The following is a 114,707-nucleotide window of genomic DNA, read 5'->3' as shown; positions in this document are numbered from 1 at the left end:
TGTTCGTGCGGGACTCGGGACCTCTTCACCTTCACGTTCCGGAGTCGGCGTCTCGACTTCCCGCGGCCGTGGCGGGGGTACGTGTGCACCGTCGCCGGCTGCGCCGCGCGCCGCACCCTGATGCGCTCACCGTGGAGCCGTTGGATGCACTGCGGCAAGCAGTGCTGTGTCAGGAGCCCCCTCCCGCGATCGCCACGATCGACTCCGCTCTCCACCGCGGGGTCATTCGCGTGGACGAGCTCGACGAGCTGTTCGCCACGCTGCCACGCCGGCTGCGACGGCTGCGGGCTCTGATCGATGCACGTGCCGAGTCGGGACCGGAGACCTTCGTGAGGCTCATGCTGCGAGCCCTCGGGCGGTCCGTGGAGCTGCAGGTCGCGATCCATGGTGTGGGGCGGGTCGACCTTCTCGTCGATGGGTGGTTGATCGTCGAATGCGACAGCAGAGCGCATCATTCCGACCCGGCAACCCGGAGGCGCGATCGGCTGCGAGACCTGGAGGCCGCGCGCCAGGGCTACGTCACGTTGCGGCTCGATGCGGAAGACATCCTCTGGCGATCTGAGGTGGTGATCGATGCGCTGAAGGCGCTGACTCTCCGTCCGCGTCGGTGACGCAGACAGGACGAACCGGGCCGCAGGCCGGGGACGGAGGCGATGAGTGTCGATCGCCCCTGTATGCGTCGCAACCGGTGCCGCGACGACGCCCGGCCTCGCGATGACAACCGGCTCCGCGACGGGGGCCCAGGTCAGCCGATGTGGTCGCGCCAGTCCAGGGGCACGCGGCCGCGGGGGCCGGGGGCCGGCTGGGTGTCGGGATGGCTCGTGGGCGGCGCGAGTTCGGGGCCCTCGACCATGCGAGCGTTCTCGAAGTCCCAGAACCAGTCCTCGCCCGGCTCGAAGCTCTGCATCACGCGGTGTCCCGTGGCCCGGTAGTGGGCGGTGGCGTGCTTGGCGGGCGAACTGTCGCAGCAGCCCACGTGTCCGCACGCCGCGCACCTGCGCAGGTGCACCCACCACCCTTCGACGGCGTCGCATTCTCCGCACCCGGTTCCCGAGGGGGTGGCGGCGGTGTCGAAGCTGGCGGTGAGGTCGGTCATGTGTGCTCCTTCTGCGTCAGCCGGCCAGTGCCCGGTGAACGGATGCCACGGCGCTCGATCCCTCGCCGACGGCGGCGGCGACCCGCTTCATCGATCCCCGGCGGACGTCGCCAGCGGCGAAGACCCGCGGAATGGAGGTTTCGAAGGGGAGCGGTTCACGGCCGAGTGTCTGCCACCGCTGCAGCGATTGCAGGGCGATGTCGGTGCCGGTGCGGATGAAGCCTTCCGGGTCGCGGTCGAGGGTCGGCACCCAGGAGGTGGCGGGATCGGCGCCGATGAAGCAGAACAGGCCGCGTGCGTCGACCTCGCCGACACTGTCGATCGTGACGGATGCCAGCGAGGTGTCGCCGCCGAGGCCGACGACGCGCGAGCCTCGGTGGATGCGGATGCGCGGGTCCTCGACGAGGCGGTCGACGAGGTACGACGACATCCGGGCGCTGAGGTCGTCGCCCCGCACGACCAGGTCGACGGGGCTTCCCCCCGCGGCGAGGTAGAGGGCGGCCTGACCGGCGGAGTTCGCGCCTCCGACGACGACGACCGGCTCGCCGGTCACCTGGCGCAGTTCCAGCGGGGTCGCGGCGTAGTAGATCCCGGCGCGTTCGAAGTCGCTCCAGCGGTCGAGCGCGAGGCGGCGGTAGGCGGCGCCGGAGGTGATGACGGCGGCGCGGGCGCGGATGAGGCGGCCGTCGGAGAGGGTCACGTCCAGTTCCTGTCCGCCGTCGACGGTCGCGAGTCCGACGGCCTCGCACGGGGCGTAGACGCGGACGCCGAACTTGAGTGCCTGGAGCGTGGCCTGACCGATGAGCTCGCCACCGCTAACACCGAAGGGGAAGCCGAGGAAGTTCTCGATGCGCGAGGTCGCGGCCGCCTGACCTCCGGGCGCGACGGCGTCGAGCAGGACGGTCGAGAGGCCTTCGGAGGCGCCGTAGATCGCGGCGGCGAGCCCGGCTGGTCCGCCCCCGACGACGACGAGGTCGACGACCTCGTCTGCCTGCGCCTGGTAGCTGAGGCCCAAGCGCTCGGCGACGGCGCCGGGAGTGGCGCGCGGCAGCGGCTCACCCTGGATGAAGGCGAGGGGGAGGTTCTCTTCGGGGATGCTGTGGCCGACGAGGTACTCGATCCCGTCGGGCGGCACGGCGACGGCGACGTGGACGAGATCGAGCCGCTCGGCGAAGCGGCGCAGCGCGAGGAAGTCGCTCGACGAGCTGTATCCGACGAACTTCAGCGTCATGGCGGCCGGTCCGTTGCGCAGCGACTCCCGCCGCGCCCACAGGGCGTGGAGGATGAGGTCGCACAGGTCGTCGTCCTCGTTCATGAGCCGGCGCAGTTCTGTGCGGGTGATGCGACGGACGCGGCCCGGGCGGGTGGCGCGCGCCGAGAGGAATGCACCCTGTCCGTTGAGGAGACCGAGCTCACCGGCGAAGGTCCGCGGGCCCATGCGCGAGATCACGACCTCGTCGACCCACTTCAGCGCGTCGCGGACGATCTCGATCTCGCCCTCTTCGACGACGATCAGGTCGTAGTCCGCGTCGCCGGAGCGGAAGACGTAGTCGCCTTCGTCGACGTCCTGCGTGGTTCCGATCGCCGTCAGGCGCTCCCACTGGGCGTCGGTGAGCTCGGGGGTGATCGTCTCGTCGCGGGTCATGCGCCTTCTCTCAGGGTGGGGGTGGCGACGTGCGTCACCGTCGCAGCAGCGGTGGCGGCATCATCGGTGGTCGCCTGCAGCGCCCGGATGAGCGACTGCGCGTCGTACGGACCGACGTGGCGCCGGCCGTTGACGAAGAACGTCGGCACCGAGGTGATTCCCATCGCCTCGGCATCCAGCATGTCGTCGCGGACGCGCGCGGTGACTTCGGCGGATTCGAGGTCGCGTTCGAACTTCGGCACGTCGAGGCCGAGGGATGCCGCGATGCGCACGATGTCGGACGGCAGCTGGTGCTCCTGATCGGCGAAGAGCGCGCGCTCGAACTCGAAGAACCTGCCCTGCATCGAGGCGGCTTCAGCGGCTTCGGCGCCCGCGAGGGCGTTGGGGTGCTGGGTGGTGAGCGGCGCGTGTCGCCAGACGTAGCGGAGGCCGCCGTCGAGTTCGCGCAGCACCTCCTGGATCGAGCCCGACGCCTTGAGGCAGAACTCGCACTGGAAGTCGCCGTACTCGACGATCGTGTATGGCGCGTCGACCGGGCCCCACACGTGGTCGCGGCGCGGATCGACGGGGCGCGCGAGGGTCTGTCCGGTCTCGATGTCGCCGCGGACGGCATCCGACACCCGGAAGACGATCGTCGCGAGGACGAAGGCGAGGACGGATGCCGCGAGCACCCCGACGCGTGCCTCGTTCTGCGCGGCGGGGTCGTCGATCGCGAGGTCGATGATGAAGAGGGAGATCGTGAAGCCGATGCCGCTGAGGAGCGCGCCGCCGGCGATGCGGTCGATCGTGAGCCCAGGCCCGAACTCGCCCAGCCGGAGCTTCTTGAGCACGGCGGTGGACCCGAAGATGCCGAGGAACTTCCCGGCGACGAGGCCGACGACGATGCCCCACGTGAGCGGCGACCGCACGGCGGCGGCGAGGATCTCCCCGGTGACGACGACCCCCGCATTGGCGAGCGCGAACAGCGGCAGGATGACGTACGCGACGTAGGGGGCGTAGGCCGACTGCAGGCGTTCGTTGATCGAGATCGATTCGCGGAGGCTGTTGGCGGCGGCCCGCGCGTACTCGGTGTTCGGCGACTGGCGGAAGGTGCGGGCGAGTTCGAGGGCGTGTTCGACGTCGCGGCGGTTCGGGCGGTACACGGGCACGAGCAGGGCGATCGCCACGCCCGCGAGGGTGGGGTGGACGCCCGAGGCGAGGAAGGCGAGCCACACGATGACGGCGAGCGTCGCGTAGACGGGGCCGCGGCCGCTGCGGAGGTACCGCGTCGCGTAGACGCCCGCCAGGCCCACCGCGGCGATGAGGAGCGGCATGGGCGAGAAGGTGTCGGTGTAGACGAGGGCGATGATCGACAGTGCCCCGATGTCGTCGACGACGGCGAGGGCGAGGAGGAACACGCGCAGGCGACCCGGGATGCGGGGACCGACGAGGGCGAGCGCGCCGACGAGGAACGCGGTGTCGGTGGAGATGACGACACCCCAGGCGGCGGCGTGGCCCGACGGTGCCGCGACGAGCACGAACAGCAGGGCGGGCAGGGCGAGGCCGGCGAGGGAGGCGATGACAGGGACCATCGCGCGCGACCAGCTGGTGAGCTCGCCGATCGCGAACTCCCGGCGCACCTCGAGGCCGACGGTGAAGAAGAAGATCGCCATGAGGGCGTCGTTGACGAGGGCGTGCAGCGTGAAATCGAGCCGGAGGTCGGCGACGCCGACCGTCATGTGCGTCTCCCAGAAGGTCTCGTAGGAGCCGTGGGCCACGTTGGCCCACACGACAGCGGCCACCGTCGCCAGGAGGAGCAGGAGCGCGCCGATGCGGTTCTGACCCATGGCGCTGATGCGGGCGGCGATGGACGGGCGTGCGGGCATACGGGGGGAGTCCTTCGGTCGGCGACGGACTCAGTCTCCACCTCTCCGGGGCGGAGCGTCCAGCGTTCGCCCTAGGCTGAATCCATGACGACGCCCGCCGACCTCCACCCTCGCAGCCGACTGGTCCACGACGCCCTCCGCGAGGCGGGGATCTCGGGGGAGATCGTCGTCCTCCCGGATGCCGCGTCCACCGCAGCCCTGGCGGCCGCCGCACTCGGGGTCGAGGTGGGCGCGATCGCCAACAGTCTCGTCTTCTGGTCGGACGGCGAACCGCTGCTCGTGATGACCAGCGGCGCGCACCGCGTCGACACCGCCGCGCTCGCCGCCCGGCTGGGACGGTCCTCGATCGTGCGGGCGACGGTCGAGCAGGTGCGCGAGGCCACCGGTCAGGCGATCGGTGGCGTCGCGCCGACGGGGCACCCCGCGCCGCTCACGACCGTCGTCGATGAGGCGCTGGCCGCGTTCCCGGAGATCTGGGCCGCCGGCGGCACGCCGCACACGGTGTTCCCGCTCACGTACGACGAACTCGTCCGCCTCACCGGCGGCACCGTCGCCCGCGTCGACTGAGGCCTCAGCCGCGCAGGATGTCCCACGCGGTGACGGCGGCTGCCGCCGACCAGGCCTGCGGTCGGCACGCCGCCGGGTACGGTGCGGGGGCGGCGACCTCAGACGCGGCGTCCCCCGCGTGCAGTTCGGGCAGCCGGTAGTCGAACGCCTCGGCGGCGGCCAGGAGCCCTGACACGACGGATCGCGCGTCGTCGTGCCGGCCGGCGAGGGCCATGCCGCGCGCGACGATCGCACTGTCGTGAGTCCAGACGCTGCCGCCGTGGTAGCTCAGCGGCCAGTAGCCCGCGGCATCCGTCGACAAGGTACGCAGGCCGAACCCCGACGAGACGGTCTCGCCGGCCAGCAGCGCCGACACCGCGGCCTCCTCGTCGGGCTCGAGGATGCCGGTGCCGAGCAGGTGCCCCGCATTGGTGGTGAGGGTGTCGACGGCGCGACCGTCACGGTCGAGCGCGATCGCGGGGTAGCGGCCCTCCTCGGTCTCGACCCAGAACCGCTCCCGGAACCGGCGCTTCAATGCCGCGGCCCACGCGCGCAGGTCGTCGCCGCCGGGGCGGCCGAACCTGTCCAGGAGGTCGGCCCCGCCGAGCGCCGCCTCGTAGGCGTAGCCCTGCACTTCCGACAGGGCGATCGGCCCGTCGGCCAACCGGCCGTCGCGCCACTGGATCGAGTCGCCCGAGTCCTTCCAGCCCTGATTGGACAGTCCATGCCCGGTCTCATCGACGTAGTCGAGGAAGCCGTCGTCGCCCGCGCTCGCAGTGACCCAGGCGAGCGCGCGTTCCATCGCCGGGAGGAGTTCCTCGATCTCGTCGTCGGAGTGACCCGCGCGGGCGAGGTCGGCGAGGAGGCACACCCACAGCGGGGTCGCGTCGACCGTGCCGTAGTAGAGGGGCGGCAGCACGATCCCCTCGCCGGGCATCGCGAGCGTGCTCGAACGCAGCTCGTGCATGATCTTGCCCGGCTGCTCCGCCGTCGCCGGGGTCGTCGTGGTGCCCTGGAGCCGGGCGAGCACCCGAAGAGTGGATGCCGCGATCGACGCGTCGACGGGGAGCATCAGCCGGGCCGCCCACAGCGAGTCGCGGCCGAACAGCGTGAAGAACCAGGGGGCGCCGGCGGCGTAGAACACGTCGTCGGGCTGATCGGGAAGGGTGAGGCGCAGGGCACCGAGATCGCCGAGGGCCTGGCGGAGCCATCGGTCCACCCGGGGGTCGCCGCCCGCTCCCGGCGCCGGGAGCGACCACGGCACGGGGGAACGGACGCCGCGGACGACGAGCGATGGGTCGGACATGCTCGTGGTCCACGACGCCTCGGCCCGTCCGCGCGCAGGGATGTCGAGGGTCCAGTCGAGCCGCACTCCGTCGTCGGCAGTGATCTCGGCGTGCTCGGCGTGGAACGTCACGGCGGCCTCGGCCGCGCGCACTGTGACAGTCGTCGCGTCCGCGTCGGTCGTGCGCTCGACCCCCGAGGTGGTGCCTGCCTTCACGTCCTGCAGGAGCGAGGCATCCGGCACGATCGTGACGCTCAACCGCAGGCTCAGGGGCTCGTCGAGGTGCGTGTGCACCGTGAGGGTCTCGGTGACGTCGCCGTCGGCGACGCGACGCACGCGCTCCAGCCGAACCTTCGGGTCGGGCCATCGGTCGTCGACGCCGCGCAGAAGCGCGTCGAAGCGCACCTCTCTCGCCGTCGGCGCCGTCGCGCGTACCCACTCGGGGCGGACCGCGTCGCCGTTCGCGTCGACGTAGGAGACCTCGAGTCCACGGACGAATCGCGTGTCACCGTGGTAGATCCCGTCGATCGACTCGGCGCCCATGTCGCCGTCGTCTCCCGACCACGCCTGGGTGGGGGCGCAGAGCGCCGCCACTCGATCCGACAGGAACGGCTGCAATCCGCCCGTCATCCCTTCACTGCTCCTTCACTGGTGTTCATGATCCGCTTCTGGAAGATGAAGAAGAGCACCGCGACGGGGATCGTCATGATCGCCGCCGCAGCGAGCTTCAGCGGATACTGCGTGCCCTGACTCAACTGTCCCGACGCGAGCGAGGCGACGCCCTTGGTCAGGGTGGTGAGTTCGGGGGACTGGGTGGCCACGATGAAATGGCTGAGTTCGTTCCACGATCCCTGGAACGACAGGATCACGATCGTGACGAGCGCCGGTCGTGCCATGGGGAGGACGATCGACCAGAACACGCGGAACGTGCCCGCTCCGTCGATGCGCGCCTGCTCCTCGACCGACGTCGGGATCGACTCGAAGAAGTTCTTCATGATGAACACGCCCGCGGCATCCACCAGGAGCGGCAGCACCATACCCGTGTACGAGTCGTAGATGCCGATCTGGTTGAGCACGAGAAACTTCGGGATCAGGAGCACGACCGCCGGCACCGCCATGACGCCCACGACGAGCGCGAAGACGACCCCGCGACCGCGGAAGTGCAGGCGGGCGAGCGCGTAGCCGGCCAGCGAGACGAAGAACACGCGACCGAGGGTCACGAGGATCGTCACGACGGCGGAGTTCGCGAACCACAGCGGGAAGTCGCTGTGCAGGAACAGCCGCTCGTAGGCGGCGACCGTGAAGGTCTGCGGCAGCAGCGAGATGGGATCGGATGCCGCCTCCTGCTCAGACTTGAACGACGTCGCCACCTGCACGAGGAACGGGTAGATGTAGACGATCGCGAGCAGGACGATCATGGCGTAGAGCAGTACTTGCCCCGCCGCACTCCGCAGGGTGAACCGTCGCCGACGCCGCGGGGTGGGGGCCACAGGAGGCTCGGCGAGGGTGGCCGCGTGCGCGAGAGTGGTGTCGGTCATGACGTCGCCCCCTTCCGGTACGTGGCGCTCTGATACGCGCGCACGCGGCGGCGCGAGACCGGCCGGTCGCGCAGCACCCACCGCTGGAAGATCGTGAAGAAGATGATGATGAGGAAGAGGATGAACGCGATCGCCGCGCCCACGCCCCAGTCGTTCTCGCGGAACGCCGCCGTGTACGAGAGGTAGGCCGGCGTCATCGTGGTCTTGGCGGGGTCGCCCTTCGTGCCCGTGTAGATCTGATCGAACACCTGCCAGCAGCCGATGAGCCCGAGGGTCACGACCGTGAAGATCGTCGGTCGCAGCTGCGGGAGCGTGATGCGCCAGAACCGCTGCCACGCGTTCGCGCCATCCATCATCGCCGCCTCGGTGAGCTCGTAGCCGACGTTCTGCAGGGCCGCGATGAACAGCAGCATGAAGGTGCCGCTCGTGGTGAAGATGGCCATGAGCATGAGGGCGAACATGGCGACCGAGGGCCCGGCGAGCCAGTCCCACCACGAGAGGCCCAGCATCGAGTTCTGCGTCAGGAAGTCGGGCCCGGAGGTAATGCCGATGCCGGCGAGGGCGCCGTGGACAAGCCCGGTGGGATCCCGGAACCAGTTCGGGCCCTTCCCGCCGAACCACGCGATGAGGGCGTTGACGGGGCCGGCGAACGAGAACAGGAAGAGCCACAGCACCGTGATCGCGACCGAGCTCGTCACCGACGGGAAGTAGAAGGCGGTGCGGAAGAAGCCGCGCGCGCGCAGCATGCGGCGGCTCACGAGCACGGCCAGGAAGAGGGCGAGAGCGGTCTGCAGCGGTACGACGAGGAGCACGTACCACGCGTTGTTGCGGAGCGCCGTGCCGAAGTCGCGCGTCGCGAGACCGCCGGTCGTGATCGTCGCGTAGTTGTCGAGACCGACGAACGAGACGTTCGCGGAGAGCGGGCTGCCGCGTCCCGACCAGTCCGAGAAGCTGACCCAGAGGGCCATGAGCACCGGCACGAGGAGGAACGTGCCGAGGATGAGGATGACGGGCGAGACGAACAGCCAGCCCGCGCCGGCCTCCCCCCGGTGCGTCCCGCCGGAGCGGGGCGACCGGGTGGAGGCCGGACGGGTGGATGCCGCGGCCGGCGTGACGGGCGCGGTCATCAGCGTCAGCCGACGATGGCCTCGAGGTTCGACTGCACCGAGTCGAGGATGGCCTTCGGGTCGCCCGTCTTCAGCGAGCCCAGCTGGGCGTTGAAGTCGGTGACGACGTCTGCCGAGCCCTTGTTCGTCGGAACGCCCTGGGCGTAGGCCGAGCCGTCGAGGAACGCGACGAGGTCGGGGTTGTCGGCCTTCCACTGGTCAGCGGCGGACTGCACCGAGGGCATCGGTCCGAACGCCTTCGAGAACGCGAGCTGCTGCTCGGGGCTCGTGAGGTACTCGACGAGCTCGAGAGCCGCCTGCTGGTTGGGGCTGTCGGCGGCCATGCCCCAGCAGTTGGTGAACTGGAGGGTGCCCTGACCGGCGGGACCGGCCGGGAGTTCGGCGACGAGCGGCTTCACGTCCGGGAAATCGCCGAGGGCGCCCGTGATCCAGTTGCCCTCGATCGTCATCGCGCCCAGCTCCTTGCCGAACGCTTCGCCGCCCCAGCCCGCGCCCACGTCGGCCGCGTAGGCGAAGGTGCCGTCCTTCAGGTGCTCCTGCACGTAGGTCAGCGCCTCGACGTTGGCGTCGCTGTTGGCTTCGGCGGTCATGCCGTCCTCGGAGACGAGGCGGCCGCCGGCCTGCGCCATGAAGGCGCCGATCCGCGCGTACTCGCCGCCGAACACGAGCCCGGTGGTGTCGCCCGTGGTGAGCTTCTCGGCGACGGATGCCAGTTCGTCCCACGTCGTGGGGATGTCCGCCTCGGTGAGGCCCGCGTCCTCCCACAGCCCCTGGTTGATGATGAGCTGCAGCGTCGAGAAGTCCTTCGGGGCGCAGTAGAACGTGCCGTCGTACGTGAAGTTCGCGACGAGCGACTCGTAGAAGTCGTCCTTGTTGGGCAGGAGGTCGCCGTAGGCCTGCAGCGAGCCGTTGTCGGCGTACGCGGCGAGCTGATCGGTGGACTGGTAGAAGAGGTCGGGCGGGGAGCCGGCCGCGAAGCCCTGGGCGAGCTGCTCGCTGAGGTTCGTCGCCGCGACGACCTCGGCCTCGACGCCGGAGTCGGCCGACCAGGCGGCGACGGCATCCTGCACGGCCTTCGTCTCGGCGTCGCCGCTCGATCCGATCATGATCGTGAGGGCATCGTCGGACGACGTGAGGCTGCTCGCGTCGCTAGGGGCGGAGCCGGAGGGCTCGGGGGTGTCGCTGAAACCCTGGCCGCAACCGGTGAGGGTCAGGGCGGTGACGACCGCCAGCCCTCCCGTCGCGAGCAGCGTCCGTGCTGTGTGTCGCTTCATCGCATCTCCTTCGAAACGGTGTGGACCCCTGGGCAGGGTCTCACGTTTTGAACGTTCAGATCGGCGCCCATGCACTTCTTTGATCGTTCAAATTGTGGAATGCTTGAAAACATAAAGTGTCCGCGCCGCCGCGTCAAGGCCCGATGTCCGCGGAACACGACGGAGGTCGAGAGACCCTGACGACCGAGAGACGATGAACAGACCCGCCACGATCGAAGACGTCGCCCTCGCCGCGGGCGTGTCACGGCAGACGGTGAGCAACGTCCTCAACTCTCCCGCCATCGTGCGCGAGCAGACGCGGGAGCGTGTGCAGGCGGCGATCCAGCGGCTGGGATATGCACCGCACGCCTCCGCCCGGCGGCTCCGCACGCAGCGCAGTTCCACCATCGGCATCCACCTCGACCCCTATGCCGGCGGCATCTCCGGCGTCGTGCTCGACCGGTTCGTGCATGCGCTGACCGAACGTGCGGGGGAACGCGGTCTGCGGGTCACCCTCTACGCCGCGCGCTCGCCGGAAGAGGAGATCCGGCGGATGGCCGACCTCCGCGACGGGGGAGACATCGACGGCGTCGTCATCACCGGCACCTTCCACGGTGACCCGCGGACGGACTGGCTCATTCAGCGCGGCGTGCCCTTCGTGGCGTTCGGCCGGCCGTGGGGCCTCGACGACGTCGCCGATCCCGCGCACCTCTGGGTCGACGTCGACGGAGCTGCCGGTACCGCTGCCGCCACCCGCCACGCTCTCGCGACCGCCGGCCCCCGCGTCGCCTTCCTCGGATGGCCCACGGGATCGGGAACGGGAGACGACCGTGAACGGGGCTGGCGCGAGACGCTCCCGGCGGGTGCGGATGCCGTACGGCTCGTGTCGGAGGAGAGCGTCGCTCTGGCCCGCGTCGTCGTCGCCGACGCCCTGGAGCACCGCGACCTCGACGCGATCGTGTGCGTCAGCGACTCGCTCGCCGTCGGTGCCCACCTGGCGGCGGTCGCGGCGGGGCGCCCGTCGCTGCCCATCATCGGGTTCGACAACACGCCCGCCGCCGAAGCGCTCGGTCTCTCGAGCGTCGAACAGCTCCCCGAGCGCGTCGCGACGGGGGCGCTCGATCTGCTGATCGGACCTTCCGGCACGATCTCCCTCCGCACGCCGAGCCCGGGCGAAGCGCACGTGCTGGTCGAGCCGAGCCTCATCGTCCGCTGAAACCTTCGGCGATCGCCGGGGGGAGTCCGCTCAGCGGCGCCCGATCCTACGCGACAGCTCCGCCGCCGCCTCGGACACCAGTCCCGCGAGGGTCTCCGCTTCGCGTGACACGTCGTCCGGCCACGTGACGGCGATCGCCGCCGCCGGCCATCCGGTGTGATCGAGCACCGCGACGCCGACGGAGCGCAGCCCCAGCGTCACCTCGCCGTCCTCCGTCGCGAAACCGCGTCGCCGTCCCGCCTGCAGCAGCTCGCGCAGGGCCGCCGGTCGTGACGGACCGCGGCCCGTCCGGTCGGTGAACGCCCCGGCATCCGGGTAGAGCGCCCGCACCTGCTCACGCGGGAGGTGCGCGAGCATCGCGCGTCCGGTGGCGGTGAGGTGCGCCGGCAGACGCACGCCGACGTCGGTCACGAGGGCGGGGCGGCGGGGCGCGCGCTCCTCCACGATGTACAGCACATCGCGGCCGGTCATGACGGCCAGGTGCGCGCTCTCCCCGGCGCGGTCGGCGAGGGCCGCGATGAGGGGGCGGCCGAGGCGGGCGAGCGGCTCCTGGCGCGCATACCCGCCGGCCAGCTCGAACGCGGCCGTGCCGAGCCCCCACCGCCGATCCGACTCGAGGTGCACGACGAACCCGTGCCCCGCCATGACCGAGAGCAGGTGGTACACGGTCGACCGGGGGATGCCGAGGTGCTCCGCGATCGTCCGGGCGGCGACCGGACCGCGCTGGCGACCCAGGAACGAGAGCACCCGCAACGTGTGGTCGGCGGCGGGGACCTGCGGGCGGTCCCGCGCCGTCCCGTTCTCGTTGGTCGTGTCTGGGATCACAGACACAGGATGCCACGAAGGCCTGGTGGGGGCGACCGTGCCGCGGTGGAATCGGGACATGGCCTCTGTCGACCCCGCCGGCGCACCGGCATCCGCGTCCGTCGTCGTGGGCGCCCACCCACTCACGATCGAAGAGGTCGTCGCCGTCGCGCGCCACGGTGCTGCCGTGACGATCGCGGCCGAGGCGACCGACCGCGTCGCCGCGAGCCGAGCGCTCGTGGAACGGCTCGCCGACGACCCCGAACCGCATTACGGCATCTCCACGGGCTTCGGAGCGCTCGCCACCACCTTCATCGCCCCCGAACGCCGCCGCCAGCTCCAGGCGAGCCTCATCCGCTCGCACGCGGCCGGCACGGGTCCCGAGGTCGAGCCCGAGGTCGTGCGCGCCCTCATGCTGCTGCGGCTGCAGACGCTCGCCTCCGGACACACCGGTGTGCGCCCGGCCGTCGTCGAGACGTACGCCGCGATGCTGAACGCGGGCATCGTCCCCATCGTCCGCGAGTACGGTTCGCTCGGGTGCTCCGGCGACCTCGCCCCGCTGTCGCACGTCGCGCTCGCCGCGCTCGGTGAGGGCGCGGTGCGTCGGCCGGGCGACTCCGAGCCGATCCCGGCCGCCGAGGCGCTGGCGGCAGCCGGCATCCCGCCTCTCGTGCTCGAGGAGAAAGAGGGGCTGGCGCTCATCAACGGCACCGACGGCATGCTCGGCATGCTCGCGCTCGCGATCCACGATCTCGACCTCCTGCTGACGACCGCCGACCTCGCCGCGGCGTTGTCGGTCGAGTCGCAGCTCGGCACGGATGCCGTTTTCGCCGCCGACCTCATGGCGCTCCGCCCGCAGCTCGGGCAGGCCGCGTCGGCCGCGAACCTGCGTTCGTTCCTCGCGGACTCGCCGATCGTCGCCAGCCACCGCGATCCCGCCGTCTGCACGCGCGTGCAGGACGCGTACTCGCTGCGATGCTCGCCGCAGGTGCACGGAGCGGCCCGCGACACCGTCGATCACGCACGCCTCGTCGCCGATCGGGAGCTCGCCGCGGTCGTCGACAACCCCGTGATCACCCTCGACGGGCGGGTGGAGTCCAACGGCAACTTCCACGGCGCCCCCGTCGCCTACGTGCTCGACTTCCTCGCGATAGCCGTCGCCGACATCGCCTCGATCTCGGAGCGACGCACCGACCGCGCGCTCGACCGCTCCCGCAGCCACGGTCTGCCGCCGTTCCTCGCCGACGAGGTCGGGGTCGACTCGGGCCTCATGATCGCGCAGTACGCCGCGGCCGGCATCGTGTCAGAGCTCAAGCGGCTGGCGGTTCCGGCATCCGTCGACTCGATCCCGTCGTCGGCGATGCAGGAGGACCACGTGTCGATGGGGTGGGCGGCGGCGCGCAAGCTCCGGCGCGCGATCGACGGCCTGGCGCGGGTGCTCGCGATCGAGGTGGTCACGGGATGCCGTGCGCTCGACCTCCGTGCGCCGCTGCAGCCCGGGCCCGCCACGCGCGCCGTGCGCGACCGCGTGCGACAGGAGGTCGCCGGTCCCGGCCCGGACCGGTTCCTTTCGCCCGACCTGGAAGCCGTCGCGGCCCTCGTCGTCTCCGGTGAGATCGCGCACGCGGCCCTCGATGCCGCTGACGCGCGCGCCACAACTCCGGAATCGTCCATCCCCGACGCCACCCAGCCGTGACCACATCGCCCCACCCGCCCCGAGGAGACCACATGAGCGCCGACATCCCCGTCACGCATTCCGGAGTTGTGAACGAACGCGGACCCATCCGTGCCGCACGCGGATCGGAGCGCACGGCCAAGAGCTGGGGCGCGGAGGCGGCGAAGCGGATGCTGATGAACAACCTCGACCCCGAGGTCGCCGAGCATCCCGAAGACCTCGTCGTCTACGGCGGAACGGGCCGGGCGGCACGATCGTGGGCGGCGTACGACGCGATCGTCCGCACGCTCGACGAACTCGAGCCGGACGAGACGCTCCTCGTGCAGTCGGGCAAGCCGGTGGGCGTCTTCCGCACGCACGAGTGGGCGCCGCGCGTACTGATCGCGAACTCCAACCTGGTGGGCGACTGGGCGACCTGGCCGGAGTTCCGCAGGCTCGAGCACCTCGGACTCACGATGTACGGGCAGATGACCGCGGGCTCCTGGATCTATATCGGCACGCAGGGCATCCTGCAGGGCACGTACGAGACCTTCGCGGCCGTCGCGCGCTCCCTCGGGCGCGAGTCGCTCGCCGGAACGCTCACCCTGACCGGTGGTGCGGGCGGCATGGGAGGCGCGCAGCCGCTGGCCGTGACGCTCAACGAGGGTGCGGTGATCGTCGTCGACGTCGACGAGTCGCGGCTGGCTCGTCGGGTCGAGCACGGCTACCTCGACGAGTACACGACCGATCTCGACGCGGCGGTCGCCCGCGCCATGGCCGCGCGCGAGGCCGGTGAGGCGCGGAGCATCGGCGTCGTCGGCAACGCGGCCGACGTCTTCCCCGAACTCCTCCGCCGCCACCGCGAGGGCGCGGTGCACCTCGATATCGTCACCGACCAGACGAGCGCGCACGATCCGCTCGCCTACCTCCCGTCGGAGATCCCCTTCGAGCGCTGGAAGGACGCCGCCCAGAGCGACCCCGAGGCGTTCACCGAGCAGGCGCGCGCCTCGATGGCTCGCCAGGTCGAAGCGATGGTGGGATTCCAGGATGCCGGGGCGGCCGTGTTCGACTACGGCAACTCGATCCGGCGCGAGGCCGAGCTCGGCGGCTTCGACCGGGCGTTCGCGTTCCCCGGATTCGTGCCGGCTTACATCCGCCCGCTGTTCGCGGAGGGGCGCGGACCGTTCCGCTGGGTGGCGCTGTCGGGAGACCCGGAGGACATCGCGAAGACCGACCGTGCCGTCGCGGACCTCTTCCCCGACGACGCGCCGCTGCGGCGGTGGCTCGACAAGGCCGGTCGCAAGGTCCACTTCGAGGGCCTGCCCGCACGGATCTGCTGGCTGGGCTACAAGGAACGACACCTCGCGGGGCTGAAGTTCAACGAGATGGTCGCCTCGGGGGAGCTCGCCGGTCCGATCGTCATCGGCCGCGACCACCTCGACGCCGGTTCGGTCGCCTCGCCGTACCGGGAGACGGAGGCGATGGCCGACGGATCGGATGCGATCGCCGACTGGCCGTTGCTGAACGCTCTGCTCAACACGGCATCGGGTGCCGCGTGGGTGTCGATCCACCACGGCGGCGGCGTGGGCATCGGCCGCTCGATCCACGCCGGGCAGGTGACGGTGGCCGACGGCACCGCGCTCGCGGCGGAGAAGCTGGAGCGGGTGCTCACGAACGACCCCGGAACGGGCGTCATGCGGCACGTGGATGCCGGCTACGAGCGCGCGGCCGACGTCGCCCGCGAGCGCGGACTCACGATCCCCATGCTCTGAGCGGGGTCAGCGAGGGCTGTCGAACGTCCAGGAGTCGGCGTCGACCGAGGTCGCGACGTCCCAGTTGTCGACGTCCCAGGTGAACACGGCGACGGCGCAGGTCGGCATCGCACCGATCCCGCCGCCGGACAGCGCCTCGGCGAGCACCGTCATCCCGGGGTCGTGCGCGACGACGACGACGCTTCGTGCCCCCGAAGCGGATGCCGTGGCCAGCAGCGTGCGAGCGGGCGCGCCGTACAGCTCCGTGTGCTCCTCCACATCGACGCCGTCGCCGAACGCATCGGCGAAGAACCCTGCGGTCGTACGGGCACGCAGCGCCGTCGACGACAGGATGACCTCGGGTCGGAAGCCGGTCTCGGCCAGGCGCGCAGCCAGGACGGGAGCGTCGCGCAGGCCGCGCGCGTTCAGCGGCCGGTCGTGGTCGTCGAGGCCGGGGTCGCCCCAGTCGCTCTTGGCGTGCCGCACGAGAGCGAGCCTGATCACGTGCTCTCCCCGTCGCGGCGGTCGTCGCCGCCCGTGGGCGCCGGCCCCGCCGGCCATGGCTCCGGGTCGGAGTCGTCCGGCGGAGCCCACTCCGATCGGTGGTCGCCCGCATCTTCGGGGGCCGCAGCCGGCGGCTCCGCGTCGGTGGCCGGCTCGGGGTCAGTGCTCGGCTCCGCGTGCTCTCCGCTGTGCTCTCCGTCGTGCTCCTCCGCTGCGGCCGGCGTCGCCGGGCGTGCGACGGCGCGACCCGCGAGGCCGGTGAGCATCTCGAGCACGCACAGTGCGGCCAGGCGCACGGTGCGGCCATCGGGGGCGTCGGACTCGGCATCCACCTCCACGATGTCGGCCGAGCGCACGCGAGGGTCGACGGTCAGCGCGCGCACGAGAGCGCGCAGTTCCCACGCGGCGAGTCCGCCGGGGGCGGATGCCGGGGCGCCGGGGGCGACCGAGCGATCGCAGACGTCGACGTCGACGTCGAGATGGATGAGCGCGCCGTCGCCGGCGCCGGCGATCTCGAGCGCTTCGGCGACCACCTCGTCCATGCCGCGGCGGCTGAGATCGTCGAGGGTGATGACGGTGATGCCGAGTTCGGCGGCCCGGTTCGCGTATGCCGCGGAGTTGCCGAAGTCGGAGATCCCGATCTGCACGATCCGTCGCGGATCGAGTCCGTCGGCGATCAGCCGTCGCACCGACGACCCGTTCGTGACGCCGTCACGCAGGTCGAGGTGGGCGTCGATCGTGATGAGTCCCGTGGCCCGCGCGCCCTGCGTGACGGGGTAGGTGATCGACCCGTCGCCGCCCAGCGCGATCACGAGCGCTGCGGATGCCAGTTCGCCGACGCGCGTGCGCACCCGGTGCTCGCCGTCCGGCCCGTCGGGCTCCTCGACATCGCCGGCGTCGGCGATCCGGAGGATGTCGGCGAGGTCCAGCGCGGGCGGGCCGATCAGGGTCGTCGTGAAGTGCGAGAGGGCCTCACGCACCGCCGCGGGCGTCGTATGGGCTCCGGACGGGGAGAGGGAGGCGTGGGAGGTCGGGGCGCCCACGAGGACGGCGTCGGCCGAGCCCTCCCACGCGGGCCAGTCGCCGGCGCTCGGCCACAGCGGGTCGGTCGCGTGCGCCATCAGCCGACGTAGACCCAGGCGTGGCGTCCGCTCGCGAGCGTGACGGAGGTTCGCCGGTAGAGCGACACCTCGTACTCGTCGGCGGCGTCGAGTTCTGCAGTAGTGATGTGAAGCACCTTTCCCATGACCTTGTCGACGGGGTTTCCCGTCGCGCGGAGCACCGGATGGACCGACAGGCCCGAGATGTCGACGACCCGTTCGTCCTCGATCTCGGCGTAGTCGATCGTGTAGCCCGGCAGGACATCGGCGTCCCCGGCCACGATCCGTCCGAACGTGTCCAGCTGCACCTCGGCGAACTGCAGGGTGCCGTAGGTGAACAGGAGCTCGGTTGCATCCGTCACGGCATCCAGGCTACCCCTCGGCATGGCGCGGTACCGCTCCCGTGGCGCTGCGCCACGCCGCCGTGTCAGCCCAGGAAGGCGTGGGCGATCGCGAAGATCGTCACCCCGGCCAGGGCGCCGACGATGGTGCCGTTCAGCCGGATGTACTGCAGGTCGCGCCCCACCATGAGCTCGATCTTCTCGGTCGTCTCGGCCGGGTCCCACTTCTCGACCGTGTCGGTGATGATCGAGGCGATGTCGTGCCGGTACCGGCCGACGAGGAACACCGCGGCATCCGTGATCCGGTCGTCGACACGCTGCTGCAAGGCGGGTTCCGCGGTGAGACGGGCGCCCACTTCGGCCAGCGCTTCCGTCGCGCGGCGGCGCAGGCCGCTCTGCGGATCGTCGAGCGCGCGGAGGAGACCGGCCTTCGCGGTGTTCCACGCGTCGGCCGCCAGCTCGCGCACCCGCGGACTGTCGAAGACGGCGCTCTTGGCATCCTCGAGGCGCCCGATCGTCTCGGGATCGTGCTGCAAGTTGCCCGCGAGTCTCGTGAGATAGCCGTCGATCGCCGCGCGCGCCGGGTGGTCGGGGTCGGACTGCACGGCCGACACGAACTTGACCGCCTCGTTGTACACGGTGTCGTCGATGAGCCGCATCGCGACCGACGGCACCCACGACGGCAGGCGGCGCGACACGAGACCGTCGAACGACGTGCGACCCGTGCGCAGCCACAGAGCGATGCTGTCGAAGGCGAGGTCGACTGCGCCCCGGTGCGCGTCGGCGGCGACGACCCGATCGAGCCACGTGCCCACGGTCGGGCCCCATTGCGGGCTCAGCAGGTGCTCGCGGGCGAGGTCGCCGATGAGGTCCTGCACCTCGTCGTCGCTGAGGGCGCGCAGGATGCCGGTCGCCATCGTGGCACCTTCCGCCGCGACGCGTTCCGCGTTCGTCGGCACGCGCAGCCACTCACCGGCCCTGGCGGCGATGCGGGTGGTGCGCAGCTTCTCGCGCACGACCTCCTCGTCGAGGAAGTTCGTCTCCACGAACTCCCCGAGGCTCCGACCGATCTCGTCCTTGCGGCGCGGGATGATCGCCGTGTGCGGGATGGGGATGCCCAGCGGATGCCGGAACAGCGCCGTGACGGCGAACCAGTCGGCGAGCGCGCCGACCATCCCGCCCTCGGCCGCGGCTCGGACGTACGACAGCCACGGGTAGCGGTCTTCGAGCACGAACGCGACGACGAACAGCACCGCCATGACCAGGAGGGCGCCCAGCGCGACGCCCTTCATGACGCGAAGGCCGCGGCGGCGCTCCTGGTCTGCGGGACTCAGCAGCTGCGTCGGGGTGCGGGCCATCCCGCTATGTTCGCACGGGCGGTCCGGTCGTGGGGATGCGGCGCGTATCCTGTGGGCGTGATCGACGACATCAAGAAGCGGGCCCTCCACCGGACGAGCATCCTGGAGGGGCAGGTGCGCGGGCTCGCGAAGATGATCGAGAACGAGGACTACTGCATGGACATCATCGGGCAGTCCCGTGCGGTGCAGAAGGCCCTGGCATCCCTCGACAAGCTGCTCATCGAGAACCACCTGCGCACGCACGTCGCGCACATGTTCGAGAACGGCGGCGACGAGCGGGAGCAGGCCGTGGCGGAGCTGCTGAAGGCTTACGACCTCGAGACGCGCTGACGCGTCGGCTCAGGCCTCGAGCGGTCCGAGCCAGGCGCTGGCGACCGTGCTGTGCGCCGACTCGGGATCGGACGGGTGAAACACTCCCGCCAGGACGTCGCGGTAGAGGCGGCTGAGCTCGTTGCGGGTGAAGTACGACGACCCTCCCGCCACGAGCATCGCCTCGTCGACGATCGTCTTGGCGGCCGTCACGGCTCGATGCTTGAGCCCGCTCAGCTTCGCGAACCACAGCGCCCCGTGATCCACGACGCCGTCGACGTCGTGCGCGATGCTCTCGAGCTGGGGGAGGAGGCCGTCGTAGGCGAGGGCCATCTCCGCGACCCGCCACCGGATGTCGGGGTCCTGGCTGTAGGGCGCACCGGTGCGCTTGGAGGTGCGTGAGCGCGCCGCCTCGACCGCGAGATCGAGCGCGCGCCGGGCGACGCCCGTGTAGACGGATGCCAGGAGCACCTCGAACACGCTGAAGATCCCGAAGACGAGCGGGTCGGGCTGGGGTCCGGGGGCGAGCCGGCGCACCACGCGGTCGGCGGGCGCGACGGCGCCCTGGAGTCGGGTCGTGCGGGACTGCGTGCCGCGCATGCCCACGGTGTCCCAATCGTCGCGCGTCACGACGGCATCCGTCCGGGGGACGAAGGCGTAGACCATCCGCGGGCCGTCCGGGCTCGTCGTGTCGAGGCCGTGCAGGCCGAGCTGCGTCCACACCGGCGCGAGCGACGTGAAGATCTTCGTGCCGGTGAAGGCGTAGCCGCCGTCCGCGAGCGGCGAGGCTTCGGTGTCGCTCCCGAACAGCACGAGGTCGTTGCCCGCCTCGCTGATGCCGAAGGCGAACACCTCGCCCGCCACGGCGCCCTCCTGCACGAAGCGAAGGGTGTCGATGCCGCGGTCGGCGAGCACCTTCGCGACGCCGGTCCACACGAGGTGCATGTTGATCGCGAGCGCCGTCGCGGGCGCGGCCGTCGCGAGCCGCTGCTGGAGCACCGACGCCTCCGCCAGGCCCAGCCCGCTGCCGCCGAGCTCGTGCGGCACCAGGATCGCGAGGTAGCCCGCGTCGCGGAGTTCCGCGAGATCCTCGTCGGGGAAGGTGTTCTCGGCGTCGACGGTCGCCGCGCGGGAACGGATCCGTTCCAGGAGGTCGCCGGGCAGGATCGCGGTCGGGTCGAAGGAGGTCACCGGTCCATTGTCCTCCCGTCGGCGACCCCGGGGCCGTGGCGACGGGAGAGGATGGTCGCATGATCTCGACCGACCTCGCCGTCGCCCTGCGTGATGCGGGCCTGATCTGGCATCCCTCGTCCGGCGACCGCTTCCAGCTCGACGAGCCCGAGTTCGAGGCCGACGTGTTCACCGTCAGTGAGATGACGATCGAGCCCCGGTCCTACCCGACGGGGGTGATCCTCGCCTTCAACGGGACCACCGAGTGGGCGCTGGACTCCGTCGCCCTGGAGGACGCGCTGTGGCTCCCTCGCGAGGATCAGCTCCGCGAGCTGCTGCGTGGTGCGTTCCGGTCGCTGCGGCGGCTCGACGACACGCACGTGGTGGAGATCTCCGTCGGCGACGAGGTCTCGACGTTCGAGCATCCCCAGCCCGAAGACGCCTACGCGCTCGCGGTGCTCGCGCTGCTCGCGCGCCTCGCCTGACGCGCCGCCGCGGCACCCCCGGCCCGCCGAAACAACACGGTGCCGCCGAAACCACACCATTCACGCGGTGGAGCCGTGTTGTTTCGCGCGAAGTGTGTTGTTTCGGCGAGACGCGAGGATGCCGTCAGCGGCCGCCCGGTCAGGTGATGACGGGAACGGGTTCGGTGTCGGGGATCGGGCTCACGTCGCGGTTGCGGAGGTCGGGGAAGCCACGCACGCACGTCGCGGCCACGATCGCGCCCACGACGGCGAAGGAGGCCGCAGCCCAGTAGGCGCCCGCCGGTCCCACCCCGTCGATGAGGAAGCCCGCGACAGCGGACCCCGCGGCGGCGCCGATCAGCTGCCCCGTCCCGATCCAGCCGTAGGCCTCGGCGGTCTCGCTGAACTTCACGCTCGCGCTCGTCATCGCGAACATCACCGCGAGGGCGGGAGCGATGCCGATGCCCGCGACGAACAGCGATGCGCTGAGGCCCCAGAACGACCCCACGAAGAAGACGGTCGCTCCCAGGCCCACCGCAACGGCCGTGAGGCGCCGCGCCATCGCCCAGGGGCCGATCGGGATGTGTCCGAAGGAGAGCCCCCCGGCGAGGCTCCCGACCGAGAAGATCGCCAGGGCCAGTCCCGCCTCGAGGCCGCCGTGGCCGAACGTGGCGACCACGCCGGCTTCCACCGCCGCGCACGCGCCGATGAGGAGGAAGCCCGTCACGGTCGCCAGCAGCACGACGGGCTTGCCGAGCACCTTCCCGAACGCGCGGCGGCTGCGGGGGATGCGGACCCGTCCGACCTCGGGGGACAAGATGAACCATGCGCCGCCGCCCACGAGGATCGCGACGATCATGAGGAGCCCGGGCACCGTGCCGGCCTGCGTGGCGACGATCGTGATGAGCACCGGCGCGAGGATCCAGATGATCTCCTGCAGGCTCGCGTCGAGGGAGAACAGGGGGGTGAGCTGCCGCGAGTTCACGATCTTCGGGTAGATCGTGCGGACGGCGGACTGCACCGGCGGGGTCGAGAGCCCCGCGATGAGACCGAAGACCATGTACCCCGCCAGATGCAGCGGGAAGAGCGCCAGCACGAGGATCGCGGCGGCGCAGACGGCGGTCGTGAGCGTCAGCACGCGCCGCATGCCCCACACGCCCATCCAGCGACTCGTGACCGGGCCCGACACTGCCTGGCCGATCGAGGCGGCCGCCAGCACGAGCCCCGCCGCGCCGTACGAGCCGGTCTGTCGCTCCACGTGCAGGAGGATCGCGAGGCTCGTCATGCCGTTCGGGAAACGGGCGGTCAGCTGGGCCGCGATGATACGGGCGACGCCGGGGGTGCGAAGGAGATCCCGGTAGCCAGCCACCCCTCCACGGTACCGATCCGGACGACACGCCGCGACACGCCGGACCGTGCAATCCACAGGCGAATCGGGTGTCGGTGGCCCCGCGTAGCGTCCGGCCTGTGGACAGATTCGGGCGAGCCGGGAGAAACCCCTGGGATTCAGGCATTTTCCAGGTTCCGGATCGGGGTCGTCCTTGTGGATGAAACGGTGGAGAACCTGTGTTGTACCGGGGGAGAGCGGTGGAAAACTACACGGATGTAACTACTATCCCTTGTGGTTGCCCCCAATGTCCGTACCCATATGTAGTATTGGACTCCCGGCGGGGGCACCGCCGCCACAGTCAAGGATTTTGAGAGGGGAAAGGCGAATCACCATGGCGATCACGGTCTACACGAAGCCGTCCTGCGTTCAGTGCAATGCGACCTACCGGGCGCTCGATTCGAAGGGCATCGACTACGAAATCCTCGACCTGTCGGAAGACCCGGCGGCGCTCGAGCACGTCAAGTCCCTCGGCTACCTGCAGGCTCCGGTCGTCGTCACCGACGAAGACCACTGGTCGGGCTTCCGTCCCGACAAGATCGACGAGCTGGCTTCCCGGCTGGCGTGATTCGAGAGCGGGGTGCGCTGAGATGCTGACCGCCACCGACGCACCGCTGCTCGTATACTTCTCGAGCGTCTCGGGCAACACGGCGCGTTTCATCGAGAAACTCGGGATGCCGGCCCTCCGACTCCCGCTGCATGCCTCCGACCCCGCCGTAAGAGTGGACGAGCCCTTCGTGCTCGTAACCCCCACCTACGGCGGTGGCCAGGGGCGCGGCGAGGAGAAGGGTGCGGTTCCCAAGCAGGTCATCCGCTTCCTCAACGACGAGGCCAATCGGAGCCTGCTGCGCGGAGTCATCTCCGCGGGCAACACCAACTTCGGCGACGCGTTCTGCGCCGCCGGTGACATCATCAGCCGCAAGTGCCACGTGCCGCACCTGTACAAGCTGGAACTGTTCGGCACGCAGGACGACGTCGATCGGGTGACCGACGGATTGGAACGATGGTGGAAGCTGCAGTGACCGACACGACCTTCAAGACCGACGAGCGGTTCGAGGGGTTGGATTATCACGCGCTCAACGCGATGCTCAACCTCTACGGCGCCGACGGGAAGATCCAGTTCGACGCCGACAAGCGCGCCGCACGGGAGTACTTCCTGCAGCACGTCAACCAGAACACGGTCTTCTTCCACTCGCTGAAGGAGCGTCTCGACTACCTGGTCGAGAAGGAGTACTACGAGGGCGCCGTCCTCGAGAAGTACTCGTTCGACTTCATCCAGCGCCTGAACGACCGTGCGTACGGTGCGAAGTTCCGCTTCGAGACGTTCCTCGGCGCGTTCAAGTACTACACGAGCTACACGCTCAAGACCTTCGACGGCAAGCGCTACCTGGAGCGGTTCGAAGACCGCGTCGTCATGACGGCTCTCGGCCTCGCCGACGGCGATGAGAAGCTCGCCGAACAGCTCGTCGACGAGGTCATCTCGGGTCGCTTCCAGCCGGCCACCCCCACCTTCCTCAACACGGGCAAGGCCCAGCGCGGCGAGCTCGTCTCGTGCTTCCTGCTGCGCATCGAGGACAACATGGAGTCGATCGCCCGCGGCATCAACTCCGCTCTCCAGCTGTCCAAGCGCGGCGGTGGCGTCGCGCTCCTCCTCTCGAACATCCGCGAAGCGGGTGCGCCCATCAAGCAGATCGAGAACCAGTCGAGCGGCATCATCCCCGTCATGAAGCTCCTCGAAGACAGCTTCAGCTACGCGAACCAGCTCGGTGCGCGTCAGGGCGCGGGCGCGGTCTACCTCAACGCGCACCACCCCGACATCATGAAGTTCCTCGACACCAAGCGCGAGAACGCCGACGAGAAGATCCGCATCAAGACGCTGTCGCTCGGCGTCGTGGTGCCCGACATCACGTTCGAGCTCGCGAAGAACGACGAGGACATGTACCTCTTCTCGCCGTACGACGTCGAGAAGGTCTACGGGGTGCCGTTCGGTGACGTCTCCGTCACCGAGAAGTACCGCGAGATGGTCGACGACGCCCGCATCAAGAAGACGAAGATCAAGGCGCGCGACTTCTTCCAGACGATCGCCGAGATCCAGTTCGAGTCGGGTTACCCGTACATCATGTTCGAGGACACGGTGAACCGGGCGAACCCCATCAAGGGCCGGATCAACATGTCGAACCTGTGCTCGGAGATCCTCCAGGTCAACACCCCGACCACGTACAACGAAGACCTCTCGTACGGCCAGATCGGCAAGGACATCTCCTGCAACCTGGGCTCGATGAACATCGCGCTCGCAATGGACGGCAAGGACCTCGCCGGCACCGTCGAGACCAGCATCCGGGCACTCACCGCGGTGAGCGACCAGAGCCACATCCGCTCGGTCCGCTCGATCGAAGACGGCAACGACCGGTCGCACGCGATCGGCCTCGGCCAGATGAACCTCCACGGCTACCTCGCCCGCGAGCACGTCCGCTACGGCTCGGAAGAGGGCCTGGACTTCACGAACATCTACTTCTACACAGTGCTGTTCCACGCGCTGCGCGCCTCGAACAACATCGCGATCGAGCGGAAGACGACGTTCGACGGGTTCGCTGACTCCACGTACGCGTCGGGGGAGTTCTTCGACAAGTACATCGAGCAGGAGTGGGTGCCGCAGACCGAGAAGGTCAAGGAGCTGTTCGCCGGCATCCACATCCCGACGCAGGAGGACTGGGTCGCGCTGAAGGCGTCCATCCAGGAGCACGGCATCTACAACCAGAACCTGCAGGCCGTCCCGCCGACGGGATCGATCTCGTACATCAACAACTCGACGAGCTCGATCCACCCGATCGCGTCGAAGATCGAGATCCGCAAGGAAGGCAAGATCGGCCGCGTCTACTACCCGGCGCCGTTCATGACGAACGACAACCTCGAGTACTACGAAGACGCGTACGAGATCGGCTACGAGAAGGTCATCGACACGTACGCCGCGGCGACGCAGCACGTCGACCAGGGCCTGTCGCTGACGCTGTTCTTCAAGGACACCGCCACCACGCGCGACATCAACCGCGCGCAGATCTACGCCTGGCGCAAGGGCATCAAGACGATCTACTACATCCGCCTGCGTCAGCTGGCGCTCGAGGGCACCGACATGTCCGAGTGCGTCTCCTGCATGCTCTGACATCACCCCGGTCGTCGAGCGCGCGCAGTTGTCGGTCATTGAGCGAGCGCAGCGAGACGACACGCAGTGACGAAAACTACTGAAGGAAAGTCATGACCCCCGAACCGCTCAAGCTCGTCGACCACGTGCAGGCGATCAACTGGAACCGGATTCAGGACGAGAAGGACCTCGAGGTCTGGAACCGTCTCGTGAACAACTTCTGGCTTCCCGAGAAGGTGCCGCTGTCGAACGACATCCAGTCGTGGAACACGCTCACCCCCGAGGAGCAGACCCTCACGATGCGGGTGTTCACCGGCCTGACGCTGCTGGACACCATCCAGGGCACGGTGGGCGCCGTCTCGCTCATCCCCGACGCGATCACCCCGCACGAGGAGGCCGTCTACACGAACATCGCGTTCATGGAGTCGGTGCACGCCAAGAGCTACTCGTCGATCTTCTCGACGCTGTGCTCGACGCCCGAGATCGACGACGCGTTCCGCTGGTCGGTCGAGAACCCGAACCTGCAGCGCAAGGCGCAGATCGTCATGGACTACTACCGGGGTGACGAGCCGCTCAAGCGCAAGGTCGCCTCGACCCTGCTGGAGTCGTTCCTCTTCTACTCCGGCTTCTACCTGCCGCTGTACTGGTCGTCGAAGGCGAAGCTGACGAACACGGCCGACATCATCCGCCTCATCATCCGTGACGAGGCCGTGCACGGCTACTACATCGGCTACAAGTTCCAGAAGGGCCTCGAGAAGCTCACGCAGGCGGAGCGCGACGAGATCAAGGACTACACGTTCTCGCTGCTCTACGAGCTCTACGACAACGAGGTGCAGTACACGCAAGACCTCTACGACGGCGTCGGTCTCACCGAAGACGTCAAGAAGTTCCTGCACTACAACGCGAACAAGGCCCTCATGAACCTGGGCTACGAGCCCATGTTCCCGTCGAGCGTCACCAACGTGAACCCGGCCATTCTGTCGGCCCTGTCGCCCAACGCCGACGAGAACCACGACTTCTTCAGCGGGTCGGGTTCCTCGTACGTCATCGGCAAGGCCGTCGCCACCGAAGACGAGGACTGGGACTTCTAGAAAGTCCCGGCCAGACGCTCACATCTGCAACCGAGAAGCCCTCGGCCTATCGCTCACTCCGAGCTGTCGGCCGGGGGCTTTTCTGCATCGTGCTCACGTTTGCCCACGTAAGTCGCTCGTCACCATTCGCGGTATCCAAGGTCATGCTCGGATCACCGTCGCGTGGCCATGCTTCCTAAACGCGGGGCCGATCGAGCGCCGTCGAGCGCGAGGAAGTCGGCGCCTGAGTCGCACCCCGCCAGCCTGACTAACATGCGAGTATGACGCAGCCGTCGCCGCCCGTCCCGCTGAGGCCCCCGCTGTCCGCTGTGGAATCACAGCGGGAGATCCACACCGGCCTCGTGACGGCGGTGATCAGCGTCGGCGGCGCGCTCACCGTTCCGGCGATGCTGATCCTCCTCTTGGCCATCCACAGCGCCGTCAGCAACGCCGCTCACGGCTACGGCATCATCTTCGGCACCGTCCTCGGCCTCCCGCTCGCGGCCGTGGCGGTGGTGCTATCCATCGTCGGCCTGGTCATCATGGCGGCGGATCGGAACGACGTCGAGTCCCGGTCGCGGGTGGTGCTGCGGGTCGCGGGGTTCGCCGTCATCGGCATCAACGCGATCCTCGTGGTCGTCGACCTGTGCACGTTCTTCACCAAATGATCCCGCCCGCTTTTCGCGGGAGCCTGCGGCATGCCTCGTGTCGCGCCAGGCTGCAACGGCGCGTCGTCGCGCCATAGGCCACCCATAGGATGAACGGACGGGTCGCGCCCCGGCGGCCCCCAAGGAGAGCACCTCGTATGGATCTGTTCCTCGTCTTCGCGCTCGTGATCGGCGCCGGACTTCTCTTCCTGATCGCGCTCATCGCGTTCATCTTCTTCAAGCTCTGGTACAAGGTGCCCAAGCCCGACGAGGCGCTGGTCATCGTCGGAAAGAAGCAGAAGGACGACGCGACGGGCGACTCGTCGAGCATGTCGGTCGTGATCGGCGGCGGTGCGCTCGTCAACCGCATCACCCAGCGCTTCGAGGCCATCAGCCTCCGAGCGCGACAGATCAAGTTCGACACGACGGCGCAGACGAAGAACGGCGTCACCATCGAGCTGGCCGCCGTCGCCCTCGTGAAGGTGGGCAGCGCTCCCGGCCTCGTCCGCCGCGCGGCGGAGCGGTTTGCCACCCAGGACCAGGCGATCGACCAGTTCACGACGGAGCAGCTCGAGGGTGCCCTGCGCGGCGTCGTCGCATCGCTGAGCGTCGAGCAGGTCATGCAGGACCGTCAGGCGCTCAGCGACCAGATCGCCGAGGGGATCAAGGGCGACCTCCACGAGCAGGGACTTATTCTGGACTCCTTCGCGATCCAGGGCGTCACCGACCGCAACGGCTACATCGAGGCGCTCGGCGCGACCGAGGTGGAGCGTGTTCGCCGCGAGGCGGAGGTCGCTCGCATCAACGCCGCCCGCGAGGTGCGTGCCCGCCAGATCGCGACCGACGAGGCGAACCTCGTCGAGCAGACCGCCTTCGACAAGAACTCCGCCGCGGCATCCGCCGAGGTCGGTCGGGCACGCGCCGAGGCGGAGCAGGCAGAGCACCTCGCGCGCGCCGAGCGCGAGCAGGCGGTGCTCGTGCAGCAGGCCGAGAACAAGCAGGCCCAGCTAGACGCCGACGTCAAGAAGGTCGCCGACGCGGAGCGCTACCGGGCCCAGACCGCCGCCGACGCCGAGGCGTACACGCGGCAGAAGCAGTCCGAAGCCGACCGTCACGTCGCCCAGCAGCGCGCCGACGCCGACGCTTACAAGGTGCAGCGAGAGGCAGAGGCGCGGCAGGCGTCGGCGGCGGCCGAGGCCGCTGCCGTGCTCGCGCGGGCCGAAGCGGAGGCGCAGGCGCTGCGAGCGAAGTCCGTCGCGGAGGCCGAGGCGCTCCGCGCGACCGGTGAAGCCAAGGCTGCGGCGATCCAGGCCGAGGCCGAAGCGCTCCGCGAGAACCAGGATGCCGTGCTCGCCCGCGAACTCGTCGCGCAGCTGCCTGCGCTCATGGCGGAGTTCGCGAAGGGGTACGCCAACGTCGGCGGTGTGACCCTGATCGGCGGCGACGCGGCGGCCACTCACATCGCCCGGGAGCAGGCCGCCAGCCTCACCGCGACCTTCGAGTCGGTGAAGTCGGCGACCGGGGTCGACCTCGGCCAGATCCTGTCGGGGCAGGCCCTCGGGCGCGGTATCGCGACGGGAAGCTCCGCCTCGGACGGCGTCTCCACCGCCTCTTCCGGCGGAGTCAGCGTCTCCTGATTCGTCTGACCGGCCGGTGACGCGCTGACGTCACCGGCTGCGGTCGGAGCGCACCCGGAACCACAGCGCGAGCTCGCGCGCGGCGCGGAGCACGGCATCGTTGTCGTCGACCGCATCGATGTCGGTGAACGTGTCGCGGAAGCCCTCCGGGGGAGCGGCGCGCTCGGTCGAGATCGGCTCGTAGCCCATCGTCCACGCCGAGAACTGACGATCCGTGGGATACCCGTCCACGAGCACCCGCACCTTGTGGTGGCGCGGATCGTCGGAGATCGTCCGCATCAGGCTGCGCACCGATCCTTCCGGGCCCTCGAGGAACTGCACGAAACGGCCGTCCCGATACAGCAGGATGCCGGTGATGCCCGCGTGGTGATTGGCGGCGCGACTGTCGGTGAGAAGTGTCCGGAGGCTCTCGTCGTCGAACGGGGTGAGCGCCTCGCTCGTGTACACGAGCGAGTACAGGTGCTCGGCCGAGGCGGCGGAGTGGGGACTCATGACGGGGTGACCTCTTCACGATGGCTGTTGACGGCGTCGATCGCGTCCGAGAGGCGCGTGAACGCTCCTAGGGGTCGGGAACTCATGTCGTACGCGCGATAGGCGCCGCCGGGCTCGTGGTCGACGTAGCCGAGGAAGTCGCCGGCGCGACTGCCGACGTGGAAGCCTGCCTCGACCTGCGCCCAGGTGACCCGCCCGACGTCGGACGCTACGGCGTCGTTCTCTGCCAGCACCGGCATCACCCCCACCGCGTCACTGTACGGGGGCCGGGAGCATTCCGCGCGCCCCTTGCTTCCGTCACGGCGATCTTGTAAATGCCGGCAGGATCAGTGCGACAGCAGGATGTAGAGGGCGAACACGAGCCATACGACGGTCACGCTGACGGGAATGAAGAGGTCGAGCTTGAGTCGTGTCTGCCGCATCGTGCGGAATCGCTGTCCGGCGGGCATGTCGATGTGGGATGCCACCCGCGCGCGAAGCGCTCGGCCTCTCCAGAGGTTGGCGTACGCGCGTTCGGACAGCCGGGAGTCGTCGCGGCTGTCCCGCACCTCGCCGTGCGCGGTGTACCGCGAGCCCAGATCGAACTTGTGGAAGTCGACGATGGCGCAGCGCGCGAAGATCACGGGGAAGAACACGTACCAGGTCGTCACCATCGCCAGGACGAGCACCGTGAAGAACGGCAGCTTGTCGCCCACCCCGAGGAGGATCGCGCCCACGGCGAGATACAGCGACTGTGCCGACATCGACAGTCCGCGGTACGACTGGACATTCGCCTCGTACGTGGACCACTGACTGTCAGGGCTGATGTGTCCCTGATGCTGCTCGACCATGATGCGAGCCTATGCCGACAGGCATCGTCGGCCAGGCCGGTCGGCGATCCATGGGTGTCTCCTTCTCTCCGAAGTCACGGTACGCCGGGCCTCCGACACGGCGCGCGCGTCGTTAGCATGGTGCCTATGACCGACGACAAGCCTCGATTCAGCCCCGTCATCGCGCTGCTCGCGGTGTCGGCGATGTGGGAGGGACAGCTGGCGGCGATCCTGCGCGACGTCGGCATCACGACACGCAAGTTCGGCCTCCTCGGTCACATCTACGCGGAGCCGGGGATCTCGTTCTCCGAACTCGCGCGCCGCTCGCACATCACCGTGCAGTCCGCGCACACGGCGGTGCGCACGCTCGTCGACGACGGTCTGGTGGAGGATGCCACGGCGCATGCCGGCGCGGCGAGCGACCTCAGCGTCACGCCGAAGGGAGCGCGCGTCCTCCAGGAGGCCCGCGACCGCCTGTTCGAGCTTGACGGGGTGCTCTCTGAGCGACTGCCGAAGGTGGCCGAATCCCTCGACGGCATCCGTGCGGGCATCGTCTGAGCACGCGCCCGCCTCACGGCGGACTTCCAGGATGTCCAAATTCCTTCAACTAGGCTGAAGGTGTGTTCCGAACCCCTTTCTCCGCCTTCCGTGTCGTCGCCATCGCCGAGGCGATCACCTGGACCCTCCTCATCAGCGCGCTCATCCTTCGCGCAACCCTGGACTGGAGCCTCGCCGTCACGATCGCCGGCGGCATCCACGGGTTCGTGTTCCTCTCCTACGGGGCGACCGCCGTCCTCGTCGCGCTGAACAACCGCTGGCGACCGCTGCCCACGGTGCTGGCGGTCGGATCGGCGGTGATCCCGTACGCGACGATCCCCGCAGAACGGTGGCTGCACCGCCGTGGACTGCTCGCGGGCTCGTGGCGGACCGCGCTCGACCCGGCCGACCGGCGCTGGTACGACGGGATGCTGCAGTGGTTCCTCCGTCGCCCGTGGGCGCTCGTCGTCCTGATCGCCGTCGCCGTCACCGCGCTCTTCGTCGTCCTGCTCCTCATCGGGCCGCCCGGCGGCAAGTGACACGGGCAAATGACGCGTCGCGGGTAACGTGACCCGCATGCTCCGAACGATCACTCGGCTCGCCCTCGCCGCCCTCCTCGTCGCCGCCGGTACCGCGCACCTCACGACGCTGCGACGCGGCTACCGCATCGTCGTGCCCGACTGGGCAACGCGCCTGCTGCGCACCGACAAGGACACGATCGTCGTCGTGTCGGGCGTCGTCGAGGTGCTGCTGGGGCTCGCGCTCGTGCTGCTCCCCGGTGAGCGCCGGCGGATCGGCCTGGCCGTGGCCGCGTTCTTCGTGGCGGTGTTCCCCGGCAACGTCTATCAGTGGCGGCAGGGCACGTCCGCGCCGGGGCTCGACACCGATGCGCGCCGATTCGGCCGCCTGTTCCTCCAGCCCGTGCTCGTCGCGGGGGTGGTCTGGTCGACGCGGCGCTGACCTCGCCCACTCGACAGATCCCTTCGGGGGCGCGAGAAATCCATTCAGAAGAAACAGTCCGCAATGGAATTTCTCCCCCGGCGACCACGTTTGATTGCCTGTCATGGTGAGCACACACGCGATCGAGTCCCCCCGTCTGGAAGAGCTGCAGCGCTCTTACGCGCAGTGGGCGCAGAAGCGTCGCGAGACCGTCACGGCCCCGCAAGGAGCGCTCGCGCTCGTGCTCACCCACTGGTCGCCCGCCGGTGAGGCCCCCGTCGACGAGGCCGTCGCTCGCCAGGGGCACCCGGCATCCGCCCTGTTCACGCGCCTGCAGCGCACCGACATCGAGACGGGTCTGCCCCAGGAGGGCTACCGCATCTGGCGTAAGGATTCCCCGGCCAACCAGGCGTTCGAGGACATCGAGCGCTACGACTACGACCCCGCCTGGGTGCTCGAGGGCCGCTTCGAACTCGTCGACGAAGACCGCGTGGTGCCCTTCGAACACATCAAGGATGCCGGTGCCACCCGCACGCTTCCCGTCTCCGGCGACCTCGTCTTCGCCGTCGACGGCACCGAGTACCGTCTGGCGGCCTTCGACACCGTCTACGGCGGGTCGGCGAAGCTGCAGCTCGTCTTCGGCGACCGGACGAACGGCGCGGAGTCCTACGGCGCGGGCCGGTTCCTCTTCCTCGACCACCCCGCCGGTGCCGCCGACCTTCGCCCGGGAGACAGCATCCCGATCACGGTCGACTTCAACCTCGCGACGGTCCCGCCGTGCGGGTTCTCGAACCAGATGAACTGCCCCCTGCCGCCGCTGCAGAACCGTCTGCCGTTCCCGCTGCGGGCGGGGGAGCGTCGCGTGCGGTTCGCCGACGGCTTCTCCCTCTGACCTCTCGCACACCCCCCGACCCCGCCGCCGGGACTGCACCCCCGTCGGCGATCACCCACAGCAAAGGAACTGACGTGACTTCACGCCGCCTGTCCCGAGTCCTCACCGCGGCCGCTGCCGCGACGGCGGGACTCCTCGTCCTCGCCGGCTGCGCAGCAGCGAACCCCGGTTCGGGAACGTCGCAGACCGCCGACCCGGCCGCGGAGATCGTGGTCGGTTCGCAGAACGAGCCGACCAACCTCGACCAGATCTTCGGAGGCTCGTCGGGCGTGACCGAGGTGTTCACCGGCAACGTCTACGAGGGTCTCTTCAAGATCACCGACGACGCGCAGGTCGAGCCGTTGCTCGCCGCCGAGACCGAGGTGTCCGACGACGGCCTGGTCTACACGTTCACGCTGGAGGACGCCACCTTCCACTCGGGCAAGGCGCTGACCGCCGACGACGTGAAGTACAGCCTCGAGCGGTTCATCGGCGAGGACTCCATCGCCGCCCGCAAGCGCCAGCTGAGCGTCATCGACCACGTCGACGTCGTCGACGAGAAGACCGTCGAGGTCACGCTTCTCCAGCCTTCCATCAGCTTCACCTACAACCTCGGCTACGTCTGGATCGTCAACTCCGAGGCCGGCGACCTGACGACCACCGCTGACGGCACCGGACCCTACGCGCTGGCCGACTACCGCAAGGGCGACTCGATCACGCTCGACGTGAACGAGGACTACTGGGGCGAGGCTCCCGCCAACGGCGGCGTCGTCTACCAGTACTACGCCGACCCGACGGCGCTCAACAACGCGCTCCTCACCAACGCCGTCGACCTCGTGACGAGCCAGTCGAACCCCGACAGCCTCGCCGAGTTCGAAGCCGCCGGCTTCCAGATCATCGAGGGCACCTCGACGACCAAGGAGCTGCTCGCCTTCAACGACCGTGTCGCCCCCTTCGACTCCGTCGAGGTGCGCAAGGCCGTCTACTCCGCGATCGACCGGCAGAAGCTCCTGGATGCCATCTGGGACGGCCGCGGTGAGCTCATCGGCTCGATGGTGCCGCCGTCGGAGCCGTGGTACCTCGACCTCGCCGACAACAACCCGTACGACCCGGCGCTGTCGGAGGACCTGCTGGCCGAGGCCGGCTACGCGGACGGGTTCACGTTCACGCTCGACACCCCGGACTCGGGAGTGCACTCGACCGTCGCCGAGTTCGTGAAGTCGGAACTGGCGAAGGTGGGGATCACGGTGGAGATCAACATCATCACCGACGACGAGTGGTACCAGAAGGTGTACACCGACACCGACTTCCAGGCGACGCTCCAGGGTCACGTCAACGACCGCGACATCAACTTCTACGGCAACCCCGACTTCTACTGGGGCTACGACAACGCCGACGTCCAGACCTGGCTCGCCGAGTCGGAGGCGGCGAAGACCGTCGAAGAGCAGACCGAGCTCATCAAGAAGGCGAACCAGCAGATCTCCGACGACGCGGCGAGCGTGTGGCTCTACCTCAACCCGCAGCTGCGCATCGCCGCCGAGGGTGTCTCGGGCGTGCCGCAGAACGGTCTCAACTCGCTCTTCTACGTCTACGACATCACGAAGGCCTGAACTGGGTAGGGTCTCAGCATCACTCGGTACCTGATACGACGGACAGGATTGCTGCTGCTGGCGTTCGCGCTGGCGGTGACGATCCTGTTCGTCGTACTCCGGGTGCTGGGAAACCCCGTCTTCGCGCTCATCTCGGTGGGGGCCACGGATGCCGAGATCGCCGCTGCCGCGGCACGCCTCGGCGTCGACCGCCCGATCTACGTGCAGTTCGCGGAGTATCTCGGGCAGCTCTTCACGTTCGACCTCGGCCAGTCGTTCACGAACCGGCTGTCGGTGGGCGACGAGATCGTCCGTCGGCTCAACGTCACCCTGCCGCTCACGCTCCTGTCGTTCGCCCTGTCGGTGCTGATCGCGGTTCCCGTCGGCTTCTTCGCCGCCTGGAAGTCGCGCACCTGGTACGGCACGGCGTTCTCCGCCCTCACTCAGCTCGGCGGCGCGATCCCCGTCTTCTGGGTCGGGATCCTCCTGGTCTCGGTGCTCTCGCTCGGCTGGCGGCTGTTCCCGGCGGGCGGGTTCCCGCGCACGGACTGGGAAGACCCGGGAGCAGCTCTCTACGCGCTCGCCCTCCCCGTCGTGACGATCGCGATCGTGGCGGGCAGCGATCTCGCCCGCTACGTCCGCAGCGCGACGCTCGACGTGCTCGGCCAGCAGTATCTGCGCGCCGCGCGGGCCACCGGTCAGAGCTTCGGCACGGCGATGCGCCGCCACGGCATCCGCAACGGGGTCGTGCCGCTCATCTCGATTCTCGCCATCCAGTTGTCGACCACGTTCGTGGGCGCCGTGATCATCGAGCGTGTCTTCGCGTTGCCCGGCCTCGGCGACATGCTCCTCGTCGGGATCAAGGAGCAGGACTTCCCGAGCGTGCAGGGCGTGCTCCTCTTCTCGACCGCGCTCGTGCTGCTCCTGGGTTTCGCCGCCGACATCGCCCAGCGGATCATCGATCCACGACTGCGTGACACCCTCTCCGGCAACCGGCGAGCGAGGGCCGTCGCATGACCGCCGCGACGCTCCCGGTCACCGCACCGACGCCGCCGCGTCCGCGCCTCCGGCGATCGGTGAACCTCGCCGTCGGCGCGGTGCTCTTCGGCGCGATCGCCGTCATCGGCGTCGTGTCGCTGTTCTGGACGCCGTTCGCCTTCGACGACACAGAAGGCGGACGGCTTCAGCCGCCGTCGGCCGAGCACTGGGCCGGCACCGACCGGCTCGGACGCGACCTGTTCACCCAGCTCATGATCGGCGCCCGGCTCGCGCTCGCCGTGGGGTTCGGCTCGGTCGCGATCGCCGCCGTCGTCGGCATCTCGCTCGGGCTGCTCGCCGCCGTCGCCCGCCGCTGGGTCGACGACGCCGTCTCCAGCCTCCTCGACATCGCGATCGCCTTCCCGACGCTTCTCCTCGCGATGCTCATCGTCGCGTGGCGGGGCGCGTCGCTGGAGTCCGCGATCCTCGCGATCGGCCTCGCGGGGGCCGCCGTCATCGCCCGACTCACCCGCATCACCGCCACCCGCGTGCTCGCCCAGGACTTCGTCACGGCGTCGCGGACCTCCGGCACCGGAACGATCGGCATCATCCGCCTCCACGTGCTGCGCAACGTCTGGCCGACCCTCATCGTGCCCCTCGCCCTCCAGTTCGGGGGAGCGGTGGGGGCGGAGGCGTCCTTGTCCTACCTCGGGCTCGGCTCGCCCCCGCCGAACGCGTCGTGGGGTCGCATGCTGCAGGAGGCTCAGAGCACGGTGCTGGTGGCGCCGACGGCCGCCGTGCTGCCCGGCATCCTGCTCGTCGCCCTGATCATCGGGATGAACCTCCTCGCCGACGGTCTCCGCGATGTCGCCGACCCGACCTCGAGGAGCATCCGATGAACGCGATCCTCGAACTGGCCGGACTCACCGTGCGGATCGACGGCCCGGAGCCTCGCACCCTGGTCCACGGCGTCGACGTCGCGATCGCCCCGGGGGAACGTCTCGGGGTCATCGGCGAGTCGGGGTCGGGGAAGTCGCTCACCGCGCTCGCCGTGCTCGGGCTGCTCCCTCATCCGCTCGTCGCGGGCGGATCAGCGCGCGTGAGAGCGGATGCCGGCAGCAGCCCGATCGAGATCGTCGGCACGCCGTCGCGGCGGCTCGACCGCGTGCGGGGCACGACCGTCGGCGCCGTCTTCCAGGAGCCGCTGGCCTCGCTCGACCCGCTCATGCGCATCGGACGTCAGCTCGCCTGGCCGCTGCAGCATCACCGCGGCCTGCGCGGCGAGGCCCTGCGACGGGCGGTGCTCGACGCGCTCGCCGACGTGCAGCTCGCCCAGCCGGAGCGGATCGCCCGCTCGTACATCCACGAGATCTCGGGCGGCCAGCGCCAGCGCGTCGCGATCGCCCTCGCGCTCGCCGCAGGACCGCGACTGCTCATCGCCGACGAACCCACGACCGCCCTCGACGTGACGGTGCAGGCCGGCATCCTGGACCTCCTGCAGCGGGAAGTGAGCGAACGCGGAATGAGTCTGCTGTTCATCAGCCACGACCTGCCGGTACTGGCGGGCATCGCCGACCACGTGCTCGTGATGAAGGACGGCAGGCAGATGGAGCAGGGGCCGACGACGCAGATCCTCGGCGCCCCTGCGCAGCCGTATACGGCGCAGCTCGTGACGGCATCGCGCCGACTCGACGATTTCCTTCCTGCCGGGCCCGCGACGGGAGCGGACGCATGACCGCGCCGGGGCCGCTCCTCGCCGCCGAGAACGTCGGGTTCGGCTACGGACGCGAGCAGCGGGTGCTCACCGACGTGAGCCTGACCGTCGCCCCCGGTGCGAGCGTGGGCCTCGTCGGAGAGTCGGGAGCCGGCAAGACGACCCTCCTGCGACTGTTGCTCGGCCTCGCCGTGCCCACCGAGGGGCGGATCGTGTTCGACGGTGCCGCCCTGAACGTCCGCGACCGTCGCGCGATGCGCCGCTTCCGCCGCGCCGTGCAGCCGGTGTATCAGGACCCCTTCTCCTCCCTCGATCCGCGGATGCCGGTCGGTCGCTCGATCGCCGAACCGCTGCGCTCGCTCGGGATCGACGTCGACCCCCGCGCCCGCGTCGCCGAACTCCTGGAGGCGGTCGGACTGTCGGCGGATGCCGCGGAGCGCTACCCGGCGGAGTTCTCGGGTGGTCAGCGGCAGCGCATCGCGATCGCCCGTGCGCTCGCGCCCCGGCCGGCGCTGCTCCTGGCCGACGAACCGGTGAGCGCCCTCGACACGTCAGTGCGCATGCACGTCATCGAGCTGCTGCAGCGGCTCGCCCACGAGCAGGGGATCGGATTCCTCCTCGTGTCCCACGACCTCACGATCGTCTCCGCCCTGTGCGAGCAGATGGCGGTGCTGGAGGCCGGGCGGATCGTCGAACAGGGACCCACCGCGTCGGTGCTCACGTCTCCCGCACACCCCTACACCGCGCAGCTGCTGGCATCCGTCCCGCGTCTTCCCGCGCCCTGACCGCCGGTCCCGCGTCAGCGGCGGGTCGAGACCGTGACCGTGAACTTCGCGTCGCGCGCGACCTGCGTCGTCGGCCCGACGAGGCGCTCGAGGGCGCCGCGGTAGGCCAGGGGAGAGTTCCACACGCACCACAGCTGCGCGCCGGGGCGCAGCGTCCGCGCGGCATCCGCGAACAGGCGCGGCGCGACCCGGTCGGACACGGCCGCCCCGCTGTGGAACGGCGGATTGAGGACGATGAAGGATGCCGAGGCGTCCGGTCGCGACCCGAGGGCGTCGTCGCGGACGACGGCGACCCGGTCGGCGACGTCGTTGGCCGTCATCGTCGCGCGCGCCGAGGCGACGGCGACGGCCGACTGATCGGTCGCGATCACCCGCGCCTCGGGATGCCGGCGCGCGAGCCAGGCGCCCACGACACCGGTCCCGCACGCGAGGTCCACCAGAGGGTCCTCGGCCGTGCCCGCACCGCTCGGCAGCGTCTCCGGCAGGTGGGCGAGGAGCAGGCGCGTGCCGATGTCCAGGCGAGCGCCGGCGAACGCCCCGCCGAAGGCGCAGATCGTGAGCCCGTCGACCGTCGCGCTCGCCGCCACGGGGTCGCGGCCGTCGTGCGGCTCGCGGGCCACGAGGACACGGGACTTCTGACGCGCGTGCGTGACGTCCAGCGTGCGGAAGTGCGCGCGGAGGACGTCGTTCATGGCCGTCGTCATGTGCTTGAGCCTTCCGCCGGCGAACACGACGACGTCGGGCGAGGCGTGTGCGGCGATGAGGCCCGCGATGTCGGCGAGCGCGTCCAGAGACCGGGGGAGACGCAGCAGCACGACGCGCGCCCCACGCACGAGGTCGGCTGTCAGCGGCAGCGACGCGAATCCGTCGAGTCCGAGGTCGGCGGCATTGGCGGCGAGTGCGCGTTCACCGGTGAGGGCGTCCTGGTGCGTGCGCACCCGTCGTGCGCCGTCGTGGAGGGCGGCGAGGGTGAGGGCGCCGTAGCTGTCGCCGATCACCACGATGTCGTCGGGGGCGGCCGCGCGTGCGGCGGCGGACTCGTCGCGCAGCAAGCGGTCTGCCGCATCCGAGGCGACCAGGTCGGGGCCTTCGACGTCGGGCCGGCGTCGCAGGCGATCGAAGGGGAAGCTCACGCCGACGAGCCTTCGCGCTCGGCCCCGCCGGCCGCGTCCGCATAGCGCAGACGCGTGTCGTCGCGAGTAACCTCGTCGCCGATGCGGATGCCGGGAGCGATCCGGCCGGCATCCCGGAGTGCCGTGAGCTCGGCCACTGCCCGCCGGCGCAGCTCCCACGGGTCGATCGTGTTGACGTAGACCTTGGTGCCGCCCTCGAACCCGGCCGGATTCGAGATGCGCCACTTGAGCACCACGCGCCACGGCATGGGCCACGGCGCGCGCGGCGGACGATAGTGCCACTCCTCGTTCGTCGGAACGTGGACGCCGGTCGCGGCGTGCAGGGCGTGCACGAGGTCGGACACGGCACGGATCTCGGCGGCCGAATGCTCCTGGGGCAGGTGCGCGGCGGCGGTGGAGAACACCTCGAACGCGGGATAGCGATGTCCGACTCCGGCGACGGCGACCGCGCCGTCGGTCGCGGCCACGACGAGTCCCTGCGCCACGGAGAGGTCGAGGATGCGGTGCTGGTAGAGGAGGTGGTCGCTCGCGAGCATCGTGAGCTCGCGATCCATCTGCGGTCCGTGCTCGTCGATCGCGACCAGCTGCTTGTGGAGGTGCTCGAAGGAGGCACCCGCCGGACGCAGCCAGTTCTGGAAGACGGAGACGTATGCGGCGTGGGGCTGAGCGGACTGGATGTCGGCGAGTGCGGCCACGGTGAACGAGAGGTAGGCGGCGTGCTCGTCGGGCGTCAGTTCGCCCGACGACACGAGCTCATCGTCGTGGACCGCGCCGTCGTGCACGTGGCGTCGAGCCACGATGACGTCGTGGGAGCCGCCCAGGAGGTCGAGCGTCGCCTCCTCCAGCGACGGCGCGGAGTCGGTGGCGTTCGCGCGGATGGCGGCGAGCTTCTCGAGGTGCAGGCGCCCGACGGGATTGGCCAGATACTCCTGCGCCCACTCGATCACCGACGAGGGCTGGCGGAACCCGTGGTTCTCGCGCCAGTACTCCGCCGAGACGATCTCGAACAGGTTGCCGAATCGGCGGAACTCGGCGACGGTGTCTTCCACCTCGTCGGCAGGCACCCTCCGGTGCTCCTCGAACGTCGGGCCCACGAGCCGCGACTTCTCGGGTGTCGTCTCGAGGTACCGGTCGGTGCAGAAGGCGCAGAGCCGGCGCTCTTCGCCCGGGGCGAGTCGTCGAGGGTCGTCGCGGGGCGCGGTGAGCGGCCGGTGCGCTCGGCCCGGCACGGTCCACACGCGGGTGCCGGTCAGCGGCCCGACCTGCTTGACGGTCCCGTCCGGCATCCGCACGATCGCCGCCTGCGCCCCTTCGCTCACCGTTCCAGCCTACCGACGCCCACGCGCGGCCCCACGGGTTACGCTCGGGGCATGCGAACGAGCGCGCGATGGATCCTTGCCGGTTCGATGGTGTTCGCGGGGCTGAGTCATCTGTTCTGGGCGCGGCGCGAGTTCCAGGCCCAGGTGCCCGATATCGTCACCGACGTACTGCCGATCGACAAGGACGGCGTCGTCGTCGCGTCGGGTGCGGTCGAGGTCATGCTGGGCCTTGCGTTGGTGGCGCTGCCGCGAGAGCGTCGTCGCGTCGGTGCCCTCCTTGCGGCGTTCTTCGTGGCCATCTTCCCCGGCAACATCGCGCAGGCGATGGGCCAGCGGCGCGGCTTCGGTCTCGACAGCGACCGGTCCCGCATCGCACGGCTGTTCTTCCAGCCCGTCCTCGTCGCGTGGGCCCTGTGGAGCACCCGGCGCTGACGCCCGGCGCTGACGCCCGACGCTGACAGCGGTGCGGACTCAGCGGTCGGCGACGAGCCGCACGCGGACGATGTTCGTCGACTCGTCGAGCTCTGCGACGGTCGGGTGCGCTTTGACGAAGTCGGAGAACGAGCGGTGCCCGAGGCCCTTCTCGCTGAAGGAGGGGTCCATCCGCTTCACGAGATTCTTCACCGCCGACAGGTGCACCCATTCCTCGTCGGTGCGCTCCTGCTCCAGGCGCAGGGCACGGGCCAGGAGGTCCGCGGTGGGGTCGGCGGCGGCGCGCTTCCGGCGGCTCGACGGCGTCGACTCGGGCTTCTTCGGCGGCTCGGGCGCATGCACCCCGGGCAGGGTGTCGTAGGCGTCGAACTGGTCGCAGGCGGCCGCGAGAGACTTGGCGGTCGAACCGGCAACGCCCACTCCCACCACGATCCGCCCCAATCGCTTGCAGCGCTGCGCGAGCGGCACGTAGTCGCTGTCGCCTGCGACGATCACCACGTGGGTGAGGTCGGGAAGGCGGAACATGTCCTCGACCGTGTCGACGGCGAGGCGGATGTCGGCCCCGTTCTTGGCATACGCGGCCGCCGGGAAGAGCTGCACCAGGTCGACGGCGCGGGCGACCAGCTGTGACCGGTACTCCGCATTCACGGGCGACGACCAGTCGGCGTAGGCGCGCGTGAGCACCAGGGTGCCGAAGGATGCCGCGTAGTCGATCACCGCGCCGACGTCGATCGTCGCGTCCTTCAGGCGCTGCGCGACCTCGGGCTCGGTCGGGTCTTCGGCGATGCGCTGACGATCGCGGGCGAACGAGTTCCGCCCGTGGACGCGGTCGTACCAGCTCATGACGATGTTGTCGAAGTCGAGGTACACGGCGACGCGGTTCTGCGGATCGGGCATGGGACCAGTGTGTCAGGCCCGCGGTGCGGGCGGTGGGGAGGATCGCGGGATGCGAGAAGCCACAGCGTGCTCATAGACTCGCGGCATGCCCTACGTCTTCTCGCTGCTGGTGTTCGTCGGCATGGTCTTCGCGATCGTCGACATCATCATGCGAGACCAGAGTCAGGTGAAGCACCTGCCCAAGACGATGTGGCTCATCCTGGTCATCCTGCTGCCGCTGCTCGGCACGATCCTGTGGTTCGCGATCGGCCGCGAGTGGCCCGAGCGGCAGTCCGCGCCCCGTCCGCCGCAGTTCGCTCCGTGGGCGTCAGAGCCTCCCGCACCGCCGACCGTGCGCCGTGAGGCGAGGTCGACCGAGCAGCAGCTCGCCGACCTCGAGCGCGAGATCGAGGAGGATCGGCTACGGGCCGAACTCGCCCGTCGCAGGGCGCAGCAGGGCGATGGCGGGCAGGCCTGACGCGGGCAGCAACCTGATCGCTCGTGGATGCCGGGCCGGTCAGCCTGCGTTCTTCCGCTTCGGCGGGTAGATGACACCCACCTGGGCGCGCACGTCGTCGAGCGCGGCCATGATCGCCACACTCTCGCCGAACGGCAGCAGCTCGCTGTCGCGTCGCCCGTCCGCGAGGAGCTGTTCGGCGTACAGCGCCTGGTACTGCATGCCGCGCCCGTCCACCTCGGAGCGGTACTCCTCGATCACCCGACGGTCCGCATCGGTCACGCGGAACGTCGTCGGGCAGTACCAGACCGGATCGATCGCGATGCTCGCCTCCGACCCCACGATGTGCGCCACGTTGGGTCCGGCGCCGCGCGACGAGATCGCGAAGGAGGACACCGCGCCCGTGCCGTGGACCATCGATCCGACCACCTCGGTGTCGGCGCCGGTGTCACCGAGCCGACCGAGCGCGCGGATGCCGGTCGGTGCACCCAGCACGTCCCAGATGAACGACACGGGGTAGATCCCGAGGTCAAGCAGCGCCCCGCCCCCCAGCTCCAGGGCGTTCAGCCGGTGTGAGGGATCGGCGCTGATCCGCTGCGTGTGGTCGGCGAAGACCGTGCGCACCTCGCCGAGCGCCCCCGAGCGGACGAGCTCGCGAATCCGCGCCATGTGGGGCAGGTAGCGCGTCCACATCGCCTCCATGATGAGGAGGTCGGCGTCGGCGGCGAGGTCGCGCAGGGCCGTCGCCTCGTCGGCATCCAGCGTGATCGCCTTCTCCACGAGCACGTGCTTGCCCGCCTGGAGCGCGAGCGCGGCATCCTCGAAGTGTCGTCCGTGAGGCGTGGCGACGTAGACGATGTCGACGTCGGGGTCTTCGACGAGCGCCTCATAGGAGGAGTGCGCACGCGGGATCTCGTACTCGTGTGCGAAGGATTCGGCTGCCTCGGCGCGACGCGAGCCTACGGCGGCGACGGTGAGGCCCGCCGTCCGCAGGTCGCGGGTGAAGGCGTGCGCGATGCCGCCCGTAGCGAGGATTCCCCAGCGAAGTCCGGTCATGCCCCGAGCCTAACCGTAGGCTCGGAGCATGACTCACTCTGCGTCGGAGCAGGCCGCCCTCGAGCGGTTTCGCGAGTTGCTGCGCATCCCCACCGTGTCGCACGCCGACGAGAGCCACATCGACGTCGCGGCGTTCGATCGGTTCATCGAGACCGTCGAGCGGCTCTACCCCGCGGTGCATCGCGCGCTCGAGCGCGAGATCGTCGCCGGTCACTCGCTGCTGTATCGGTGGCGCGGCACGGATGCCGGGGCGGAGCAGCCGATCGTGCTCATGGCGCACCTCGACGTCGTCCCCGTGGTCGCCGACGAGTGGAATCACGATCCGTTCGGGGCGGAGCTCGTCGGGGAGCGGGCCGAGGCGGAGATCCATGCGCGAGGGGCGATCGACGACAAGGGCTCGCTCGTCGCGATCCTCGAGTCGGTCGAACAGCTCGTCACGGAAGGGCGTGCGCCGGCGAGCGATCTCTACCTCGCGTTCGGCCACAACGAGGAGACCGCCGGCGACGGTGCGCGCGCGATCGTGGCGATCCTGCGCGAGCGCGGCGTGCGGCCGGGGCTGGTGCTCGACGAGGGGGGAGCCGTCGTGGACGGCGTCATCCCGGGAGTCCAGGTGCCCACGGCGATGGTGGGCGTCGCCGAGCGGGGCGTCATGACGCTCGTCCTCACCGCCCGGGAAGCCGGGGGGCACGCCTCGACCCCGCCCGCGCTGCCGGCCACCGCGCGGCTCGCACGAGCGATCGACCGCGTCCACCGGCATCCGTTCCCGGTGCGGATCGCCCCGCCCGTGCGCGCGCTGTTCGCCACGGTCGCCCCCCACGCGCCGCAGCCGCTGCGGTGGGTGTTCGGCCACCTCGGTCTCACCGGTCCGGTGCTGGCGCGGATCTTCCCCCGACTCGGTCCGGAGATGAACGCGATGGTGCGCACGACTGCCGTCACGACGCAGCTTTCCGGCGCACCCGGCGAGAACGTGCTGGCCACGACGGCACGCGCCACCCTGAACATCCGGCTGCTCACGGGGGACACGGTCGCGGCGGCCACCGCACGCGTGCGCCGCGTCGTCGGTGACCCCGAGGTGGAGATCGAGGTGCGCCACGGCTCCGACCCGTCGCCCGTGTCGCCCTGGCGCGGCGCGGCGTGGCGCCGGATCTCCCTCGCGGTCGCCTCCTCTCTCGGCCGCGAGATCGTGACGACCCCCTATATACAGCTCGGCGCAAGCGACAGCCGCTGGTTCACGGAGATCAGCGAGAACGTCTACCGGTTCACGCCTTTCCACCTCACGCGGTCCGAGCGTGACGCGCTGCACTCTCACAACGAGCGCATCCGCGTGGATGTCTGGCTGCGGGGGATCGGGTTCTACCGCGCGCTCATCGAGGGCTGAGCGGCGGCGGTACGTCGCCGAGCCCCAGCAGGAAGTCGAGAATCTGCCGCGCCGGCGCCTCCCGCACCGGACCGCGGCCGAACTCCCATCCGGCATCCGTCGCGTGGAGCGTGTTCGCGCCGACGACGGCTCGGCGGTCGCGCGGTGTGCGCGTGACGGCATACAGGGCCGCGGCGCCGCTCGTCAGGGGATCGAGGACGACCTCCCGGGAACCCGCGAGCCGCAGCAGTGCCGCGACAGCCTCGGTGAGGGGACGGATGCCGCGGCGCCCGCCGGCATCGAGGGCGTCGGCGACCTCGGGCAGCGTCTGGCCGTGGAACTCACGATCGAGGCGGGCATCGAGGAGGAAGCGCTCTGCGGCATCCGGCGCTCCCGCGCTGAGGAGGTGGGCCTGGCGCACCACCTCCGCCAGCTGGTGTCGGCGGTCACCGGTGACACCGGACTCATCGCCGCGGGGGCGGTTGCTCAGCGGGAGGTGCCGCGACAGATCGGCCATGGGGCCCAGCCTAGGCCGCGCGCGGCGTGCCTCGTAGGCTCACCTCGATGTGACAGATGCGGTGCCTGTCACACGCAGCGCGGAGCGTTCTCGTGTGACAGTCACATTCTTTCGGGCTCACACGCCGAAAAACCGTGCATAATGGCCTCAATCGATGTGACCGTACACATCGATGAACTCGGAGAAGCATGAGCGACGACGCCGGCGGACGCAGGCCCAGCATCCGAGACGTGGCGCGCCTGGCCGGGGTGTCTCACCAGACGGTCTCCCGCGTGCTCAACGATCACCCGAGCATTCGGCCGGAGACCCGGGATCGCGTCGTCGCGGTCATGGCCGAGCTCTCGTACAGTCCCAATCGCGCGGCGCGCGCGCTCGTCACGAGCCGCTCGCGCACGATCGGCATCCTCGCGGCCTCCGCGACGCAGTACGGCCCCGCGTCGTCGATCGCCGCGATCGAGGCGGCCGCGAGAGCGCGCGGGTACTGGGTCTCGACGGCCAACATCGACGCGTCCGACGCGCAGTCGATCCCCGACGTGCTCTCGCATCTCATGGCGCAGTCCATCGAGGGTCTCGTCGTCATCGCACCCCAGGTGCGGGTGTTCCGCGCGATCGCCGCGCAGCGGCTCGACGTCCCGTACGTCACGCTCCAGTCGACCGACCTCGACCCCGACCACACGCTCAGCGTCGACCAGATCGCCGGTGCCCGTATGGCCACGCGGCACCTCATCGAGCTCGGACATCACTCGATCTACCACCTCGCCGGACCGCAGGACTGGATCGAGGCGGAGGCGCGGATGCGGGGCTTCCTGGAGGAGATGAGTGCGTGGGACATCCCGACGACGGCGCCGATCCTCGGTGACTGGACGGCGGAGTTCGGGTACTACGCGGGTCGTGAGCTGCTGCGGTACCGCGACTTCACGGCGATCTTCTCGTCCAACGATCAGATGGCGCTCGGGCTGCTCCATGCCATCCGGGACGAAGGCCTCGACTGTCCGCGCGACGTGAGCATCGTCGGATTCGACGACATCCCGGAGGCATCCCACTTCTGGCCGCCGCTGACGACGGTGCGACAGGACTTCGCCGAGCTCGGCCGTCGCTGCGTCGATCTGCTCCTCGGCGGCGGCGCCGATCACGCCGCGCCGGCCATCATGCCGGAGCTGCTCGTGCGGTCCTCGACGGCCCGCGCAGCGCGGCTCTGAGCGCCGTTACGAATCCGAGACAACCGCGGAGTTGACACGACCGACAGGGTCATGGCTATAGTGTCGCAATGTGAACGGTCACATGAACCGTCACATCACCCACCCGAACTGCGGTGGGGGACAAGGGAGTCTGCACGGTGGTGTCAATGAAGGACGCGGATCGCTACGTCAGCGGCGTCAAGACGGAAGTCGCGATCGCCCGCACCCGGGCCGAAGTGGCCGCGCTGCACGCGGAGCTGGTGCGTTACGGCCTCGTCGTCTGGACCGGCGGCAACGTCTCCGGGCGGGTGCCCGGTGCAGACCTGTTCGTCATCAAGCCCTCGGGTGTCTCCTACGATGACCTCGCACCCGAGAACATGATCCTCTGCGACCTCGACGGCGCCGTGATCCCCGGCACGCCGGGCAGTGACCGGTCGCCGTCCAGCGACACCGCCGCGCACGCCTACGTGTACCGGAACATGCCCGAGGTCGGCGGCGTCGTGCACACCCACTCGACCTACGCGGTCGGCTGGGCGGCGCGGGGCGAAGAGATCCCCTGCGTCATCACCGCGATGGCCGACGAGTTCGGCGGTCCGATCCCGGTCGGACCGTTCGCGATCATCGGCGACGACTCGATCGGCCGAGGGATCGTTGACACCCTCACGGGACACCGCAGCCGCGCGGTCCTCATGCAGAATCACGGCCCGTTCACGATCGGTGCGACGGCGAAGGATGCCGTGAAGGCCGCCGTCATGCTCGAAGACGTCGCCCGCACGGTGCAGATCGCCCGTGAGGGCGGCGAGCTCCTCCCGATCCCGCAGGAGTCGATCGACGCCCTGTACGACCGGTACCAGAACGTCTACGGACAGACCACCGACGACCGCCGGTAGCCGGACCGGGGGACACCCCGACCCGGAAAGCGGTCACCACCGAACACCAAGAACCCATGACAGAGATGTCTTCGGGAAAGGAAACACAGTGAAGATCAAGAAGATCATGCTGGCGACCGTCGCGGCGGGGGCGCTCCTGCTCACCTCGTGCTCGGGCAACGCGACGCCGGGCACCACCGACGGCGGCGACAGCGGCAACGGCGACGGCGGCCTCATCGGCGTCGCGATGCCGACCAAGAGCTCCGAGCGCTGGATCCAGGACGGCGACGCCGTCAAGGCCGCGCTCGAGGGCCAGGGCTACACCGTCGACCTCCAGTACGCCGAGGACGACATCCCCACGCAGGTGTCGCAGATCGAGAACATGATCACGAAGGGCGCCGAGGCTCTCATCGTCGCCTCGATCGACGGCACGACCCTCTCCGAGGTTCTGCAGACGGCCGCCGACAGTGACATCCCGGTCATCGCCTACGACCGCCTGATCAAGGGCACCGAGAACGTCGACTACTACGCGACCTTCGACAACTTCCTCGTCGGCCAGCAGCAGGCGTGGACCGTGCTCAACGGCCTCGGCCTCACGGAGCTCGACGGCTCGGCCAAGGCCGACGCGCCCGCCGGTCCGTTCAACATCGAGCTGTTCGCCGGTTCGCTGGACGACAACAACGCGTTCTTCTTCTTCAACGGCGCCATGGACGTGCTGCAGCCCCTCATCGACGACGGCACGCTCGTCGTGAAGTCGGGTCAGACCACGATCGAGCAGGCCGCGACGCTGCGCTGGGACGGCGAGACCGCTCAGAGCCGCATGGAGGACATCCTCACGGCCAACTACTCGGACGGCTCGCAGGTCGACGCGGTGCTCTCGCCCTACGACGGCATCTCGCGCGGCATCATCTCGGCTCTCACCGACGCGGGCTACTCCGTCGGCGACGAGTGGCCGATCATCTCCGGTCAGGATGCCGAGGTCGACTCGGTCAAGGCGATCCTCTCCGGCGAGCAGTACGCGACGATCTTCAAGGACACGCGTGAGCTGGCCAAGGTCGCAGCCGACATGGCGGTCGCCGCACTGAACGGCGAAGAGCCCGAGGTCAACGACACCACGACGTACGACAACGACGTCAAGGTCGTTCCCTCGTACCTGCTGGCGCCCGTGCAGGTCGTGAAGGACAACGTGGAGTCGGCACTGGTCGACACCGGTTACTGGACGGCGGAGGAGCTCGGGCTGTAAGTCCGACCCGTGTCGCGGCGGTGGCGGGAATCCCTCCCGCCACCGCCGTCATCCGGTAACCTCCCCCCTAATCCCCACAAGGAAGTCGGAGATCGTGAGCGAAACCATCCTCGAGATGCGTGGCATCACCAAGACGTTCCCGGGCGTGAAAGCCCTGTCGAACGTGAACTTCAGCGTCGAGCGCGGCGAGATCCACGCGATCTGCGGTGAGAACGGCGCCGGCAAGTCCACGCTGATGAAGGTGCTGTCCGGCGTCTACCCGCACGGCAGCTATGACGGCGAGATCCGCTACGCGGGCGAGGTCGTCGAGTTCAAGAACCTTCGCGACAGCGAGGCGCGCGGCATCGTCATCATCCACCAGGAGCTCGCGCTCAGCCCGTACCTGTCGATCGCGGAGAACATCTTCCTCAACAACGAGCGCAAGGCCGCCGGCGGGCTCATCGACTGGAACAAGACGAACTACGAGGCGGCAGCCCTGCTGAAGCGTGTCGGTCTCAAGGAGAACCCGACCACGAAGGCCAACCAGATCGGCGTCGGCAAGCAGCAGCTCGTCGAGATCGCGAAGGCGCTCTCGAAGGAGGTCAAGCTCCTCATCCTCGACGAGCCGACCGCCGCGCTCAACGACGAGGACTCCGACCACCTGCTCGACCTGATCCTGAGCCTGCGCGAGCAGGGGATCACGTCGATCATCATCAGCCACAAGCTCAACGAGATCAAGAAGGTCGCCGACACCGTCACCGTCATCCGCGACGGCAAGACCATCGAGACGATCGCCAAGACCGACGTGACCGAAGACCGGATCATCAAGGACATGGTCGGTCGCGATCTCGAGCATCGCTACCCCGACCACGAGCCGCAGATCGGCGAGGAGCTCCTCCGCGTCGAGAACTGGACCGCCCACCACCCCCAGGACCCCAGCCGCGTCGTCGTCGACGACGTGTCGCTGCACGTGCGGGCGGGTGAGATCGTCGGTATCGCCGGACTCATGGGTGCTGGTCGCACCGAGTTCGCGATGAGCCTGTTCGGCCACAGCTACGGTTCCCGCATCTCCGGCAAGGTGTATCTGCGCGGACGCGAGATCAAGACCCGCACCGTCGCCGAGGCGATCGAGAACGGCATCGCCTACGCCACCGAGGACCGCAAGACCTACGGCCTGAACCTCATCGAGGACATCAAGCGCAACATCTCGATGGCCTCGCTGAAGAAGCTCGAGAAGGCCGGCCTCGTCGACGACAACGAGGAGTACAAGGTCGCCAACGGCTACCGCAAGAGCATGAACATCAAGGCGCCCAACGTCCTGGTGCCGACGGGGAAGCTCTCCGGCGGCAATCAGCAGAAGGTCGTCCTGTCGAAGTGGATCTACTCCGACCCCGAGGTGCTCATCCTCGACGAGCCCACGCGCGGCATCGACGTCGGAGCGAAGTACGAGATCTACACGATCATCAACAAGCTCGCCGCGGAGGGCAAGGGCGTCATCGTCATCTCGTCCGAGTTGCCCGAACTGCTCGGCATCTCCGACCGCGTGTACGCCCTCTCGGAGGGCCGGATCACCGGCGAGCTGCCGATCGGCGAAGCGACCCCCGAAAACGTCCTCAAGCTCATGACCATGGAGAAGCCCCGCTGAGGGCAGGAGAACCGCACATGTCCAACGACACCCTTTCCCCCGACACCGCCGCCGGCGGGCTGGTCAACCCGCCGGAGAACAAGTTCACCCGGTGGCTCACGACGCTGCTGTCCGACCTCGGGAAGAACGGCATCTTCATCGCCCTCATCGCGGTAGTGGCGCTGTTCGCGATCCTGACCAACGGCATCCTGCTGCGTCCGCAGAACATCTCGAACCTCGTCGTTCAGAACGGCTACATCCTCGTGCTGGCGATCGGCATGGTGATGATCATCATCGCCGGCCACATCGACTTGTCGGTCGGCTCCGTCGCCGCCTTCATCGGCGCCGTGTCGGGCGTCCTGGCCGTGAAGATGGGGTTGCCCTGGTGGTTGGCGATCCTGCTGTCACTCCTCATCGGTGCCCTCGTCGGCGCTTGGCAGGGCTTCTGGGTGGCCTACGTCGGCATCCCGGCGTTCATCGTGACGCTCGCGGGCATGCTGATCTTCCGCGGGCTCGCTCTCGTCGTCCTCGGTAACGCGAACATCGGCTCGTTCCCGACCGAGTACCGGGCGCTCGGTAACGGGTTCCTCTCGGGCTTGTTCGGCGAATCCGATCCAGACCTGTTCACCCTCGCGATCGGAGCGGTCGCGATCGTGGCCCTCGTCGTCCAGCAGATCCGCACGCGCACCGGGCGTCAGAAGTACGACCAGGAGGTCGACCCCTTCCTGTGGTTCGTCGTGAAGCTCGCCCTCATCGCCCTCGTCATCGGCTGGTTCGCCTGGGCGCTCGCCTCGTACAAGGGCATCCCGGTCACCCTGATCGTGCTCGCCGTGCTCGTGCTCGTGTACGGCATCGTCATGAACCGCACGGTGTTCGGCCGCCACATCTACGCCATCGGCGGCAACCGCCACGCCGCGGAGCTGTCGGGCATCAAGACGCGCCGCGTCGACTTCTGGCTCTTCGTCAACATGGGTGTGCTCGCCGCGCTCGCCGGTCTCATCTTCACCGCACGACTGAACCTGGCCGGCCCCAAGGCCGGTGACGGCTTCGAGCTCGAAGCGATCTCGGCAGCCTTCATCGGCGGTGCCGCGGTGCAGGGCGGTGTCGGCACCATCGGCGGTGCGATCATCGGTGGTCTCATCATCGGTGTGCTCAACAACGGCATGTCGATCATGGGCATCGGCATCGAGTGGCAGCAGGCCGTCAAGGGTCTCGTGCTGCTCCTCGCCGTGGCCTTCGACGTCTACAACAAGCGCCGGGCCGGCCACTGATGGGTCTCTTCGGCGGTGGGGCACCGGACCGGGACGAGTTCTCCCGGTCCGATGACCCCGCCACGGGCGGCGGCATCTCGACGGCGCGCATCACGATCTGGATCGTCGTCGGCGCGATCGGCTGCTACCTGGTCGTCTCGGGCGTCATCGGCGGCCTCACCGCAGGCGCCTGAGCGAAGGTCGTCCTCCCGCTACGGCAGGAGGACGACCTTCCCGTCGATTCCGGCTTCCACGCTCCGATGCGCCTCCGCGGCCTGCGCGAGCGGTAGTTCCCGCCCGATCTCCACGGAGAAAGCACCGGCGGCGAGCAGCTGCAGGGTGGCGGGGATCGCCTCGGCGCGCCAGGCCTGCTCGACAGGGCTGAGGGGGCGCGGACTCCCGCCCATGAAGGCACGGATGCCGAGGGCATCGGCATCCTTCCCGCGCACGAGGGTCGCGATGCGCCGGCGGTCGGCGACGAGCGCGAGTGACGCGTCGAGTGCTTCGTCGGTGCCGGCGATGTCGATCACGGCGGTGATGCCCTCGGGGGCGGCGTCGCGCACCCGATCGAGCAGTCCGGGCTCGTACGACACCGGCGTCGCGCCGAGCTGCCGCACGCGGTCGGCGCGACGATCGCTCGTCGTCGCGAGCACCTTTGCTCCCCACAGCACGGCGTATTGGATGACGGCCTGACCCACCGCCCCCGATCCGCCGTGGACGAGCAGGGTGTCACCGGGGCCCACGGCGAGCGAGCGCAGCGTCTGATAGGCCGTTCCGAAGGGGATGCCGAGGGCGGCGCCGACGGCGGCCGACACCGACGGGGGACGCGGCCAGGCGCGATCCGCCGGCACGGCGAGATCGCTCGCGTACGCGCCTGCCACTCCCGCGAGCACGACCGCGTCGCCGGGACGGAAGCCTTCCACCCCGTCGCCGACAGCGGTGACGACGCCCGCGGCATCCGCTCCGACCCTGCGCGGCTCGGTGATCTCAGCCGAGGCGCGCGCGCCGGAGCGGAGCTTGTGGTCGAGGGGGTTCACGCCCGCTGCCTCCACCCGCACCGCCAGCTTCCCGGGCGCCGGATCGGGCGTGACGATGTCGGTGAGGGTGAGGACCTCGGGTCCTCCGAAGCGGGTGTAGGTGATCGCCTGGGCCATCACTCCACGCTACTCGCGACCGGAGAGGGCCTTGGCGATGCGCTGCGGCGACACCGGCTCGGCGGTACCGAGGCGCTGCGCGTAGAGACTGACGCGGTACTCCTCGAGCAGCCACCGGGTGCGCTCGAGCGCAGGGGGAGCGTCGGCGGGAAGTGGAACGGCGCCTCCGGCCTCGAGGAAGGACGCCGCGGCGCGCTCGAACTCGGTCATCCGCTGGCGGTCGCGACCGGGATTGTCGGCGAGCCCGCGCACGCGGTCGGCCGCCGCTTCGAGGTAGCGGGGGAGGTGCCCCAATCTGGCGAGGCCGATGCGCGAGACGAAGCCGGGGAAGACCAGCCCGGCGAGCTGCCCCTTCACGTCGCCGAGCGCTCCGAGCAGGGTCATCGAGTTCTGTCCCCGGATCTCCCGCTCCACGTCGCGCAGGCGCGTGAGGATGCGTGCCACGAGCGACACGGCCTGGAAGAGCTCCTCCACGACCACCGCCGAGAACGCCGCGCGCACCGCCTCGAACTGGTGGCGCGTGCGGACCTCGGGAGTCGTCCGGGCGAGGACGGCGTCGGCGACGGCGACCCGAGCGTCCTCGATGAGCGCCTTCGCGGACGGGTACGGCGACGTCGCGAGGGCGAGCTTCTCGGCGGCGGTGAGATGCTCCAGCACGTAGGCCGACGGTGAGGGCACCGCCAGCAGCAGGAGACGCCGCACGCCGTCGTGCGTGAGGCGCGCAGCACGCTCGGCCGTTGCTTCGATGCGGACCGCCACGGAGTCCTTCTCGTCGACCAGCGCGGGATAGCCGCGCACGACACCGCCGGCCACCCGCGTGTCGACGACGGGAGGCAGTTCGTCGAGATCCCACGTCGTGAGCCCCGCGCGTTCGGCCACCGTCGCGCCGGTCGACGGTCCCGTCGGCGCCGCCGCTGTCGCCCTCGCGACGGCGGCGCTCCCCGGAGCGGCCGGCGTCGCCGACAGCGAACGGGCCACGGCGGTGCGTGCCTTGCCGGCCAACCGGGCCTGCAGCTCGGGGAGGTCGCGCGCGGAGCCGAGGGCGCGGCCACGCTCGTCGACGGCGCGGAACGAGACCGTCAGGTGCGCCGGCACCCGATCGAGATCGAAGTCCGCGGCGGTGACGGGTTGGTTCGCGACCCGCTGGATGCGTGCGGCGAGGGCGGCGCGCAGGGTCTGAGCCGGCACGCCGTCGTGCGATTCCGGCCCGTCGGCGGCGAGCTCGGCGCCGAGCTTCGCGGCCCAGTCGGCTGCGGGGACCACGTGGCGGCGGATCGACTTCGGCAGGGCGCGCAGCAGCGCTGCGATGAGCTCGTCACGCATGCCGGGCACCTGCCAGTCGAAGCCCTCGGCCGAGATCTGCGCCAGGAGGGCGAGGGGCACCACGACGCTGACCCCGTCGTCGGGCGCTCCGGGTTCGAACCGGTAGGCGAGCGACAGCACCTGGTCGCGCTGCTGCCAGCGCGAGGGGAAGTCGGCCTCGCCGGCGCGAGAGGCGTCGTCGACGAGGTCGGCCTCGGTCATGTCGAGGAGTCGTGGGGTGCGCGCCGACGTCTCGCGCCACCACGTCTCGAACGAGCGCGCGTCGAACACGTCGGCGGGAACCCGGGCGTCGTAGAAGCGGTAGACGGCTTCGTCACCGACGAGGATGTCGCGTCGGCGCTCGCGCTCCTCGAGCTTTTCCAACCGTCGGCGCAGCTCGAGGTTGCGTCGCTCGAACGCCGTCAGTCGCTTGTCGAGATGCTGACTGTTCCAGTCGCCCTCGACGAGGGCGTGGCGCAGGAACAGCTCCCGCGCGAGCGCCCGGTCGGTGCGCGCCAACTGCACGCGGCGCCGCGGGATGATCTCCACCCCGAACAGCGTCACCTTCTCCGCCGCCACCGCCGCGCCGGCGTCCTTCGACCAGTGCGGATCGCTGAGGCTCCGGTGCGCGAGATCGCCGGCGAGCTCCTCCGCCCACGCCGGGTCGATGACGGCCACCGTGCGCGCGAACAGCCGGGAGGTCTCGACGAGTTCGGCCGCCACGACGGCATCCGGTGTCGCACTCCCGCGCTTGGACCCGTGCAGTCCGGACCCGGGGAAGATCGCGAACGAGGCGCCGCGCGCCCCCCGGTACTGCGCGAGCGGACGGCGCTTCTTGTCCGCGGCGCCGGCCGCGAGGCTGCGCGTGTCGAGGATGCCGATGTGCGAAAGCAGCCCCGACAGGATGGCGCGGTGGACGGCATCCGGGTCGGCCGCTCCCGCCGCCTCGCGAGGGGAGGACGTGCGCGTGAGGGTGCGGAGCTGACGGTGCACGTCGAACCACTCGCGCACGCGGACGTAGTTCAGGTGCTCGGCGCGGCAGAGCCGCCGGAACGCGCTGGAGCCGAGCTCGCGCTGCTGCTCCTGCAGGTGGTTCCACAGGTTGAGCAGAGTGAGGAAGTCGCTGGTCGGGTCGATGAAGCGGGCGTGCAGCCTCTCGGCCTCTTCCCTGCGGTTGCCGTCCTCCGCCGACGGGCGCTCCCGGACGTCCTGGATGGACAGGCCCGCGACGATCGCCAGCACATCGCGGGTGACCTCCAGCCGCTCGGCCTCGATCAGCATGCGGGCCAGCCGCGGGTCGATGGGAAGGCGCGCGATCTCGCGCCCCGTGCGGGTGAGGCGCCACTGCGGCGGCCCGTCGCCCCGCGGGGGCCGCTCGTCGTGTCCGCGTCCCCGGCGGGCCGCCGGCCGCGGCGGCGAGACGGCGCGCAGCTCGGTGAGCAGCTCGAGCGCGGCTTTCACTCCCCGGGAATCGGGCCGTGTCAGGAAGGGGAAGGCGGTGATGTCGCCGAATCCCAGCGCGAGCATCTGCAGGATCACGGAGGCCAGCGAGGTGCGCAGGATCTCGGGCTCGGTGAAGGCGGGCCGCGCCTCGAAATCCTCCTGCGCGTAGAGGCGGATCGCGATACCGGGCGACGTTCGTCCCGCCCGCCCCGAGCGCTGCTGCGCGGACGCCTGGGAGATCGCCTCGATGGGCAGGCGCTGGATCTTCGACCGGGCGCTGTAGCGAGAGATCCGCGCCGTGCCGGCGTCGACGACGTAGCGGATGCCGGGAACCGTGAGGCTCGTCTCGGCGACGTTCGTGGCGAGGATCACCCGGCGCCGCACTCCCGCGACCGCGGAGGGCTCGAACACGCGGTGCTGCTCGGCGGCCGACAGCCGACCGTACAGCGGCAGCACCTCCGTGGGGCGGGCGTCGTTCGCATACATGCCGCGGACGGCATCCGTCGCGTCGCGGATCTCCGCCTCGCCCGGCAGGAACACGAGCACATCTCCCGCGGGCTCGTGATCGAGTTCGCGCAGCCCCGCCAGGAGAGCATCGATGTCGTCGCCGTCGGCTCCCTCGGCCGCCGCCGTCGGGGGACGGTAGCGGATTTCGACGGGGTACGTGCGTCCGGACACCTCGATGACCGGTGCCGGCACACGGTCGCTCTCGGGACCTGTCGCGAAGTGGCGCGCGAAGCTCTCGGGATCGATCGTCGCCGACGTGATGATCACTTTGAGGTCGGGGCGCTCGGGAAGGATGCGGGTCAGATAGCCGAGCAGGAAGTCGATGTTGAGCGACCGCTCATGCGCCTCGTCGATGATGATCGTGTCGTAACGGCGGAGCAGCCGATCGCGATGGATCTCGTTGAGGAGGATGCCGTCGGTCAGGAGAGCGACCTGGGTCTCTGCCGACACCTGATCGGTGAAGCGCACCTTGTAGCCGACGACGCCGCCGAGGGGCACCTGCATCTCGTGAGCGATCCGCTCGGCGATCGTGCGAGCCGCGAGCCGCCGGGGCTGCGTGTGCGCGATGCTCGTGCGACCGAGCTCCAGGCAGATCTTGGGGAGCTGCGTCGTCTTGCCCGACCCGGTCGCCCCGGCGACGATCACCACCTGATGCGCGGCGATGGCCGCCGCGATCTCCTCGCGCGCCGCGCTGACGGGCAGCTCGGGCGGGTAGGTGAGGACGGGCGCAGACATGGCCTTCCATCGTAGGCCGCCGCGGGTCAGGACGGCGCGTCGAGGAGGGCCAGATCTGCCGGGATGACGAGACGGGACAGGAGCGCGTGCTCGACGAGACGCGCGCGCCGGTTGGTGGCGAGCTTGCCGACGCCGCCGCGCAGCCCCGGCACGCCCTCGCGGTCGAGCTTGTCGCAGACGGCGTCGAGCTTGCGGTTGAAGGTCGTCAGCGGCCACCCCAGCCGCGCGGCGGCCTGGGCCGACGTCGGGATCTGGCTCTGACCGAGCATGCCGTCGCGCAGCATGGGCTCGCACAGCGCCACCACCAGCTGGCGCTGGCTCGGCGTCAGCGAGACGCTCCCGATCGTCATGTGGTGCGGGTCGTCGACGTCCGCGACCAACGGCGCGGAGTGGAACGCCGCCTGGGCGCAGAGCACGACGAGTTCGTAGGTGTATGGGCCGGCCGTGAACAGGAGCACGAGGCGGGGGAAGACGAGCGGCACCTTCGCTCCCGGCCCGAGCATCGCCTGGTAGACGCCGTCGCCCGTCGACACGCTCACGCCAATCGACTGCCCGACGTTCGCGAGCCACCACAGCCCGCCCTCGTACGTGAACGCGAGCAGCCGGCGGTGCAGGTACTGGTTCTCGTCGACGACGAGGTCGCCCTCGCGGCCGATCGTGAACGGACCCGGTCGCTCGGGGGAGAACCACTCGCCGGCGAACTCGATCTGCAGATCGGCGACGGTCGTCGTCGCGTCGATGACGTCGGTCACGAGGCCACCAGCACGGCGAGCACGGCGACCGCACCCACGATGAGCAGGACGAAGGCGAGGACCACGAGCACCGCCACCGTCAGGCGCGCGCGACGACTCACTCCCACCTCCCGCACGACCCGGGCGTCGGAACGCACGCGCGAAGCGCCGGGGGATGTCGCGGGACGGTCGATCGTCGGCAGCGGCTCCCGCCTCACGGTGTACGACGCGTCCTCGGCGGTGGACCCGGGAACGTGTGCGAGGCGGTCGCCCGGCCGGGGGGCGGCGGTGCGCACGGCGGCCGGTCGCGTCGCTCGTCCACGCGGTGCGACAGGAGTGCCCGGTGTCGCGGGAGCATGAGCCGTGCCGGGGGCGTGGAGTTCGGGGGCACGATCGACCGCGCGGGTGCGCTCGTCGAGGGGCGGCAGATCGCGCCGGATCTCGGTGCGCTCATCGTCATCGTTCATCGGCTTCACTCTCGTCCACATCCGTGCATCCGTTATCGACCTCGTGCTCGCGTGCGACGGCTGCGAATCGTCGCCACTTCGATCGTGGTGGAATCGGCCGACATCGACAACCCTCCGGTCACGTCGTCGCTGCGAGGGCTCACGCCTCCGGCGACCGTGTCCACCACGACCGCCGTGATGTTGTCGCGGCCGCCGAGGGCCACCGCTTGAGCGACGAGTGCGTGCGCCGTGCGCGCGGGAGCGCCGCCCAGCATCAGCCCCGCGCGGAGAGCCTCATCGGTGAGCTCGACGGACAGGCCGTCGGAGCAGAGGAGGAGGCGCTCGCCGGTGACGATCGGTAGGAGCCAGTAATCCGCGGGGCTGCGTTCCTCGCCGACGGCGCGGGTGATGACGTTGCGACCAGGGAATCCGGCGGCGTCGGCGGGCGCGAGCCGTCCGGCATCCACCATCTCCTGCACCACGGAATGATCGACGGTGACCTGCTCCAGACGGTCGCCGAGCAGCCGGTACACGCGTGAGTCGCCGATGTTGACGACGAGCCAGCGCTGCTCGTCGTCGTGGCGCACGGCCAGCAGCGCCGTCAGGGTGGAGCCGGCGCCCCGGGAGGTGCTCGCCGCGATCGAGGCGACGGCCGCGTGCGCGGTGTCGACGGCGCGCGTGACGTCGTCGACGGTCAGGTGGCCGCGCTCGGTCAACGGCCGGAACACGTCGATCACCGCCGCGCTCGCCCGATCTCCCGCGTCGTGACCGCCCATCCCGTCGGCGACGACGAAGACCGGCATCCGCGCGAGGAAGGCGTCTTCGTTCACGTCGCGACGACGGCCCGCATCGGTGTGGGCGCCTGCCCGGGTCTGGAGCGACGTCATCCGTCCGACCGGAGTTCGAACATCGCATCGCCCAGGAAGAAGCGGCCGTCGACCGCGGCCGACCCGATCACCTCCGCGCCCGCGTCGGGCGACGCGCCCACGAAGACGCCGTTCGTCGAGTCGAGGTCGGTGACGACCCACCCCGACGACGAGAGCGTGAGGAGGGCGTGCGTCTTGGACACGGTGCGGGTCACATCGTCCACGGCGACCGTCTGCGCCTGGGACGCGCGAGCCGGGGCGACGGGATTGCGCCCGAGCACGACGGCGTCACCGCGCAGCCCGACCGTGTTTCCGCCCGGAAGGACGAGCGACCACGCGGGGAGCCGGCGTCCGGCGAGCACCGTGCGCTCCTCCACTTCGCCCGTGGCCGGAGCGGACGGCGCCTGCGCGGCCGCTGCCGGCGCGGGAAGGAACGCGGATGCCGGTGTGCCCGCCGCCGACGGCGGGGTGCTCGTCGGGGCCGTCGCAGGTGCCCCGACACCGGCGGAGGTCGACGCCGGTGCCGTGCCCGCAGTCGGCGCGCCCGGGGGCGCCCACGGGTTGGGAGCGGGGCGGCTCGGTGCGCCGAAACTCGGGGCGGGTCCCGCGGAGAAGGCGGGCGGAGTGGACGGAGCCTCGAAGGCGCCGTTGCCGCCGAAAGCGGGAGCGCTGCCGAAGACGGGGGTATCGCCGAAGGCGGGGGCCGGGGCGGGACGCGACGTGAAATCCGCCAGCGCGGGAACCGCGGGAGCGGCGGGGGCGGCGGGCATCGCCACTTGAGGGGGAGCAGATGCGGCGGGCGCGGCAGGGCCGAGCCAACGCGCCGAGCCCCACCCGACGATGCTCGCCCAGACCGGGAAGAGCAGAACCCCGAGCACCGTGTGGCCGACCCCCAGGCCGAAGCCCCGGTTGACGCCGAGGAGCATCCGAATCTGCAGGATCAATGCGGGCACGAACACGACGAGCCACAGCAGGGCGGGGAAGGCAGCGGCGGCCGCGAGCGCCGCCTGGGCACCGCCCGGGTCGCCCCCGAATGACGCCTCCAGGGCGGCCGCGCCGAGGATGCCGCTGAGTGCCACCGCGCCGCCGCCCACGACGATCGCGCCGCCGGCGATGACGGCCGCCCACCAGCCGCGCATGCCCGCGAGCTCGAACAGGGTCCAGGCGTTCAGCACCGGGACCCACGCCTTCCACGGCGCCGCTCCGGCTTTGCGGAACACCGCCGAGAGAGCCAGCGCGATCCACACGTACACGCCGACGGCGACGATCGCCTGCGTCACCGTGAGGAACCCGATCGCCCCCGCCATCTGCTCCGCCGCCACGATCTGTCCCGTCACTGTCCTCGACCCCTCACCGTATGTCGTTCCCGTCGTTCGTCCGTGCGCCTCACCGGACGCGCCCGCTACGGCGCACCAGTGACCTGAGCGAGAGCCTCGCGCGCAGGCGCGCCCACCATCCTCGCTCGGCGATCAAGCGGGCTCGTTCGGACTCCACGATCTCCCAGAATCGATCGGAGTCCGACGTCGTCGGCGCCTCCGCGTCGAAGACCGACCGGTCGGCCCACGATGCCAGCAGCGCCACGCGGCTCGTCGTGTCGCCGCGGGCGTGCAGCGTCGCCACCTCCTGTCGGGTCCGCGTCCCGGGCCCTGGAAGGCCGCTGTCGATCGCGGCGTCGACGTATTCGTCCCATCCGCCGGTCATACGGTCCGTGGCATCCGGTGCTGCCCGCCGCGCCCGCCGGCGCAGAGCCTTCACCAGCAGGATGAGCAGGAACGGACCCGTCACGATCAGCAGGGCGGACAAGGCGATGCCGCCGATGCGCGCCGCCGCCCAGACCGCGCTCCAGTCGATCGAGTCGACGACGGGGTCGTCGGGTCGCTCGCCCGCGTCGGCGGGGTCGGCGTCGCCCGGGAGCACCTGCTCGGCGTTCTCCTGGTGGACCTCCGTGGGAACCTCCGGGTCGCGCACCTGCAGATCGTCGGGGGACATGCCGTTCTCGTGCTGCGGTGTCACGTCCACCGGCACCCAGACGCCCGACGCGTCCTGCACCTCGAGCCACGCCGACAGGTCGCCGCCGCGGCAGGCGCCGTCTTCGCAGGCGGGCAGCTGGTCGCCGGTCAGTCGCGCGCCGAGGACGATGCGCGACGCGAAGCCCAACTGGTCGGCGATCATGAGCGCCGCGACCGAGAACTGCTCGTCGTCGCCCACCGCCGCGACCAGGAGCGCGTCGTCGTCGCCTCCGACATCCGCCTGGCGCTGCAGGAGCGCCGTGAACATCGCGTCGATGCGATCGGTGGAGTGGCCCGCACGACTCGGTTCGAACCCGGCCCCGCCGAGCTCGGCGCGCCACAGAGGCGGATTCTGCGGGTCGATCGTCAGTGCGTGGCTCAGGTATCCGCGGGCGCGCAGCCGCTCGATGAGGAACGCGAGACCCTCGCCGCCGCCGGGCGCCTCCTGGGCGCGCATCCAGTCGATGAGGCTCTCGGGGACGAGTTCGGCGGGCAGGTGCGGCGCGCTGCGCCCCGGCACGAGTTCGGACACGGCCGGCTCCGTCGTCTCGACGGCCGCCGCCTGACGGTACGACACCCCCGGGCCGAGCGGTGTCGAGCCGAGGACGACGCCCGTCTGCGCATCGGGACTGTAGAAGAAGCCGTCGGAGAGCCCCGCCGCTCCGGTGCCGCGGAACTGCACGCCGGTGAGCGAGCCCACGGTGGGCAGCCAGACGTCCGAATAGTCCAGCACCGTCACTTCGGCGGTCGTGGCGCGGGTGCCCGAGGGCGCCGGCAGCGACGACGGTACGCGCACGAAAGCCGTCGCCTGATCCGAGCCCGTGGCCGGGTCGATGACCCGCGCCAGCCGACCGTCGTAGTACGAGAGGGTCGCCAGCCGCACCCGGTCGACGTCCGAGGTCACGGCGAACAGCACTTCGTCGAACCGGTCGTCGGCGAAGTAGGAGCGGTACTGGGCGAGCGGCGAGAGCTGTGCTTCGATCTCCAGACGCGGGTCGATCCGCTCTCGGAGGACGTCGCGCGGTTGTCCCGCGACGGCGATCGGTGCGGCGATCGCGCCCGCCACCAGGGCGATGGCGACCATCGCAGCGGAGATCGCGGCCCGGCCTGCGGTCGCCGAACCGCTGCGACTGGTCGTACGGATGCCGGTGGCCGCTTCGGCCGCCCGCAGCGCGCGGCGTCGGTCGTCGAGCGTGCGCCAGACGACGTAGGCCAGCGCGAGCAGGACCGCTGCGGCGCCGACGGCCATCTCGACGGGACCGGGCACGACCAGACCGCCCCAGCGCAGCGGGTCGCTGAGGGTCGGAGCCCCGAACAGGACCCCGAAGACGGGAAGGAAGAGGCCGAGGATCGGCGCCAGCACCCACAGCCGTCGGGCGCGCCAGGCGAGCGACAGCGCTGCCGTGGGGACGGCGATCCAGACGAGGAAGACGGGGGCGAGCGTGGTCTGGTAGGTGCCGAGCGGGAGATCGAGCGTCAACAGATCCTTCCAGCCGGTGACCGGTGCCGTCACGACGCCGAGGAACCCGCGGAGCAGCTGATCACCACCGCCGGTCATCATCGTGGGCGCGACGGTGGGCAGGCCCAGCACGACGTACACGCCGAAGGTGAGGAGCGACAGCCACCAGCCCGACAGCCGCCACCGCACGCCTGCCCACGCCAGGATGTGCGCGGATGCCAGGGCGACGGCGACGACGAGCACGAACGCGGGGGTGCGGTAGATGGGCCACGCGGAGACGGCGCCGACGAGGAAGAGGAGGTCGAGCAGGACGGCGCTGACGACGAGCAGGCGGGTCGTCGGCCGGTCCGCGCGGAAGGACTGGCGGCGTGAGCGGCGACTCTGCAGCGGGGCGACGCTCATGCCTGGCTCCCTCGGGCCAGCAGCTGGCGCAGGTCGTCGAGGAGACCGATCGACATCACCGAGACCGACCCGAGCCGCCGGTAGCCGGGCTCCGCCTCGGGGTTGCAGATCACCGCGACGACGCCGACGTTCGCGGGGAACGCGAGGGCGGCCGTCTGCAGCGATCGGGCCGTCTGCGTCGAGCCGCACACGAGGAACGCGATCGACGCGTCCGGATGCATCTCGGACGCCAGCGAGGTCACCTCGCCGAGTGCGCTGGCTCGGGCGGCGCGCTCGACGGCGCTGAGGTCGTCGAGCAGCGTCCGGGCGCTCACGGTCGCCAGTTCTCGGATCGTGCGGGCCGAGGCACGCACGAACTCGGGGACCTCGCCGCCGAGCACGACGTCGACGTCGCGGCCGTCGCGGATGCCGCGCACACCGATCGAGGCGGCCGCGCTCACCGCGAGTTCGAACTCGTCGTCGGTCGCGTACTCCGACTCCGACACGGCGAGGGCGACGACCATGCGCGAGCGCCGGGTCTCCTCGTACTGGCGGACCATGAGCGTGCCGGTCTTCGCCGTCGACTTCCAGTGCACCTGGCGCTGCGCATCGCCGGGGACGTACTCGCGGATCGCGTGGAAGGAGATGTCGGCGTCGACGACGGTGCGGGAGGCGCTCCCCTCGAGATCGCGGATGAACCCCGCGCTCGTGCTGCGCAGCGGCGTCGTCACGGGGTGCACCCACAGCGTGTGCATGTCGGCCCACGTCGCCTCGCGGGACAGGATGCCGAGCGGATCGCCGCGCACCGTGCGGGCCGGTCCGACCTGGATGACACCGCGCCGGTGCGTCGGGACGACCACCTGCTCGACGTGGTGGTGGTCGCGACGCAGGAGCGGGATGTAGACGTCGACGAGCCCTTCGCCCACGGGGATGTCGATCCTGCCCGGCAGGGCGATCCCGCGACCGACGTTGGTGACCGTGAGGGTTCCCGACACCTGCGTGCCGGCGACGACCCGGTCATGACCGAGCGACAGGTCCACGTCGTAGGCGCGCGCGCTGAAGAGGAACGGGACGGACAGGAGCACGAGGACGCCGGCGAGCACGCCCGCCACGACGAACTCGATCCACCCGAAGGACAATCCGAGAACCAGGCCCAGGGCCGCCGTCGCGACCAGCATCCAGCCCGCGACCGACAGCGTGCCCGACACCCACTCCGCCGCCGCTCCCACGCCTGCCTGGGCGCGACGCCACCAGCGCAGACCGCGCAGCGCGAGCGCGGTCGACGAACTGGCCGTCGAATAGCGCGTGCGGGAGTATCCGGTGCCTCCCGTCGCCGCGGAGGCCCGTGTCAGACGCGACTCGGTGTTCGAGCTCACACGGTCTCTCTCTGACTGGGGGGCACGGTGTCCAGCAGCACCTGTCCGATGACCGCCTCCGCCGTCACACCGTCGAACTCGGCCTCCGGGTCGAGGATCAGACGGTGGGCGAGCACAGCCTCGCCGAGCGACTTGACGTCGTCCGGGGTCACGTAGCCGCGGCCGTGCGCGACCGCCCAGGTCTTGGCCGCCTTCGTGAGCGCCAGCGCGCCGCGCACGCTCACGCCCATGCGCACCTGGGCCGCCAGGCGGGTCGCTTCCACGATGCGCGCGATGTAGTCCAGTACGAGCGGATTGACGTACACGTCGCGGGCGATGTCGGCGAGGCCGATGACGCCCTGCGGAGTGATCGCCGGTGCGACCTCGCGACGCATCGTCGAGCTGCCCTCCAGGATGCGGACGGTGGCGGCGTGATCGGGGTACCCCAGGCTCGTGCGCATCATGAAGCGGTCCAGCTGCGCCTCGGGCAGCCGGTACGTGCCGGCCTGCTCCACGGGGTTCTGCGTCGCGACGACCAGGAACGGCACGCCCACGCGCCGCGTGACGCCGTCGACGGTGACCTGCCCCTCTTCCATGACCTCCAGGAGCGCCGACTGCGTCTTGGGTGACGCGCGGTTGATCTCGTCGGCGAGGACGATGTTCGCGAAGATGGGCCCCTGGTGGAAGTCGAACTGGCCGCTGCGCTGGTCGTACACGGTGATGCCCGTGACGTCGCCGGGGAGGAGGTCGGGCGTGAACTGGATGCGCGTGCTCGTTCCCTGCACCGTCTGTCCCATCGCGCGGGCCAGTGACGTCTTGCCCGTGCCGGGGACGTCCTCCAGGAGGAGGTGTCCTTCCGAGAGCATCGCGGTGAAGGCGAGCTCCACGACGTGACGCTTGCCGAGGACCACCTGCTCGACGTTGTCGACGAGTGTCGTGAAGGTCTCCTGAAACCAGGCGGTCTGCTCCGCGGTGACGGTCATCGGTGTCCTCTCGGGGAACGGGGGGAGGAATAGGGGATCTGGATCACGGTGCCGGCTCGGGTTCCGGTTCGGGTGGCGCGCACGTGAGCGACTGTGTCACGGAACCGAACGAGGAGAGCCGATTCTGCCAGGTCAGCGTCCACGTCCACGTCACGACCCCGGCGTCGTCGGCGGTCGACGTGGTGGACAGTGCATAGTCGGCGGGGTTGGCCGTCACCGTGGGGCTCGGCGCGGTGGTGTCTTCGCTGCGGCACTGCTCGGTGGGGAACGACACGCGGGCCGTGTACTCCGCGCCGGCCGCAGGCGTCACGGTGACGGGGTCGCCGCACCGCGACGTGTTGAAGCGCACGCAGTAGTAGGCCTGGATCGTCCCCGGATGCTGACCGAGCTGGTCCGGGCCGAAGAGGCTCGCGAAGTCGTCGGTCTTCGCTCCGCCGTCCTTGCTGTAGAAGACGCGATAGAGCGCCGAGTTCGAGTATCCGGGGCCGTTGACCCGATCCCACAGGTACGTGCTCGTCTGCGAGATCGAGTACGACCCGGCATCCGGAGCGGGGATGCCTTCGGTCGGGGTCGCGGAACCCGACTTCTCGGCGCGTCCGAAGCTCTGGCCGCTGCGCTCGGTCACGGCGCAGGCGGTCACGGTGCTCTCCCGCCAGAGATCGCGGTTCTCGAAGGTCCGGCTGGTCGTCCCGCCGTCGGCGCCGAGCACGAGCGTCGGCTCGCACGTGCCGCCGTCGATTGCGAAGCCCACGAGGATGCGGTCGCCGACGCCGTTGGGGGACACGGTCGCGGTCGCCGTCACGGTCCCCGGATTGGAGCTGCGCGATGCGGTCACCTCAAGCGTCAGCGCCGGCGCGCCGATGCCGTTCGCCCGGAACGAGTACGCGGCTCCGGCTTGAGAGCCGCCCGGGATCGGCGGCAGCTCGAAGCGCGTCAGCGGCGTCGCCGTGAGCGGGGTGGGGCTGTTGGAACCGATGACGTAGCCGGAGAAGGTGACGCTCGACCCCCGCACCGGCTGGGTGACGTCGCCGCCGCTCCCACCGGAGAGCGTCACGGTGCCGGTGGAGTCGTCGATCCCCGTGATGGTGATGTTCGCGACACCGCCGCTCGTGCCGTTGGGCACCGGCTCGACGATCGATCCCGTCGGCGCGGCGGGCGCGGCGTACGCCCACGCCGACACCTGCACGTCGCTGCGGGACTCGCCGACCGAGTTGTACGCGGTCGCCTGGTAGGTGACGGGCGTGCCGAGCTCGGCGGGGATCGCAGGACACGCGCCCGCCGCGTCGCACGTGGCGACGACCCGCCCGCCGGCCCGGATGCGGAATCCGTCGACGGCCGGGTAGGAGCGGGTGTCGGCGATGACCCGGAGGGTAACGCTGTCGCCGGTGAAGCCGATCCAGTCGACGCGCGTGGGCGCCGCGGGCAAACCCTGGAGATCGAGCAGGATCGTTCCGTTGCGGTCACCTGCCGAGGTGCGTCCCTGCGCGTCGGCGACGACGAAGGATGCCGTGCAGTCGGCGGCCCCCGGGGCATCCGTCGACCACGACGCGCGCACGGCCGTAGCGCTGGCCTTCGTGAAGGTCACGCCCGTGCAGTTGGCGGGCGATCCGACCGACACCAGGGCCAGCGGCGTGCCCGGCAGCGGGTTGATCTCGCCCGAGGTGCCGATCACGGTGATCGTGCACGAAGACGCACCGTCGGCCTGCGAGCATCGCTGGCTCGCCGTGCCGCCCTTGGGCAGCTGAGAAGGAGCGGGTCCCACCGTGAGGTTCAGCGCGGCCGCCGTCGCGTCGGGGTGGCTCGGCAACGCCACCGAGACCGCTTCCTCGCGGCCAGGTCGGGCGTCGTCCTGCGCCGTGACGGTGAGCACCGAACCGGATCGGCTGACCTCGAACTGGTCGCCCCGGTATCCGTCGGCGAACTCCAGGCTGTCCCAGTCCTCGCGGCCCGCCCAGCCGACCATCGTCGTGAGGTCGTACTCCTGCGTCTGGCCCGGGCCGACCGTGATCGATGCGCTCCGCAGGAACGGCTCCGGGTCCTCCGCCTCCACCACGACGCGGATCGTGAGGTAGGTGTAGTCATCCTGTACGTCGAGCTTCACGGGCACGACGCACGTGTCGGTCCAGGGGGAGTCCGCGCCCGCCGTGTAGCGGATCGTCGTTCCCGACACGCTCTCGCAGCGAGCGTTGACGCGGATGCCGCCGGCGCGGACGCCCTCGGCATCCACCTGCAGCGTGCGCCCCTCGGGGACGGCGATGGCGGCCGCGAGGTCGAGGTCGCGCGATTCGTTCTCCCGCACGTCGATCTGTGCCGCGTCGGCGCGCAACGACAGTCGGACGTCCTGATCGCCCGGCACCCGCAGGAAGCCGTACGAGACGACCTCGGTGCCGTCGAAGGAGGTGCCGGTGACGCGGAAGGGGATGAGGAGCGACTCGGAGGGGATCTGGCCGCGGATGCGCGCTCCGTCGACCTCGATCCCGGGGTGCGAGCCCCACAGTGACAGCGTGAGGCCGTCGACGTCGCCCGTGTTCCACGCGACCTTGCCCGAGAGCACGTCGACGCCCGTCGGGAACGCCTCGCGCGTCTCGATGGTCAGGGTGGTGTCGGTCACGACGGGGTAGTCCGGCACGGGCATCGGCACCGCCTTGACCACGATGAGTCCCATCGCGGTGTCGCCGGTCTGATTGCGGACCGTGTAGACGTACGACGACGTGCCGGGCGTCTCGCCGGCCCGGACGGTCACCTCGCCGTCGTCGATCGTCCCGAGGAGGGATGCCAGGGTGTCGAACTCCGCGGAGCCCTCCGGCGCGTTCGGGACGACCGACTCGAGCGTCAGCGCGCCGCCGGCGGGATCGACGTCGTTGTCGGCGGGCCGGACGCGTGCCTCGCTGTCGGCGCCGACCTGGATCTGCAGGTAGTCGCTGAACGTCACGGGGCTGGGGTCCGACTCGGAGGCGAGCACGCCCACGCGCACCTCGGCCTGCCCGAGAGCCCCCTCGGCATCCCGCACCTGGTAGCGGAACGCGTCCTGTCCGCTGAAGCCCACCGGGCTGGTGTACACGATCGCGTCGCCCTCGGCCGAGATCGTCGCCGTACCGCCCTGAGCGGGCTGCGTGAGTACACGGTCGAGCGTCACGGCGTCGCCGTCGGGATCGACACCGAACCGGTCGAACGGGATGCGGACGGACTCGCCGCTGAGCACCCGCCCCTCCAGAACGCGGGGGAGCGGTGCCCGGTTGGCCTCGTCGCCGACCACGGTGATCACGACACGGGCCGTGTCGGTCGCGTCGGGGAATCCCAGGCGGAAGATCGTGTAGCCGACGCTGTAGGTCCCGGGTTCCTCGGGTGCGAGGTAGCGCACGAGCCGGCTCGTCGCGAAGGCCAGTCCTGCGCCGGACTCGTTGACGATCGTCGACGGGTCGACGGAGATGAGTGCACCGGCGGGTGCGCTGTCGTTGCCGAGGACGGGGATGTCGATCTGCGCTCCGGCCCGCACCGTCACGGTGTCGTCCACGGCGATCGGGGGGTCGCTCTGCGGTGAGTCGAGCAGGATGACGGTCAGTTCGCCGGCCGCCGTCGCGGCGGGGGCGCCCGTGCCGTCGGACACGGTGTAGCGCACGACCCCCAGCACGCCCGGTGCACCGTCGTCGGTGGTGCCGCTCACCCGGATCATGCGCTGTCCCACCAGGTCGACGCTCATGGTCGCCTGGGCTGCGCTCTCGGGTCGCAGATCGCTCAGCAGCAGCACGCGTCCGGCGGGGTTGGTCACCGCCGGGAACACGTCGGCGGTCGCGTCTTCGCTCGGACGCACGAAGGCGGTGAGCGGCGGGGTGGAGATGACGGTCTCGGCCGGGTCGCGCATGGTCACCCGGATCGTCGCGGTCTCCTCGCCGCGGTCATCGCGCACGGTGTACTGCAGCAAGTACGACCCGGGTGCCTCCGCGGCGAACTCCATGCTCAGGTCGGCGGCGTTGGCCGCGACCGAGGCGGCGCTCTCGTCGAGGACGACGGCGCCGGTGAGGAGGGGGATGCCGGTGGTTCCGCTCACGTGCGCGTCGACATCGATCGACAGCGGAGTGCCCGCGACGCCCACGAGGGCGAAGGAGTCGACCGTCAGGCGCGGAGAGGGGGTCACGGCGACCGTCATGGAGCGCCGCGTCGTCGCGCCGCGCGCATCGGCGACGGTCAGGGCGAGGGTCACGTCGACCGCTTCGTCCGCGTTGGCGTCGGGATGCTGGTAGGTGACGGTGCCGTCGGGCTGACCGGCGGCCGTGCCGATGCCGGTCTCGTTCTCCACCGAGGCGAGATAGATCGGATCGCCGTCGGGGTCGATCCAGCCGTAGAGGGCGTCGACCGTCACGGTGCCGCCGGGGACGACGGTGGGTCGCGGCGGATCGGCGAGGCAGTCGTCGGGATCGCAACGGGTCGGCGGGCGATTGACGTCGTCCGGAACGACGGTCAGGGTGACCGTGGCCTCGTTCGACAGCAGCCCGTCGGCCGAGGTGCCGTCCGTGACGCGGTAGCGGAAGGTCGCCGTTCCCGTGGCGTCGGGCGCGACGTCGACCACGAGGGTCTGCTCCGCGCCCGCGATGGTGACCGACCCGAACGCCGGGGCCAACCCACTCAGCGAGGTGACCTCGACGCTCAGGACGTCCTCGTTCGGGTCGTGGTCGTTCAGGAGGATGGGCAGAGCCGCCACGGAGCCGGCGCGCACGCCGAAGGCGTCGTCCTCGGCGACGGGCGGCTTGGGGTCGATGACCCGGTCGGCGACGGTGTCGTCGTCGGGCGCCGCCTCCGACGTCTCCTCGAGGGCCCACTGCTGGGACGACGCGATGAGGGCCCCCTCGGGCACCGTCCACACCCAGCCCGAGCTCCGCTCGTTGAGGGCGACGCGCGCGCCGTCGGTCAGGAACTCGGGATCGACCTGTTCCCCGAGCGTTGCCGTCCCGTAGTCCAGGGGATTGAGCGTCGGAGCATCGGTGGTCCACAGTGCGCCGCCGCTCTCGCCGTCGCCGAGCCACGCGGCGAAGGTGGTGCCGGCCTGTGTCAGCGGCGCGGCGGGCGTTCCCAGACCGGATGCCGGTGCAGTGACGGTCCGCTCTGCGGTCCCACCGTCGAGCGATACGCGGACGAGTCCCTCGGGATCGGCGAGGAAGAGGTCTCCTGCGCCGGTGGACGGACGCTGCAACCGCGCGCCGACGACGGCGCCTGTGGCGATCTCCTCGTCGCGGCCCTGCACGCGCACCCCGCCGGTGGCCTCGTCCAGGAGCGCCCAGCGGCCGCCGACAGCGGTCAGCTGGACCTCCGCGGGAGCGCTGTCGACGGCATCCTCACCGAGAATCCGTCCCGTGCGGGCGTCGGCGCGCAGCACGCGCGACTCCGCTGCCGAATAGAGGTACGCGACGCCGTCGGCATCGACGGTGCTCGCCGTCGCCGCGAACCGCGGCCGCTCCTGCCCCTCCTCGACCTCCACGTCGGCATACGGGTCGATCGCGACGGCGTCCCCGCCACCGGAGAGCGTCGCCACCCAGACGCCGCCGACGTCGGTGCGGAAGGCGAGGAAGTCGCCCGCCGCGGCGACGTCGACCGTGCCGGGCGGGGTGCGGGTGAAAGCATCCGTCGTCGTCGCCGTGAGGTCGGCCGGAGTGGCCATGTCGACGTCGGCGAACTGGGTGTCGCTGTCGGCGAAGACGAAGAGCCGATCGCCCGTCTGGGCCAGCGAGCTCGCGTTCTCGGCGGTCTTCACGGTGTCGAGTTCGCCCAGCTCCAGATTCACCCGCGCGTAGGCGTCGCCGGCACCGGTCTGGACCGCCCACAGCGTCCCGTCGTCGAGCGGGGTCTCCCGCGCGTCGAAGCCGGGCCAGATGACCGCCAGCGTCGTCACCAGCCCGGCCACGACGACGACCGCACCGGCACCGATGAGGGTGCTGGTGCGGGGCCGGCGACGACGGAGCGGGTCGGACACGTCAGCCCCCTCCCGCGATCAACGAGGCGACGGTCACGCCGGCGGCGATCACGGCGGCCGCGCTCCCGAGCAGGAGCGCCAGTCGCAGGCCGCGCCGGCGAGGAGGCGAGGGCTCCGATCCGGCGAGGACCGTGCCGTCGTCGGGGGCGCGACGGGTGTGCGGGGTTGCGGCCCGGGCGGCGCGCCGCGACGCGTAAGCGACGGACGGGCGCACGGGGCCCCGCGCGCGGTCGTCCGCGAAGTCGATCGCCGCCCCCGCCGTGGCCCACTCGTCGACGGCGACCTCCATCGGCGTGTGCGCGAGACCCATCTCGTGCTGGACGAGTTGCAGATCGTAGGCGAACTCCGCCACCGAGGCGTGGCGGGCGGCGGGATCCTTGCTCATGGCGCGCGCGAGCACGCCGTCGAGGCGGGGCGGGACGTCCGCCCGGCCGACGGGCGTATACGCGGCGCGGCGGATGCGCGTCTTCAGCTGCTCGCGGGTGTTCTGGCCGCTGCCCGCACGCTCGAACGGGCTCCGGCCCGCCAGGAGCGAGTAGACCGTCGCGCCGAGCGACCACACCTCCGCGGGAATCGACCCGGGGATCTTCTCATCGACGATCTCGGGCGCGCTCCAGGGGACCGACATGGCGAACACCTCGTCTGCTCCGGTCCGTCCGCTCACCGCCGCGGCGATGCCGAAGTCGCTGAGCACGGGCGCACCGAACGCGGTGACCAGGATGTTCGACGGCTTGATGTCGCGGTGCAGCAGTCCCGAGCGGTGTGCCGTCTCGAGCGCGGAGGCGATCTTGATGCCGAGCTGCAGCACCTCCGCCACGGGGATCGCCTCGCGTCGATACCTCGTGGTCAGCGACGTCGGACAGTACTCCATCACGAGGTACGGGCGTCCGTCGGCGGAGATGCTCGCCTCGTACACCGTGAGGATCGAGGGGTGGGAGCTCAAGCGGGCCATGACGTCGGCCTCCGCATTGAACATCCGCAGGAGCCCCTCGTCGACGATGTCCTTGAGGAGCACCTTGACGGCGACGGGCCGCCGGGGGAGATTCTGCTCGAACAGGAAGACGTCGGCGAACCCGCCCGTGCCGAGGGGGCGGACGTACGTGAAGCCGCCGAGGACCGGAGGCGAGGAGGGCAGACGGGCGGCCACGCTCACCTCCCGCCGTCGGCGACGCCGACCGTCGCGATGACCTCGTCGCCGAGGTCGAGGGTGGCGCCGGGTGCGAGCGCCGCGGAGGCGCCGTGGCGCAGGAGCTGCATCGCGCCGTCGGGATCGCGCACGATCGTGCCGTTGGTGGAGCCGAGGTCGCGGGCGATGACCGCCTCGGCATCCAGACGCACCTCCAGGTGCGCGCCGGAGATCTCCCGCCGCGGTGAGGGCAGGGTGATCAGCCGCGCGCCCGGGTGCGCCGCCGGCTTGGGTGACCGTCCGAACACGACGGGGAGATCGAGATCCAGCTCGCGGCCGTCGCTCAGTCGCAGTACGGGACGCGTGCCGCCGCGCCGATGCACGCGGCTGAACTCGGTGCGGTCGTCGGCCGGCTCGGGAAGATGCTCACGGCGGAGGGTTCCCACGGGCGGCCCGGGCGGAGCCGCCTCCTCCGCGGGCAGCCCCCAGTCGAGGCGATCCGCCCGCACGACGCCGCGCCCGAGGGGAAGGCTCCCCAGGAGGGCGGGGGCGGGCCCGAGCTGCAGGGTGAGCCCGGCGACCTCGCTTGCGGCGCTCTCGCGCCATGTCAACGAACCCTCGCCGGTGCGCACGTCGCCGCCGGCCAGCACGATCTGTGCTCCGCCGCGGACGGCGAGGGCGACCGATCGGGTGGGAGCGTCGACGAGCTCGACGACGGCGAAATCGGCCACGGCGGCGAACCCGGGGTCGGCCGCGGGCGTCTCGGCGGACATCGCGGCCAGCACGGATGCCAGGTCGGCGGCGAGAGAGTCGCCGTCGCCCGCCGTCACACCGGAATCGGATGAGCTGAGTGCCCGCCACAGTCGGAGGGCGGTCGCGTCGTCGGCGTCGGCGGAGACGACCGCGAGGAAACGCTCGGACACCATGGCGTAGCCGGCGACTGCGGGGTCGCGGGCGACGGCATAGGTGAACACGAGAACAGCCTAAATGGCCGCGGCGACGGGACCGAGTGCGGCGTGGGCCGCGCGCCTCACACCCACCCCTGCAACCAATTGTGCAGGCGGTAGAAGTCATAGGGGACCTGCATCGCCGACCACAGCGGATACCAGAACGCCGAGACGGCGATCGCGACGGCGAGGAAGACCGCCACGGTGCGTCGTCCCGCTCGTCGCCGGTCGGGATCGCGGCTTCTCCCGCCGGCGAGGTCGCGCAGGGCGAAGACGAGGGCCAGCAGCAGGAACGGCCAGATCGCGACCGTGTAGAACTGGAACACGGTGCGGCTGAAGAAGAGCCACGGCAGCCACGTCGAGGCGATGCCGACGAGGACGAGCGCGTGTCGCCAGTCGCGGTCGAGAGTGAAACGGTAGACGAGGTAGACGGCAGCCGCCACCGATGCGTACCACAGCAGCGGGTTGGGCATGCTGTAGAGCACCTCGAGGCATCCGTTGGTGCCGCCCGTGCAGCCGTCCTGACCGTCGATCGTGGATGCCGCGTGCATCGAGGTGGGTCGCCACAGCAGGGGCCACTGCCACGCCGGGCTCATGTAGCTGTGCTCGGCGGTGATGTTGAGCATGGCCCGGTAGATCGTCTCGTGGTACCGCCACAGGCTCTGCAGGGGAAGAGGCACCCACGCGAACAGCCCCGTCGCGGGGTCGGCATCCGCCGACTGCCGGTCGTAGCCGCCGGTGGTCGTCAGCCATCCCGTCCACGACGCGAGGTAGACGACGAAGGCCACCGGAACGAGCAGGACGAAGGACACGAGCCCCTGGCGCACCGCATCGACCGGCCAGTACACGACGCCCAGCCGGCGACGCTCCAGCGCATCGCTGATGACGAGATACAGGCCCACCGCGGCGAGCACCCACACCCCCGACCACTTGACCCCCGTGGCCGCGCCGGCCGCGACGCCCGCGGCGACCACCCACGGCCGGTTCCACAGCACAGGGCCCCAGAGCGGACCGTCCTCGCCCCGCGCGCGCGCCACGACTACCGCCGCAAGCCGGTCGACGTGCCGTCGTCGATCCAACACCACGAACCAGAACGTGAGCAGCACGAAGAAGGTGAGGAAGATGTCCAGGAGAGAGACGCGACTGAGGACGATGCCGAGTCCGTCGATCGCGAGCAGACCCGACGCCGTGCCGGCGAACACGATGGACCCCGTCATGCTCTTGGCCAGGAGGTAGAGCAGCAGCACGCACCCCGTGCCGAACAGCGCGGCGGAGATGCGCCAGCCGAACGACGACTCGGGCCCGAAGATCCACATGCCGATGCCGATGAGGAACTTGCCCAGCGGCGGGTGGACGACGAAGCTCGGGTCGGTCGTGAAGACGTCGGTCTGGCCGGACACGAACAACTCGTTCGCGCCCTCGGGCCACGTGGCGGGGTAGCCGAGCACCCACTGGCTCCAGGCGTCCTTCACGTAGTAGGTCTCGTCGAAGACGAGGACGTGGGGATGCCCCAGACTCCACAGGCGGAGCACCGCCGCGACGAGCGTGACGACGGCCGGGACGACCCACCCGTAGAGGCGCCGCAGCCGCGGCTCGGCCGACATCCGCGTGCGCCAACGGTCGTAGAAGGAGGCGCGCGCGTCGGGGAGCTCGGGCAGCAAGGGCTCGACCGTCTTCGTCACGGGCACCAGCCTATGCTGGGGCGGTGATCATCCTCGCTGCGACGCCGATCGGGAATCTCCGCGACGCCTCCCCGCGACTCGTCGACGCGCTCGAGTCGGCCACGCTGATCGCCTCCGAGGACACCCGGACGACGCAGCGCCTCCTGCATGCCCTCGGCGTCGCGAACCGACCACGGCTCGTCGCCCTGCACGACCACAACGAGAAGCAGCGAGCGGGGGAGCTCGCCGAGCGCGCGGCGGCAGAGGACATCCTCGTGCTGAGCGACGCGGGCATGCCCACCGTCAGCGACCCCGGCTACGGCCTCGTGGCCGCCGCAGTCGCCCAGGGCGTCGCCGTCACCGTCATCCCCGGCCCCTCCGCCGTGGTCACCGCGCTCGCCGTCGCGGGGCTTCCCACCGATCGGTTCACCTTCGAGGGGTTCCTCCCTCGCAAGCCCGGCGAGCGGCGCTCCGCGCTGGGGGCGCTCGCGTCGGAGCCCCGCACCATGGTGTTCTTCGAGGCGCCGTCGCGCCTGGCGGCGACCCTCCACGACATGGCCGGAGCGTTCGGCGACGACCGTCCGGCCGCCGTGTGCCGCGAACTCACGAAGCTGCACGAGGAGGTCGTGCGTGACGGTCTCGCCGCCCTCGCCGTGTGGGCCGACCAGGGAGTCCGCGGCGAGATCGTCGTCGTGGTGGGTGGGGCGACGGCCCGCTCCGTCTCGGAAGAGGACGCCGTCGCCCAGGTGCTCGCGCTGGTGGGCGACGGCATCCGACTGAAGGATGCCGCCGCCGAGGTCGCCGGTCAGACCGGGCGCCGCTCGCGCGACCTGTACCAGGCCGCGCTCGCGGCGCGCGGGGCTCCTGCCGTCAGCCCTTGACCGAGCCGGCGGTCAGGCCGCCGATGATGTAGCGCTGCAGGCCGAGGAAGAGCGCCAGCACGGGCACCGAGGCGAGGATCGCGCCGGCGGCGAACAGGCCCCAGTTGCTGGAGAGCTGGTTCGAGACCCACTGGAACATCCCGACCGCGAGCGTCCAGTTGTCCTCGGAGACGAGCACGATCTTGGAGATGATGTAGTCGCCGAACGAGGCGATGAACGCGAGCAGCGCGACGACCGCGAGGATCGGGGTCACGAGCGGCATGATGATCGTCCAGAAGATCTGCGCGTGCGTCGCGCCGTCGATCTTCGCCGACTCGTCGAGCTCCATCGGGATCGTGTTGAAGAACCCGTACATGAGGAACGTGTTCACGCCCAGCGCGCCGCCGAGGTAGACGCAGATGAGCGCGATCTTCGAGTTGAGGCCGAGCGCGGGGAACACCTCACCGATCGCCAGCAGCATCAGGAAGATGGCGACGAAGGCGAGGGCCTGCGGGAACATCTGGATGATGAGCAGTGACGTGAGGCCGGCGCGGCGCCCCCGGAAGCGGAACCGAGAGAACGCGTACGCGGCGGCGGCGCCCATGAGCACCGCGCCGAGCGCTGCGGCGAGCCCCACCTGCAGCGTGTTGCCGTACCACGTCCAGTAGCGGGTCTCGCTGAGGGCGGCGTAGTTGCCGAGATCGAACGCCGCGAACAGCGAGTTGCTCGCCGCGAGGCTGCCGCCGGGGTTGAGCGAGGCCGAGACGACGTAGACGAGCGGGAAGACGGCGTAGAAGATGATCACCGCGCCGAGGAGGTACTTCCAGCCGACCTCCAGGAGCCAGCGCCGACGGACGGCGCTGCGTCGCCCGGCGTCGAGCGTGACGGCAGAGCGGGCCTCTCGGGCTTCACGGGTGGTGCTGCGAGTGTCGTTCGCCGTGGACATCACTGGTACTCCTCGAGCTTCTTGGTCTGGCGGAAGGCCAGGGCGGAGATCAGTCCGACGACGATGAACACGAGGATCGACAGCGCGCTGGCGAGACCGTAGTCGGCCTTCCCGCCGTTGACGCCCGAGATGTCCCAGATCGCGGAGATGAGGATGTCGGTCGCGCCGAGCGCGTATGGCGCGCCGGGTATCGCAGGGCCGCCGTCGTTGAACATGTAGATGATCGTGAAGTTGTTGAAGCTGAACGCGAACGACGAGATCAGCAGCGGCGCCGTCGCGACGAGCACGAGCGGCAGAATGATCGAGCGCAGCTGGCGGAAGCGGCCGGCGCCGTCGATCGAGGCCGCTTCGAGCGCGTCGGCGGGGAGCGCCTGGATCGCGCCCGTGCACACCAGGAAGTAATAGGGGTAGGTCAGCCAGACGTTGACGAACAGCACCGCGAGTCTGGCGAGCCAGGGATCACCGAGCCAGTCGATGTTGACGCCGCCGAAGAAGAACTCGTTGATGACGCCGAACTCGGCGTTGAACATGCCGCGGAACAGCAGCGCCGACATGAAGGCGGGGAAGGCGTACGGAAGGATGAAGAGGGTCCGCAGGATCTTCCGGCCCTTGATGCGCTCGTCGTTGAAGATGATCGCGAAGATGAGACCCATCGCGAACGGCACGATCACCGACAGCAGCGCCCACGCGAACGTCCACGCGGTCACGAGGGCCAGCGGCTGGATCATCGCGGGATCGGTGAACAGCCGCAGGAAGTTGTCGAAGCCGACGTGCACCGTCCAGCCGGTCGGGAGCATCGTCCCGTCGTCGCTCACGAAGTTGCCGGTGTCCGATGCGCGGTAGACCGTGCCCGAGGCGGTGTCGGTGATCGTCTGCGCATCGGCATCCCAGGTGAGAGTCGACTGGTAGATGGATGCCGAACTGCCGTCGTTGGTGCGCAACGACCCCGCGTTGGGATCGTCGGAGATCGGCACGCGCAGCGCGATGACCTCCTGCTGGAGGGCCTGGTCGCTGATGATGTCGTTGCGCGGGACGATCGTCCAGCCGGGCACCTCGGTGGGAGCGCCCGCGGCGCCCGCCGTGCCGACGACGCCGAGCGGCGCTTCGGCCGAGCCCGCCTTGATCTGACCGTCCTCGACGATCGCGAAGCCGAGCGTGCCGTTCTGCTCGACGATCGCGAGGGGGAACGTGGGGGAGCCCTCCACGCGGCGCTCGCCCTGGCTGAGGGCGGCCTGCACGGCCTGCTCCTGCGAGCCGACGTGGCCGGCGCCGTAATTGGTGAAGGCGATGTACGCCGTGTATCCGAAGATGAAGACCTGGAAGACCAGGAGGAAGCCGAGCCCCGGCAGGAGGTACTTCAGGGGCAGGGCGCGCTTGGTGAAGTACACGATGTCGGCCGCGAGCAGCAGCACGACGGCGGCACCGCAGATGAGCCACGACTCGGCCTGAGCGGCCGCGAAGATGCCCATGATGCCGAAGGCGTTGACGACGCCCATGATGGCGAGCTTCACGAGGAAGCCCCAGCCGATGCCGTTCCACCGGCGGCCGTGCGGTTCGCTCGGTGCGGATGCCGGGGCGGCCGGGCTCGGGGGCGCGGCCTGCGCCGTGGCGGTGTCGTTCGGAACCGACATGTGCATCTCCTTCGGGGGTGCTGAGCTCCGGGGGCGGGCGGTTCACCCGCCCCCGGAGACGTCAGCGGTTCAGTCGATCAGCCGATCAGCGCCTGCAGGTCGGTGATCATCTTGTCCCACGTGGATGCCGGGTCGGCGCCCTTGATGATCTGCACCTGTGCCGCGTTCCAGAGGTCCCAGACCGAGCCCATCTCGGGGATGTTCGGCATCGGAACGCCGTTCTGCGACGAGGCGACGAAGCCCGCGATGACCGGGTCGGACGAGACCTCGGTGGCGAGGTCGTTCCACGCGGGGATGCGCGGGTCGGCCTCGTACAGCGCCTTCTGAGCGTCGTACGTGGCGAGGTACTTCGTGAGGAACTCCTGCGCGACGAGCGCGTTCTTGCTCTGCGAGCTCACGTAGAAGCCCTGCACGCCCACGAACGGCGCGGCCGTCTCGCCGCCGGCCGAGGGGATCGGGTTGACCTTGATCTCCACGCCGTCGGCGGTGAGGGCCTCGATCGCCCAGGGGCCCTGGACGGTGTAGGCGGCCTTGCCGCTGGCGAAGAGCTCGTTGTTGGTGTCGTAGTCGATCGTCGTCGAGATGTAGCCGTCGCCCTTCTCGCCGTTGGCGCCGAGCCACTCGGCGAACGCGGTGCCCGCGTCGCCGCCCATGCCGACCTCGCTCGTGTAGCCGTCGGCGTTGCTGACGAACACCGGGGCGCCGAAGGAGGTCTGGAAGCCGTACATCGTGTAGGCGTCACCGGTCTGGCCAGCCGTGTTGATCACGATCGGACGCTCGGCGCCCGCGTCGGTCGCCGCCTTGATGGCGTCGTCCCACGTGGCCGGCGCGTCGTCGCCGACGAGCTCGGTGTTCTGGACGAGCGCGATCGTCTCGAGCGAGTAGGGGAGAGCGTAGAGCTGACCGTCGTAGGTGAAGGCGTCGAGCGAGACGGGGGCGAAGTTGCTCGCCGTGTCGGTCAGGTCGACGGGGGAGACGACACCGGCCTGCACGAGGCTGCCGAGCCAGTCGTGCGCGCCGATGGTGATGTCGGGGCCCTCGCCGGTCGGGACCTGGTTGGTGAAGTCGGTGCGGATGTCCTCGAAGTTCTTCTGGACCAGCTCGATCTTCCCGCCGGTCTCCTCCTCGAAGGCCGCCGCGGCGGCCTCGATGGCGGGCTTGCGGTTCTCGTCGGTCCAGACGGTGAGGGTGACGCCGCTGGCGTCGATCGCGTCTTCGGTCTCGCTCGGCGTCGGGGTGGTGGGGGTGCTGCTGCAGCCCGCCAGCAGGAGGCCGGTCGCTGCGAGTGCAGCGATGCCGATTGCCATCTTGCGCATGGATTGTCCTTCCAAAGGGTGGTCGTTCCGGCGCGGCCTCGGTGAAGTCGCGTCGTCACGACCGATGGTGGGATGCCGCGGCCGGTCAGCCGCGACGGTGGTGTCTCTCAGTGCTGATTCGCGGGTCGCCCCGCAGGAGAGCGGTCGATCATCGACCACCCCCTTCGGCTGTGCGCTGTGTGCGGATGACGGCCACGTCACCCGCGTTCAGCACCAGCATGCCCCGTGCTTCCTCCTGTGTCAGCAGGTCGAAGCCCGAAGTGTGCAACGAAACGGCATCCATTCCGTGGTTGATGGCGACGAGGTACTCGGCCTCGTCGGAGATGCGCCGCACCGACTCGACACCGGCGGGGAGTCCCGCGGGCGCGATGCCGGCGTCGGCGTAGGCGGCGTCGAGCACGGCGGCCAGGCCTGCCGCGTCGGGGCGCGTGCTGACGTACCACCCGGTGCCCTCGCCGTGCGTGTTGCGGGTGACGGCGGCCCGTCCGGCGGCAGGGCCGTCGAGGTAGGTCGCGCGCACCTGCGCCGTGCCGAGGACGAGGTCCTCCTGCCACGTGTCGGCGTCGTAGCGAACACCGTCGAGCTCGACGGCGGCGACGTGGCCCGAGCGCAGCGGCAGGTGCTCCTCGACCCGCACGCCCAGCGCGGGCTCGAGCGGGGCGCCGAAGCCGCCCGCGTGGACGGCGTCGTTCTCGTCGACCACGCCGGAGAAGAAGGAGACGACGAGCGTGCCGCCGCCGGCGACGTACGCGTTGAGGTTCTCGGCATCCGCTGTGCTCAGCATGTACTGCGCGGGGGCGAGTACGAGCTTGTAGCCGGAGAGGTCGTGGCCCGGGAGGGCGAAGTCGACGGTGATGCCGTCGCGCCAGAGCTTCTCGTAGAACGCGCGGACGCGCTCGTCGTGGCTGACGTCCTCCGACGGGCGCCACTCGAGATCCTGCGCCCAGAACGACTCGAAGTCCCACAGGATGGCGACGTCGGCGTGCACGCGCGAGCCGCGCACCTCGGCGAGACGGTCGAGCTTGTCGCCGAGATCGACGACCTCGCGCCACACGCGGGAGCCGGTGCCGGCGTGCGGCAGCATCGCGGAGTGGAACTTCTCGGCCCCCGAGCGCGAGGCGCGCCACTGGAAGAACAGGATGCCGTCGGCCCCGCGGCCGAAGTGGGAGAGCGAGTTGCGGGCCATCTCGCCGGGCCGCTTGGCGACGTTGCGCGGCTGCCAGTTGACGGCGGAGGTCGAGTGCTCCATGAGGATCCACGGCGCACCGCCGCCGACGGATCGGGTCAGGTCGGCAGCGATGGCGAGACCGATCTCGCCCTCCTCGTCGGCCGCCCAGAGGTAGTGGTCGTCGGAGACGATGTCGACCTCCCGCGCCCACGCCCACAGGTCGCAACCGCCGTGCTGGTTGGCCATGAAGTTGGTCGTGATGGGGCGGTCGCTGTGGGCGCGAATAGCGTCGCGCTCGGCGATGAAGCAGGCGCGGAGCTGGTGGTCGGTGAAGCGGGCGAAGTCGAGGCGCTGCGCGGGGTTGATCACCGACGGCGCGGTCGCAGGGGCGCCGATGTGGGCCCACTCCCCGTAGTGCTGGCCCCAGAATGCGGTGCCCCACGCCGCGTTGAGCGCATCGAGCGTTCCGTACTTCTCGCGCAGCCACTCGCGCCATGCGGCCACGGCGTGCGGGGAGAAGTCTTCGCCGACGGGCACGCCGTACTCGTTGTGCACGTGCCAGAGCACCACGGCGGGGTGCGAGCCGTAGCGGCGCGCGAGAGCATCTGCGATGCGCACCGAAGCCGCGCGGTACGCGGGCGACGAGTGGGATGCCATGCCCCGCGCGCCGAAGCCGAGCGGCACGCCGTCGCGGGTGACGGCACGGGCGTCCGGGTGGTCGGCGAAGAACCACGCGGGCGGGGAGGCGGTGGGGGTGCCGAGGTCGACGGCGATCCCGTTCGCGTGGAGCAACTCGATCACATCGTCGAGCCACGCGAAATCGAACTCGCCCTCGCGCGTCTCGAGCAGGGCCCAGGAGAAGATCCCGACGCTCACGAGGTTGACGCCCGCCTCGCGCATGAGGGCGACGTCTTCTTGCCACACCTCGCGGGGCCACTGCTCCGGCGTGTAGTCGCCGCCATAGGCGATGCCGGAGATCGCGGGCCACATGGTGGCGGGCGAGGGGCTGGGGCTCATGGCGTCGGGTCCTCGTTGTCCTGCTGTCCGGGCTCCGACCAGGACGTTCTGGCGGAGCGGGGGCTGTGACCGGTCACAGCCGCCGTCCCAGTGTATGTCGGGCTTTCGGAGCCGCAGTGCCTTCGTTACCGAACTGTGACCGGTCCCAGATTCCCGGTCGTCACGACGGAGGCAGACGCGCGGAGAGCGGTAGAGTCGCCCTGATGTCAGCAGCAGAACACCCCCGAAAGCCGACGATCCGCGATGTCGCGGCCGTCGCCGGTGTCAGCCACGGCACCGTCTCGCGGGTCATCAACGGAGGCCACTGGGTCTCGCCCGAGGCGCGCGCCGCCGTCGACGCCGCGATCCTCCAGACCGGGTACACCGCCAACCACGCCGCGCGCAGCCTCGCGACCGGACGCGCGAACTCCCTCGCCTTCCTCCTCACCGAGCCGCAGCACCTGCTGTTCGCCGACTCGACGTACGCGCTGCTCCTGCGAGGCGCGACCGAAGCGCTCGCCGCTCGCTCGATGACGCTCGTGCTGCTGATCGCCGGTACGCCGGAGGAGCAGGCCACCGTGGAGCAGTACGTCCGCGCCGGCCACGTCGACGGCGTGCTGCTGGTCTCCTCGCACGAGTCCGACTCGCTGCTCGCCTCGCTCGTGGCAGCGGGCGTCCCCACCGTGTGCGCCGGCATCCCCCTCGCGGCCGCGTCGGTGCCGCACGTCTCGGTCGACGAGGTCGATTCGGCGCGGTCCATGACGCGGTACCTGCGCGAGCGCGGACACCGGAAGATCGCCATCATCACCGGCCCCAACGACACCCCCGGCGGCCGTTTCCGCCTCGTCGGCTTCCAGGAGGAGATGGGCGACGCGTTCGACCCCGACCTCGTGGAGCAGGGCAGCTACGAGCAGTCCAGCGGGGATGCCGCCATGACCCGGCTCCTCGAGCGAGCGCCCGACATCGACGCGGTGTTCGCGGCATCCGACGTCATGGCCGTGGGCGCCATCGCTGCCCTCCGCCGCGCGGGCAAGCGCGTCCCCGAGGACATCGCGGTCGCGGGCTTCGACGACTCCGGGCTCGCCGAGGTGCACGATCCGCCGCTGACCACGGTGCGTCAGCCGTGGACCGAGATCTCGCACACCATGGTCGACATGGTGCTCGACGTCATCGCGGGCCACCCGCGGGAGGCGGTCGTGCTCCCGACCTCGCTCATCGTGCGCGACACGGCCTGACCCCCGCGCTCCCAGCGGCGGTGAGCGCCCACCCGCCGTCACACTCGCCGAGCGCGCGCGTCCGGCCAACTAGAATCCTCGGGTGAGCACCGGCCGTTCCTTCTACATCACGACGCCCATCTACTACCCGAGCGATCTTCCCCACATCGGTCACGGGTACACGACGGTCGCCGTCGACACGCTGGCGCGCTGGCACCGGCAGGCCGGCGACGACACCTGGATGCTCACGGGCACCGACGAGCACGGTCAGAAGATGCTGCGGGCCGCCGCCGCCAACGGCGTCACTCCTCAGGAGTGGGTCGACAAGCTCGTCGAAGAGTCGTGGTTCCCGCTGCTGAAGTCGCTCGACGTCGCCAACGACGACTTCATCCGCACGACGCAGCAGCGCCACGAAGATCGCGTGCAGCAGTTCGTCCAGGCGCTCTTCGACCGCGGCTACATTTACGCGGGGGAGTACGAGGCGCTGTACTGCGTCGGCTGCGAGGAGTTCAAGCCCGAGGCCGAGATCGTCGACGGCACCGGGGCCTTCGAGGGGCTCAAGGTCTGCGCGATCCACTCCAAGCCGCTCGAACTCCTGCAGGAGAAGAACTACTTCTTCAAGCTCAGCGAGTTCGGCGACCGGCTGCTCGAGCTCTACAAGACCGAGCCGGACTTCGTACGCCCCGAATCGGCGCGCAACGAGGTCGTCTCCTTCGTCAAGAGCGGACTGAAAGACCTCTCCATCTCCCGGTCGGCGTTCGACTGGGGCATCCGGGTTCCGTGGGACGACTCCCACGTCATCTACGTGTGGGTCGACGCTCTCCTCAACTACGCGACCGCGGTCGGATACGGCACCGACCCCGAGCAGTTCGACCGTCGCTGGCCCGCGTTCCACGTCGTCGGCAAGGACATCCTCCGGTTCCACGCCGTCATCTGGCCCGCCATGCTGATGGCCGCCGGACTCGACGTGCCGCGCGGCGTCTTCGCCCACGGATGGCTCCTGGTCGGCGGCGAGAAGATGTCCAAGTCCAAGCTGACGGGCATCGCGCCGACCGAGATCACCGATGTCTTCGGCTCCGACGCCTACCGCTTCTACTTCCTCTCCGCCATCGCGTTCGGTCAGGACGGGTCGTTCTCCTGGGAAGACCTCTCCGCCCGCTACCAGGCGGAGCTCGCCAACGGCTTCGGCAACCTGGCATCCCGCACGACGGCGATGATCGAGCGCTATTTCGAGGGCGTCATCCCGCCCGAGGGGGAACAGGCAGAGGGCGACCGCGTCATCCGTGAGACGGTCGCGAACGCGGCCGCGGCCGCGGACGCCGCCATGGAGCGCTTCCGCCCCGACGAGGCGATCGCGTCGATCTGGACGATCGTCGACGCGCTCAACGGCTACATCACCGAGAACGAGCCGTGGGCGCTCGCGAAGGACGACGCGCAGCGTGGGCGCCTGGGCACCGTGCTGTACACGGCGGCGGAGGGTCTGCGCGCACTCGCTGTGCTGCTCTCGCCATTCATGCCGTCGGCCACCGAGAAGCTGTGGATCGCGCTCGGCGCGGCCGAATCGCTCGGCCGGCTGCAGGATCAGCCGCTGCGCGAGGCGGGCGCGTGGGGGGTGCTGCGCGCCGGCACGAGCGTCAACGGCCTCGCGCCGCTGTTCCCGCGCATCGAGCAGGCGTGACCGCGATACCCCGAGGCATGTCCCGAATGCGGTCGGTGCATGTCCCCGTTTCGGCGGGGCATGTCCCGATTTCGGCTGTTGGAGTGGGCCCTGACCGACCGAAAGTGGGACATGCTGTGACTGACACCGGAGGGAAGAGGCAGTGACCGAGGCCGCCGATCCGTCGCAGTACGTCCGCACGCGCGAGAAGGGCACGCGCGACGTCACCTACCCCGATCCGCCCGAACCGCTCGCGGTATCGGTGTACGACAACCACGCGCACCTCGAGATCGAGGACGGCGTCGGCCTGTCGCTCGACGAACAGCTTGATCGCGCCGCGGCGGTGGGCGTCATCGGGGTCGTGCAGGCCGGTGGCGACATCGCCTCGAGCCGCTGGTCGGCGTGGGCCGCGGCATCCCACCCGCGGGTGCTCGCCGCCGTCGCGATCCACCCGAACGAAGCGCCCGCCTACGCCGCGGAGGGGCGGCTCGGCGAAGCGATCGGCGTGATCGACGAGCTCGCCGGGCAGCCGCGCGTACGGGCGATCGGCGAGACCGGGCTGGACTTCTTCCGGACGGATGCCGACGGCATCCCCGCCCAGTACGAGAGCTTCGAGGCGCACATCGCGCTGGCCAAGAAGCACGACATCGCGATGCAGATCCACGACCGCGACGCGCACGACGCCGTCCTGGAGACGCTGGAGCGCGTGGGCGCGCCCGAGCGCACCGTCTTTCACTGCTTCTCGGGTGATGAGGCGATGGCCCGTCTCGCGGCCGACCGGGGCTACTGGCTCAGCTTCGCGGGCAACGTGACCTTCAAGAACGCGCAGAATCTCCGCGATGCCCTCGCCGTGACCCCGCGCGAGCGCATCCTCGTCGAGACCGACGCGCCGTTCCTCACTCCGACCCCGCATCGTGGCCGGCCGAACGCGCCGTACCTCATCCCCGTGACGGTGCGCTTCCTGGCGGCCGAGCTCGATGTCGAGGTCGACGAGCTGTGCGCCCAGCTGGCCGCGAACACGCTCGAGGTCTACGGCTCCTTCGACTGAGCGTCGCGCCTGCCGCTGCCGTTCCCGCGCGGCAACCGGGGGCGCAGCCGCGACCGCGCCGCCGTCAGCGCGTGGTCGAGCCGCCGACGAGCTCCCACGGCAGGTCGACGACGAACGGGCCGTCGTCGGGGAGGATGCCGCCGAGCGCGGTGAACATGGCATCCGCCGCGAGCTCGGGGTGCACGCAGGCGCGGGTGACGCCGAGGCGTTCGTTGCGGGCGCAGTCGCCCGACCCGGCGGCGCTCGTGCACAGCGCGATCAGCTGCACATCGCGGGGGACGACCAGCGACGTGGCCTCCAGCTGCACGAAGATCTCGGGACCCTCCTCGCAGAAGGCGAAGATCGCGTCCGCACCCCGGTCGAGGAGATCACGCACCTCTCGCGCGAGGCGGCGGCGGCCCGCGTCGACGCGGGCGACGAGCGGGGTGCGCCCGCGGACCGCGGTCCACGCGAGGTACGCGCTCTCGCCGATCTGGTCGCGGGGTACTTCGCTCTCGTCTACGAGGAATCCGATGCGCTCGGCGCCGGTCGCCTCGAGGTGGGCGAGGCCCGCGCGCACGGCGGCGTCGTAGCCGGTGCGGACGCTCAGCCCGGGTGCGCCCGCGATGTAGAGGTCGCTCGCGACGACCGGGATGCCACGGGCGGCTGCTTCACGGAGCACGGCGCGGTCGTCGGCGGGGTCGGGGAAGTACAGCACATCGATCTGCGCGCCCGGGAGGAGGTCGGGGCGGGAGTCGGGCAGCACGGTCACGGTGAAGCCGTGCTCGGCGGAGGAGCGGACGAGCGCGGTGAGCTGCCGTGCCCGCTGCAGGGCGCGCCTCCCGTCGTCGCGCGCACTGTCGGACATCACGAAGCCGACCGACATCGTCCGGCCGCTGCGCAGTGCCGCCGCGTGCTTGTTGGGGCGGTACCCCAGTTCAGCCGCGATCGCCTTGATGCGCTCGCGCGTCTCGGGGCGCAGGCTGCCGCGATCGTTGAGCGCTTGGCTGATGGCGGCGGTGGACACCCCGGCGCGCAGAGCGACGTCTTTGAGGGTGACGCCGCGGCCCTCGCTCACGGCTGCTCCGGGGCCGCGGGCGGCGGGAGGACGGTGGCGATGGCGTCGGCCCATTCCGTGCCGTGACCGCCGGCGGCCAGGCCGTGCCCACGCGCGATGAAGCCGTGGAGGAGGACACCGGAGAAGTGCCGCAAGGCCGCCTCGGTCTCGGCGCTGGCGCCGCGGGCCACCTCGCTCTCGAGCACGCCGCGCACGTGCTCGCGGAGGGCGACGACCGCCGGCGACACCTCGTGCACGCGGTGCGCGGCGGCGTGGCGGCGCGCGGCAGCGTCGACGATCTCGCGCGCGTGGCCGAGCGTCGCGTTCTCGTCGATCGGCGCGTGCACGCGCACGGTCTCGAGGTCGAGCAGTTCGATGCCGGGGAGGGCGCGGATGCCGGGGTCGACGTTGCGCGGCATCCCGAGATCGACGATCACCTGCGGCGTGCGCACTCCGGCGCGGGCGACCGCGTGGTCGTCGGCGGTGAGGGCGTACTCGTGCGTCGTGGTGGTGCAGGTGACCACCACGTCGGCGGTGGCGGCTTCGGCGGCGTAGTCGGCCGCGTCGACGACGGTGAGGTGCTCGCGGTGCGCGAAGCGCTGACGCCCGGAGCGCGAGTGCACGCGGATGTCGCGGGCGCCGACGTCGCGCAGGGCGGCGAGGGATGCCGCGGCGTACCGTCCGGTGCCCACCAGCAGGACGCGGGCCTGCGACCAGTCGTCGAGCCGCGAGCCGGCGAGGTCGACGGCGAGCCGTACGAGGGATCGCCCCGACTCGCCGAGGCGCGTGCTGTTTCGCACGGCCCGGGAGGCCTCCGTCGCGCGCTGGAAGAGCTGCTCGAGCGGGGCGGTCGTGAGGCCGTCGCGACGTGCGGCGTCGAGCGCGCGGCGCACCTGGCCGGCGATCTCGTCTTCGCCGACGGCGACGGAGTCGAGGCCGGCGGCCACGGAGAAGAGGTGCTTGGCGACGCGGTGCCCCTGGGCGAACTCGACGGTGTCGCGCACGGTGCGGAAGGGGAGGCCCGCGAGTCCCGAGAGCTGTTCCATGGCGGCATCCATGGCGGGCACCGGGGAGGCGTCGTCGAGGTCGAAGTACGCCTCGAAGCGGTTGCAGGTCGAGAGCACGACGGCGCCGCGGATCTCGTCGTGGGATGCCTTCAGCCGCACCGCGACCTCGTCGCCCATGCCCGCCAGTCGCTCGAGCGAGTCGAGCGGCGTGGTGCGCTGGTGGGCGGTCAGGCAGACGAGCAAACGAGGTATCCGTTCGGAGGGGCGCGGTGTCGGGCAGTTCGCCGATCAGGGTTAGTATAACGATTAACTCGATCGAGGAGCCGCATCATTCCTGTGTCCGACACGCCCGCGTCCGTCCCGTCCGCACCGACCGTCTCCGGCCTCTCCGCGGCCCACCCGCTGCTGACGCAGGGCACCGCCTCGTCGCGACTGCTGCGCGCGCTGCGGGGGGAACGCCCCGACGTCGCGCCCGTGTGGTTCATGCGCCAGGCGGGCCGATCGCTGCCGGAGTATCGGGCATTGCGTAGCCGCGGCACGATGATCGAGGCCTGCCTCGACCCGGCGCTCGCCAGCGAGATCACCCTCCAGCCCGTGCGGCGGCACGGCGTCGACGCGGCCATCTTCTTCAGCGACATCGTCGTGCCGCTCGCCCTCATCGGGATCGACGTCGAGATCGCGGCCGGGCGCGGACCCGTCTTCTCTCATCCGCTGCGCACCGCCGCCGACATCGCGAAGGCCGTCGAGATCGATCCTGCGCTCGTCCGAGAGCGCGGCGAGGTCATCGTCGACGCGGTCGCCCGCACGACCGACATGCTCGCGGAAGAGGCCGCCGGGCGTGGTGAGCCGCTGCCGCTCATCGGGTTCGCCGGCGCGCCGTTCACCCTCGCGGCCTACCTCGTCGAGGGGGGACCGTCCAAGGACCACCTCGCGGCGCGTCGTCTCATCCACGACGATCCGGCGGCCTGGCGTGCGCTTACCGCGTGGCTGGCCGAAGTGACGGGTCAGTTCCTCGCGCTGCAGGTCTCGGCGGGCGCGAGCGCCGCCCAGCTGTTCGACTCGTGGGCCGGTGCCCTCGCCCCCGCCGTGTACCGGGAGTCGGTGCTGCCGGCATCCGCTGCGGCGCTGCGTGCCGTGCGCGAACTGGCCGTGCCGGCGGGAAGCGGCATCGATCGCGTGCCGCTCATCCACTTCGGGGTCGGAACGGGCGAGCTCCTCGCCGACATGGCCTCTCTCGACATCGATGCGATCGGTGTCGACTACCGGGTGCGGCTCGACGACGCGGTGGGCCGCATCGGGCGCGACCTGACGGTGCAGGGCAACCTCGACCCGGCTCTCCTGTTCGCTCCCGAGCCGGTGCGCACGGCCGCCGTGCACGACATCCTCGCCGCCGGCACCGCCGCGCGCGCCCACGTGTTCAACCTCGGTCATGGCGTTCCGATGGACGCCGACCCCGACGCGATCGGGGCGGTGGTGCGGACGGTGCACGAGTGGCGGATGCCGTGACGCGCACCGACTCCTCGTCCGCCGACCGGAGCGACCTCGTGGTCGTCGGCGGCGGGATCGCCGGACTCGTGATTGCGCGGGATGCCGCGCGGGCCGGCCTGCGGGTCGTGCTCCTCGACGCGTCGCGCCACCGCGGCGGGATGCTGCGTCGCGGCGATCTCGCCGGCATCCCCATCGACCTCGGGGCGGAGTCGTTCGCGACCCGCACCGACGGGGTCGCGGAGCTCGTCGCCGACCTCCCGGCGGATGCCGCCCTGGAGATCGTCGCCCCCGCTCCGGGCGGTGCGCACCTCGCGGCCCTCGCCGACGGGGAGGTGCTCCGCGCGCCGTTGCCGCGCCGCACCGTGCTCGGCATCCCCGCCGATCCGCTGGCCGACGATGTCGTGCGCATCCTCGGCGACGCCGCCGCACGCCGCGTCGCCGCCGAGCGCCACACCGAAGCGCCCGCGATGGCGGACGAGGAGCCCAGCCTCGCCGATCTCGTCGCGCAGCGGTGCGGGCCGGAGCTCGTGCGACGACTGGTCGATCCGCTGTGCCGCAGTGTCTACTCCGCTCCCGCCGACCGCCTCTCCCTGTCGCGATTGCACCCCGCGCTCTGGGGGGCGTACCTGACGGGCGGGTCGCTCGTGGCCGCCGCGGCGTCGCTCGCCCGACCCGAACGCGCCGGTGCCGCCGTCGCGGGCATCGCGGGCGGGATGTGGCGCCTCGCGGATGCCGTCGCGCGCGATGCCGAACGTCACGGTGCGCTCCTTCGCACCGGCGCGTCCGTCGTGCGCGTCACACCGGCGAGCGATGGCGACGACATCGCCGTGGAACTCGGGAACGGCGAGGTGTTCCGTGGGCAGCGGGTCGTCATCGCCGCCGGCGCCACCGCCGCACGTCGCCTGCTCGGCGGCACGCCCGAAGAGACCGCCCCGGTCCGGGTCGTGGCCGCCCTCGTCCACGCGCCCGCGCTCGATCACCACCCCGTCGGCTCCGGCGTGATCGCGGCGGTCGACGTACCGTCGGCGGCGAAGGCCCTCACCCACGTCACGGCCAAGTGGGCGTGGGCCGCGGCATCCGTGCCCGCCGGGCAGCACATCGTCCGCCTCTCGGCGCGCGACGCCGACGCCCCGCTCTCGTCGCCGGAGGATCTCGCGCGGGAGATCGCCCTCCTCACCGGCGTCGACATCGCCGCCGCCGACGTCCTCGCCGTCACGTCGGCGGAGTGGACGGATGCCGTCGCGAACGCACCCGCAGACGACCGCGAGCTGTCGGCGCTCGCCGCCCGCGGCATCCACGTCGCGGGAGCGACCGTCGCGGGCACCGGCCTCGCCTCCGTCGTGCCCCATGCGCGCGAGCTCGCGCGCGAACTCGTCGCGCGCCACGCCGCGACGCATACGACCTCGCCGTCCGACACCTCGGCGGCCCCCGACCACCCCACGACCTCCCGGAGGATCGCATGACGGAAGAGAACCTCGTCGGCTACACCCTGTTCGCCGTGCTGAGCGCTGCGCGCACGCGCGACGGCATCCGGCCCGCGCCGCCCACGCCGGAGGCGCTGCACGCCCTCGACACCGAGATCGAGGCGCTCGCCGCCGCGGGCGTCACGGTGCGGGGGATCTACGACGTGACCGGCATGCGCGCCGACGCCGACCTCATGGTCTGGCTGCACGGCGACACCGCCGAGTCGCTGCAGAAGGGGCTGCGCGCCCTCCGCCGCACCGACGTGCTCCGGGGATTCTCGTGCGAGTGGAGCGCGATGGGGGTGCACCGGGAGGCGGAGTTCAACAAGCGTCACGTGCCGGGGTACCTCCGCGGGGAGCGGGCCCGTGACTGGCTGTGCCTGTACCCGTTCGTCCGCAGCTACGAGTGGTATCTGCTGCCCGAGGCCGAGCGTGCCGCGATGCTCGCCGAGCACGGCCGGAAGGGTGCTGTGTTCACCGATGTCGTCGCCAACACGGTGTCGACCTTCGCGCTCAGCGACTACGAGTGGCTCCTCCCGCTGGAGAGCGACGAGCTCCTCAGCCTCGTCGACCTCATGCGGGATCTGCGCGCGACCGAGGCGCGCCGTCACGTGCGCGAGGAGGTTCCGTTCTACACGGGCCGTCGCGTGTCCACGGCGGAGCTCGCGGAGGTGCTCTCCTGATGGCTGAGAACATCGGCGCTGCCACCCCCGCCACGCCCGAGGGCTTCCGCCCCAAGCCGCCGCGCGCGCAGTCTGCACCCGTGTGCGGTGAGGGATGCCGCGTGCCGGCGGCCACGCCCGCCACCTGCGCGGGTGAACCCCATGTGTCGCAGCCGGTCGCCTACGACGGCGTGCTGCTCCTCGGCTTCGGCGGTCCCGAAGGTCAGGACGACGTCATCCCGTTCCTCCGCAACGTCACCGCCGGTCGCGGCATCCCCGACGAGCGGCTGGAGGAGGTGGCGCACCACTACCGGCACTTCGGCGGCGTGTCGCCCATCAACGACCACAACCGGGAGCTGAAGGCGGCCCTCGACGCGGAGCTCGCCGCGCGCGGCCTCGATCTGCCGGTGCACTGGGGAAACCGCAACTGGATGCCGTACGTCGCCGACGCGCTCCAGGACGCGGTGGCAGCGGGCCGTCGCCGTCTCCTCGCGATCGCGACGAGCGCGTACTCGTCGTACTCCTCGTGTCGCCAGTACCGCGAAGACCTCGCGGACGCCGTCGAGGCGACGGGCCTGGGCGGACAGGTGGAGATCGACAAGGTCCGGCAGTTCTTCGACCACCCGGGCTTCATCACTCCGTTCGTCGACGGCCTCCGCACGGCCGTCGCGGAGCTCGCCCAGCGCGGAATCACCGATGTGGCCGCGGATGTCGAGGTGCTGTTCTCGACGCACTCGATCCCCGACTCCGACGCCGACCGGTCGGGTCCGCCGGAGCGCGGGTTCGGTGCGGGCGGGGCGTACGTCGCCCAGCACCTGGCCGTCGCGGAGCAGATCATGGCGCAGCTGGGCATCGGCAGTACGTGGCAGCTCGTGTTCCAGAGCCGGTCGGGTCCGCCGCAGGTGCCGTGGCTGGAACCCGACATCAACGACGCGCTGGAGGACCTCCCCGCACGCGGCCGGAAGGCCGTCCTCATCGTGCCGCTCGGATTCGTGAGCGATCATATGGAGGTGCTCTGGGACCTCGACACCGAGGCGCTCGAGACGGCCGAACGGCTCGGACTCGTGGCGCTGCGGACGGCCACGCCCGGAACCCACCCCGCCTATGTGTCGGGTCTCGTCGACCTCATCGAGGAACGCCTGCGAGGGACGCCGGTCGACGAGCGGCCCCACCTCACCGATCTCGGGCCGTGGTACGACGTGTGCCGTCCCGGCTGCTGCGAGAACAAGCGGCTGGGGTTCCAGCCGGCCCTCGCCGGGATCGCGCCGTGACCGACGCGCTCCGGCTGGGCACGCGAGCGAGCGCGCTGGCGACCACCCAGTCCGGGCACGTCGCCGACGCGCTGCGCGCCGCCACCGGGCGCGACGTCGAACTCGTGCCGATCACGACGGCCGGTGACGTGCTCACCGGTCCGCTCGCCCAGCTCGGCGGCACGGGCGTGTTCGTGGCGGCGCTGCGCGATGCCCTGCTGCGCGGAGCGTGCGACCTCGTCGTGCACTCCATGAAGGATCTGCCCACGGGAGCCGTCCTGGGTCTGCGCATCGCCGCCGTCCCCGAGCGCGCGTCGCAGCGCGATGTGCTGTGCGCCCGCGACGGGCTCTCCCTCGACGAGCTGCCGTTCGGTGCCGTGGTCGGCAGCGGTTCGCCGCGCCGCGTCGCCCAGCTCCTGCGGCGGCGGCCGGACCTCGACGTCCGCGGCATCCGGGGCAACGTCGATACCCGCCTCCGGAAGGTCCACGAGGGGGAGTACGACGCGACGGTGCTCGCCGAGGCGGGACTCGCGCGGCTCGGCCGCACCGAGGAGATCAGCGATGTGTTCGACCTGGATACGTGGCCCACGTCCGCCGGGCAGGGCGCCCTCGCCGTCGAGCTGCGCACCGACGACCCGGCGCTGGCGGACGCGGTCGCGGCGATCGGTCACGAGACGTCGACGACGGCGAGCCTCTGGGAGCGCGATGTGCTTCGCCGACTGGAGGCCGGCTGCGCCGCGCCGGTCGGCATCAGCGCACAACCGGCATCCGACGGGACGGTCGCTCTCGTCGCCGAGGTCTACGCCCTCGACGGCGCCGCGTCGGTGCGCGTCGAACGACGCGTCGACGCACCCCGCCTGACCGACTCGCTCGACCGGGATGCCGAGGCCGCCGACATCGTCGCCGAACTGCTCGCTGCGGGTGCCGGTGAGCTCGCCGACCTGGCAGGGTCGGCCGACACCGCCGGACCTGCAGGGACGGCGGGAGCGAACCCGTGAGCGGGCACGGACGCCTCCGCGGCGCCTCCGTGCTCGTCCCCCGCGGCGGGCCCTGGGGCGAGCGCGTCCGTGAGGACCTGCAGCGCCGGGGCGCCGAAGCGATCGTCGCCCCCGTCATCGCCTCCGCCCCGCCGCGCGACACGGCGGCCAGGGACCGCGCCTTCGCCGCCCTCGCGCGGGGGGAGTACGCCTGGCTGTTCGTCACCAGCGCCGCCGCCGTCGAGCAGCTGACGCGCGAAGGCATCCGCGTTCCCGCCACCACGCAGATCGCCGCCGTCGGATCGGCGACAGCGCGCGCCGTGGCCGAGACCGGCGCCGAGGTGGCGTTCGTGCCGTCGGGCCCGTCGTCGGCGCGCGCCCTCACGGCGCAGTGGTGCCTCGGGCGCGACCCGCAGGCGACGGGGCGATGCCTCGTCGTGCGGTCCGATCTCGCGACGGCCGTCGTCTCCGACGAACTGGAGCTGCGCGGCTTCTCGGTCGACGTCTGCATCGGCTACCGCACGGTCGGGATCGACCTTCCCGGCGACGTCCGTGCGCGTCTGCAGCGCGGCGGCGTCGACGTCGTGCTGCTCACCTCCCTCAGCGTCGGCCGCGAGCTGCGTCGTCAGGTCGGCGCCCTCCCGCCGTCGACCGTCGTCGCCTCCATCGGGCCGGGGACCACCCGCGACGCCCGCCAGATCGGATACGCCGTCTCGCACACGGCCCGCACCCAGAGCATCGACGCGCTGATCGCCGAACTCGACGCGCCCACGCGCGACACCCCGCACCTGGACGCCCCCGCACCGGATGCCGTCCCCGCTCGAACGGAGCTCACCTCATGACCGCGTTCCCCGAACGGCGCCTGCGGCGCCTTCGCGCCACCCCGGCCCTGCGCCGCCTCGTCGCAGAGACCGACCTGGCTCCCCGCCACCTCGTCCTGCCGGTCTTCGTCAAGGAGGGGATCGAGGTCGCGCAGCCCATCGCGACGATGCCCGGCGTGCACCAGCACCCGCTGGCAGACCTTCCGGCCGTCGTCGAGGAGGCGGCGGCGGCGGGTGTCGGCGGTGTCATGCTGTTCGGCGTCCCCGCGGTGCGCGACGCCGTCGGCTCGGGTGCGACCGACCCCGACGGCATCCTCAATCGCGCCATCGCCGTCGCCGCCGAGGCCGCCGCGGGGCGCCTCACGGTGCAGGCCGACCTGTGCCTCGACGAGTTCACCGACCACGGGCACTGCGGGGTGCTCGCCGCCGACGGAAGCGTCGACAACGACGCGACGCTGGAGGTGTACGCCCGGATGGCGGTCGCACAGGCGGACGCCGGCGCCGACATCCTGGGCCTCTCGGGGATGATGGACGGCCAGGTGCGCGCCGTGCGCGCTGCCCTCGACGCCGTCGGACACAGCCGGGTGGCGATCCTCGCCTACGCCGCGAAGTACGCCTCGGCGTTCTACGGCCCCTTCCGCGACGCGGTCGAATCGACTCTCGACGGTGACCGTCGCACATACCAGCTCGATCCGGCCAACGGCCGCGAGGGCGTGCAGGAGGCCCTCGTGGATGCCGACGAGGGCGCTGACGTCGTCATGGTGAAGCCCGCCGGACCCTATCTCGACGTGCTGGCCCGCGTCGCCGACGTCTCGCCGGTCCCCGTCTGGGCGTACCAGGTGTCGGGGGAGTACGCGATGATCGAGCACGCCGCCGCCGCGGGACTCATCGACCGCGACCGTGCCGTGGTCGAGACGCTGCTCGGCATCCGCCGTGCCGGCGCGGAGACGATCCTCACCTACTGGGCCGTCGAGGTCGCGCAGCGACTGCGCGCGGGGGAGGTGCGCGCATGACCGGCAACGAAGAACTGTTCGCGCGCGCCCAGCGGGTCATCCCCGGTGGTGTGGACTCGCCCGTCCGCGCCTACGGATCGGTCGGCGGCACCCCGAGGTTCGTGACGTCGGCGCAGGGTCCGTACGTCACCGACGCCGACGGCCGCCGCTACGTCGACCTGGTCGCGAGCTGGGGTCCGGCCCTCCTCGGACACGCCCACCCCGAGGTCGTCGAGGCCGTCGTCGCCGCGGCGCGACGCGGCCTGTCGTTCGGGGCCCCCACCGCCGCCGAAGCCGAGCTCGCCGAACTCATCGCCGCCCGCGTTCCCGGGGTCGAGAAGGTGCGACTGGTCTCCACGGGCACCGAGGCCACCATGACCGCCATCCGCCTCGCCCGGGGCGCCACCGGCCGCGATCTCCTCATCAAGTTCGCCGGTCACTACCACGGCCACTCCGACGGCCTGCTCGCCGCCGCCGGGTCGGGGCTCGCGACCTTCGCGCTCCCGGGCTCGGCCGGCGTGCCCGAGGCGGTCGCGGCGCAGACCCTCGTTGTGCCCTACAACGACATCGACGCGCTGGAAGCCGCTTTCGCCGCCCACCCGGGCCGCATCGCCGCCGTCATCACCGAGGCCGCCGCCGCCAACATGGGAGTCGTGGCCCCGGCATCCGGGTTCTCCGCGGCGATGCAGGCCCTCGTGCGGAGAGAGGGCGCGCTCCTCATCAGCGACGAGGTGCTCACCGGCTTCCGCGCCGCCGCCGGCGGATACGCGCAGGTGCTGCGGGAGGCCGGGGAAGAGGTGATCCCCGATCTCGTCACCTTCGGCAAGGTCATCGGAGGCGGGATGCCGGTGGCCGCCGTCGCCGGCCGCGCCGACGTCATGGACCTCCTGGCGCCCACGGGCCCGGTGTACCAGGCGGGCACCCTCAGCGGGAACCCCGTCGCGGTCGCCGCCGGCCTCGCGACGCTGCGGCTCGCCGACGCCGACGTGTACCGCCGCCTCGCGTCTGCCGCCGACACCGTCGCGACCGCCGTGGGCGAGGCGCTCGCCGAGGCGGGCGTGCCGCACGTCGTCCAGCGGGCGGGCACGCTGTTCAGCGTGTTCTTCGGGCCCGAGGTGGTCGGCGGCGTCCCCGACTATGCGACGGCGCAGCGTCAGGATGCCGCGGCGTACGCGCGCTTCTTCCACGCCATGCTCGGGGCCGGCGTGAGCCTGCCGCCGTCGGCGTTCGAGGCGTGGTTCCTCACCGCCGCCCACGACGAGACCGCGCTCGGCGAGGTGATCGCCGCCCTCCCGGCCGCCGCGCGCGCCGCCTCCGCTCCCGCCTGATCGCGCCCCCAGCCGCGCAGGAGGGGAGGGGACGCGCCAAGTAGGCTGGGGGGATGGCCGTCACACTGCTCGGGGCCGCCGAGATCCGCGCGCTCGCCGCCGACCTGGACGTCACCCCGACCAAGAAGCTCGGGCAGAACTTCGTCGTGGATGCCAACACGGTCCGCAAGATCGTGCACGTCGCCCGTGTCACCGCCGACGACCACGTGGTCGAGGTCGGTCCCGGGCTCGGATCGCTCACCCTCGCGATCCTCGAGACCGGTGCGCCCGTGACCGCCGTTGAGATCGATCACCGCCTCGCCGAGCGACTTCCGCGCACGGCCGCCGCGCACGGTGTGCCCGACGGCGCCCTCCACGTGCTCGCGGCCGATGCGCTGCGGGTGACCGAGCTTCCCGGCGACCCCGACGTCCTCGTCGCGAACCTGCCGTACAACGTCAGCGTTCCGGTGCTCCTCCACTTCATGGAGACCTTCCCCGGCATCCGTCGCGGTGTCGTGATGGTGCAGGCGGAGGTGGGCGAACGGCTCGCCGCTCCGCCCGGCTCCAAGGTGTACGGCGCGCCGAGCGTGAAAGCGGCCTGGTACGGGTCGTGGCGGCTGGCCGGAACCGTCTCGCGGCAGGTGTTCTGGCCCGTGCCGGGGGTCGACAGCGTGCTGGTCGCCTTCGACCGCGACCCCGAGGCGCGCGGCTCGGAAGACGAGCGTCGCCTTACCTTCCGCATCGTGGATGCCGCGTTCCAGCAGCGCCGCAAGATGCTCCGCCAGGCGCTGTCGGGTGTGCTGGGCGGCAACGCCGCGTCAGCCTCCGCGGCGCTCGAGGCTGCCGGGGTGGCTCCGACCGCCCGCGGGGAAGAGCTCGCGATCGAGGACTTCGTCGCGATCGCACGCGCTCAGGTCATGTGACGTTCCGCGCGCGTTCCCCGCGCGGCTACGAAACATGCCGGTAACATTCGGCGTATGCCTACCGCAGAGCATCCGGCTCCCGAACGGGTTCTCCTCCACGTCAGCGACACGCATCTGCGCGCCGGCGCACCTCTCCTGTTCGATGCGATCGACGGCCGGGAACGGCTGTCTCGCGCCCTCGACGGGATCGAGGCGTCGGGGGTGCGTCCCGACGTGATTGTCTTCACCGGCGATCTGGTGGATCTGGGGGAGCGACGTGCCTACGCCGATCTGCGCGCCCTGGTGGAGCCGTTCGCGCACCGCTTGGGCGCAGAGGTCGTCTGGGTCATGGGCAACCACGACGAGCGCGCCGCCTTCCGAGCGGAGCTGTGGGACGAGCGGACCGACGACCGGCGCCCCGTCGACCGGGTCGACGAGTTCGACGGTCTTCGCATCGTCACGCTCGACACCTCGGTGCCCGGTCACCACTACGGCGAAGTCACCGACGATCAGCTCGCCTGGCTCGCGCGGGTGCTCGCGACGCCCGCACCGCTGGGCACCATCCTCGCCATGCACCACCCGCCGGTGCCGAGTGTCCTGGCGCTCGCGGCCAGCGTCGAACTGCGCGACCAGCGGCGCCTCGCCGACGTCGTGCGGGGCACCGACGTGCGCGCGATCATCGCCGGCCATCTCCATTACTCGACGTTCGCGACGTTCGCCGGCATCCCCGTGTCGGTCGCCTCGTCCACGTGCTACGCGCAAGACCTCACCGTGCCGGTGGGCGGCACCCGCCCGCAGGACGGCGCTCAGGCGTTCAACCTCGTGCACGTGTACGACGACACGATCGTCCACGCCGTCGTTCCGGTCGACGTGCCGATTCCCGTCGAGTACACCGACCCCGGGCGTGCGCGCGAGCTGCTCGCCGAGGCCGGAGTGACGGGTGTCAGTGTGACGCGCCGATCCGCTCCGCCGACTCGCCCGGTGCCCGTCCTCCACTGACGTCGGCGTCGGACTCGACGCCCACTTCGGGCAGCTCCCACGGCCCGCGCACGGGGAACATCCGCTCGAGGGTGTCGCGCACCGTCCGGATGCGCACGTCTTCGGGAACCTCGGACGATCCGCCGTCGTTGAGGCAGAACATGTCGACGTCTCGCCGCTTCTCGAGCCGCCGCATCTGGCGCAGCGACGACGCGAGGGTCGACTGCACGTACCGCACGCGGGCCTCCGTCGACACGACCGCACGCCCCGTCATGAGCGCGTAGTAGTGGTACAGGCTGTTGGTGACGGAGATGTCGGTGGCCGAGCGGAAGCGGGATGCCGCGGTGCGGGCGAAGTCGTCGGGGAACTCGCGCTCGAGTTCGGTGAGCACACTGCGTCGCAACGGTGTCGCGCAGTGCTCGAGGTCGCGAAGGATGGTGCGGCCGAAGCGTTCGCGCAGGAGTGCCCGGTTGACGCGCAGCGCGTTGTCGTGGCCGCTGCGGTGCGGGAGGGGATCTCCCGTGCCGATGCGGATCGGACACTCGACGAACTTCGACACCCCTCCGGAGGTAAAGAACAGCTCGGGGCGAACGGGGCGAGCGAAGAACATGTCGTCGTTGGAGTAGAGGAACCGCTCGGCGAGCCCGTCGATGCGATGCAGTTGCGCCTCGACCGCGTGCGAGTTGTGGGTCGGCAGCACGGAGGTGTCGGCGAAGAAGTCCTCGCTGCGCACGAGCGTGACCCGGGGGTCGTCGGCCAGCCACGACGGGCGCGGCGAGTCGGTAGCGATGAAGATGCGTCGCACCCACGGGGCGTACATGTGCACGCTGCGCAGCGCGTACCGCAGCTCGTCGACGTGGCGGTACCGCGCGGCGCTCTCGTCGCCTTCGCCGACGACGTACCCCTCCATCTGCGCGGCACGCTGGCGCTGGAACTCGCTGGACGAACCGTCGACCCACGAGAAGACGAGATCGATCTCGTCGACGACCTCGTCGGGCTGCGGGTCGAACATGCCCTCGAGCGTCGCCCATGACCGTCCGTAGCGGTGCTTCGTCGCCGGTCGCAGGTCGCTGGCCGGGAACACGCGGCGGGTGAGCGCGTTCGCGCGGGGGGCGTGGATCACGTCGCCGTCTCGCCGCCAGAACTCGAGCGCGAAGCTGCAGTCCTTGTCGTAGCGCAGCGAACCCGTCGCGCTGATGCGCGGCCGATACAGCCGGATCGATCGGGCGCCCACGGATGCCGCCTCCGTCGACGGCTCCAGGTCGGCGGCCAGGCCCACCGGCGCCCCCGCAGACTTTGCGTAGAGCGGCTCGCGCTCGCCCAGGGCGCGGAGCACGCCGAGCACCGCATCGCGCTGGGCGGCGTCGACCACGAGGGCGGGGGCGGCGGAGCCGTGACGGATCAAGGTCACCGCGATCCCCGCGGCATCCAGGGCGTCGGCGACCAGGAGCAGATCGGCCTCGAGGGCCTGACCGGGCGTCGTGTCGTCGTGCCGGAGCCGGAACACGCCGTCGTCGAAGACGACGTCGCCCCTGGTGAGCAGTCCCGACCAGGGGTGGGGGTGGGAAGGCAGTGCCTGCAGAGCCGTCATGTGCTCCTCTCTGGCCGCATCGACGATGCGAACCCTCCTCAACGTAGACGGAACATGTGACATCGACGTTTCGTGCCCACCCGTGGTCGGCGTCAGAACGGGTCGCTAGCCTGGGGGAGTGACCGAGAACCGCTTCCCGCCGTCCCGCGGCGGAGACCTGCACCGTCCCTACACCGCCGCCGACGACCGCTACACCTCTACCGAGTACCGTCAGGTCGGCGCGAGCGGGCTGTACCTCCCGCCCGTCTCCCTCGGACTGTGGTGGAACTTCGGCGACAACTACCCCTTCGACGGCCAGCGAGCGCTGCTGCGCCATGCGTTCGACCGGGGCATCACGCACTTCGATCTCGCGAACAACTACGGCCCGCCGTACGGCTCCGCCGAGACCAACTTCGGCCGCATGATGCGTGAGGACTTCGGCCGGTACCGCGACGAGCTCATCATCTCCTCCAAGGCCGGCTACGACATGTGGCAGGGGCCCTACGGGCAGTGGGGGTCGCGGAAGTACCTGCTGGCCAGCGCCGAGCAGTCGCTCACGCGGATGAGCATCGACTACGTCGACATCTTCTACTCGCATCGGTTCGATCCCGTCACGCCTCTCGAGGAGACGATCGGGGCGCTCGACACCCTCGTGCGCCAGGGCAAGGCGCTCTATGTCGGCATCTCGTCCTACAGCGCCACGCAGACCGCCGAGGCCGCCGCGATCGCCCGCTCGCTCGGGACGCCCCTCGTGATCCACCAGCCGTCCTACTCGATCCTCGATCGCTGGATCGAAGACGGCTTGACGGGGGTTCTCCGTCAGGAGGGGATGGGGGCGATCGCCTTCGTTCCGCTCGCGCAGGGTCTTCTCACGAACCGCTACCTCGGCGACGGCACGTCGGAGCGTTCCCAGCAACGGTCGTCGCTCCCCGGTTCGACCTTGTCCGACAGCGCGCTGTCGGGCCTGAGGTCGCTCGACGTCATCGCGCGGGAACGCGGTCAGACGCTTGCCCAGCTCGCCCTGCAGTGGGTGCTGCGCGACGGTGTCGTCACGTCGGCGCTCATCGGCGCGTCCCGCCCCGAGCAGCTCGACGAGAACCTCGCCGCCCTGTCCGGCCCGGCGTTCGACACCGAGGAGCTCGAGCAGATCGACGTGATCGCCGCCGGCATCGATCAGCTGTGGGCGCCGACCGCGTGAGCCTCAGTCGACAGCCCGAGCGCCGGGTGCACGTGCGCGCGCCCGGCAAGGTGAACATCTTCTTCGAGGTCGGCGACGTGCAGTCCGACGGCTACCACGACGTTGCGTCGGTGTACCAGGCCGTCTCGATGTACGAAGACCTCTCGGCGACGACCGACGACGAGTTCTCGATCTCCGTGACGGGCGACGTCGACGTGAGCGGGGTGCCGCTGGATGACCGCAATCTCGCCGTCCGCGCTGCCCGGCTCGTCGCGCGCGAGGTCGGGTGGGAGTACGGCGTGCGCCTCGACGTGCACAAGAGTGTTCCGGTCGCCGGGGGCATGGGCGGCGGCTCGGCGGATGCCGCGGCGGCGCTCGTCGCGGTGAACGAGCTGCTCGACGGGCGGCTGTCGTCAGCCGAGCTGCACGCTCTCGGAGCGCAGTTGGGCGCCGACGTGCCGTTCGCGCTGCGCGGGGGCACCGCCGTGGGCACGGGACGCGGTGACGAGCTCGCGCCGGCACTCGTGCGCGGCCGCTTCGACTGGGTGTTCGTGACGCACGTCGAAGGGCTGTCGACGCCGGAGGCGTACGCGGGCCTCGACGCGCTGCGCGCTCGCACCGACATCTCGCCCTCCCGCGGGGTCCCCGCCGTCGATCCCGCCGTGCTCCAGGCGCTCCGTGGCGGAGATGCCGCCGCGCTCGCCGCCGCGATGCGCAACGACCTGCAACCGGTCGCCGTCCAGCGGCGTCCCGAGCTGGGCGAGCTGATCGAGGAGGGCGTCGGTCGCGGTGCGCTCGCGGGGATCGTGTCGGGGTCGGGACCCACCGTCGCCTTCCTGGCATCCGATGAGCGCGGCGCCGCCGCCCTCGCGCGAGACCTCTCCGATGCCGGACACGCGGCCGTCGCCGTGCACGGTCCCGTCGCCGGTGCGCGCATCCTCACGATCGACTGAGCGGAGACTCGCCATGACCGAACTCGATCAGACCTTCCACGACGCCCCGATCGATGCGGCATCCCTCGACGGTGTCGCGGCGCAGGGACTCGGCCTCCGCCGCATCGACGATGCGTCACGACCCGAGGTCGACCGCTGGCTCGATGCCGTCGTCCGCGGATTCCTCGGCAGTGAGCGCAACGAGACGCAATGGCAGGCCTTCTTCGATCTCGGCGCCTATCGTCGCAAGCTCGGCGTCTACGATGCCGGCGCCCCTCTGCCGGAGGTGCCGGTGGCGACCTTCGCGTCGTGGGGTGCCCGTCTGACGGTGCCCGGCGGCGAAGTGGCGACGTGCGCGATCAGCTCGGTCACGGTCGCCCCCACGCATCGTCGCCGCGGACTTCTGCGGCACATGATGTCGGGCGAGCTGCGCACGGCGGCCGCTCTCGGATTCCCCGTCGCCTCGCTGACGGTGAGCGAGTCGAGCATCTACGGCCGCTACGGGTTCGCACCGGCGGCGGCAGCGGCGGAGTGGGAGATCGACGCCCGCCGCGCGGGCTGGGTGGGGCCCGAACCCGAGGGCCGCATCGACTTCGTCTCGCGCGACCAGGCGAGAGAGCTCGCCCCGGTGCTCCACGAGCGCACGCGCACGGCGTCGCCCGGCGAGATCGACATGCCCGGCGGACACTGGGACCGGTTCTTCGGCACGCGGCACGATGCCGAGAAGGCCGAGGAACTGCGCGCCGTGCAGTTCCGCTCGCCCGACGGTTCGGTCGACGGCCTGGCCCTCTATCGCGTGACGGAGAACCACGACGACTTCGCGGCATCCCGGGTCGACGTGCAGCTCCTTCTCAGTGCGACGGATGCCGCCTATGCGGCGCTCTGGCGGTTCCTGCTGTCGATGGACCTCATCGGCACGGTGCGGGCGGGGGAGCTGTCGACCGACGAGCCGCTGTGGTGGATGCTGGCCGACCAGCGCGCCGCGAAGATCACGGTGCGCGACCACCAGTACGTGCGCATCCTCGATCCCGTCGCCGCGCTGACGGCGCGCCGATGGGACGTCAGCGACGCGGTCGTGCTGGAGGTGTCCGATCCGCTCGGGATCGCGGCGGGACCGTATGTCTTGCGCACGGGCCCCGACGGTGCGGCCGAGGTCGAGCGCGGAGACGTCGACGACGCGGACCTGAGTGCCGCACTGCGCGTCGCATTGGGCGTCGCGGAGCTGTCGGCGATCCTCCTCGGCGGGGTGTCCGCGGCGACGCTCGCGGCCGCGGGTCGCATCCGCACCGACGACCCGGGCCGCCTCGCGCGCCTGTTCGCCGGCACTGTGACGCCGCGGCTCAGCTTCTGGTACTGACCTCCGGGGCATCCCTGGTGGCGCGGGCGAGGCTTGGGCCACGCGCGGCGGCCGCGGAGCGGAGGACATCTGCACAGCGGAGGTGGCATCCGCTCGATTCGCCCTCCGATACGCGGATCTCCTCCGAAACGACGCGCGCGCCGACGGCCCCCGCTGGCACCCCGCGCCGCGCCGCGCCCGGCGCGTACGAGCGCACCGCCGCGAGCGCCTAGCCTGGATGACGACATGGCACATCTGCTCGGGGCCGAAGGCCTGCACCTGGAATACCCCACGAAGGTCGTCTTCGACGGCGTCTCTCTCGGCGTCGACGAGGGGGACCGCATCGGCATCGTGGGGCGCAACGGCGACGGCAAGTCGAGCCTCATGTCGATGCTCGCCGGGAAGCGGGAGCCGGATGCCGGTCGCGTGACGGTGCGCGGAGGGGTGCGCATCGGCATGCTCGATCAGGCCGACGTGCTGTCCGACGAGGAGACCGTCGGCGGGGCGATCGTGGGCGACCGGCCGGAGCACGAATGGGCCGGCGACGCGGCCGTGCGCGATGTCATCGCCGGACTCGTCGGCGACCTCGACTGGAACGGCGCGCTGGGCGCACTCTCGGGAGGGCAGCGCCGCCGCGTCGCCCTCGCGCGCCTCCTCGCGGGCGACTGGGACGTGCTCGCCCTCGACGAGCCCACCAACCACCTCGACGTCGAGGCGGTCGCCTGGCTCGCCGAGCACCTGAAGCGACGCTGGTCGCCCAGCTCGGGGGCGCTCCTCGTCGTGACCCACGACCGGTGGTTCCTCGACGAGGTCTGCACGCGCACGTGGGAGGTGCACGACCGGATCGTCGAACCGTTCGACGGCGGGTACGCGGCGTACATCCTGCAGCGCGTCGAACGCGACCGGCAGGCGGCCTCCATCGAGGCCCGCCGTCAGAACCTCGCCCGCAAGGAGCTCGCGTGGCTGCGCCGCGGTGCGCCGGCGCGCACCTCCAAGCCGAAGTTCCGCATCGACGCGGCCAACGAGCTGATCGCGGATGTGCCGGAGCTCCGCGACCGCGTATCGCTGCAGTCGCTCGCCGTCGCCCGACTCGGGAAGGACGTCGTCGACCTCCTGGATGCCGGCGTCGTCTACGACGATCGCCCCGTGCTCAGCGACGTGGAGTGGCGGATCGCGCCGGGGGAGCGCACCGGCATCCTGGGCGTGAACGGTGCCGGGAAGTCGACGCTGCTCGGTCTCGTGGCCGGCACCGTCGAGCCGACCAGCGGGCGGGTCAAGCGCGGGAAGACGGTGCGGGTCGCGACCCTCACGCAGCGGATGGACGAGCTCGACCCGCATCTGGACGAACCGGTGCGCGTCGTCGTCGGTCGCCTGCGGACGACATACGAGTTCGGCACGGGCTCCAAGGCGCAGGAACTCACGCCCGGTCAGCTCCTGGAGCGCATGGGGTTCTCGTCGGCGCAGCTGTCGACGCCCGTGAAAGACCTCTCCGGCGGCCAGAAGCGGCGTCTTCAACTCCTGCTGATCCTGCTCGACCAGCCCAACGTGCTGATCCTCGACGAGCCGACCAATGACCTCGACACCGACATGCTGGCCGCGATCGAGGAACTGCTGGATGCCTGGGCGGGCACGCTCCTCGTCGTCAGCCACGACCGCTACTTCATGGAGCGGGTGACCGATCAGCAGTACGCCGTCATGAACGGGCATCTGCGTCATCTCCCGGGCGGCGTCGACGAGTACCTGCGTCTGCGGCGCGCGCAGCAGGCGACCGGCCGACCGGCATCGTCTTCGCCCGCCGCGCCGGCATCTACCCCTGCCGCGTCGTCGCTCGCGGGCGCCGACCGTCGCGCGGCGCAGAAGGAGCTGCAGGCCACGGAGCGCCGGCTCTCGAAGCTCACGGCGCAGGTGGATGCCGACCGCACCGCGCTCGCCGATCACGACCAGTCCGATTACGTCGGTCTCGGGGAGAAGATGCGCAAGATCGGCGAGATGGATGCCGAGATCGCCGCGCTCGAAGAACGCTGGCTCGAACTGTCGGAGTCGCTCGAAGCCTGAGAGGCCGCGTCAGCGCGACGTGTCGAAACCGAGGCTGAGTTTGCGAAGGAGTGCGGCGAGCCGGTCGCGATCGGTGCGCGAGAGCACCGCGAGGAGTACGGCTTCGGCATCCACGAGTCGCGTGATGGCGGCATCGACGCGCGTGCGCCCGTCTTCGGTGAGCGTCACGAGGACGCTGCGCCCGTCGGCCGGGTCGGCCTCGCGGCGGACGAGTCGGCGGCCGACGAGACGGTCGATGCGATTGGTCATGGTGCCGCTGGAGACCAGTGTCTGCTGGAGCAGCTGCTTCGGGCTCAGCTGGTAGGGCTCGCCTGCCCGGCGCAGCGCCGACAGCACGTCCCACTCCCACGGCTCGAGCTCGCTTCGACGGAACGCCTCACGGCGCGCGCGGTCGAGGTGGCGCGAGAGACGGTCGACGCGCGAGAGCACTTCGAGGGGCGAGAAATCGAGGTCGGGTCGCTGCGTCGTCCACGCGTCGACGATCCGGTCGACCTCATCGTGTTCGGCGGTCACTCCGCCATTATCCCGGGTCGAGGCATCGCCCGCGCGAACCGGGGGATGGCGCCGCCCGTGGCAGACTGGACGGTGCGGCCCCGCCCTGCGGTCCGCGGTCCGCCGTGGTGTAATGGCAGCACGACAGCCTTTGGAGCTGTGAGGTCTAGGTTCGAGTCCTGGCGGCGGAGCATGACGGAGAACACTCTCGACCCCTCGCTGGCCGTGGTCATTCTCGCGGCGGGGCAGGGTACCCGCATGCGCTCCGCGCTCCCGAAGGTGCTCCACCGCATCGGCGGGCGGCCCCTGGTCGGGCACGTGCTCGACACGGCCCGTGACCTGGCTCCCGCGCACGTCGTGGTGGTCGTGCGTCACGAGCGCGACCAGGTCGCCGAGGCCGTTCTCGGGGTCTCGCCCGAAGTCGTCGTCGTCGACCAGGACGAGGTCGCCGGCACGGGGCGCGCGGTCGAGATCGCCCTGTCCGCACTGCCCGACTTCGACGGCGACGTGCTCGTGCTGAGCGGCGACGTGCCCCTGCTGGATGCCGACACCCTCGCTGCCGTCGTGGGCGCCCACCGCGCTGCGGCGTCCGCAGCGACGCTGCTGAGTGCGGTCGTCGACGAGCCCACCGGCTACGGCCGGGTGCTGCGCGACGCCGACGGCGGCGTCGCGCGCATCGTGGAGCAGAAGGACGCGACCGACGACGAGGCCGCCGTCCGTGAGATCAACGCGGGCGTGTACGTCTTCGCCGCGCGGGAGCTGCGCACCCGCCTCCCGCTCCTCCGCACGGACAACGCGCAAGGGGAGAAGTACCTCACCGACGTCATCGGACTCCTGCGCGCCGACGACCGCGCCGTTGCGGCATCCGTCGTAGCCGACGTGTCCGTCACCCTCGGCGTCAACGACCGTGCCCAGCTCGCGGAGGCGGGCCGGCTCCTCAACGCCCGCACCGTGCGGCGGTGGCAGCTGGCCGGGGTGACGATCCAAGACCCGGCGACCACGTGGATCGATGTGACCGCCACGCTCGCCCCCGACGTGACCGTGCTGCCCAACACCCACATCCTGCGCGCGACGACGGTCGAGACCGGCGCGATCGTCGGCCCCGACACGACCCTCGAGGACTGCGAGGTCGGCGAGGGCGCGGTCGTCCGCCGGACGGATGCCACGCTCGCCGTCATCGGCGCGGGCGCGACCGTCGGACCGTTCGCCTACCTGCGTCCGGGCACGCAGCTGGCCGCCCGCGGGAAGATCGGCACCTTCGTCGAGACGAAGAACTCCACGATAGGCGAGGGCAGCAAGGTGCCGCATCTGTCCTACATCGGCGACACGACGATCGGCCGCGGCGTGAACCTCGGCGCCGGCGCGATCACCGCGAACTACGACGACATCGCCAAGCACCGCACCGAGATCGGCGACGAGGTGCACTCCGGCTCGCACAACGTGTTCGTCGCGCCCGTTAGGATCGGAGATGGCGCCAAGACGGGCGCCGGAGCGGTCATCCGAAAGGACGTCCCCCCCGGTGCGCTCGCTCTCAGCGTGACCCCTCAGCGCAACGTCGAGGGGTGGGTCGAGAATCACCGACCGGGCACGGAAGCGGCCGCAGCCGCCGCACGTGCGCGGTCCGCACAGAAAGCGGACGATGGCGCGCAAGAACAAGGCGACTGATCCCGAGAGGGACGACATCGCCCCCGGCCTCGTCGTGAAGACGAAGAAGCGTCTCGTCGTGGCGGCGGGCAGCTCCCACCCCGAACTCGCGCAGCAGGTGGCCGCGGAGCTGGGGTCGAGCCTCGTGCCGACCGAGCACCGCACCTTCGCCTCCGGCGAGATCCTCACGCGCTTCGAGGTGTCCATCCGCGGATGCGACATCTTCCTCATCCAGTCGTTCGGCCCGCCGGTCAACGAGTGGCTCATGGAACTGCTCATCATGCTGGATGCCGCCAAGCGCGCATCTGCGAAGCGCATCTCCGTCGTCGCCCCGTACTACCCGTATTCCCGGCAGGACAAGAAGGGCCGTGGGCGCGAGCCCATCAGTGCGCGTCTCGTCGCCGACCTGCTCAAGACGGCCGGTGCCGACCGCGTCATGAGCGTCGACCTCCACGCGGCCCAGATCCAGGGCTTCTTCGACGGTCCCGTCGATCACCTCTTCGCCAAGCCCGTGCTGCTCGACTACTTCGAGAAGAGCCTGTCGCCCGAAGACCGCGCGAAGCTCACCGTCGTCTCGCCCGACACCGGCCGCGTGCGTGTGGCCGACACCTGGTCGGACAGCCTCGACGCGCCGCTCGCGATCATCCACAAGCGTCGTGACCCCAACGTCGCCAACCAGGTGACCGTCAATGACATCGTCGGCAACGTCGAGGGGCGTGTCTGCCTTCTCGTCGACGACATGATCGACACCGGCGGGACGATCGTGAAGGCTGCGCAGGCCCTCAAGAAAGACGGCGCCGAGCGCGTCATCGTCGCAGCGACGCACGCAATCTTCAGCGACCCGGCCAGCACGCGCCTGCAGGACGACGCGATCGACGAAGTGGTCGTCACCGACACGATCCCGCTGCCGCCTGAGAAGCGGTTCCCGGGGCTCACGGTGCTCCCGATCGCCCCGCTGCTCGCGCGGGCGATCAAGGAGGTCTTCGAGGACGGGTCGGTCACGAGCATGTTCGACGGCGCGGCCTGACGGACGCGAATAGGATCGCGGCATGGCCGCCGCATCCGCACTCGACATCGAGCGCCCGTTCTCACACGACACCGCATCCGTCCTGGCGGCGTTGCAGACCGATCCCGGCGGCCTGACGGCATCCGACGCCGGCGAGCGGCTCGCGCAGGTCGGTCCGAACGTCCTTCCCGAGCCCGCCCGCACCCCCGCGTGGCTGCGGTTCCTCGGGCATTTCAACGACACGCTCATCTACATCCTGCTCGCGGCGGCCGCGATCAAGGCGATCATGGCGGACTGGCTGGACTTCTGGGTCATCATGGCCGTCGCCATCATCAACGCGGTGATCGGGTTCCTCCAGGAGGGCCGCGCCGAGAAGGCGCTTGCCGGCATCCGCGGGATGCTGTCGGCCGACGCGCAGGTGCGGCGCGACGGCGCGTGGTCGACGATCCCCGCCGCCGACCTCGTGCCGGGAGATGTCATCCGTCTCGCGCCGGGCGACAAGGTGCCCGCCGACGTGCGCCTGTTGGAGACCTTCCAACTGCGGATCGAGGAGGCAGCGCTCACCGGCGAATCGGTGCCGTCCTCGAAGCAGAGCGATCCGGTCGCCGACGACGCCGGGGTCGGCGACCGCACCTCGATGGCGTTCTCGGGCACGATCGTCTCGGCGGGACAGGGACGCGGTGTCGTCACCGGCACAGGCGCGCGCACCGAGATCGGGCGCATCCAGACGCTGGTGGGCGAGGCCGGCTCGCTGCAGACGCCGCTGACCACCCAGCTCGCTCAGTTCGGCAAGGTGCTCACTCTCGTCATCCTCGGGATGGCCGTGCTGATGATGCTCATCGGACGCTTCCTGCACCGCATGCCGCTGGGCGATCTCGTGTCGGCGACCATCGGATTCGCCGTGGCAGCCATCCCGGAAGGTCTTCCGGCGCTCGTCACGATCACCCTGGCGATCGGCGTGCAGCAGATGGCACGCCGGAACGCCATCACGCGAAAGCTCCCCGCCGTCGAGGCGCTCGGTTCCGTCACGACCGTGTGCTCCGATAAGACCGGCACGCTGACGAAGAACGAGATGACGGTGCGGCGGATGGTGACTCCGGTCGCGCGCTACGAGGTGGACGGCCTGGGCTACGACCCGGCGGGGGAGATCCGCCGGGTGTCGACGTCCGCGGCTCCCGCGGGCTCCGTGGGCGACGGGGATGTCCGGGCCCTCCTCGCCGTCGCCGACCTCTGCAACGACGCGCACGTCGTGCCGTCCGACGACGGGGCCGGATGGACCCTCGTGGGCGAGCCGACCGAGGGCGCCCTGAAGGTCGTCGCGATGAAGGGCGGCGCGCGGCCCGAGCCTCGCCCGAAGCGGATCGGCGTCGTCCCGTTCGACTCGGCGAACAAGTTCATGGCCACCCTCAACGAGTCCGTCGACGGGGCCCGGGCGATCCTCGTCAAGGGGGCTCCCGACCGCCTCCTCGAGCGCTCGCTCACGCAGCGTGGCGCCGACGGCGCCGAGCCCGTCGACCGAGCATTCTGGGAAGCGGCGATCATGGAGTTGAGCGGCGAGGGATTGCGCGTGCTCGCCGCGGCGCGCACCCCCACCCGTACGCGCGAGGTCGGCATCGACGACCTCGCCGACCTCGAGTTCCTCGGCCTGTGGGGCATCCTCGACCCGCCGCGGCCCGAGGCCATCGAGGCCATCGCCGACTGCCATCACGCCGGCATCCGCGTGAAGATGATCACCGGCGACCACGCGGGTACCGCCCTCGCGATCAGCCGCGAGATGGGCCTCGCCGACGGCGACGACGTGCGCGTGCTGACCGGCGCGGAGCTGGAAGCGCTCAGCCAGGAGCAGTTGAAGACGGTCGTGCGCGACGTCGACGTCTACGCGCGGACGAGCCCGGAGCACAAGATCCGGATCGTGCGTGCCCTCCAGTCCCACGGTGAGGTCGTGGCGATGACCGGCGACGGCGTGAACGACGCGCCCGCGCTCACCCGTGCCGACGTCGGGATCGCGATGGGGATCAAGGGCACCGAGGCCACGAAGGAGGCGGCGGAGATCGTCCTGGCGGACGACAACTTCGCGACGATCCGCAGTGCGATCCGAGAGGGCCGTCGCATCTACGACAACCTGCGCAAGTCGGTGGTCTTCCTGCTGCCCACCAACGGCGCGCAGTCGCTCGTCATCCTCGTCGCGATCGTCTTCGGGTTCACCCTGCCGCTCACCCCCGTCCAGGTGCTCTGGGTCAACATGGTCACGGCGGTCACGCTGTCGCTCGCACTGGCCTACGAACCGGCGGAGAAGGGCATCATGGCGCGTTCGCCCCGGGCTCCCGGAGGTTCGATCGTCTCGGCGCGCGAGCTCGGTTTCGTCCTCCTCGTGTCGCTCCTCATCGGCGGGGCGACGCTCGGCGTCTTCTGGTGGGGCACCGCCACCACGGGCGACGTGGACTATGCCCGCACGCAGGCGGTCGCCATGCTCGCGCTCGGTCAGCTCGCCTACCTCTTCAACTGCCGGTTCCTGGGGCGCTCGAGCGTCACCGTCGACGTCCTCCGGGGCAATCCGGTCGTGTGGTGGTCGGCGGGAGCGCTGCTGCTGCTCCAGCTCCTGTACACCTACGTCCCGTTCATGAACGGACTGTTCGGATCGCAGCCGCTTCCGTTCACCGGCTGGCTGGCTCCGCTCGCGCTCTCCGTCGTGATCTTCGCCGCCGTGGAGGGGCTGAAGGCGCTGCGTCGCTGAGGAGGTGCCGCGCGCGAGACAACACGCTGCGCGCGAAACAACACGCTGCGCGCGAAACAACACGCTGCGCGCGCGGCGAGGAGCCCGCACTCACTGCAAACGCATAGGCGGCGCCGAGATGTCGGCAGGGTGGGCGCGGATAGCGTTGGTCTCGCCCCCCGCAGCACGGGTGGGGCACGACAGAAGGAGGACCACCATGATCCGCACCACCGCCGTTCCCCGCCAGCTGCGCATGGGCGCCGCCGCGGCATCCGTCCTGGGTATCGCCGTCCTCGCCGGATGCGCGGGCACCACGAGCCCGACGACCACGGGTGACGCCGACAGCGGCACCTCCAGCACCGAGGCCGGAACCGACTCCGGTGCCTCGTCCGGTTCTGCGACCTACGCGGACGGCACCTACACCGCCGAGGGCTCCTACGCGACGCCCGAATCGGTCGAGACGATCAGCGTGACCGTCACGCTGGCCGACGATGTCGTCACGGCGGTCGAGGTCACGGGCAACCCCACCAAGCGCGAGTCCGAGCAGTACCAGTCGCAGTTCATCGGTGGGATCCAGGCGGAGGTCGTGGGCAAGGACATCGACGAGATCTCCGTCTCGCGCGTGGCGGGCTCGTCGCTCACCAGCGGTGGATTCAACGAGGCGATCGACGCGATCAAGGCCGAAGCGGCCGCCTGATGGGCGGCGCAGCCGATGCGCGGTGGGAGTTCACCGCCATCGGCACGTCCTGGGAGATCCTGACTCCACGACCGCTGACGGTCGACGCACGGCGAGCGGTCACGGCGCTCATCGACGATTTCGATCGCACGTGGTCGCGGTTCCGCGACGACTCGGTCGTGCGCTCTCTGGCGACGCGGGGCGGAGCGGTTCCGGTGCCGCCTGACGCGGCCGCGATGCTGGGTGCGTACGCGGACCTCTCGGACGCCACAGCGGGGGCGATCAACCCGCTCATCGGCGACGCCCTCGCTCTCCGCGGCTACGACCCGGGGTACGGCTTCCTCGACGCGGGTGCTCGCCCCGCGCCCTCGCGGTGGCGCGAGCAGCTCCACTGGGACGATGCCCACCTGCGGCTGAGCGAGCCCGCGACGATCGACGTCGGCGCGATCGGCAAGGGACGCCTCGTCGACGTCGTGATCGCCGAGGTCGAGCGGTGGGTCGCGCTGGAGGCCGAAGGACGGATGCCGGGTCGCATCGTGGTCGACGCGAGCGGCGATCTCGCGGTGCGCGGCGGCGCGCACGACCCACCGGAGCGGATCGGTCTGGAGCACCCCTACGACGCGCGACGTGCGATCGGCGTGTGGGACGTGTCGGATGCCGCGCTGTGCGCCTCGGCGACCAACCGGCGCTCGTGGGGCGACGGTCTCCATCACGTGCTCGATGCCCGCACCGGGGAGCCCGTGCGGACGATCGCCGCGACGTGGGCCGTCGCGCCGCGCGCGCTGACGGCGGATGCCATCGCCAGCGCGCTCTTCTTCGACGGCGGACCCGCCCTCGCCCATGCGTGGGGAGTGGCGTGGGTGCGCATGACGACCGATGGCCGCGTGGAGTGGTCCCCGAACTGTAAGGCAGAGTTGTTCTCGTGATCTCATCGCTCACCGCCGCCTGGACCCGCGTCTTCGCGCTCATCGGCCGGATCTCCATGTATCGCCTCGTCGTCTGGGCCCTCGTGGCGCTGGCGGCCATCGCGTTCGTCGAGTCGTTCTTCGGCGTCCTCGCCCCGACCCCGTGGGAGCTGCTGGCCGCGTGGGCGGTGCTCGGACTCGCGTGCGTCGCGGTGGATGCGCTCGCGCACCGACTCCTCGGCAAGGCATGGCGCTGGGAGTCCACTCTCATCACGGTGCTGATCCTGCTGTTCGTGCTGCGCCCCACTCTCGATCCCCTCGGACTCGTCGGTCTCGCGGTGGCCGGCGCCGTGGCATCCGCGTCGAAGTACGTGCTCGCCTGGCAGGGACGCCATATCTTCAACCCGGCGGCTGTCGGGGCGACGTTCCTCACGGTGCTGAGCGTGTGGGTGCCGGAGCTCGGCGCCTCCGCCTGGTGGGTGGGCTCGCCGTATCTCGCGGCGCCGGTGATCGTCGCCGGGTTCCTGGTGCTGTTCCGCACCGAGAAGCTGCGCGTCGTGCTCGTGTTCCTCGTGATCGCGGTCGCGGTCGCCTTCTTCCGCACCGCCAGCCAGTACCAGACGGCGGGGCTGGCTTTCGACGCCGGAACGGTCTTCTGGCAGCTGCTGTGGTCCTCGCCCTTCCTCTTCCTCGGTGTGTTCATGCTCTCCGAACCGCTCACCCTGCCGCCGCGCCGCTGGCAGCAGTTCGTCGTGGCGGCGATCGTCGGCGTGCTGGCCGGCTGGCCCATCGACGTCGGCGGCGTGAGCCTCGGTCAGGAGCGCGCGCTCCTCATCGGGAACCTCGTCGCCTTCGTGTTCGCGTTCCGCTCCGCCGTGCGCCTCACGCTCGTGGAGCGCGTCGCACTCACCCCCACCGTGCGGGAGCTCGTCTTCCACGCGCGGCGCGGGTTCCGCTTCTCCGCCGGTCAGTACCTCGAGCTCGAAGTCGCCCACGCGCACGCCGACGCCCGCGGCACGCGGCGCGAGTTCAGCATCGTGTCGGCGCCCGAGGAGCTCCCGACCGTGCGGATCGCTCTGCGAGAGGGTTCGCAGTCGAGCTACAAGAAGGCGCTCGCGCGTGTCGAGCCGGGCCAGTCGCTGCCCGTCACCGGGGTCTGGGGCGATTTCGTGCTGCCGTCGAAGCCCACGAGCCCGGTGCTCATGGTCGCGGCCGGCATCGGCGTCACGCCGTTCGTCTCGCAGCTGCGGCATCTGCGGCTGTCCTCCGACGACCGCGACGTCGTGTTCGTCTACGTCGCGTCGGGTGCCGAGGAGCTCGCGTTCCGCGACGAGCTCGAAGCGTCAGGAGTGCCCGTCATCGTCTTCACGCGCGACGAGCCCACCGACCTTCCCCCGCGATGGCGGTGGGCCCGCGGCGTGCGCCTGGATGCCGAGGGTCTCCTGCAGGTGGTGCCCGACATCGCCGAGCGCCACGCCTACATCTCCGGTCCTCCCGGCCTGATCTCCGAACTCGCCCCCGCGCTGGAGCGCGCCCGGTCGATCACGACCGACGCTTTCTCCGGCTACTGAGCGGAGCGCGGGTCAGGCGGGGTCGGCGGGTCGAGCGGGCAGTCGCACCTCGAACGTGGTCGACCCGGGCTCGCTGTCGACGGCGATCGTCCCGCCGTGCGCCGACACGATCGCCTTCGCGATCGACAGCCCGAGGCCGGTGCCACCGGTCTGCCGGGCACGCGAGGAGTCGGCGCGGGCGAACCGCTCGAAGAGCTCGTCGGCGACCGCCGGGTCGATGCCCGGGCCGTCGTCGTGGATGCGGAGCACCGCCTCACCCTCGTCGAGCGCGACCGAGGCGGTGACGCGGGTGCCGGCGGGGGTGTGCACCCGCGCGTTGGTGAGGAGGTTCGCCACCACCTGGTGCAGCCGCGCGCCGTCGCCGGCGACGACTACGGGCTCTTCGCCCACCTCTACGACCCATTCGTGGTCGGCGCCGGCCACCTGAGCGTCGGAGGCCGCCTCGATCGCGATACGGGTGAGGTCGACCGCGCCGTAGACGAGCTCCTTGCCTTCGTCGAGCCGCGCCAGGAGCAGGAGGTCTTCGACGAGGGTCGTCATCCGCAGCGAGGCCGCCTGAATGCGCTCGAGCCCCTGCTCGGACTGCTGGGCCGCGGCCTCCAGGTGCGCCTTGGTCGTGCGAGGCTGCTGCGTGGCCTGTCCGAGGGAACGCAGGGACAGCTCCGAGTACCCGCGGATGGCCGCCAGTGGCGTGCGCAGTTCGTGACTGGCATCCGCGACGAACGCGCGCATGCGCTCCTCGTTGCGCTGGCGTGCCGCGAGCGAGGAGTCGACGTGGTCGAGGAGGGTGTTCAGCGCCGCGCCCACGCGTCCGATCTCGTCGGAGTCGTCGGCCTCCGCCGCGGGCACTCGCTCGGTGATCTTGACGTCACCGGATGCCAGGGGCTGCGATGCGACGCGGGCGGCGGTGTCGGCGACGACGCGCAACGGC

General features: G+C 70.7%; 98 protein-coding genes, 1 tRNA gene and 1 pseudogene (1 of these 100 cut by a window edge). 56 read left to right on the top strand and 44 right to left on the bottom strand.

Going from position 1 to position 114,707, the window contains the following annotated elements:
• The first annotated feature begins 230 nt into the window (after window positions 1-230).
• Window positions 231-611 (top strand): DUF559 domain-containing protein, encoded by a 381-nt coding sequence (locus ACSQ18_RS09655; RefSeq protein ID WP_436037046.1) that lies wholly within the window; start codon window positions 231-233, stop codon window positions 609-611.
• Window positions 612-745: 134 nt separating this feature from the next.
• Here ACSQ18_RS09655 and ACSQ18_RS09650 read toward each other — a convergent pair whose 3' ends face one another.
• The 3 genes from ACSQ18_RS09650 to nhaA are packed head-to-tail and all read right to left on the bottom strand — an operon-like array spanning window position 746 to window position 4,606.
• On the bottom strand, window positions 746-1,096 hold the full coding sequence (locus tag ACSQ18_RS09650; protein ID WP_436037044.1) for a UBP-type zinc finger domain-containing protein: 351 nt from the start codon (window positions 1,094-1,096) through the stop codon (window positions 746-748).
• A 16-nt stretch (window positions 1,097-1,112) separates the two neighbouring features.
• Window positions 1,113-2,741 (bottom strand): FAD-dependent oxidoreductase, encoded by a 1,629-nt coding sequence (locus tag ACSQ18_RS09645; protein ID WP_436037042.1) that lies wholly within the window; start codon window positions 2,739-2,741, stop codon window positions 1,113-1,115.
• Complete coding sequence (nhaA, locus tag ACSQ18_RS09640) at window positions 2,738-4,606, bottom strand: Na+/H+ antiporter NhaA (RefSeq protein ID WP_436037040.1); 1,869 nt, start codon at window positions 4,604-4,606, stop codon at window positions 2,738-2,740. The genes ACSQ18_RS09645 and nhaA overlap by 4 nt, the downstream gene beginning before the upstream one ends.
• 84 nt (window positions 4,607-4,690) lie before the next feature.
• Here nhaA and ACSQ18_RS09635 point away from each other — a divergent pair, with 84 nt between their 5' ends.
• Window positions 4,691-5,173: a YbaK/EbsC family protein gene (locus tag ACSQ18_RS09635; RefSeq protein ID WP_436037038.1), complete on the top strand. Its 483-nt coding sequence runs from the start codon at window positions 4,691-4,693 to the stop codon at window positions 5,171-5,173.
• A 4-nt stretch (window positions 5,174-5,177) separates the two neighbouring features.
• On the opposite strand, the gene ACSQ18_RS09630 is transcribed toward ACSQ18_RS09635, so the two are convergent.
• From ACSQ18_RS09630 to ACSQ18_RS09615, 4 genes are read right to left on the bottom strand one after another with little or no spacing between them, the layout of a single operon-like run.
• The gene (locus ACSQ18_RS09630) at window positions 5,178-7,067 is read right to left on the bottom strand and encodes a glycogen debranching N-terminal domain-containing protein (RefSeq protein WP_436037036.1); all 1,890 of its coding nucleotides are present in this window, start codon (window positions 7,065-7,067) and stop codon (window positions 5,178-5,180) included.
• Entirely contained in the window at window positions 7,064-7,975 is a 912-nt protein-coding gene (locus ACSQ18_RS09625) for a carbohydrate ABC transporter permease (protein ID WP_436037034.1), read from the bottom strand. Before ACSQ18_RS09625 ends, ACSQ18_RS09630 begins: the two co-directional genes overlap by 4 nt.
• The gene (locus ACSQ18_RS09620; protein ID WP_436037032.1) at window positions 7,972-9,102 is read right to left on the bottom strand and encodes a carbohydrate ABC transporter permease; all 1,131 of its coding nucleotides are present in this window, start codon (window positions 9,100-9,102) and stop codon (window positions 7,972-7,974) included. The genes ACSQ18_RS09625 and ACSQ18_RS09620 overlap by 4 nt, the downstream gene beginning before the upstream one ends.
• Before the next feature lie 5 nt (window positions 9,103-9,107).
• Entirely contained in the window at window positions 9,108-10,376 is a 1,269-nt protein-coding gene (locus ACSQ18_RS09615; protein WP_436037030.1) for a sugar ABC transporter substrate-binding protein, read from the bottom strand.
• 193 nt (window positions 10,377-10,569) lie between these two features.
• Here ACSQ18_RS09615 and ACSQ18_RS09610 point away from each other — a divergent pair, with 193 nt between their 5' ends.
• Window positions 10,570-11,571, top strand: a complete 1,002-nt coding sequence (locus ACSQ18_RS09610; RefSeq protein WP_436037028.1) for a LacI family DNA-binding transcriptional regulator — start codon at window positions 10,570-10,572, stop codon at window positions 11,569-11,571.
• Between the two features lie 30 nt (window positions 11,572-11,601).
• Here the strand turns inward: ACSQ18_RS09610 and ACSQ18_RS09605 are convergent, their stop codons facing one another.
• Window positions 11,602-12,402 (bottom strand): IclR family transcriptional regulator, encoded by an 801-nt coding sequence (locus tag ACSQ18_RS09605; RefSeq protein ID WP_436037026.1) that lies wholly within the window; start codon window positions 12,400-12,402, stop codon window positions 11,602-11,604.
• A 52-nt stretch (window positions 12,403-12,454) separates the two neighbouring features.
• Between ACSQ18_RS09605 and hutH the strand changes: the two genes are divergently transcribed.
• Both hutH and hutU read left to right on the top strand, forming a co-directional pair.
• Window positions 12,455-14,071 carry a histidine ammonia-lyase gene (hutH, locus tag ACSQ18_RS09600; RefSeq protein ID WP_436037024.1) on the top strand — a complete coding sequence of 539 codons (1,617 nt, stop codon included), beginning with the start codon at window positions 12,455-12,457 and terminating at the stop codon, window positions 14,069-14,071.
• Window positions 14,072-14,103: 32 nt separating this feature from the next.
• Complete coding sequence (gene hutU, locus ACSQ18_RS09595; RefSeq protein WP_436037022.1) at window positions 14,104-15,801, top strand: urocanate hydratase; 1,698 nt, start codon at window positions 14,104-14,106, stop codon at window positions 15,799-15,801.
• Window positions 15,802-15,807: 6 nt separating this feature from the next.
• Here hutU and ACSQ18_RS09590 read toward each other — a convergent pair whose 3' ends face one another.
• From ACSQ18_RS09590 to ACSQ18_RS09575, 4 genes and pseudogenes are all read right to left on the bottom strand, one after another.
• Window positions 15,808-16,284, bottom strand: a complete 477-nt coding sequence (locus tag ACSQ18_RS09590; protein WP_436037020.1) for a SixA phosphatase family protein — start codon at window positions 16,282-16,284, stop codon at window positions 15,808-15,810.
• A 233-nt stretch (window positions 16,285-16,517) separates the two neighbouring features.
• Window positions 16,518-17,405, bottom strand: a pseudogene (locus ACSQ18_RS09585) (agmatinase family protein); the annotation flags it as partial.
• The gene (locus ACSQ18_RS09580) at window positions 17,405-17,746 is read right to left on the bottom strand and encodes a gamma-glutamylcyclotransferase family protein (protein ID WP_436037018.1); all 342 of its coding nucleotides are present in this window, start codon (window positions 17,744-17,746) and stop codon (window positions 17,405-17,407) included. The gene ACSQ18_RS09580 and the pseudogene ACSQ18_RS09585, both read right to left, overlap by 1 nt.
• A gap of 65 nt (window positions 17,747-17,811) precedes the next feature.
• Window positions 17,812-19,083 carry a DUF445 domain-containing protein gene (locus ACSQ18_RS09575; protein ID WP_436037016.1) on the bottom strand — a complete coding sequence of 424 codons (1,272 nt, stop codon included), beginning with the start codon at window positions 19,081-19,083 and terminating at the stop codon, window positions 17,812-17,814.
• A gap of 57 nt (window positions 19,084-19,140) precedes the next feature.
• Here ACSQ18_RS09575 and ACSQ18_RS09570 point away from each other — a divergent pair, with 57 nt between their 5' ends.
• Window positions 19,141-19,413 (top strand): metal-sensitive transcriptional regulator, encoded by a 273-nt coding sequence (locus ACSQ18_RS09570; protein ID WP_144808459.1) that lies wholly within the window; start codon window positions 19,141-19,143, stop codon window positions 19,411-19,413.
• A 9-nt stretch (window positions 19,414-19,422) separates the two neighbouring features.
• Here the strand turns inward: ACSQ18_RS09570 and ACSQ18_RS09565 are convergent, their stop codons facing one another.
• Window positions 19,423-20,583: an acyl-CoA dehydrogenase family protein gene (locus ACSQ18_RS09565; RefSeq protein WP_436037013.1), complete on the bottom strand. Its 1,161-nt coding sequence runs from the start codon at window positions 20,581-20,583 to the stop codon at window positions 19,423-19,425.
• A gap of 59 nt (window positions 20,584-20,642) precedes the next feature.
• Here ACSQ18_RS09565 and ACSQ18_RS09560 point away from each other — a divergent pair, with 59 nt between their 5' ends.
• The gene (locus ACSQ18_RS09560; RefSeq protein ID WP_144808455.1) at window positions 20,643-21,047 is read left to right on the top strand and encodes a pilus assembly protein CpaE; all 405 of its coding nucleotides are present in this window, start codon (window positions 20,643-20,645) and stop codon (window positions 21,045-21,047) included.
• Between the two features lie 139 nt (window positions 21,048-21,186).
• Here the strand turns inward: ACSQ18_RS09560 and ACSQ18_RS09555 are convergent, their stop codons facing one another.
• Entirely contained in the window at window positions 21,187-22,395 is a 1,209-nt protein-coding gene (locus ACSQ18_RS09555; RefSeq protein WP_436037012.1) for an MFS transporter, read from the bottom strand.
• Between the two features lie 352 nt (window positions 22,396-22,747).
• On the opposite strand from ACSQ18_RS09555, the gene ACSQ18_RS09550 reads away from it, so the two are divergent.
• The 6 genes from ACSQ18_RS09550 to ACSQ18_RS09525 all read left to right on the top strand — a co-directional run bounded on the left by ACSQ18_RS09550 (window position 22,748) and on the right by ACSQ18_RS09525 (window position 28,906).
• Entirely contained in the window at window positions 22,748-22,981 is a 234-nt protein-coding gene (locus ACSQ18_RS09550; RefSeq protein WP_067161678.1) for a redoxin NrdH, read from the top strand.
• A gap of 22 nt (window positions 22,982-23,003) precedes the next feature.
• Window positions 23,004-23,435 (top strand): class Ib ribonucleoside-diphosphate reductase assembly flavoprotein NrdI, encoded by a 432-nt coding sequence (gene nrdI, locus ACSQ18_RS09545; protein WP_301040535.1) that lies wholly within the window; start codon window positions 23,004-23,006, stop codon window positions 23,433-23,435.
• Complete coding sequence (gene nrdE, locus ACSQ18_RS09540; RefSeq protein WP_301040534.1) at window positions 23,417-25,573, top strand: class 1b ribonucleoside-diphosphate reductase subunit alpha; 2,157 nt, start codon at window positions 23,417-23,419, stop codon at window positions 25,571-25,573. The genes nrdI and nrdE overlap by 19 nt, the downstream gene beginning before the upstream one ends.
• Before the next feature lie 92 nt (window positions 25,574-25,665).
• Window positions 25,666-26,643 (top strand): class 1b ribonucleoside-diphosphate reductase subunit beta, encoded by a 978-nt coding sequence (gene nrdF / locus ACSQ18_RS09535; RefSeq protein ID WP_144808447.1) that lies wholly within the window; start codon window positions 25,666-25,668, stop codon window positions 26,641-26,643.
• Between the two features lie 260 nt (window positions 26,644-26,903).
• A complete protein-coding gene (locus ACSQ18_RS09530) occupies window positions 26,904-27,290 on the top strand; it encodes a hypothetical protein (protein ID WP_436037008.1) in 387 nt (128 codons plus the stop codon).
• A gap of 137 nt (window positions 27,291-27,427) precedes the next feature.
• On the top strand, window positions 27,428-28,906 hold the full coding sequence (locus tag ACSQ18_RS09525; protein ID WP_436037006.1) for an SPFH domain-containing protein: 1,479 nt from the start codon (window positions 27,428-27,430) through the stop codon (window positions 28,904-28,906).
• 30 nt (window positions 28,907-28,936) lie between these two features.
• Here ACSQ18_RS09525 and ACSQ18_RS09520 read toward each other — a convergent pair whose 3' ends face one another.
• The 3 genes from ACSQ18_RS09520 to ACSQ18_RS09510 all read right to left on the bottom strand — a co-directional run bounded on the left by ACSQ18_RS09520 (window position 28,937) and on the right by ACSQ18_RS09510 (window position 30,228).
• The gene (locus ACSQ18_RS09520) at window positions 28,937-29,398 is read right to left on the bottom strand and encodes a BLUF domain-containing protein (protein WP_436037005.1); all 462 of its coding nucleotides are present in this window, start codon (window positions 29,396-29,398) and stop codon (window positions 28,937-28,939) included.
• Window positions 29,395-29,637 carry a hypothetical protein gene (locus ACSQ18_RS09515; protein WP_436038422.1) on the bottom strand — a complete coding sequence of 81 codons (243 nt, stop codon included), beginning with the start codon at window positions 29,635-29,637 and terminating at the stop codon, window positions 29,395-29,397. The genes ACSQ18_RS09520 and ACSQ18_RS09515 overlap by 4 nt, the downstream gene beginning before the upstream one ends.
• An 87-nt stretch (window positions 29,638-29,724) precedes the next feature.
• The gene (locus tag ACSQ18_RS09510; RefSeq protein WP_436037003.1) at window positions 29,725-30,228 is read right to left on the bottom strand and encodes a hypothetical protein; all 504 of its coding nucleotides are present in this window, start codon (window positions 30,226-30,228) and stop codon (window positions 29,725-29,727) included.
• A gap of 126 nt (window positions 30,229-30,354) precedes the next feature.
• Between ACSQ18_RS09510 and ACSQ18_RS09505 the strand changes: the two genes are divergently transcribed.
• The 9 genes from ACSQ18_RS09505 to ACSQ18_RS09465 all read left to right on the top strand — a co-directional run bounded on the left by ACSQ18_RS09505 (window position 30,355) and on the right by ACSQ18_RS09465 (window position 37,620).
• Entirely contained in the window at window positions 30,355-30,765 is a 411-nt protein-coding gene (locus tag ACSQ18_RS09505) for a MarR family transcriptional regulator (protein WP_144808436.1), read from the top strand.
• A gap of 62 nt (window positions 30,766-30,827) precedes the next feature.
• Window positions 30,828-31,283 carry a DUF3817 domain-containing protein gene (locus tag ACSQ18_RS09500; RefSeq protein WP_436037001.1) on the top strand — a complete coding sequence of 152 codons (456 nt, stop codon included), beginning with the start codon at window positions 30,828-30,830 and terminating at the stop codon, window positions 31,281-31,283.
• A 37-nt stretch (window positions 31,284-31,320) separates the two neighbouring features.
• On the top strand, window positions 31,321-31,704 hold the full coding sequence (locus tag ACSQ18_RS09495) for a hypothetical protein (protein WP_436037000.1): 384 nt from the start codon (window positions 31,321-31,323) through the stop codon (window positions 31,702-31,704).
• 103 nt (window positions 31,705-31,807) lie between these two features.
• A complete protein-coding gene (locus tag ACSQ18_RS09490; RefSeq protein ID WP_436036999.1) occupies window positions 31,808-32,575 on the top strand; it encodes a DUF1684 domain-containing protein in 768 nt (255 codons plus the stop codon).
• 74 nt (window positions 32,576-32,649) lie between these two features.
• Complete coding sequence (locus ACSQ18_RS09485; RefSeq protein WP_436036998.1) at window positions 32,650-34,164, top strand: ABC transporter substrate-binding protein; 1,515 nt, start codon at window positions 32,650-32,652, stop codon at window positions 34,162-34,164.
• Window positions 34,165-34,182: 18 nt separating this feature from the next.
• Window positions 34,183-35,160 carry an ABC transporter permease gene (locus ACSQ18_RS09480; protein ID WP_436038421.1) on the top strand — a complete coding sequence of 326 codons (978 nt, stop codon included), beginning with the start codon at window positions 34,183-34,185 and terminating at the stop codon, window positions 35,158-35,160.
• Window positions 35,157-36,020: an ABC transporter permease gene (locus tag ACSQ18_RS09475; RefSeq protein ID WP_436036997.1), complete on the top strand. Its 864-nt coding sequence runs from the start codon at window positions 35,157-35,159 to the stop codon at window positions 36,018-36,020. Before ACSQ18_RS09480 ends, ACSQ18_RS09475 begins: the two co-directional genes overlap by 4 nt.
• Window positions 36,017-36,856 carry an ATP-binding cassette domain-containing protein gene (locus tag ACSQ18_RS09470; RefSeq protein ID WP_436036995.1) on the top strand — a complete coding sequence of 280 codons (840 nt, stop codon included), beginning with the start codon at window positions 36,017-36,019 and terminating at the stop codon, window positions 36,854-36,856. Before ACSQ18_RS09475 ends, ACSQ18_RS09470 begins: the two co-directional genes overlap by 4 nt.
• The gene (locus tag ACSQ18_RS09465; protein WP_436036994.1) at window positions 36,853-37,620 is read left to right on the top strand and encodes an ABC transporter ATP-binding protein; all 768 of its coding nucleotides are present in this window, start codon (window positions 36,853-36,855) and stop codon (window positions 37,618-37,620) included. Before ACSQ18_RS09470 ends, ACSQ18_RS09465 begins: the two co-directional genes overlap by 4 nt.
• 14 nt (window positions 37,621-37,634) lie before the next feature.
• Here ACSQ18_RS09465 and ACSQ18_RS09460 read toward each other — a convergent pair whose 3' ends face one another.
• Window positions 37,635-38,753: a class I SAM-dependent methyltransferase gene (locus ACSQ18_RS09460; protein ID WP_436036992.1), complete on the bottom strand. Its 1,119-nt coding sequence runs from the start codon at window positions 38,751-38,753 to the stop codon at window positions 37,635-37,637.
• Window positions 38,750-40,072 (bottom strand): DUF4921 family protein, encoded by a 1,323-nt coding sequence (locus ACSQ18_RS09455; RefSeq protein WP_436036991.1) that lies wholly within the window; start codon window positions 40,070-40,072, stop codon window positions 38,750-38,752. The genes ACSQ18_RS09460 and ACSQ18_RS09455 overlap by 4 nt, the downstream gene beginning before the upstream one ends.
• A gap of 51 nt (window positions 40,073-40,123) precedes the next feature.
• Here ACSQ18_RS09455 and ACSQ18_RS09450 point away from each other — a divergent pair, with 51 nt between their 5' ends.
• Window positions 40,124-40,504 carry a DoxX family protein gene (locus ACSQ18_RS09450; protein ID WP_436036990.1) on the top strand — a complete coding sequence of 127 codons (381 nt, stop codon included), beginning with the start codon at window positions 40,124-40,126 and terminating at the stop codon, window positions 40,502-40,504.
• A 39-nt stretch (window positions 40,505-40,543) separates the two neighbouring features.
• Here ACSQ18_RS09450 and ACSQ18_RS09445 read toward each other — a convergent pair whose 3' ends face one another.
• A complete protein-coding gene (locus ACSQ18_RS09445) occupies window positions 40,544-41,401 on the bottom strand; it encodes an NYN domain-containing protein (RefSeq protein WP_144808417.1) in 858 nt (285 codons plus the stop codon).
• A gap of 85 nt (window positions 41,402-41,486) precedes the next feature.
• On the opposite strand from ACSQ18_RS09445, the gene ACSQ18_RS09440 reads away from it, so the two are divergent.
• Entirely contained in the window at window positions 41,487-41,858 is a 372-nt protein-coding gene (locus ACSQ18_RS09440) for a PLDc N-terminal domain-containing protein (protein ID WP_436036989.1), read from the top strand.
• Between the two features lie 39 nt (window positions 41,859-41,897).
• On the opposite strand, the gene ACSQ18_RS09435 is transcribed toward ACSQ18_RS09440, so the two are convergent.
• Window positions 41,898-42,893, bottom strand: a complete 996-nt coding sequence (locus ACSQ18_RS09435) for a Gfo/Idh/MocA family protein (RefSeq protein ID WP_436036988.1) — start codon at window positions 42,891-42,893, stop codon at window positions 41,898-41,900.
• A 28-nt stretch (window positions 42,894-42,921) separates the two neighbouring features.
• Between ACSQ18_RS09435 and ACSQ18_RS09430 the strand changes: the two genes are divergently transcribed.
• Window positions 42,922-44,271: a M20/M25/M40 family metallo-hydrolase gene (locus ACSQ18_RS09430; RefSeq protein ID WP_436036987.1), complete on the top strand. Its 1,350-nt coding sequence runs from the start codon at window positions 42,922-42,924 to the stop codon at window positions 44,269-44,271.
• On the opposite strand, the gene ACSQ18_RS09425 is transcribed toward ACSQ18_RS09430, so the two are convergent.
• Window positions 44,258-44,767: a hypothetical protein gene (locus ACSQ18_RS09425; RefSeq protein WP_436036985.1), complete on the bottom strand. Its 510-nt coding sequence runs from the start codon at window positions 44,765-44,767 to the stop codon at window positions 44,258-44,260. The two genes, ACSQ18_RS09430 and ACSQ18_RS09425, sit on opposite strands and share 14 nt — an antisense overlap.
• A 188-nt stretch (window positions 44,768-44,955) precedes the next feature.
• On the opposite strand from ACSQ18_RS09425, the gene ACSQ18_RS09420 reads away from it, so the two are divergent.
• From ACSQ18_RS09420 to ACSQ18_RS09395, 6 genes are all read left to right on the top strand, one after another.
• Window positions 44,956-45,966, top strand: a complete 1,011-nt coding sequence (locus ACSQ18_RS09420) for a LacI family DNA-binding transcriptional regulator (RefSeq protein ID WP_144808407.1) — start codon at window positions 44,956-44,958, stop codon at window positions 45,964-45,966.
• 146 nt (window positions 45,967-46,112) lie between these two features.
• Window positions 46,113-46,835 carry an L-ribulose-5-phosphate 4-epimerase gene (locus ACSQ18_RS09415; RefSeq protein ID WP_436036984.1) on the top strand — a complete coding sequence of 241 codons (723 nt, stop codon included), beginning with the start codon at window positions 46,113-46,115 and terminating at the stop codon, window positions 46,833-46,835.
• Window positions 46,836-46,941: 106 nt separating this feature from the next.
• Window positions 46,942-48,057 (top strand): multiple monosaccharide ABC transporter substrate-binding protein, encoded by a 1,116-nt coding sequence (gene chvE / locus ACSQ18_RS09410; RefSeq protein ID WP_436038420.1) that lies wholly within the window; start codon window positions 46,942-46,944, stop codon window positions 48,055-48,057.
• 94 nt (window positions 48,058-48,151) lie between these two features.
• Window positions 48,152-49,681, top strand: coding sequence for a multiple monosaccharide ABC transporter ATP-binding protein (mmsA, locus tag ACSQ18_RS09405; RefSeq protein WP_301040500.1), 1,530 nt, complete (start codon window positions 48,152-48,154; stop codon window positions 49,679-49,681).
• Window positions 49,682-49,698: 17 nt separating this feature from the next.
• Complete coding sequence (mmsB, locus tag ACSQ18_RS09400) at window positions 49,699-50,931, top strand: multiple monosaccharide ABC transporter permease (RefSeq protein WP_436036982.1); 1,233 nt, start codon at window positions 49,699-49,701, stop codon at window positions 50,929-50,931.
• Entirely contained in the window at window positions 50,931-51,104 is a 174-nt protein-coding gene (locus ACSQ18_RS09395) for a hypothetical protein (RefSeq protein WP_436036981.1), read from the top strand. The genes mmsB and ACSQ18_RS09395 overlap by 1 nt, the downstream gene beginning before the upstream one ends.
• 18 nt (window positions 51,105-51,122) lie before the next feature.
• Here the strand turns inward: ACSQ18_RS09395 and ACSQ18_RS09390 are convergent, their stop codons facing one another.
• From ACSQ18_RS09390 to ACSQ18_RS09330, 13 genes are read right to left on the bottom strand one after another with little or no spacing between them, the layout of a single operon-like run.
• A complete protein-coding gene (locus ACSQ18_RS09390; RefSeq protein WP_436036979.1) occupies window positions 51,123-52,064 on the bottom strand; it encodes a quinone oxidoreductase family protein in 942 nt (313 codons plus the stop codon).
• 9 nt (window positions 52,065-52,073) lie between these two features.
• Window positions 52,074-56,051: an ATP-dependent RNA helicase HrpA gene (gene hrpA, locus ACSQ18_RS09385; protein WP_436036977.1), complete on the bottom strand. Its 3,978-nt coding sequence runs from the start codon at window positions 56,049-56,051 to the stop codon at window positions 52,074-52,076.
• A gap of 26 nt (window positions 56,052-56,077) precedes the next feature.
• The gene (locus tag ACSQ18_RS09380; protein ID WP_436036975.1) at window positions 56,078-56,803 is read right to left on the bottom strand and encodes a hypothetical protein; all 726 of its coding nucleotides are present in this window, start codon (window positions 56,801-56,803) and stop codon (window positions 56,078-56,080) included.
• Complete coding sequence (locus ACSQ18_RS09375; protein ID WP_436036973.1) at window positions 56,800-57,249, bottom strand: hypothetical protein; 450 nt, start codon at window positions 57,247-57,249, stop codon at window positions 56,800-56,802. The genes ACSQ18_RS09380 and ACSQ18_RS09375 overlap by 4 nt, the downstream gene beginning before the upstream one ends.
• Before the next feature lie 32 nt (window positions 57,250-57,281).
• Window positions 57,282-58,115 carry a PP2C family protein-serine/threonine phosphatase gene (locus ACSQ18_RS09370; RefSeq protein ID WP_436036971.1) on the bottom strand — a complete coding sequence of 278 codons (834 nt, stop codon included), beginning with the start codon at window positions 58,113-58,115 and terminating at the stop codon, window positions 57,282-57,284.
• A complete protein-coding gene (locus tag ACSQ18_RS09365; RefSeq protein WP_436036970.1) occupies window positions 58,112-59,431 on the bottom strand; it encodes a DUF5684 domain-containing protein in 1,320 nt (439 codons plus the stop codon). The genes ACSQ18_RS09370 and ACSQ18_RS09365 overlap by 4 nt, the downstream gene beginning before the upstream one ends.
• Window positions 59,432-59,480: 49 nt before the next feature.
• A complete protein-coding gene (locus ACSQ18_RS09360; RefSeq protein WP_436036969.1) occupies window positions 59,481-61,964 on the bottom strand; it encodes a transglutaminase domain-containing protein in 2,484 nt (827 codons plus the stop codon).
• A complete protein-coding gene (locus tag ACSQ18_RS09355) occupies window positions 61,961-63,319 on the bottom strand; it encodes a DUF58 domain-containing protein (protein ID WP_436036967.1) in 1,359 nt (452 codons plus the stop codon). Before ACSQ18_RS09355 ends, ACSQ18_RS09360 begins: the two co-directional genes overlap by 4 nt.
• Window positions 63,316-64,281, bottom strand: a complete 966-nt coding sequence (locus ACSQ18_RS09350) for an AAA family ATPase (protein ID WP_436036965.1) — start codon at window positions 64,279-64,281, stop codon at window positions 63,316-63,318. Before ACSQ18_RS09350 ends, ACSQ18_RS09355 begins: the two co-directional genes overlap by 4 nt.
• 43 nt (window positions 64,282-64,324) lie before the next feature.
• Window positions 64,325-70,246, bottom strand: a complete 5,922-nt coding sequence (locus tag ACSQ18_RS09345; RefSeq protein WP_436036964.1) for an Ig-like domain-containing protein — start codon at window positions 70,244-70,246, stop codon at window positions 64,325-64,327.
• A 1-nt stretch (window position 70,247) separates the two neighbouring features.
• Window positions 70,248-71,393, bottom strand: coding sequence for a serine/threonine-protein kinase (locus ACSQ18_RS09340; protein ID WP_436036962.1), 1,146 nt, complete (start codon window positions 71,391-71,393; stop codon window positions 70,248-70,250).
• 2 nt (window positions 71,394-71,395) lie between these two features.
• Window positions 71,396-72,346, bottom strand: a complete 951-nt coding sequence (locus ACSQ18_RS09335) for an FHA domain-containing protein (protein ID WP_436036960.1) — start codon at window positions 72,344-72,346, stop codon at window positions 71,396-71,398.
• Window positions 72,347-72,402: 56 nt separating this feature from the next.
• Window positions 72,403-74,001, bottom strand: a complete 1,599-nt coding sequence (locus ACSQ18_RS09330; RefSeq protein ID WP_436036958.1) for a dolichyl-phosphate-mannose--protein mannosyltransferase — start codon at window positions 73,999-74,001, stop codon at window positions 72,403-72,405.
• Window positions 74,002-74,024: 23 nt separating this feature from the next.
• Here ACSQ18_RS09330 and rsmI point away from each other — a divergent pair, with 23 nt between their 5' ends.
• On the top strand, window positions 74,025-74,861 hold the full coding sequence (gene rsmI / locus ACSQ18_RS09325; RefSeq protein ID WP_436036956.1) for a 16S rRNA (cytidine(1402)-2'-O)-methyltransferase: 837 nt from the start codon (window positions 74,025-74,027) through the stop codon (window positions 74,859-74,861).
• Here the strand turns inward: rsmI and ACSQ18_RS09320 are convergent.
• The 4 genes from ACSQ18_RS09320 to ACSQ18_RS09305 all read right to left on the bottom strand — a co-directional run bounded on the left by ACSQ18_RS09320 (window position 74,851) and on the right by ACSQ18_RS09305 (window position 80,918).
• Window positions 74,851-75,786, bottom strand: coding sequence for a sugar ABC transporter permease (locus ACSQ18_RS09320; RefSeq protein ID WP_436036954.1), 936 nt, complete (start codon window positions 75,784-75,786; stop codon window positions 74,851-74,853). The genes rsmI and ACSQ18_RS09320 overlap by 11 nt on opposite strands.
• Window positions 75,786-77,417, bottom strand: coding sequence for an ABC transporter permease subunit (locus ACSQ18_RS09315; protein WP_436036952.1), 1,632 nt, complete (start codon window positions 77,415-77,417; stop codon window positions 75,786-75,788). The genes ACSQ18_RS09320 and ACSQ18_RS09315 overlap by 1 nt, the downstream gene beginning before the upstream one ends.
• A 77-nt stretch (window positions 77,418-77,494) precedes the next feature.
• Window positions 77,495-78,733 (bottom strand): sugar ABC transporter substrate-binding protein, encoded by a 1,239-nt coding sequence (locus ACSQ18_RS09310; protein ID WP_436036950.1) that lies wholly within the window; start codon window positions 78,731-78,733, stop codon window positions 77,495-77,497.
• A 148-nt stretch (window positions 78,734-78,881) separates the two neighbouring features.
• The gene (locus ACSQ18_RS09305) at window positions 78,882-80,918 is read right to left on the bottom strand and encodes a beta-galactosidase (RefSeq protein ID WP_436036948.1); all 2,037 of its coding nucleotides are present in this window, start codon (window positions 80,916-80,918) and stop codon (window positions 78,882-78,884) included.
• A gap of 203 nt (window positions 80,919-81,121) precedes the next feature.
• Between ACSQ18_RS09305 and ACSQ18_RS09300 the strand changes: the two genes are divergently transcribed.
• From ACSQ18_RS09300 to ACSQ18_RS09290, 3 genes are all read left to right on the top strand, one after another.
• A complete protein-coding gene (locus tag ACSQ18_RS09300) occupies window positions 81,122-82,132 on the top strand; it encodes a LacI family DNA-binding transcriptional regulator (RefSeq protein ID WP_144808367.1) in 1,011 nt (336 codons plus the stop codon).
• Between the two features lie 82 nt (window positions 82,133-82,214).
• Window positions 82,215-83,789, top strand: a complete 1,575-nt coding sequence (gene metG, locus ACSQ18_RS09295) for a methionine--tRNA ligase (RefSeq protein ID WP_436036946.1) — start codon at window positions 82,215-82,217, stop codon at window positions 83,787-83,789.
• 142 nt (window positions 83,790-83,931) lie between these two features.
• The gene (locus ACSQ18_RS09290) at window positions 83,932-84,816 is read left to right on the top strand and encodes a TatD family hydrolase (RefSeq protein ID WP_436036944.1); all 885 of its coding nucleotides are present in this window, start codon (window positions 83,932-83,934) and stop codon (window positions 84,814-84,816) included.
• 64 nt (window positions 84,817-84,880) lie between these two features.
• Here the strand turns inward: ACSQ18_RS09290 and ACSQ18_RS09285 are convergent, their stop codons facing one another.
• Window positions 84,881-85,873 carry a LacI family DNA-binding transcriptional regulator gene (locus ACSQ18_RS09285; protein ID WP_436036942.1) on the bottom strand — a complete coding sequence of 331 codons (993 nt, stop codon included), beginning with the start codon at window positions 85,871-85,873 and terminating at the stop codon, window positions 84,881-84,883.
• A complete protein-coding gene (locus ACSQ18_RS09280) occupies window positions 85,870-87,102 on the bottom strand; it encodes a glutamyl-tRNA reductase (protein WP_436036940.1) in 1,233 nt (410 codons plus the stop codon). The genes ACSQ18_RS09285 and ACSQ18_RS09280 overlap by 4 nt, the downstream gene beginning before the upstream one ends.
• Window positions 87,103-87,294: 192 nt before the next feature.
• On the opposite strand from ACSQ18_RS09280, the gene hemE reads away from it, so the two are divergent.
• Genes hemE through ACSQ18_RS09230 form a run of 10 tightly spaced genes read left to right on the top strand, consistent with a single transcriptional unit; the run spans window position 87,295 to window position 97,720 of the window.
• Entirely contained in the window at window positions 87,295-88,365 is a 1,071-nt protein-coding gene (hemE, locus tag ACSQ18_RS09275) for a uroporphyrinogen decarboxylase (protein WP_436038419.1), read from the top strand.
• Complete coding sequence (locus ACSQ18_RS09270; protein ID WP_436036938.1) at window positions 88,350-89,810, top strand: protoporphyrinogen/coproporphyrinogen oxidase; 1,461 nt, start codon at window positions 88,350-88,352, stop codon at window positions 89,808-89,810. The genes hemE and ACSQ18_RS09270 overlap by 16 nt, the downstream gene beginning before the upstream one ends.
• Window positions 89,807-90,493 carry a hydrogen peroxide-dependent heme synthase gene (hemQ, locus tag ACSQ18_RS09265; protein ID WP_436036936.1) on the top strand — a complete coding sequence of 229 codons (687 nt, stop codon included), beginning with the start codon at window positions 89,807-89,809 and terminating at the stop codon, window positions 90,491-90,493. The genes ACSQ18_RS09270 and hemQ overlap by 4 nt, the downstream gene beginning before the upstream one ends.
• Window positions 90,493-91,743 (top strand): ferrochelatase, encoded by a 1,251-nt coding sequence (locus ACSQ18_RS09260; RefSeq protein ID WP_436036934.1) that lies wholly within the window; start codon window positions 90,493-90,495, stop codon window positions 91,741-91,743. Before hemQ ends, ACSQ18_RS09260 begins: the two co-directional genes overlap by 1 nt.
• Window positions 91,740-92,720, top strand: a complete 981-nt coding sequence (hemC, locus tag ACSQ18_RS09255; protein ID WP_436036932.1) for a hydroxymethylbilane synthase — start codon at window positions 91,740-91,742, stop codon at window positions 92,718-92,720. The genes ACSQ18_RS09260 and hemC overlap by 4 nt, the downstream gene beginning before the upstream one ends.
• Complete coding sequence (locus ACSQ18_RS09250; RefSeq protein WP_436036930.1) at window positions 92,717-93,541, top strand: uroporphyrinogen-III synthase; 825 nt, start codon at window positions 92,717-92,719, stop codon at window positions 93,539-93,541. The genes hemC and ACSQ18_RS09250 overlap by 4 nt, the downstream gene beginning before the upstream one ends.
• Entirely contained in the window at window positions 93,538-94,533 is a 996-nt protein-coding gene (hemB, locus tag ACSQ18_RS09245) for a porphobilinogen synthase (RefSeq protein ID WP_436036928.1), read from the top strand. Before ACSQ18_RS09250 ends, hemB begins: the two co-directional genes overlap by 4 nt.
• Window positions 94,530-95,840: a glutamate-1-semialdehyde 2,1-aminomutase gene (hemL, locus tag ACSQ18_RS09240; RefSeq protein ID WP_436036926.1), complete on the top strand. Its 1,311-nt coding sequence runs from the start codon at window positions 94,530-94,532 to the stop codon at window positions 95,838-95,840. Before hemB ends, hemL begins: the two co-directional genes overlap by 4 nt.
• 53 nt (window positions 95,841-95,893) lie before the next feature.
• A complete protein-coding gene (rsmA, locus tag ACSQ18_RS09235) occupies window positions 95,894-96,742 on the top strand; it encodes a 16S rRNA (adenine(1518)-N(6)/adenine(1519)-N(6))-dimethyltransferase RsmA (RefSeq protein WP_436036924.1) in 849 nt (282 codons plus the stop codon).
• 54 nt (window positions 96,743-96,796) lie between these two features.
• Window positions 96,797-97,720 carry a phosphodiesterase gene (locus ACSQ18_RS09230; protein WP_436036922.1) on the top strand — a complete coding sequence of 308 codons (924 nt, stop codon included), beginning with the start codon at window positions 96,797-96,799 and terminating at the stop codon, window positions 97,718-97,720.
• Here ACSQ18_RS09230 and ACSQ18_RS09225 read toward each other — a convergent pair.
• Window positions 97,665-99,290: a stealth conserved region 3 domain-containing protein gene (locus ACSQ18_RS09225; RefSeq protein ID WP_436036920.1), complete on the bottom strand. Its 1,626-nt coding sequence runs from the start codon at window positions 99,288-99,290 to the stop codon at window positions 97,665-97,667. The genes ACSQ18_RS09230 and ACSQ18_RS09225 overlap by 56 nt on opposite strands.
• A 118-nt stretch (window positions 99,291-99,408) precedes the next feature.
• Between ACSQ18_RS09225 and ACSQ18_RS09220 the strand changes: the two genes are divergently transcribed.
• The 4 genes from ACSQ18_RS09220 (at window position 99,409) to ACSQ18_RS09205 (ending at window position 104,769) form a co-directional block, all read left to right on the top strand.
• Window positions 99,409-100,467, top strand: a complete 1,059-nt coding sequence (locus ACSQ18_RS09220; RefSeq protein ID WP_436036918.1) for an aldo/keto reductase — start codon at window positions 99,409-99,411, stop codon at window positions 100,465-100,467.
• A complete protein-coding gene (locus ACSQ18_RS09215; RefSeq protein WP_436036916.1) occupies window positions 100,464-101,399 on the top strand; it encodes a 4-(cytidine 5'-diphospho)-2-C-methyl-D-erythritol kinase in 936 nt (311 codons plus the stop codon). Before ACSQ18_RS09220 ends, ACSQ18_RS09215 begins: the two co-directional genes overlap by 4 nt.
• A gap of 13 nt (window positions 101,400-101,412) precedes the next feature.
• Window positions 101,413-102,735, top strand: a complete 1,323-nt coding sequence (locus ACSQ18_RS09210; RefSeq protein ID WP_436036914.1) for a GNAT family N-acetyltransferase — start codon at window positions 101,413-101,415, stop codon at window positions 102,733-102,735.
• 225 nt (window positions 102,736-102,960) lie between these two features.
• On the top strand, window positions 102,961-104,769 hold the full coding sequence (locus ACSQ18_RS09205; protein WP_436036913.1) for an ABC-F family ATP-binding cassette domain-containing protein: 1,809 nt from the start codon (window positions 102,961-102,963) through the stop codon (window positions 104,767-104,769).
• 9 nt (window positions 104,770-104,778) lie between these two features.
• On the opposite strand, the gene ACSQ18_RS09200 is transcribed toward ACSQ18_RS09205, so the two are convergent.
• Window positions 104,779-105,282, bottom strand: a complete 504-nt coding sequence (locus ACSQ18_RS09200; RefSeq protein ID WP_144808333.1) for a MarR family winged helix-turn-helix transcriptional regulator — start codon at window positions 105,280-105,282, stop codon at window positions 104,779-104,781.
• Between the two features lie 98 nt (window positions 105,283-105,380).
• Between ACSQ18_RS09200 and ACSQ18_RS09195 the strand changes: the two genes are divergently transcribed.
• The 7 genes from ACSQ18_RS09195 to ACSQ18_RS09165 all read left to right on the top strand — a co-directional run bounded on the left by ACSQ18_RS09195 (window position 105,381) and on the right by ACSQ18_RS09165 (window position 113,776).
• Window positions 105,381-105,452: transfer RNA gene (locus ACSQ18_RS09195), tRNA-Gln, on the top strand.
• Between the two features lies 1 nt (window position 105,453).
• Complete coding sequence (glmU, locus tag ACSQ18_RS09190) at window positions 105,454-106,926, top strand: bifunctional UDP-N-acetylglucosamine diphosphorylase/glucosamine-1-phosphate N-acetyltransferase GlmU (protein WP_436036910.1); 1,473 nt, start codon at window positions 105,454-105,456, stop codon at window positions 106,924-106,926.
• Entirely contained in the window at window positions 106,901-107,932 is a 1,032-nt protein-coding gene (locus tag ACSQ18_RS09185; protein ID WP_144808329.1) for a ribose-phosphate diphosphokinase, read from the top strand. The genes glmU and ACSQ18_RS09185 overlap by 26 nt, the downstream gene beginning before the upstream one ends.
• A gap of 22 nt (window positions 107,933-107,954) precedes the next feature.
• Window positions 107,955-110,645, top strand: a complete 2,691-nt coding sequence (locus tag ACSQ18_RS09180) for a cation-translocating P-type ATPase (RefSeq protein ID WP_436036908.1) — start codon at window positions 107,955-107,957, stop codon at window positions 110,643-110,645.
• A gap of 196 nt (window positions 110,646-110,841) precedes the next feature.
• Complete coding sequence (locus ACSQ18_RS09175; protein ID WP_144808325.1) at window positions 110,842-111,321, top strand: FMN-binding protein; 480 nt, start codon at window positions 110,842-110,844, stop codon at window positions 111,319-111,321.
• Window positions 111,321-112,226, top strand: a complete 906-nt coding sequence (locus tag ACSQ18_RS09170; RefSeq protein ID WP_436036907.1) for an FAD:protein FMN transferase — start codon at window positions 111,321-111,323, stop codon at window positions 112,224-112,226. Before ACSQ18_RS09175 ends, ACSQ18_RS09170 begins: the two co-directional genes overlap by 1 nt.
• On the top strand, window positions 112,223-113,776 hold the full coding sequence (locus tag ACSQ18_RS09165; RefSeq protein WP_436036906.1) for an FAD-dependent oxidoreductase: 1,554 nt from the start codon (window positions 112,223-112,225) through the stop codon (window positions 113,774-113,776). The genes ACSQ18_RS09170 and ACSQ18_RS09165 overlap by 4 nt, the downstream gene beginning before the upstream one ends.
• 12 nt (window positions 113,777-113,788) lie before the next feature.
• Here ACSQ18_RS09165 and ACSQ18_RS09160 read toward each other — a convergent pair whose 3' ends face one another.
• On the bottom strand, window positions 113,789-114,707 hold the 3' portion of the coding sequence (locus ACSQ18_RS09160; RefSeq protein WP_436036904.1) for a sensor histidine kinase. The gene runs 608 nt beyond the window's last position; only the last 919 of its 1,527 coding nucleotides appear in the window; the start codon falls outside the window, past its right edge; the stop codon is at window positions 113,789-113,791.

The sequence above is a fragment of the Microbacterium sp. LjRoot45 genome, from assembly GCF_964253325.1.
Classification (GTDB): Bacteria; Actinomycetota; Actinomycetes; order Actinomycetales; family Microbacteriaceae; genus Microbacterium.
This window is presented reverse-complemented; position numbering and strand designations above follow the sequence as displayed.

What these genes read in the sequence shown, in the direction of transcription:
- ACSQ18_RS09650 (WP_436037044.1), bottom strand. Translation starts at nt 1,096, where the DNA reads ATGACCGACCTCACCGCCAGCTTCGACACCGCCGCCACCCCCTCGGGA.
- ACSQ18_RS09645 (WP_436037042.1), bottom strand. Translation starts at nt 2,741, where the DNA reads ATGACCCGCGACGAGACGATCACCCCCGAGCTCACCGACGCCCAGTGG.
- nhaA (WP_436037040.1), bottom strand. Translation starts at nt 4,606, where the DNA reads ATGCCCGCACGCCCGTCCATCGCCGCCCGCATCAGCGCCATGGGTCAG.
- ACSQ18_RS09635 (WP_436037038.1), top strand. Translation starts at nt 4,691, where the DNA reads ATGACGACGCCCGCCGACCTCCACCCTCGCAGCCGACTGGTCCACGAC.
- ACSQ18_RS09630 (WP_436037036.1), bottom strand. Translation starts at nt 7,067, where the DNA reads ATGACGGGCGGATTGCAGCCGTTCCTGTCGGATCGAGTGGCGGCGCTC.
- ACSQ18_RS09625 (WP_436037034.1), bottom strand. Translation starts at nt 7,975, where the DNA reads ATGACCGACACCACTCTCGCGCACGCGGCCACCCTCGCCGAGCCTCCT.
- ACSQ18_RS09620 (WP_436037032.1), bottom strand. Translation starts at nt 9,102, where the DNA reads ATGACCGCGCCCGTCACGCCGGCCGCGGCATCCACCCGTCCGGCCTCC.
- ACSQ18_RS09615 (WP_436037030.1), bottom strand. Translation starts at nt 10,376, where the DNA reads ATGAAGCGACACACAGCACGGACGCTGCTCGCGACGGGAGGGCTGGCG.
- ACSQ18_RS09610 (WP_436037028.1), top strand. Translation starts at nt 10,570, where the DNA reads ATGAACAGACCCGCCACGATCGAAGACGTCGCCCTCGCCGCGGGCGTG.
- hutH (WP_436037024.1), top strand. Translation starts at nt 12,455, where the DNA reads ATGGCCTCTGTCGACCCCGCCGGCGCACCGGCATCCGCGTCCGTCGTC.
- hutU (WP_436037022.1), top strand. Translation starts at nt 14,104, where the DNA reads ATGAGCGCCGACATCCCCGTCACGCATTCCGGAGTTGTGAACGAACGC.
- ACSQ18_RS09575 (WP_436037016.1), bottom strand. Translation starts at nt 19,083, where the DNA reads ATGGCCCGCACCCCGACGCAGCTGCTGAGTCCCGCAGACCAGGAGCGC.
- ACSQ18_RS09560 (WP_144808455.1), top strand. Translation starts at nt 20,643, where the DNA reads ATGATCTCGACCGACCTCGCCGTCGCCCTGCGTGATGCGGGCCTGATC.
- ACSQ18_RS09550 (WP_067161678.1), top strand. Translation starts at nt 22,748, where the DNA reads ATGGCGATCACGGTCTACACGAAGCCGTCCTGCGTTCAGTGCAATGCG.
- nrdI (WP_301040535.1), top strand. Translation starts at nt 23,004, where the DNA reads ATGCTGACCGCCACCGACGCACCGCTGCTCGTATACTTCTCGAGCGTC.
- nrdE (WP_301040534.1), top strand. Translation starts at nt 23,417, where the DNA reads ATGGTGGAAGCTGCAGTGACCGACACGACCTTCAAGACCGACGAGCGG.
- nrdF (WP_144808447.1), top strand. Translation starts at nt 25,666, where the DNA reads ATGACCCCCGAACCGCTCAAGCTCGTCGACCACGTGCAGGCGATCAAC.
- ACSQ18_RS09530 (WP_436037008.1), top strand. Translation starts at nt 26,904, where the DNA reads ATGACGCAGCCGTCGCCGCCCGTCCCGCTGAGGCCCCCGCTGTCCGCT.
- ACSQ18_RS09525 (WP_436037006.1), top strand. Translation starts at nt 27,428, where the DNA reads ATGGATCTGTTCCTCGTCTTCGCGCTCGTGATCGGCGCCGGACTTCTC.
- ACSQ18_RS09520 (WP_436037005.1), bottom strand. Translation starts at nt 29,398, where the DNA reads ATGAGTCCCCACTCCGCCGCCTCGGCCGAGCACCTGTACTCGCTCGTG.
- ACSQ18_RS09515 (WP_436038422.1), bottom strand. Translation starts at nt 29,637, where the DNA reads ATGCCGGTGCTGGCAGAGAACGACGCCGTAGCGTCCGACGTCGGGCGG.
- ACSQ18_RS09510 (WP_436037003.1), bottom strand. Translation starts at nt 30,228, where the DNA reads ATGGTCGAGCAGCATCAGGGACACATCAGCCCTGACAGTCAGTGGTCC.
- ACSQ18_RS09505 (WP_144808436.1), top strand. Translation starts at nt 30,355, where the DNA reads ATGACCGACGACAAGCCTCGATTCAGCCCCGTCATCGCGCTGCTCGCG.
- ACSQ18_RS09495 (WP_436037000.1), top strand. Translation starts at nt 31,321, where the DNA reads ATGCTCCGAACGATCACTCGGCTCGCCCTCGCCGCCCTCCTCGTCGCC.
- ACSQ18_RS09490 (WP_436036999.1), top strand. Translation starts at nt 31,808, where the DNA reads ATGGTGAGCACACACGCGATCGAGTCCCCCCGTCTGGAAGAGCTGCAG.
- ACSQ18_RS09475 (WP_436036997.1), top strand. Translation starts at nt 35,157, where the DNA reads ATGACCGCCGCGACGCTCCCGGTCACCGCACCGACGCCGCCGCGTCCG.
- ACSQ18_RS09470 (WP_436036995.1), top strand. Translation starts at nt 36,017, where the DNA reads ATGAACGCGATCCTCGAACTGGCCGGACTCACCGTGCGGATCGACGGC.
- ACSQ18_RS09465 (WP_436036994.1), top strand. Translation starts at nt 36,853, where the DNA reads ATGACCGCGCCGGGGCCGCTCCTCGCCGCCGAGAACGTCGGGTTCGGC.
- ACSQ18_RS09450 (WP_436036990.1), top strand. Translation starts at nt 40,124, where the DNA reads ATGCGAACGAGCGCGCGATGGATCCTTGCCGGTTCGATGGTGTTCGCG.
- ACSQ18_RS09445 (WP_144808417.1), bottom strand. Translation starts at nt 41,401, where the DNA reads ATGCCCGATCCGCAGAACCGCGTCGCCGTGTACCTCGACTTCGACAAC.
- ACSQ18_RS09440 (WP_436036989.1), top strand. Translation starts at nt 41,487, where the DNA reads ATGCCCTACGTCTTCTCGCTGCTGGTGTTCGTCGGCATGGTCTTCGCG.
- ACSQ18_RS09435 (WP_436036988.1), bottom strand. Translation starts at nt 42,893, where the DNA reads ATGACCGGACTTCGCTGGGGAATCCTCGCTACGGGCGGCATCGCGCAC.
- ACSQ18_RS09430 (WP_436036987.1), top strand. Translation starts at nt 42,922, where the DNA reads ATGACTCACTCTGCGTCGGAGCAGGCCGCCCTCGAGCGGTTTCGCGAG.
- ACSQ18_RS09425 (WP_436036985.1), bottom strand. Translation starts at nt 44,767, where the DNA reads ATGGCCGATCTGTCGCGGCACCTCCCGCTGAGCAACCGCCCCCGCGGC.
- ACSQ18_RS09420 (WP_144808407.1), top strand. Translation starts at nt 44,956, where the DNA reads ATGAGCGACGACGCCGGCGGACGCAGGCCCAGCATCCGAGACGTGGCG.
- ACSQ18_RS09415 (WP_436036984.1), top strand. Translation starts at nt 46,113, where the DNA reads ATGAAGGACGCGGATCGCTACGTCAGCGGCGTCAAGACGGAAGTCGCG.
- chvE (WP_436038420.1), top strand. Translation starts at nt 46,942, where the DNA reads ATGCTGGCGACCGTCGCGGCGGGGGCGCTCCTGCTCACCTCGTGCTCG.
- mmsB (WP_436036982.1), top strand. Translation starts at nt 49,699, where the DNA reads ATGTCCAACGACACCCTTTCCCCCGACACCGCCGCCGGCGGGCTGGTC.
- ACSQ18_RS09395 (WP_436036981.1), top strand. Translation starts at nt 50,931, where the DNA reads ATGGGTCTCTTCGGCGGTGGGGCACCGGACCGGGACGAGTTCTCCCGG.
- ACSQ18_RS09390 (WP_436036979.1), bottom strand. Translation starts at nt 52,064, where the DNA reads ATGGCCCAGGCGATCACCTACACCCGCTTCGGAGGACCCGAGGTCCTC.
- hrpA (WP_436036977.1), bottom strand. Translation starts at nt 56,051, where the DNA reads ATGTCTGCGCCCGTCCTCACCTACCCGCCCGAGCTGCCCGTCAGCGCG.
- ACSQ18_RS09375 (WP_436036973.1), bottom strand. Translation starts at nt 57,249, where the DNA reads ATGAACGATGACGATGAGCGCACCGAGATCCGGCGCGATCTGCCGCCC.
- ACSQ18_RS09370 (WP_436036971.1), bottom strand. Translation starts at nt 58,115, where the DNA reads ATGACGTCGCTCCAGACCCGGGCAGGCGCCCACACCGATGCGGGCCGT.
- ACSQ18_RS09360 (WP_436036969.1), bottom strand. Translation starts at nt 61,964, where the DNA reads ATGAGCGTCGCCCCGCTGCAGAGTCGCCGCTCACGCCGCCAGTCCTTC.
- ACSQ18_RS09350 (WP_436036965.1), bottom strand. Translation starts at nt 64,281, where the DNA reads ATGACCGTCACCGCGGAGCAGACCGCCTGGTTTCAGGAGACCTTCACG.
- ACSQ18_RS09320 (WP_436036954.1), bottom strand. Translation starts at nt 75,786, where the DNA reads ATGTCCACGGCGAACGACACTCGCAGCACCACCCGTGAAGCCCGAGAG.
- ACSQ18_RS09315 (WP_436036952.1), bottom strand. Translation starts at nt 77,417, where the DNA reads ATGTCGGTTCCGAACGACACCGCCACGGCGCAGGCCGCGCCCCCGAGC.
- ACSQ18_RS09310 (WP_436036950.1), bottom strand. Translation starts at nt 78,733, where the DNA reads ATGCGCAAGATGGCAATCGGCATCGCTGCACTCGCAGCGACCGGCCTC.
- ACSQ18_RS09305 (WP_436036948.1), bottom strand. Translation starts at nt 80,918, where the DNA reads ATGAGCCCCAGCCCCTCGCCCGCCACCATGTGGCCCGCGATCTCCGGC.
- ACSQ18_RS09300 (WP_144808367.1), top strand. Translation starts at nt 81,122, where the DNA reads ATGTCAGCAGCAGAACACCCCCGAAAGCCGACGATCCGCGATGTCGCG.
- hemQ (WP_436036936.1), top strand. Translation starts at nt 89,807, where the DNA reads ATGACGGAAGAGAACCTCGTCGGCTACACCCTGTTCGCCGTGCTGAGC.
- ACSQ18_RS09260 (WP_436036934.1), top strand. Translation starts at nt 90,493, where the DNA reads ATGGCTGAGAACATCGGCGCTGCCACCCCCGCCACGCCCGAGGGCTTC.
- hemB (WP_436036928.1), top strand. Translation starts at nt 93,538, where the DNA reads ATGACCGCGTTCCCCGAACGGCGCCTGCGGCGCCTTCGCGCCACCCCG.
- hemL (WP_436036926.1), top strand. Translation starts at nt 94,530, where the DNA reads ATGACCGGCAACGAAGAACTGTTCGCGCGCGCCCAGCGGGTCATCCCC.
- rsmA (WP_436036924.1), top strand. Translation starts at nt 95,894, where the DNA reads ATGGCCGTCACACTGCTCGGGGCCGCCGAGATCCGCGCGCTCGCCGCC.
- ACSQ18_RS09230 (WP_436036922.1), top strand. Translation starts at nt 96,797, where the DNA reads ATGCCTACCGCAGAGCATCCGGCTCCCGAACGGGTTCTCCTCCACGTC.
- ACSQ18_RS09225 (WP_436036920.1), bottom strand. Translation starts at nt 99,290, where the DNA reads ATGACGGCTCTGCAGGCACTGCCTTCCCACCCCCACCCCTGGTCGGGA.
- ACSQ18_RS09210 (WP_436036914.1), top strand. Translation starts at nt 101,413, where the DNA reads ATGACCGAACTCGATCAGACCTTCCACGACGCCCCGATCGATGCGGCA.
- ACSQ18_RS09205 (WP_436036913.1), top strand. Translation starts at nt 102,961, where the DNA reads ATGGCACATCTGCTCGGGGCCGAAGGCCTGCACCTGGAATACCCCACG.
- glmU (WP_436036910.1), top strand. Translation starts at nt 105,454, where the DNA reads ATGACGGAGAACACTCTCGACCCCTCGCTGGCCGTGGTCATTCTCGCG.
- ACSQ18_RS09185 (WP_144808329.1), top strand. Translation starts at nt 106,901, where the DNA reads ATGGCGCGCAAGAACAAGGCGACTGATCCCGAGAGGGACGACATCGCC.
- ACSQ18_RS09180 (WP_436036908.1), top strand. Translation starts at nt 107,955, where the DNA reads ATGGCCGCCGCATCCGCACTCGACATCGAGCGCCCGTTCTCACACGAC.
- ACSQ18_RS09175 (WP_144808325.1), top strand. Translation starts at nt 110,842, where the DNA reads ATGATCCGCACCACCGCCGTTCCCCGCCAGCTGCGCATGGGCGCCGCC.
- ACSQ18_RS09170 (WP_436036907.1), top strand. Translation starts at nt 111,321, where the DNA reads ATGGGCGGCGCAGCCGATGCGCGGTGGGAGTTCACCGCCATCGGCACG.